This is a genomic window from Sphingobium sp. LB126 (assembly GCF_002795205.1).
In the GTDB taxonomy this organism is placed as follows: Bacteria; Pseudomonadota; Alphaproteobacteria; order Sphingomonadales; family Sphingomonadaceae; genus Sphingobium; species Sphingobium chungbukense.
Window position 1 is genome coordinate 634216 of record NZ_NETV01000002.1, and the last position, 115343, is coordinate 749558.

Genomic DNA, 115343 nt, shown 5'->3' on the forward strand with positions numbered 1-115343 from the left:
GGCATCCAGCGCGATCAGCTTGCCCGATCGGGTGCCGAAGAAGATGCGCGCCCCTTTCCCCTTGCTGCCCGGCCAATAGGCGACGCCGCGCGTGGAGGGCTGGTCCCTGTTCGCCAGCGTATAGACCCAGCGCTCCTTACCCGTTGCCGCATCGAGCGCGACGACACGATTATAGGGAGTGGCAAGATACATGATGCCGCCGATCACCAGCGGCGTCGCCTCCGACGCGGAAAATCCCGTAGCAAATTTGGCGCGCATGCCGTCGGGCATCGGTCCTGTATCGACAGTCACCCCGGGCGGTCGCATATGATATACCCATGCCTGCTGTAATGTGCCCACATTCGCCGTCGTGATCTGCCTGAGTGGCGAGTGACGCGCACCGCCGGGATCGCGGCCATAGGCGGCCCAGTCGGCCTCGGTGGACGGCGCGGCCGTGGCTCCGCCGCCAAGCGTGCCTGCGGCGATGGAGATCATGGATGCCAGTGCCATGGACCGGCGGAACGGGGATGGAATTTTCAACGACATGCCTCTCCTGAAGGCGGGTCCGACCTTTCATCGACAAGCCCGGTTGTTCTTTTGTGACGAGGATGCTAGCAGAGGGTTAAATCATATACAATATGATCTGAGAGCGAAATTGGCGCCGCCTGAGGCGCATGAGGGAGAAGGAATATGGCGACGCTGCCGTTGGCCGGCATAAGGGTACTCGACATTTCGCAGGTCATGGCTGGCCCGTTCTGCTGCATGCTGCTGGGCGACATGGGCGCCGACGTCATCAAGATCGAGCCGCCGCAAACCGGCGATTCGACCCGCCATTCGATGGGTTTTCGCCTCAAGGGGGAAGATAGTCCCGGTTTCCTGGCACTCAATCGCAACAAGCGGAGCATTGCCCTGAACCTCAAGGACGAGGCCGATCGCGACGTGCTCTACGCGCTGGTGAAAAGCGCCGACGTGCTGGTGGAAAACGCCCGCCCCGGCGTCGCGGCGCGGCTCGGCATCGACTATGACAGGCTGGCGAAGATCAATCCACGCCTCGTCTATGCCAGCATCTCCGGCTTCGGCCAGACCGGCCCGTGGGCGCAACGCCCCGGCTTCGACCTGATCGCGCAGGCGATGTCGGGCATTTTGAGCTCCAACGGCTTTCCCGGCATGGAGCCGGCCAAGAACAGCATCGCGGTTGCGGATCTGGGGGCGGGTCTTTTCTCGGCCTATGCCATCCTTTCGGCCATCATCGGCCGGGAGAAAAGCGGGCAGGGCCAGTATATCGACGCCTCGCTGCTCGAAGCCGCGCTCGGCCTTTCGATCTGGGAGACGACGGAACTCTGGGGCACGGGCAAGCCCCCCGCCCCGATCGGTTCGGCCAACCGCATGTCCGCCCCCTATCAGGCGATGCAGGCTTCGGACGGCTGGTTCGTCATCGGCGCCGCCAATCAGGGGCTGTGGCTCACCTTCCTCAATGTCATCGGCCGGCCGGAGCTTCAGGACGATCCGCGCTATTCGACCAACGCCGCGCGCGTCGTCAACCGGGTCGCGCTGATCGAAGATCTGGCGCCGACCTTCCTCACCCGCACCCGGCAGCAATGGATCGACGCCCTGCTCTCGGCAGGCGTTCCCGCCGCACCGATCCTCGATTATGGCGAGGCGGTGACCAGCGAGCAGGCGGTCGCCCGCGACATGGTGATGCAGGTGCCACATCCGGTGGAGGGCGAATTCAAGGCGCTCGGTTTCCCGGTGAAGATGCGCGGCACGCCGCAGGAAGTTCGCCTGCCCCCTCCTCTGCTCAACGAGCATAGCGACCTGATCCGGCAGGAACTGGTGGAGAGGGGTCTGCTCGCCCCGCAAAAGGAAGCCGCGAAATGACCGAGGCGCGTCTGATCTACGAGAAGCGGGGAAACCAGGCCCATGTCCGCTTCGACAACCCCGCCGCGCATAATGCGCTGACCGGCGCGATGTGGCACGGCCTGCGCGATGCCGCGCGGGACATTGCGTCCGACCCCGCCATTCGCGTCGCCATATTCCGCGGCGTCGGCGGCAAGGCGTTCATATCCGGCACTGATATTTCCAAGTTCGCGGACTATGAGACCGGGCAACAGGGCGTCGATTATGAGCGCGACATCGATGAATGCATGGGCGCCATCGACGCCATCCCCTGCACCACCATCGCGGTGGTGGAGGGATGGGCCGTGGGCGGCGGCATCAACATCTCTTCCGCCTGCGATTTCCGCATCGCGACGCGCGATGCGCGCTTCGGATCGCCGATCGGACGGACGATCGGCAATTGCCTGTCTGCCGCCAGCCTGACCAGGATCGGCGCCGCCGTCGGCCTACAGCGGGCGAAACGGATGATATTGCTGGGCGAGATGCTGACGGCGGAGGAATTGCTTGCCAGCGGCTTCCTGTTGCGGATCGTGGAACGTGAGACGCTCGATGCGGAGGCCGGCGCGCTGGCGCAGCGGGCCGCCGAAAACGCGCCGCTCACCACCCGCGCGACCAAGGAAATGATCCGCCGCATGACCTTCGGCACGCTGCCCGATGTGGAGGATCTGATCGCAGAGGTTTATGGCAGCGCCGATTTCCGGCAGGGCGTGGCCGATTTCCTGGTACGGACGAAGAAGGTGCCGGACTGGACCGGCGCCTGAGTCGGGGCGGTCTCGCCGCCCTGCTTCATTCACCACATTTGCATGCTGGACCCGCCACGGATGGTTCGGGTTTTTGCGCCACGATCCTGACATTGGGCATCAGCGCCGCGTTCGGCGGCAGTGCCAGATCGCCGGCCGGAAAGCCGTTGGCTTCGAACATATAGGCTTCGATGTCCGCGACCTTTCGCCCGCCCAAACTTCCCGGCGCATTGAGCGGCATGGTCGTCTGGATGCGCGCGAACAGGTCGCCCGCGGACGTGTTGTTCCAATTGTTGAGGAAGGTCGGCCCGACCAGCGCCGGCGCGACATCGATCCCGGCGAGCGTGTCGCCATGGCAGGCCGCGCAATTTTCCGCATAGGCGATCTTGCCGCGTTCCGCCTGCTCCTGGCTATAGACGCCGGTCCAGACATGGCGCTCGGGCGCCTGCGCACGCGTCATGACCGCGCCGCCCAGAAGCAGCATCGCACCCGCCAGCCCATATCCCCGCTTCACCTTGCCCATCAAGCCACTCCCGGAAGTCGGAACGCCACCAGTTCGGCGCTGTAATTGCCGCCGCCGATGGCGACGACGATATATTGGCGGTTGTTCAGCATATAGGTCATCGGCGATCCGCTCTGCGGCGCGGGCATGTAGACCGCCCCTTTCTCCTCGCCGGTCGCCTTGTCATAGGCACGCAGCATCGCGCCCCTGATGCCATATTCATTGGTGTAGAAACCCGCCTCGCCACAGATCACCAAGCTCTTGGTGCAGAGCGGTCCCAGATTGCCCGCCCGGCCGGTGCGCGGAATCTTCAGTCCCTTCAACGCGGGATGGTTGCGGACATTGTCCGGCGTCTCGCCATGTGCGACCTGCCATTTGAGATCGCCCTTGCTGAGGTCGATCGCGGTGATGCGGCCATAGGGGGGCTTCAGCAGCGGCAGGCCCTGCACGAACAGAAATCCCGGGGGTGGGCCCGAACCCGGCTTCGCCGCGGGGGGCCGCATGAAAGGCGTGGGTGCGGTCGCGCCCATCGCCACCTGCGGGCGCACTTCGGAGCCTGCAATACCGTGCACCTGCGGAAATTCGGAGACGCTGGTGTCTTCGTTCGGGATGATCCCGATAACGGAAGGCTGGGTCTTCGAATAGACGAAGACGGTATGGCTTTCAGGATCGTAGCAGCCGCCGGGCCAGTTGGTCCCACCCTGGATCCCCGGGACGGAGATGGTGCCCCAACGCCCCGGCTTGCTGACCACAGGCGGCGTATAGAGCGGTCCGATCTTATACTGTTTCACCAGCTCCACCGCCTGCTTGCGCAGTTCCGGCGTGAAGTCGATGAGGTCGTCGATGCCGACGCCCTGTACGTCATAGGCGGGCGGCTTGGTCGGGAAGGGCTGGGTCCTGGCATACCATTCGCCCGGCACGTCGCCCGCCTCCACGGGGCGCTCGACGATAGGCCAGATCGGCTGTCCATTGGTGCGGTCGAGCACATAAAGGAAGCTTTGCTTGGTCGGCTGGGCCAGCGCCTTCACCGTCTTCCCGTTCACCGGAATATCGCACAGGATCGGCGCGCAAGGGATGTCGCGGTCCCACAGGCCATGGTGGACGAGTTGATAATGCCAGCGCCGTACGCCCGTCTCCAGGTCGAGGGCAACGAGCGACTCCCCGAACAGGGCGTTGCCGCGACGGAACATGCCCATCTCATCCCCGGTCGGCAGTTCCACCGGCACATAGACCAGTCCCAGTTCCTCGTCGGCCGACATTTCCGCCCAGACGCCGCCATTGCCCGCTTCGTCGGCATCGCCGTTCAGCCAGCTATCATAGCCATATTCGCCCTTTTTCGGGATGGTATGGAAGATCCACTTGCGCTTCCCCGTGCGGACATCGAAACCGCGCACATAGCCCTTCACATTCTTGCGCACCGCCGGCACGTCACCCGCCGTATGCGCCGCGCCGACCACGACGACATCACGGGCGATGAGGGGCGTCGCATGCAGGCCGACATCGGCGGTTTCGGGATCGATCTCCTGATCGAAATCCTTCTTGAGATCGACCACCCCGTCCACGCCGAAAGCGGGATCGGGAAGCCCGGTCGCCGCATCGAGCGAAACCAGCTGATAGCCGATGGTCACGAACAGGATGCGCTCCTGCTTACCGTCGGTCCAGTAGGAGCAGCCATGGCCCGAAAGCTGGCGCGGGGAGTTGAGTGCGCGTTGCCCCTCGTCCTTGCGGTACATCCAGAGCAGTTCGCCAGTCGCAGCGTCGATCGCCACGCAATCGCGGCGCGACCCGGCAGTCAGGAAGAGCCGTCCCTTGATCAGCAGCGGCGTCGGTTCGAACTGATATTCCTTGCGCGCGCCCAATATATCGGTCTTGAAGCTCCACGCGACCTGGAGGTCGCCGAAATTCTCGGCATTGATCTGATCGAGCGGCGAATAGCGCGTATTGGCCTGGTCGGCCGCATAATGGCGCCATTCGGTATCCGGCCCACCGGGCAGTTCCTGCGCCATCGCGCGCCGAACCGGGGCTGTCCCGATGGTCGCGGCGACCGCGACGGTCCCGCCCAACAGCCTGCGTCGGGTGATCTTGAACATCGCGCTTTCGGCCCCTTCCCTCTATCTTTTCCGCGCTGTCGAATGGCCGCGGCTTACCAGCTCACCGCGATATATTTGGCCTCGCAATATTCGAGCAGGCCATGATGTCCGCCTTCCCGACCAAGACCGCTTTGCTTGACCCCGCCGAAGGGGGCGGCCGCGTCGGACACGAGACCACGATTGATCGCTACCATACCCGCCTCGATACGCTCGGCCATTTGCAGGCCGCGTTTGAGATCGTCGGTGTAGACATAGGCGGCAAGGCCATATTCGGTCGCATTGGCGAGCGCCACCGCCTCCCCCGGGTCATCGAACGGGATCACCGCGGCGACCGGGCCGAACACTTCGGTCGTCAGTATCTCCGAACCGGGCTGGACATTCGCGATGACGGACGGCGGATAGAAGAAACCCACGCCAGCCGGTGCCTTTCCGCCCAGCTTCACCTGGGCTCCCCGTCGAACCGCATCCGCCACCAGATGCTCGATCTTCTCGATCGCCTGCTTGTTGATCATCGCACCGCACTGGGTCGCGCCCTCGATCCCGGGGCCCATCTTCATTGCGCCCATGCGTTCCACCAGCTTCGCGACGAACGCATCATGGATGCCGCGCTGGACATAGAAGCGGTTGGCCGCCGTACAGGCTTCCCCGGCATTGCGCATCTTGGCAATCATCGCGCCTTCGATCGCTTCGTCGATGTTCGCATCGTCCAGCACTAGGAAGGGCGCGTTGCCGCCCAGTTCCATGGACGAGCTGATGACCTGATCCGCTGCCTGGCGCAGTAGGATGCGCCCGACCTGGGTGGAGCCGGTGAAGGACAATTTGCGCACGCGCGGGTCATGCAGGATGTCGTTGCAGAGCGGCCCCGGATCGCTGGTGTTGACGACGTTGACGACGCCCGCCGGCACCCCGGCCCGGCGCATGATCTCCGCGACGGCCAGCGCCGTCAGCGGGGTTTCCTCGGCGGGCTTCAGAATGCAGGTGCAGCCTGCCGCCAGCGCCGGGGCGATCTTGCGCGTCGCCATGGCGGCCGGGAAGTTCCAGGGGGTGATCAGCAAGGCGATGCCGATCGGCTGATATTGCACCATGATCCGATTGGCGCCCGATGGGGAGACGGCCAGCTCACCATTGATGCGCACCGCCTCCTCCGCATACCAGCGGAAGAATTCGGCGGCATAGGCCACCTCGCCCCGGGCGTCGGACAGCGCCTTGCCGTTTTCCAGCGCGATGAGCTGCGCCAGCCATTCCTGCTCCGCCATCATGGCATGAAAGCAGGCGAGCAGGATGTCGGCGCGCTTGCGTGGCGCGGTCGCCGCCCATGCCGCTGACGCTGCAGCCGCGGCGTCCACGGCGGCCCTGCCCTCGGCGGAGCTTGCGTCCGCCACTGAAGTCAGCACCGTTTCGGTCGCCGGGTTGAGAATATCGATGCGCTTTCCGCTGGTGGCGGGCACCCATGCCTCACCGATCAGCAGGTCGGTCGGAATGGCGAAAGGACCGGCATGGCCGTCCGTCGTCGTGCAGGTGAAGCTTTCGGTTGTCATGGTGAGCCTTGTTCGAAAAGTCAGACGGATTTGAGCGCAGCCCGCTCGCCCGCGAAGGCGGCGTGCGTGATGCTCTGCATCGCCGGGAGATCGAGGGGACGAGGGTTGTTTTTGACCAGACGGGCGGCATTCAGCGCATTTTCCGCGACGAAATCCTGTTGGTCGGCCTTCAGGCCCAGCGCAGCAAGCGAGCGGGGAATGCCAACGCGACCGAGCAGGCCGGCGACCGCGTCGATGAAGGCCTGCGACATCTCTGCTTCCGGCGCGTCGGACAATTTGACGGCCCGCGCCAGTTCGGCAAAGGCCGGAATGCAGAAAGGCTGATTGAACTGCATGACATAGGGCAGCAGCGTCGCCACCCCATCGCCATGGGCAGTATGTGTCAGGTTGCCGACAGGATATTGCAAGGCGTGCGCTGCCGCGGTGCCTGCGGTACCAAAGGCGCAGCCCGCCGCCAGCGCGGCCAGCATCAGCCCTTCGCGCGCCTCGACATCACCGCCGTCACGATAGGCCCGTTCCAGGAACAGGAAGATATTGGCGACGGCAAGCCGGGCAAAATGGTCGGACAGCAGATTCTTGCCGACGAACACATGATCCTGCGTCAGCATGGGGTCGGCGGCGCGCGCCAGGGTGGTATAGGCCTCCACCGCGTGCGTCAGTGCGTCGGCGCCCGAACAGGCGGTCAGGGCGGGCGGACAGGTGATGGTCAGTTCCGGGTCGCAAATTGCGATCAGGGGAATGAGATGAGGGCTGGCGATACCGACCTTGGCGCCGCGTTCCTCGTCGGACACCACGGCGACGGGCGTCACTTCCGATCCTGTACCGGCGGTCGTCGGCATGGCGATCAGCGGCATGACCGGCCCGGGCACCGCGAATTCGCCATAATAGGACCGGATATCCCCACCGTGGGTCATCAGGACCGCAACCACCTTCGCCATGTCCATGGAACTGCCGCCGCCTATGCCGACCAAAAGATCGGGCGCGAAGCCGCGTACTTCCTCGACGCAGGCCTCGATCGATCCAAGCGGCAGGTCCGGGATCGTCCGGTCGAAGACATGGACATCCATGCCGTGGGCGTGCAGATCGGCCACCATGGCGTGGAATTCGGGCTGCGCCGCCTGCCGCTCGTCGGTGCAAAGCAGGGCGCGCTTGCCCAATGGGCTGGCAGCAGCGCCCAGCGCGTGGCGCTGTCCGCGCCCGAACAGGACGGAACGAGGGAGGCGAAGAGCGCCGAAAGCGGGAGGGGCGTCGCTCACTTCCTGCTACCATCCGCGCCATATTGTTTCAGATAGGCTATGATGTCAGCGCGATCCTGAGGCGCAGCCATGCCGGGGAAGACCATCTTCGTGCCGGGCACCAGCTTCGAGGGGCCCTGCAACAATTTGTCGATGCTGGCTTCGTCCCATTTGATACCGGATGCCTTGATCGCCGGAGAATAGCGATACCCCGCCTCCCCTCCTGCCATGCGGCCGACAACGCCGTTGAGCGCGGGACCAATCGAACCTGTCGGGTTCGGACCGACCTTGTGACAAACCGCACAACGCGCAAAAAGCTGCTGCCCGTGCGCCGGATTCCCCTTCGGCGCTGGGGCGGCGATCGCCGTGCCGGCAATGGCGGCACCGACGCCCATAGTGAATATCCAAGTCTTCACCTAAACAATCTCCTATCGAGCCCTGGAGCCGCAATGTTCCGCAAAAATCATGAGTATGTTCGTCCTTGGAAACTGCCGCGCGACATCACGCCTGCATTCCCTTCCCGTCGCGAAGCTTTCGCGAAGCATCGATCCGCAGGAACAATGCCGCCGCGATCAGGCACAGGACGGACAACACCGCAAAGGCCGCGAACCATCCGCTCATGCTGACGATATAACCGGTCACCGCGGCGGCCACCGCTGCGCCCATATTACCGAGCGTGTTCATGACCGCCGACACCGATCCCGCATATTCGCCGCCGATATCGAGCGTCACGGCCCAGGACACGCCGACGGTCAATTCCAGTCCGAACAAGGCTATGCAGAAGCACAATATGCTCGGCACCGGCTGGTCGATCGCCGCCGCCAGCGGGATCATCGCCGCCGCCATCAGGAAACCGACCACCGCCACGCCCCTGCGCGCCATCTTCAACCCGGCGCCGCGCTTCACCAGCAGGTCGGACACCCATCCACCCATCAGGTCGCCGACCACGCCCGCCATCAGCGGCAGGCTGGCGAACAGGCCCATCACGGCGATGTCGAACCCGCGCGCATCGTGCAGATATTTGGGAAACCAGGTCAGGAAGATGTTGATGCAATAGGCGTAGCAGAAATACATGGCCGACAGCACCCAGAGTTGCGAATTGGCGAGCAGGTGGCGCCACGGCACATTGACCCGCGCCCGCCCTTGACCAAGCGCGCCCTCGATCATGGCGAGCTCCGCCCCGTTTACCGAGGGATGCTCGCGCGGCGTGTCGCGATAGTAGCAGAACCACAAAGCCGCCCAGGCGATGCCGATCAGCGCGAACGCCAGAAACGGCATGCGCCAGCCGAACTGGACGATCAGCAGTGCGACGAAAACCGGCGTCACCGCCCCACCCAGCCGCGCACCCGCATGGGTGACGCCCTGCGCCCAGCCGCGTTCCGACGGCAGCATCCAGCGCGACAGCGACCGCGTCGCGATCGGAAACGCACCCGCCTCTCCCATGCCGAAGAGGAAGCGGCAGACCATCATCGATCCGGCCGACCAGGTCAGCGCCGTGGCGGCCGTGAAGGTCGACCACCACAAGACCACGCCGGTCAAGGCGCGACGCGGCCCGAACCTGTCGCCCAGCCAGCCGCCCGGAATCTGGAACAGCGCATAGGCGATCGAGAAGGACGCGAAAATCCAGCCCATCGTCACCGGCGAGAAGCCATATTCCTTCTCGATCACCGGCGCCGCCGTGGCGATCACGACACGGTCCATATAGGTGATGAGATAGGCCAGCACCGTCAGCCAAAGGACGGCATGGCGAGCACGCGTGGGACGCGCCACCCCGGCGGCCGTGTCGCGCCGTTCCATGAGGCTTGCCTCGCCGGTCACGGACGGCCTCCACAGGCATCATCCGCGCGGCCGATACAGGTCTGCCAGATCGTCGACACCTTGTTGCCCGCTATATAGACGGCATCGATGGCACGGCTATTGCGGATATCCGCAGTCGGATCACGACCCAGCACCAGCAGGTCGGCCCATTTGCCCGGCGCGACCGTGCCGATATCGTTGGCGCCCATGAACTCCGCATTGGCGCTGGTGGCGGCGGTGAGCGCCTGCATCGGCGTCAGGCCCGCCTTGACCATCAGTTCCAGCTCCCAATGCGCGAAATAGCCGGGAAAACGGGCCGTGGGACCACTGTCCGTACCCATGCCGTAGCGGATGCCAGCCTTCACCTCGCGCGCGAAATTGTCCATCGCATGTTGCAGGGTCGGCGCATATTTGGGGAAGTTCGGCGCCGCCGCCAGCTTCGCCGCCCGCTCCATACTGGCCAGTTCCTTCAACACCACGGGAGTCACCCCGCGCGCGAAAAACGGATCGTCCAGGAAAGGCAGCGTCTTGTAGGTGAAGGACGCTTCGCGGCTCAAGGTGGCGGCCATCTGCCACACGCCCTTCGCCTTCATCTGGCTGAGCAGCGCGTCGTCCACGGCACGGTCGCGCACCGAATGGGCAAAGGCATCCACCCCTTCCCGCGCCAGTTCGGCTGCATTGTCATAATAGAAGATATGGGCGACGGTCTTCTTGCCCTTCCTGTGCGCCTCATCGATCACCGCGCTGCTGATCTGCGGCGGCATGCGCTCTTCCAGCATGCCGAACTCGTCGTCGACCCACAGCTTGATAAGGTCGGCGCCATGGGAGGCTTCCTTGTCGACCATCGCCCGCGCTTCGCCGGGTGTCGCAACCGACTGGTCGAGGCCGGGGACACCGCCGTAGCTGCCCTTGAACACCACGCCCTGCCCCACGGTATAGACCCGCGACATCGCCGTACGGCCCTTGCGCATCTGCTGGATCGGGAAGATCAGGTCCTTCTCGGTGCCCAGCGTCTGGACGGCGGTGACGCCATAGGCGGCATAGATGCCGAGCTGCTTCTCGATATTCTCGGGCGTCTGATATTGGAGATTCTGGGTTATGCCGTCGACCAGCCCCAGATGGACATGGCTATCGATCAGGCCGGGCATCAGATATTTGCCCTTCAGCCTTTCGACCTTCGCGCCCGCCGGCACCTTGAGCTTCGCGGATGGCCCGACCCAGCTAATCCGCCCATCCGTCATGACGAGCGCCTGGTTTGTCGCCGGCGCCTTCCCCGTCCCATCGATCAGCGTGAAATCACGCAGCACCGTCGTTTCCGCGACCGCCGCCGGAAGTCCGGCAAGCATGGCGACGGTCAAACTGACGATTGAGAATCCGGCTTTCATGGCAGACCGCATATCCATCCTCTCCCAGATCTATTTCATATCCTATATGATCTGGTAAAATGGTGGTAAGTGGTCGACGCGGGTACGTCAAGTGACTTTCCCGCCTTCCCGAAACTCCGCAGACACTTGACTCGCGCGCCCGCGCCAGGCCGCGCGTTCAGCCGCGAGACGTGCCGTTCGCCCTGTCCATCCGCTGTTGCGAACATGTCAGATGATCGCGCACCGATTGTTCGGCCGCGGCGGGATCATGCGCCAGCAAAGCGGCGATGATGCGCTGGTGTTCCCGCGCCGCCACCTCGGGCGCATTGGGCTGCGCACTGTTCTGATAGAGCGAGCGGAAAATCTGGAGATGCGCGTGCAGCCGCTCAATCGTCTCCTCGATCAGGCGGTTTCCGCTACCCTTCGCGATCAGCCGATGGAGTTGAGCATCCGCCTCCGCGAAACGGGCATAGGCCTGCTCGTCGCGCTCGACGACCGCGTCCATGTCGGCCTGAATCGCCTGGAGGATGGACAGCGCCTCATCATCCATATGCTCGGCCGCGCACGCGGCGGCATAGGGCTCGATCAGCAAGCGCAGCGTATAGAGGTCGTGCACCTCCTCCGGCGTCATCTGCGGACTGGCGCGGTAGCCGACATTGGTCGTCTTGTAGACGAGCTTCTCCGCTTCGAGCTGGCTGAGCGCTTCGCGAATCGGCGTCTGCGAAATGCCCAGCTGCCGGGCGACAGTGTCGATCGGAATGCGCTCTCCCGGCGCGATCTTCACGGTCATCAACAAGGAGAGAAGATGGTCATAGGCGCGCTCCACCAGCGTAGGGCCTGAAGTGGAACGAGCCGGGAGAGCGTTGGCGCCCAGGGGCTGGGACATGTTTTGCAGATCGGACATCGTCTCGGCTTATAATGGAGAATGCAAAACATATAGGATATTTTCGTCCCCATTGCGACGACGCTGTTGCATTGGCGAGCATGACCGTTTCCGAGGCGCCGACCGTCGCCTGGAGGGTATGCATGCGGGAATGCCGCGGAACATGGTTCAGCGGCCTGTCCGGCAAGATCAGGTCGCGGTGCTGAGGCGCCCCAATTCTCCTTCCGCCCTCGCCTGCCGGCCATAGACTATTTCGAACAGTGGCCCCGCCATCATGGTGGTGACGATGGCCATCAGGACCAGCATCGAAAACAAGGCCGGTTCGATGATCCCCTTCTGTATTCCGATATTGATGATGATCAATTCCATCAGGCCGCGCGAGTTCATCAATGCGCCGATGCCCAGCGCCGTGCGATTGTCTTCGCCGGACATACGGGCGGCCGCATAGCAGGCCCCGAACTTGGCGAGGATGGAGGCGACCAATATGCCCAGCGCGATAAGCAGGAACGGCATGGAGTTGACCATGTCGAGGCGCGTGTTCAGGCCCGAATAAGTGAAGAACATGGGCAGCAATATGACCACCGCGATCGGCTCTACCTTCTTCTTCAACTCTTCGACGAACAGGCCTCGCGGCATGAACACACCCAGGATGAAGCCACCGAATATGCCGTGAATGCCGATCGCGTCCATGACGAAGGCCGACAGGCAGAAGAGCGCCAGGGTGATGGCCAGGATCGTCGTGCTCATCTCGCCCCGCGCCTCGACCGCGCGTCCCAGCGGAGCGAGCAGGCGCCGCCCGAACAGGATCAGGAAGGCGGCGTAGAGAAAAGCCCCGACGATCGCCACCACGGCGACCCCGCTGCCACCCCCGAACAGGGCGAGAACCACCGCCAGCACGCACCAGGAGGCCGCATCGTCGAACGCGCCGGCCGTCAGCGACAGCGTGCCCAGCGGACTGTCGGCAAGCCCCCGTTCGTTGATGATCCGCGCCAGCATCGGAAAAGCGGTCAGGGCGATGCAGGCGCCCATGAAAAGCGTCGCGCTGCCCTGGCCCAAGCCGTCCGCGAAGAGGCCCGGTACCTTCACCAGCCAGGGTGTGATCAGTATCGCGATGAGGAAGGGCGCAAGCAGCCCTGCCCCCGACACCATGGCCGCGTTCCGGACCTTCGACTGGAAATGGTCGAGCCTCAATGTCAGCCCTACCAGGAACATGTAGAGCGCCACGCCGAATTGCGCGCCGGCATAGAGCAGATTGCCGGTTTCCTTCGGAAAGATCGCCCCCTGGAGACCGGGGGCGATCAGCCCGAAGAGGGACGGCCCCAGGATCACGCCGGCGATCATCTCCCCCACCACCTGTGGTTGCGCGAGGAATTTCCGGCACAGCCAACCCACCCCCCTGCACGCCACGAGAATGAGCGCGAGTTGCAGGAAGAAATGGACGCTGAAATCGCCCGGAGAATAGCTGGACAGTTTCGCGCCGACCGGCGGCCCATGGGGCGCCAATATGTTCGTCAGCGAAGAAATAATGTCTCCAGCCATCCAGCCCTCCCATATTTATCATGGGAGCGCTACCACATTTGGATGGGATAGAGAAGCCTATCGTCCATCCAATCGCATATTGGCCCGGACATGGGCGGGGCATTTCGACTTTGGCGTTCCTGTTCCACACGCTGTCCCAGGGGAAATTTATTTGTGGGAGTTATTGACGGCCATGAGGGATCATATACGATCGTTGCGCCAACCAAATGCCATGGCGCACAACAGAATGAGGGGATTGAGAATGACCGGCACGGCGACGCATCGGGCATCGCGTTTGCGGCCGATCGCCCTGATTCTGCTGCCCCTGTGCGGCGCGGTACAGGCCCATGCGGCGCCTGCGCGATTCGAACAGTTCACTTATCAGGGGAAGGCCGCAGAACAGGCTCCGGTGCAGGCGGGTCAATATCGCAATCCGATCTTGTCGGGCTATTATCCCGACCCCTCGCTGACCCGCGTGGGTGACGACTATTATCTGGTCAATTCCTCTTTCGCTCACTTCCCCGGCCTGCCGGTCTTCAAATCGAAAGACTTGGTCCATTGGACCCAGATCGCCAACGCCATCAACCGCCCCGAACAACTCGACTTCACCGGCCGAAGGATATCGCAAGCGGTATTCGCGCCTGATATCAGCTGGCATGACGGCGTCTTCTACATCGTCAATACATGCGTCGAATGCCGGGGTAATTTCGTCATCACCGCGAAGGACCCCGCAGGACCATGGTCCAATCCGATCTGGCTGCCCTTCGAAGGTATCGACCCCTCCCTTTATTGGGAAGGCGACAAGGCCTATATCGTAAACAACCGCGCGCCAGAGGAAACACCCCGTTATGACGGACACCGCGCCATCTGGATTCAGGAATATGACTGGCGTGCCGGCAAGATGGTCGGGCCGAGCACGCAGATCGTCAATGGCGGCGTCGACATCGGGAAAAAGCCGGTCTGGATCGAGGGGCCGCATATCTTCCGCAAGGACGGCTATTATTATCTGACCGCGGCCGAAGGCGGGACAAGCGTCAATCATTCACAGGTCGTGTTCCGCGCGAAGGAATTGCGCGGCCCCTATCAGCCGTTCGAGGGCAATCCGATCCTTACCCAACGCGATCTGGACCCCGCCCGGCCCGATCCGATCGGCTCGGCGGGACATGCGAAACTCGTTCAGACCCGCAATGGCGACTGGTGGGCGAGCTTCCTGGCAGTGCGCCCCTATGCCGGGGATTTCTACAATATCGGACGGGAAACCTTCCTGCTGCCGGTCAAGTGGAAGGATGGCTGGCCAGTCATCCTGCCCAAAGGGGAGGCGATCCCGCATGTCGCCGAGGCGCCACGCCTGCCCACCGGGCCGCTGCCGGCGCTGCCCACCAGCGGCGACTTTTCCTATATCGACGAATTTGACGGCAAGACCCTCTCCATGCAGTGGATCGGCATCCGTACGCCGCACCACCCCTTTTATCGCCTGAGCGGCGGCGCGCTGGAACTGGAAAGCGGCGCGCCCATCGGCGACCTCAACGGCGTCCCGGCCTTCATCGGACGTCGGCAGCAACATGCCAATGCCACCATCTCCACCACCCTGCGCTACACGCCCGCCGGCAATGGCGACCGTGCCGGCCTTGCCGCCGTGCAAAGTGATCGCAACAACCTTTTCTTCGGGCTCACCCGGATCGAAGGGAGGCCGGTCGTCGCCCTTTACACGCGCGATCAGTCCGACACCGACAGCCTCATCGCATCCGCCCCTGTCGCCACGAGCGGACCTGTGACCCTGACCATCCGCATCACGGGCGGCACTATGGCTTTCGACTATGCCGTCGACGGGAAGGCCCGGACGCTCAAGACCGACCTCGACGCAACCCTGCTCAGCACGGAAAAGGCGGGCGGGTTCGTCGGCACCGTCATCGGCCCTTATCATTACACGCCCGCCTCCTGATCCGGAGAGACCATACATGTCCGGCTCTTTAGTGCTCCGCACCGGCCTTGCCATCGCGGCCCTGGCAGTCACTTCCGCCCTGCCCGCCCAGGTCTGGCGATCGGATCAGGGCGACGGCACCTATCGCAATCCGGTCCTGTTCGCCGACTATCCCGACCCGGATATCATCCGCGTGGGCGAGGATTTCTACTTCGCCACGACCACCTTCGCCAATGCACCCGGCATCACCATCCTGCATTCGAAGGACCTGGTGAACTGGCGGATCGCCAGCCATGTGATCAAACAGCTGGACGGCGATCCCCGCTATGATCTCAAGGAGGGCGGCGCCTATCGCCACGGCTTCTACGCGGCGAGCCTGCGCCACCATGACGGCCTCTTCACCATCGCGGTGACGCCGGTGGGGCACAAGACGCGCATCTACCGTGCGGCGCGGATCGAAGGACCCTGGACCTACAAGGAACTGGACATCGAGGCCTTCGACCCCGCGCTGTTCTTCGACGATGACGGGACGGCCTATATGGGCACCTCGGTCGGCACCGACGGGACGCTGACCCTGCTCACCCTCAACAAGGATCTGAGCGCCATCGCCGCCACGCGGCAGGCCTATTACAACAAGGGCGCTGAAGGATCGAAGATCATCCGGCACAATGGCTGGTATTATCTCTTCAATGCGATCCCGTCCAAGCTGGCGATGACCGTGTCCCGCTCCCGCAGTCTCTGGGGGCCGTGGGAAACCCGCCCCTCGATCGACGACAAGACCGGCGGACACCAGGGCGCGATCGTCGATCTGCCCGACGGGAGCTGGTACGGCTTCGTCATGGTCGATGCGGGCGCGATCGGCCGGATGACCAACATCAGCCCGATTTTCTGGAAGGACGAATGGCCGGTCTGGGGCACGCCGGACGCACCGGACCGGGTACCCGACCGATCGCCCAAGCCGATCCAGGGGCTCCCCTTCGCCGAACCGGATTCGTCCGACGACTTTTCCGGCCCGAGGCTCGGCCTGCAATGGCAATGGAACCATAATCCCGACGACAGCCGTTGGTCGCTGACGCAGCATCCCGGTTTCCTGCGCCTGCACGCGACGCAGGCCGACGTCATCTGGACCGCGCGCAACACGCTGACGCAGAAGGCGCAGGGGCCACGCGCCCGAGCTGTGGTGAAGCTCGACACCAGCGGCATCAGACCGGGTGATGTCTGCGGCTTCGGAAGCTTCGGCAAATATAGTGCGCAGCTTTCGGTCGTCGGCGGCCCGAAGGGCACCCGGGGCTTGCAGATGCAATTGACCGAATCCACCAGCGACGGCCCCCGCACGCAGCTTCGCGTACCAGCCCGGCCGATCGAGGGACGCGCGCTCTGGCTGCGCACCGACATGGATTTCGGAGCCCGGGAAGGACGGGTTGCGTACAGTCTCGATAACCGCCGCTGGACCGAATTGGGCGGGGCCTTCCCGCTCGCCTTCGACTGGCGCACCGGCACCTTCCAGGGGCAGCAACTCGCCTTATCTTGCTATAATCCGGAGCCGGGAGGCGGCTATCTGGATGTAGACAGCTTCACCCTCTCCGCCCTCCCCACAGGAGAAGGATCTTGAGCGTCAGCCGTCGCGAAGCCGCCGCGGCCCTTGCCACCGGCACACTCGCGCTCGCCGCCCCGCCGGGGCGCGGCAACGCCAGGAGCACGGCGTCCGCGTGCCCCCTCACCCTCTGGTATCGCCAACCCGCCGGGCAATGGACCGAGGCACTGCCCATCGGCAACGGTCGCCTGGGCGCGATGCTGTTCGGCGGACCGGCGCAGGAGCGATTGCAACTCAACGAGAGCAGCCTCTGGGCCGGCCAGCCCTATGATCCCGTCAACCCGCAGGCTGCGGCGATGCTGCCCAAGGTCCGCCCGCTCATCTTCGAGGGAAAAATCGCGGAGGCCGAAGCCTTGGCCAACGAAACGCTGATGGCCCGGCCGCTTGCGCAGATGCCCTATCAGACGCTGGGCGACCTGATGCTCGACTTTCCCGGCATCGGCGCCATCAGCGGTTACCGGCGCGACCTCGACCTCGACAAGGCCATGGCCACCGTCCGGTTCGCGGCGGGCAAGGTCCGGCATATGCGGCAGGTCGTGGCGTCCCCCGACCATCAGCTTATCGCCGTGCATCTGAGTGCGTCCGGGTCCGGCAGGCTCGATGTCGATATCGGCCTTCATTCTCCGCAGCGGGATGTGAATGTGGTGGCGGACGGGCCTTCCGGCCTGCTGATGACCGGGCGCAACGGCGCATCGAGCGGCATCGAGGGCGGTCTCCATTTTGCCGCACGCCTCTCCGCACGGTGGGAAGGCGGACGAGCCAGCCACTTGCCGGATGGAAGGCTGGGCCTGCGGGGAGCGAGCGCGGTGACGCTGCTGATCGCCATGGCCACCAGCTACCGGCGGTTCGATGACATTGGCGGCGATCCCATCGCCGCCACAGCCGCCACCATCTCCAGGGCGCACGGCCATGACTTCGCGCGCATCGCCGCCGACACCGCGGCAACGCATCAAAGGCTGTTTCGCCGCGTCGCCATCAACCTCGGCACATCGGCCGCCGCCGCCCGTCCCACGGACGAGCGCATTGCCGCATCACAGACGAACGACGATCCGGCGCTCGCCGCGCTCTATTTCCAATATGCCCGTTACCTGCTGATTTCATCGTCGCGACCGGGCGGTCAACCCGCCAATCTCCAGGGATTGTGGAATGACAGTCTGAACCCGCCCTGGGGTTCAAAATATACCATCAACATCAACAGCGAGATGAATTATTGGCCCGCTGAACCGACAGGACTTGCCGAATGCGTGACGCCGCTGATCGAAATGGTGCGGGAACTGGCCGTCACAGGTGCCAGGACTGCCCGGACCATGTATGGCGCGCGCGGCTGGGTCGCACATCACAATAGCGACCTCTGGCGCGCGACCGCACCGATCGACGGCGCGCAGTTCGGCCTGTGGCCCACGGGCGGCGCATGGTTGTGTACCCATTTATGGGACCATTATGATTATGGCCGGGACCGCGCTTATCTCGCCAGCATCTATCCGCTGATGGCGGGCGCGGCGCAATTTTTCCTCGACACGCTGCAACGCGACCCGGCAACCGGATGTCTCGTTACCAACCCGTCCATGAGCCCTGAAAATCCGCACGGCCATGGCGGCACCATCTGCGCCGGCCCGACGATGGACATGGCCATATTGCGCGACCTGTTCGGCCAGACGATCGAAGCCGCCACGATCCTTGGCATTGACGCAGCGCTGATCGGCGAAATGCGTGCCGCGCGCGAACGGCTGGCCCCTTACAGGATCGGCCGGCAGGGGCAGCTTCAGGAATGGCAGCGGGATTGGGATGCCGATGCACCGGAACAGAACCACCGGCACGTTTCGCACCTCTACGGCCTCCACCCTTCCCATCAGATCACGCCGGACGACACGCCCGAACTGGCAGCGGCTGCGCGCAGGACGCTGGAAATCCGCGGCGACCGGGCGACGGGCTGGGCCACCGCCTGGCGCATCAACCTCTGGGCGCGGCTGCGGGAGGGGGATCATGCCCATGCCATATTGCGCTTCCTGCTGGGACCGGAACGCACCTATCCCAATATGTTCGACGCCCATCCGCCCTTCCAGATCGACGGCAATTTCGGCGGCGCGGCGGGGATCGTCGAAATGTTGATGACCAGCCGTGGCGACCGTATCGACCTGCTGCCCGCCCTGCCGAGGGCCTGGCCCGACGGGCATATCCTCGGCCTGCGCGCACGAGGACGCTGCGGCGTCGACCTGCACTGGCTGGGCGGCCGACTGGACCGCGCAACGTTGCGCCCGGAACTGGATGGGGAAAGGACCATCCACCTCGGCGAACGCCACCGCACCTTCCAACTCAGGGCCGGAACCCCGCTCACCGTGACCGCGAAGGATCTTGCATGACGCCGCGCCGCCTTTTCCTTACCCTTGCCATGCTCTGCGCCGGCACCACCTTGTCCGCGCAGACCGTCGATCCGCTCGCGCCCACCGGCCGGTGGAGCGCCTATCAGGGCGGACGTGCCGAATTGCCACCCATGGGCTGGAACAGCTGGAACGCCTTCTTCACCGAGATCGACGAAGAAAAGCTGATGGGTTCGGCGCAGCGCATCCTCGACAGCGGCCTCGCCCGAAAGGGATATCGCTACATCAATATCGATGACGGCTGGTGGCTCAGGCGCCGGACCAGCGACGGCAGGCTGATGATCCGGTCGGAAAAATTCCCCTCCTCGCTGACGGCGCGTGGCGATCCCTCCTTCCGCCCCCTGACAGACCGGCTCCATGCCATGGGCTTCAAGGCGGGCATCTATTCCGACCTCGGCCGCAACATATGCTCGCAGGCCTATTCGAACGGGGAGGCTCAACTGCCCGAAGGCACGATGGCGGAACGGGAGGTCGGGCTTTACGGCCACAGCGATCAGGATATCCGTCTCTTTTTCGCCGATTGGGGCTTCGACGCGATCAAGGTCGACGGCTGCGGCATCCGCGCTTTCGCTGCCGATGCCGAGCGGGTCCGTAATGGGCAATATCGCGCCTTGTCGCCATTGATCGACCAGGCATCCACCACCCGGTCCGATATTCCGGCCGTCAAGGCGCTGTTCGCGGACATCAACCGGTCGCTTGCCCGTCACAATCCGGACGGCGACTATCTGCTTTCGCTCTGCATCTGGGGCAGCGCCGATGTCCGCGCCTGGGGCAAGGATGTCGGCAACATCTCACGCACCAGCGACGACATCTCGCCCGACTGGAGCCGGATGCTCACCAATTATGACAGCGCCGTGCGACGGGCACTCTATGCCCATCCCGGCTCGTGGAACGACCCCGACATGTTGTTCATCGGTGCCGGAGACTTTGACGAACGGCATCTCACCGAAGCGCGATCGCATTTCACGCTCTGGGCGATGATGAACGCACCCCTGCTGATCGGCGCCGACATGCGCAAGACGCCGCAACCGCTGCTCGATATCTTCGGCAATACCGGTCTTATCGCGATCAATCAGGACCCCGCGGGCAATCAGGCGGTCATCGCCTTCGACAGTGACAGCCTCCAGATACTCGTCAAGACATTGGCCAATGGGGACAAGGCGGTTGCTCTGTTCAACCGGGGAATCGCATCGGTGGATGCCGTGCTGACGGCCGATCATCTCAAATTGCGTCCGGACCGCCCAATCGCGCTCCTGGACCTTTGGACCGGAGCCACAAGCGGCTTCACGAAGGAAGTGAAGCTTCGCGTCGAGCCGCGTCAGACACTGGTTTTCCGTGCCTCGGGCGACCATGCGCTGGCTGATGGCCTCTATCTGTCGGAGCAGCCGGGCGGCGTCAATCCGGCGATCGATGGCGTCGTCCAGCCTCAGGCCGATCCCACCACCTATCGCTCCATCCCCGGCTGGCGCAGCACGCGCGGCATCGGGGAGCGGCCCATCTATGCGGGCTGGGGCGGCGCCATGGCGGACGCGACGCCCTATAACCAGCCGCTCATGATCGCAGGCCGGTCCTTCACCGCGGGCATCGGCATTCTCGCCAATTCGCGGCTGGAGGTGCGGAACACGGGTTTTGCGCGCTTCACTGCCCAGGTCGGGGTGGACGACAGCGCGGGGGACGGCGGTCAGTCCGTCCGCTTCTTCCTCTACGGCGACGGTCGGCCGCTGGCGAGCACGCCGCCCCTGCGGCGCGGTTCGGCCGCCTATGCCATGTCGGCCCCGGTGAAGGGAGTGGCGATCCTGGAACTGGTCGCCCGCGCAGAGGGCGTCACGGGCAATGCGGTGCCCGTGACCTGGGGGGAGGCTGCGCTGCGCCGCTGACCCTCGCCTCTTCCGTCAGTGTGCCGGTATGACCGGCAGTTCGAAGGAGCCGACCGGCAGGGGCGCCTCGTCATAAAGGTTGATGACCGGCGACTCCGCCCAGGCATGGCGTACCCGTACCGCCGGACGGCCGTCGCCAGCCAGCAGCACACGATTTCCTTCCGCCCGGCCGGGAACGAAACGGCAGCTTCCCACCGCGTCGCCGCACAATTCAAAGGCAATAGCCTGATCCGCACCGCGCGTGTGCAGACCGCCGGTGAGGCCCGTAAACTCGATCGCGATACCGCCATCCTTCATCGCGACCGCGCGCGCCGCCTGCGGCCCGGTGAGCGACACCGAATCGCCATAGGCAACCGCGCGCATGGCCCTCGCCAGACGGCGCCCCACCTCCTGCTTCTCGCCCGGATGGATGTCGAACGGATCGCCCAGATCGATGGCCGTGGCGAGACCGCCATGCGCATCCCGCGCCATCGCCTGATATTGCACATGGCGCATCGCCGCCCAGCCACTTTCCCCCGGCGCCGTCACAGGGGGCCCGTAAGCTGCAAGTTGCACCGCGACGAAGGGAAGATCAGGCGAGCCGAACTGGCGCCGCCAATCCGTCATCATCGCCTTCATGCGATCCGCATAGCCGGGCAGGTCGACGTCGGACTCGCCCTGATACCAGGCGACCCCCTTCAACCCGATCGCCCCCAATGGCGCGATCATGCCGTTATAGAGCGTGCCGGAACCCGTCGTGTCACCCCACGGCACACGCGGCGCACCCGCAGGCGACCTGGCCGCCACCGCATAGCGCCACCCGCCGCCCAGCGGCAGCTCCCCGCTTTGCCCCAACGCCAATTTCATGACATCGGCCGGGCCGGACAGTCCGCCATTGGCATAATTGTCCTGCACATTGACGATCAGCACGTTGCGCCCCGGCTTCAGCACGCCGGGCGGCACGTCGAACATGCTCGGTTGCCAGCTTCGCGCGCTCATCGCCACGGGCTTGCCGTTGATCCACACCCGCCCGACATCGTCCAGCAACCCGAGCGAGAGCGTAACCGCCTGCTTCGCCTGTGCGGCAGTCAGGTCGATTTCGCGACGGAACCAGACCATCCCGTTATAGTCTGCCAGTGCGGGCAAACCCCATTCTTCCCACGGGCCGATACGGGGGACATCCTGCCAGGCGATGCCGCTATCGGGTTGCCACGGTTCCTTGCCGACGGCGTCGCCCGTCTCCCTGCGCCACCATTTTTCCCAATCGGCGCTGGCCGCGCGCTCCGCCGCGAAAGGATCGCGTCCGTGGAGCGAAACCAGAGCCGATTGTGCCGCTTGACCGACGGCGGCCTGCGCCCGTGCGCCCATCCACGGGCTGATCCGCGACCCGCCCCAACTGCTGGCGATGGCACCGATCGGGACGCCCGCCGTCTTGCGCAATTCACGCGCCATATAATAGCAGGCGGCGGAGAAATCCGGTACACTGTCCGGCCCCGCGCGCCGCCAGGACGGGGCCTGTTTGAAGTCACGCAACGGATCGTCCGCGACCGCGCGCGGCACCAGCATCAGGCGCAACTGATCGTCGGCAGACGCTCTGATCTGTCCCACGGCATCCTGCGCATTCCGTACCTCCAGCTCCATATTGGACTGGCCCGAGCAGAGGAACACGTCGCCCACCGCAACATCCTGCGCGACGATGTTACCCGATGGCGCCTGCGCCTCCAGCAGCACCGGCCCCGCTGTGGCGAGCGGTTCGAACCGCGCTTCGAACCTCCCCTCCTTGTCTGCGCGGACCTGACGAACCTGACCGGCCAATGTCACCGTGACCGTTTCCCCCGAATCCGCTCGTCCCGTCACCGTCACCGGATGATCGCGCTGGATCACCGCATGATCCCCGAACATCGGGTCCAGACGCGGCGCTGCCAAGGCGGGCGGCGCGCTCAAAGCCAGGAGGCTTGCTGTCAGGCCAAGCTGGCAGGCTATCCGATGATGCGAAAACATGGGCCGTTCGTTCCTCCCTGTTGATGAGCAATCCTGTCCCGGACCGTTGGAAGCAGGGATAATCACTTTTGCGCATGCGACAACCGATTTTTGGTATCGCTACCATCTTCGGCGCAGAATGAATCTGCACGCCGCCTCGCAATCGAGACCATCCTGAAATCGCGATGGAGCCCGGCTGGCGCGTTCACGCTCAGCCACCACGCAGCAGCCGCATCACCAATGTTCGGATCCGACCATAATTGCCTTGCGCCAGCGGCCCCAGGACGCCGCGCTGCTCCGCTGGCAGATGCGCGAGCGGATGCCCGTTCGGACGGAACACATAATGATCGAAATAAGCGCGCCAGGCGGCCCGTTCAGGCTCCGGGCGCTCGGCCACGGCGATCATCGCCAGCAGCATGGCGGTATAGGGAGAATCGGGCCCTGCCGCGAATCCGTCCCACCAATAGTTGACGAGGATGTTGACGGGATCGAGTGCCTCCACCTGATGCCACCAGAGCTTGGGCAGGTATAGCGCGTCACCCGGTTCGAGATCGACGACGATCGCGCTCTCCCGTGCCGCCGCGAAACGGGGATAGGCCCGCTCGTCGGGCGCTCCGGCCGCCATCGAAACGGGCTGGCCGGAAAGCGTATGGTCGACCGGCCCGACATAAAGATCGCCGATAGCGGCAGGCGGATAAAGGGTGAAGCGCCGCCGCCCCGCGACGACGCAGGCCAGATTGTCATAGCTGTCATAATGGCAGGCAACCGTCGATCGGTTGCCGACCCATAGGCGCGGACGGACGTCGGCGCCGAGCAGAGCGCAGGGGTTTGCCTCCGCAAAGCCAGGAAAATAGGCATCTGTGGGCAATGATCCCAGATAGGCGGTTTCATCCCCGCTTCGCGCATTGCGCGTGATGCGGTTCAACGCATCGCCTATACTCGCCGTTTCCCGCGCGAAATTGAAGCCGCCCGGTCCTGTGCCATAATGATAGCGGCCGCCCAGTTCCGGCCCGCCGGAAAAATATTCGGCGCTCAAGCCAGCATCGAACCGGGCGATATAGGCAAGGACTTCAGTTCCGCCCTGACCGCTTGCCGTCACCGCCGGCCATGAGCCGACACATTCCCGGATAACCGCCGGCCTGCACGATTCCGCGAACAGGCGCAGATCGTCGGCGACCGCCATATCCCGCGCGGTAAATTCCTCGACCCGTCTTTCGATGTCCGACATGGGTCAAACCGGCATTGCCAGCCGCTCATTCCGGCGGCGCGCCATCAGTGCAATATGCTGGAGCGATCCGACCATCGCATAGGCGCATCGCATATGCCCTGCGCGAAACAGGTCAAGCGCGGTCGCATCGTCCAGATCGCCCAGGGCATCGAGGCTGATCGTGTAAAGCCCGTCGAGTCGCAGCCGCTCCCCATCGTCGAAGTTGAGCGTGATGTCGATCGGCTCGATCAGGCGGTGGGCCAGCATGGCCGCGATGAACTGGTCCGTAGCCTCCGCGCCGACCATCAAGCGGCCAAGCGCGTTCTGCACGGCCTTCAAAGACGCCGTCGGTGCGCCTTGCGCATCGAACAGCGATTCGCCCTCGCGGCCTGCAAAGCGGTCATGGGCGGAGTCGAGGGCGAGGTTCTCGCCCATGGCGAAAAAGCCCTCGCGATCCACCTCCAGCGGTCGGAATGCGGGACGGCCATCGGGCGAATCGATCAGGCATTCGCCCGTCTTGAAACCCATCAGGGCGCCCACATAGAAGGCGCCCGTTTCCGAATGTTTGGAAAACAGCATCGGGCAGGCGACGGCGGCCGCCGCGAATTCGCTGGTCACGATCCGGACGAAAGGCCCGATCTCCCGGCTGGAGCGCCGCATCCGCAATGCTGCGTGAATCTCCCCGTTCAGCAGTTCAACCCTTTCCATTTCCTCTCCTCTCCCGTCTTTTTCCCCCGGCCGCATCGCCCGCGTAACGGCTCGGCTTTTCTCCAGCAGGCGCCCCATCCTGACGGATATGGATTACACCTACAATTCCGCTTGATCATGCGTTTAGATAGCGCTACCATTTTCACCAGAAAAAAAGAAGAGCTGGGTGAGGATGATGAAATCCGCAGAAAAAATGCGGAGCAGATCACCCTGATCAAGAAAACATGATCGCCGCGGCAATGGTGCCGGGGCGTTCGGGCGAGATATTGTCTGAACAAGGGGAGGATCATGACGTATAGAGTGACCAAAGCCGACCGGGCGCGTGGCCGTGCCACGCTTGCCGCGACGGCAAGCCTGCTTGTCCTGGCGATTGCCGTTCCGGCCAGCGCCCAGGACGCCTCACAAGGCACCCCCGCATCGCGGACCAGTGAAGCCGACATCATCGTCACGGGCATTCGCGGATCCTTGCAACGCAACCTCGACATCAAGCGCGAGTCCTCAGGCGTCGTCGACGTCATTTCTTCGGAAGATATCGGCAAGTTTCCGGACTCCAACGTTGCCGCATCGCTCCAGCGCCTGCCTGGCGTATCGATCCAGCGTTCGGGTTCGCGCGGTGAACCGCAGGGTATTTCCGTTCGCGGTTTCGCCGGGGACTTCAACGAGACTCTGATCGACGGCCGCCGCATCTCGACGGCTTCGGGTGGTCGTTCGGTCGACTTCACCACGGTCGGCGCCGACTTTGTCGGCCAGCTCGCCGTATTCAAGACGCCCGACGTTTCGCTGTCCAGCAGTTCGATCGGCGCGACGCTCAACATTTCCTATCCCAAGCCCTTCGACAAGCCGGGCACCCGCATCGCGATGAGCGCCTCGGGTTCGGTGCAGGATGAATCGGGCAAGATCGTCCCGACGATCGGGGGTCTGTTCAGCACGACCTTCGCCGACGAAACGATGGGAATCTTGGTCGATGCCATCTACACGCGCCGCGACACGCAGACCAACCGTGTCTATGTGTCGGGCTGGCAGGGCGGCAAGTTCGCGCCATGTCAGTTGGCCGGCACGACAGCGACGATTTGCAATCCGGCCGATTCCGGCACCGATCCCACGCAGGTCAAGAGCGTGAACGGCTGGTATCAGCAGCAATATGGCGCCGACCAGCGCTATACCAAGGATGAGCGCATCGACGGCCGTATTGCCTTCCAGTGGCAGCCGTCCGACGACGTCCTGCTGACGATCGACGACAATTATTCCCGTCAGAAGGTCGTGACCGACATTGCGGGCTTCGGCATCTGGTTCAACCAGGGCGACCTGCGCAATGTCGAACTGGACTCGAACGGCACGACCGTCAACTTCCTCCAGGCGGGGTCCCCCACCGACTTCACGGCGGGCACAGACAAGAACATCCTCGAAACCAACCAGGTCGGCGCGAACATCAAATGGGACGCGACCGAAAATCTGACGATCGACGCCGACGCCAGCTACTCCAAGAGCCGGCTCAATCCCAACGGCCAGGTCAGCAGCGAAAATGCCGACATCGGCTATGGCGGCCTGCTCGGCACGTCCCTGGGCGTGCGGGTGACGGGCAACAGCAGCAACGCGTTCCCCGAATTGACTACCTATGGCCCCAATGGCGTCCAGTCGCGCTGGACCGATCAGGCCATTCTCGGCTCCCACGTCACCGTCCGGCAAGCGCAGAAGAACAGCGACGAAATCAAGCAGTTCCGCCTGGGCGCGACCTGGAAGCAGGACGACCTGACGGTCAAGATCGGCGCGCGCTATATGGAGGATGAGTTCTCGCTGGAGAACCGGAACACCTTCGCCAACAATTTCTGGCAGGCCTATGCCGGTTACGGCGCGCCTTCAGGCAGGACCAGCGGTGTGCCCATTCCGGCCAGCCTGATCCAGGGCACGATCGGCACCGGAAGCTGGATTCCCGGCTTCAAGGGCAACCTGCCGCCCGTGTTGCTCAACTATGATGCACGCGCCTATCAGCAATATCTGGAAGGGCTGTGGCAAGGGCCCGGAACGCCGGGATATAATAATGGTTGCTGCACCGGCTTCAACGGGACGATCGATCTCGCGCTCGATCCGGGTTCAGTTCAGAATATTCTGGAAAAGACCTGGTCCGCCTGGGTCAGCGTGAACTTCAAGACCGAAATCGCGGGCATGCCCTTCCACTTCAATGCCGGTGGCCGCGAAGAAATCACGAAGGTCATTTCAACCGGCATCGGCCGCCTGCCGACATCGATCGTAGGCAGCACGGCCGACCCGACGCTGTTGACGGTCGCCTTTACTGACGCGCAGCCCGTATCGACCAGCAGCAGCTATTCCTACTTCCTGCCTGCGCTGGACATGAAGCTGGAACTGACGCCCAATCTCCACCTGCGCTTCGACGCCTCGCGCACGTTGACCCGTCCGGCGCTCAACACGCTGACCCCGGTCCTCAACGTGGGCAGCGGCCAGCGCGTGGGCGCCCTGACCGCCACCGGCGGCAACCCGGCGCTCAAGCCTTATCTGGCGGACAATTTCGACCTCGCGGCCGAATGGTATTATCAGCGCAACTCCTATGCCGCGGTGAACTTCTTCATCAAGGACGTGTCGAACTTCATCGTCGCGGGTACGCAGCGCCAGACGATCAACAATGTGATCGATCCGTCGACGGGACAGCCGGCCGTGTTCACCGTGTCGCAGCGGGTCAATGGCCCCGAAGCGACGGTCAAGGGGGTCGAACTGGCATGGCAGCATGTGTTCGGCGACAGCGGTTTCGGCTTTAACGCCAACGCCACCTTCGTCGAAACCAACAAGCCCTATGACCGCAGCGACCTGTCGACCAGCGGCTTCGCCGTGACCGGCCTTGCGAATTCGGCGAACCTCGTGGCCTTCTATGACAAGAACGGCTTCGAGTTCCGGACGGCGGTCAACTGGCGCGACAAATATCTGCTCCAGTTCGGCCAGGCGCAGAACAACTCGGCCTTCGGCGCGGAGCCGACCTTCGTCAACTCCAGTCTTCAGATCGACCTCAGCACCAATATCAGGCTGACCGATCAGTTCAGCGTGTTCGGCGAAGCGCTCAACATCACCAACGAGACGTTGAGTACCCATGGCCGCTTCAGCAACCAGTTGCTGGACGTCTATGGATATGGCCGGCGCTTTACCGCCGGTGTTCGTTACCGCTTCTAGACTTCTCGCCCTGGAAGGGATGTCGGTTGACATCCCTTCCCTTTTCATGGGTAGTTTCTTCATGGTTCATCCCGTCCGTAACATCGTGATCGTCGGCGGCGGGACCGCCGGATGGCTGACCGCGGGGGTGATTGCCGCCCGTCATGGCAGCCGCCTCGGCAACGACTTCACCGTAACGCTGGTCGAGTCCCCCAACACGCCGATCATCGGGGTGGGCGAAGGGACTTGGCCGACGCTGCGGACCACCCTGTCGCGCATGGGGATTTCCGAAACCGACCTCTTCCGCGAATGCGACGCCGCCTTCAAGCAAGGGGCCCGCTTCGCCCGCTGGACGACGGGGGAACGGGACGACGGCTATTATCACCCCCTCATGCTGCCCCAGAATTTCGGGCAGGTGAACCTTGCCCCCCATTGGTTGGCGGGCGCAGGGGACGAAAGTTTCTGCGACAGCGTCTGTTCGCAGGGGCGCATCTGCGACGACGGCCTGGCCCCCAAGACCATCGCCACCGCCGAATATGATGCGCTCGCCAACTATGCCTATCATCTGGACGCGGGCAAGTTCGCGCCCTTCCTCCAACGCCATTGCTGCGAAAAGCTGGGCGTGCGCCATGTCCTGGCCGATGTCGAACAGGTGCTGATGAAGGAGGATGGCGACATCCGTGCCATCCGCACCACCCAGGCCGGCGAGATCGAGGGCGATCTGTTCGTCGATTGCACCGGATTCAAGGCGCTGCTGATCGAAGGCGCGATGAAGGTGCCCTTCAAGGATTGCAACGACATACTGTTTTGCGACACCGCGCTCGCGATGCAGGTGCCCTATGAGCGGCCCAACAGCCCGATGGCATCACACACCATCTCCACGGCGCAGAGCGCGGGCTGGATCTGGGACATCGGCCTGCCGACCCGGCGCGGCATCGGCCATGTCTATTCCAGCAACCATATTTCGGACGAAGAAGCGGAGCGCGAATTGCGCGCCTATATCGGTCCGCTGGCCGAGGGGCTCAGCGCACGGAAGATCGCGATCCGGTCCGGCCATCGCGAAACATTCTGGAAGGGCAATTGCGTTGCGGTGGGCCTGGCCGCCGGATTCCTGGAACCGCTCGAAGCCTCCGCCATCGTCCTCATCGAACTGTCGGCCAAGATCATCGCGGAGCAGATGCCCGCCTGCCGCGAGGTGATGGACATCATCGCCTCGCGCTTCAACGCGACGACCCATTATCGCTGGGGCCGCATCATCGATTTCCTGAAGCTCCATTATGCACTGACGAAGCGCACCGACAGCGATTTCTGGCGCGACAATGTGCGGGACGAGACCATGCCGGACCGGTTGAAGGAATTGATGCTGCTCTGGCGCTACCAGTCGCCCTGGTTCCTCGACGAGTTCGACCGGGTGGAGGAAGTGTTCCCCGCGGCAAGCTACCAATATGTGCTGTACGGCATGGGCTTCCGCACGGAGGTCGACCGCGCTGCCCTGGCGCGCGACACGCATCTGGCCGATCGCGCCCGGCGGGAGAACAGGAACATGACCGCGAAGCTTCGCGCGGGCCTGCCGCGCCATCGCGACCTGATCGACAAGATCGTGACCCACGGATTACAGCCGGTCTGACTGCCGCGATTTCATCTGCCTTCAGGCCAAGCCATTGGTCGCACGCGATTGCACTCATTATATGGTAGCGCTATCGAAACATGAATAACCAGAGAGGATCAGCATGCCCATGAAGTTGCGCGCATTGGAAACCCTGCCGCTTGCCATCGCATTGCTCACTGCGGGATGCCAGCAGTCGCAGCCGGCAAACGAGGCCCGACCGGCAAAGGAAACGAAACGCGACGCGTCCGAATATCTTTCGCAGCCGCTGGTGAAGGACATCTACACCGCCGACCCGTCCGCCCATGTTTGGAACGGGAAGATCTACGTCTATCCCAGCCATGACATTGACGGTCCGACGCCGGAGGACGATCTGGGCAGCCATTTCGAGATGCACGACTATCGCATCCTAGCGATGGACAGGATCGGCGGCCCCGTGACCATCGGCCCGGTGGCGCTCGACGTCAAGGACGTGCCCTGGGCGGACAAGCAGATGTGGGCGCCCGACGCCGCCTACAGGAACGGCACCTATTATCTCTATTTCCCGGCCAAGGACAAGGCGGGCGCCTTCCGCATCGGCGTCGCCACGTCAAAGGACCCGATGGGTCCGTTCAAGGCGCAGCCGCAGCCGATCAAGGGCAGCTATTCGATCGACCCCGCCGTCTTCACCGATGACGACGGGTCGAGCTACATGTATTTCGGCGGCATCTGGGGCGGCCAGCTTCAGCGCAATATCGACGGCAAATATGATCCCGATGGATCGAAGACCGACCTGGGCCAGGACGACAAGCCCGCGCTGGCGCCGCGCGTGGCGAAGCTGACCGGCGACATGCTGGAATTCACCGAAACGCCGCGGGCGGTCCAGATCCTCGATAAAAAGGGCAAGCCTTTGCTGGGCGGCGATCACGACCGCCGCTTCTTCGAGGCATCGTGGATGCACAAATATAAGGGCAAATATTATTTCAGCTATTCGACCGGCGACACCCATTATCTCGCCTATGCCGTCGGTGATTCTCCCTATGGGCCCTTCACCTATAAAGGCCGCATCCTGGAGCCGGTGGAAGGCTGGACCACGCATCATTCGATCGTCGAGTGGAACGGGAAATGGTGGCTCTTCTATGCCGACAGCCAATTGTCAGGCCAGACCCGCCTGCGCAACGTCAAGGTGACCGAGCTTCATTATAATCCGGACGGCACGATCCGCACCATCAATCCCTTCGTCGCCAAGGGCGCGAAGGACGGCGCCGCCCATTGAGCGCGCCGGGCGCGGGGGAAGTGCCATCCCCCGCGCCCTACCAACCCAGCATAAGAGAATAGGCGACGCCGAAACCGGCGTGCCGTTGGGGAGACAGACATGAAAACCGCTTCCGCCCTGCGCATGGCCGGCGCGATATTGTGCCTCACGACATCCGCGATCGCCCATGCGCAGGCCATGGATGTATGGACGGAGGCGAACGGCAAGGCACGTGCCATCGTCGACAGGCTGACGCTGGACGAAAAGGTCGCGCAACTTTTGAACGTCGCGCCCGCCATTCCGCGCCTCGACATCCCGGCCTATAATTGGTGGACAGAATCCCTGCACGGCGCGATCGGCGCGGTCCCCACCACCAATTTCCCCGAACCCATCGGCCTTGCCGCCACCTTCGACGCGCCGCTGATCGAACGGGTCGCCGCCACCATCAGCACCGAAGTCCGCGCATTGCACAGCCTGGGGCGGCAGACCGGACATATCGGCCGGATCGGCACCGGCCTCGACACCTGGTCGCCCAATATCAACATCTTCCGCGATCCGCGCTGGGGCCGAGGACAGGAAACCTATGGCGAAGACCCTTATCTGACCGCACGGATCGGCGTCGCCTTCATCCGGGGCATGCAGGGGGACAGTCCCGACCTGCCCCACGTGGTCGCCACGCCGAAGCATTTCGCGGTCCATAGCGGTCCGGAACCCAGCCGCCATACGGACAATATCTTCGCCACCCCGCACGATCTGGAGGATAGCTATCTCCCCGCCTTCCGCGCCGCCATAGTGGAGGGCAAGGCCGGATCGATCATGTGCGCCTATAACCGAGTCGACGGACAACCGGCCTGCGGCAGTCATATGCTGCTCCAGGATTATCTGCGCGGCGCCTGGGGCTTCAAGGGCTATGTCGTGTCCGATTGCGATGCCGTCGTCGATATTTACGACCATCATAAATATGCGCCCGACGCCGCGACCGGGGTCGCGGTGGCATTGCGCTATGGCGTCGACAACGAATGCAACAATGCGACGCTGGGTGGTCGTACCGATCTTGGCGACAGGTACAAGGATTCGCTGGCGCGCGGTCATATCAGCATGAATGACATCGACACGGCGCTCGTCCGGCTCTTTTCCGCGCGATACCGCAATGGCGACCTGGCAGGCCTGTCCTCCCGCAAACCCAATGCGACGCCGCCCGACGCGATCGGTACGCCCGATCATCAGGCCCTGGCCCTGGCTACGGCGGAAAAGAGCCTTGTCCTGCTCAAGAATGACGGCATCCTGCCGCTGAAGCCAGGCACGAAGATCGCCCTCGCCGGCCCGTTGGCGGATGCGACCCGCGTGCTGCGCGGCAATTATTCCTCCGCCAAGAGCGCGCCGCCCATTTCGGTCGCTGACGGCCTGAAGCAGGTGATGGGCGGGGGCGCCGTGACCGTCATCCCCTTCACCCCGTCGATCACCGACGGCGATCTCGTCCCCGGCACCGCGCTGCTGACGCCGGACGGGAAGCCCGGCATCAAGGCCGAATATTTCAACGTAGCGGGCAAGGACCGCTTCGCCACCAGGCCGGTGCTGACCCGCACTGAAACCAGCATCGTCTCACGCGCGGCCGAATTCAGGCAGGTATCGGACCGCCATCAGGTCCGCTGGAGCGGCTATCTGGTCGCACCGGAAACCGGCCTCTATCGCCTGGCCCTGACCGGGGTGACTGGCGACGTCTCGATCAACGGCAGACCGATCGTCTCCGCCAGTGAATATTCGCGCTGGGCCGAACCGCTCAAGCTGGTCGACGTCCGCATGACGAAGGGCGAACGCTTCGCCATCCGCCTCCAGGGCGAAAGCGGCGTCGCCGCTAGCCCGGCGATCTTCTGGAAACGTGTCACCGACGATCTGGACCGCGATCTGGCGGCGGGGACGAAGGACGCCGATGTCGTCGTGGCGGTGGTCGGCCTGACCTCCGACCTGGAGGGCGAGGAAATGCCCGTCAAGGTCGAGGGCTTCGATGGCGGCGACAAGACCACGCTGGACCTGCCCGCTGACCAGCGCGCCTTTCTGGAAAAGGCCAGGGCGCTCGGCAAGCCGCTGGTCGTCGTCGCCATGAACGGCAGCGCCATCGACCTGTCCTGGGCGAAGGACAATGCCGCCGCCATCGTCGAGGCCTGGTATCCCGGCCAGTCCGGCGGGCTTGCCGTCGGCAACGTCCTGTCGGGCAAGGCCGATCCGGGCGGGCGCCTGCCCGTCACCTTCTACCGGAGTGTGAACGACCTGCCGCCCTTCACCGACTATGGGATGGAAGGGCGCACCTATCGCTATTTCAAGGGCAAGCCGGTCTATCCCTTCGGCCATGGCCTCAGCTACACCAGCTTCCGCTATGCGCCGCTGGCGGTCGAGCCGGTGAACGGCTCGGTCGAAAACGGACTGCGGGTTCGCACCGCCGTCACGAACACGGGCGCGCGGGCGGGCGATGACATCGCGCAACTCTACATCACGCCACCGCGCTTCGAGGGCGCGCCGCGTATCGCCCTGCGCGGCTTCCAGCGGATAACGCTGAAGCCCGGAGAGACGAGGAATGTCGAGTTCACACTCAGTCCGCGCGACCTCAGCTTCGTCACCATGGCGGGTGAGCGGGGACTGATACCGGGCGACTATAGCCTGAGCGTCGGCAGCGGCCAGCCGGACGATGCCGTGCAGAGCCAGCAGGCCCGCTACAGCGTCGTCCGGATGGTCTCCCTCCCCAAATAAATTTCGCCCATTCTCCCGCCATTTTCCGAAGAGGACGGACATGATCAAGACCCTGCGCCGCACGACCGCCGCGCTGCTTCTATGCGCCAGCGCATGGGCGGCGACCACGGCCAACGCCGATACCGATGGCCGGCCGACCGCCGTCACCATCCATGCCGACAGGCCCGGCCCGGTCTATGACCGCCGTATCTTCACGCAATTTGCCGAGCATCTGGGCCATGGCATCTATGGCGGCCTGTGGGTCGGCAATGACCGGTCGATCCCCAACACCAACGGCTTCCGCAATGACGTCGTGGCGGCGCTGCGCAATCTGTCCGTGCCGGTCATCCGCTGGCCCGGCGGATGTTTCGCCGACGAATATCATTGGCGCGAGGGGATCGGGCCAAAGGCCCGGCGCCCCGTCAAGGTCAACACCAACTGGGGCGGCGTGACCGAGCCCAATAGCGTGGGCACCCACGAATATTTCGAACTGCTGCGGCAGGTGGGTGCTGAAGCCTATATCTCCGGCAATGTGGGTAACGGCACACCGCAGGAAATGGCGGAGTGGGTGGAATATATCACCGCGCCCGCGGGCAGCCTGGCCGATGAGCGCGCGAAGAACGGACACAAGCAACCCTGGGCGCTCCCAGCCTTCGGCATCGGCAACGAGTTGTGGGGATGCGGCGGCAATATGCGGCCCGAATATGCCGCTGACGTCACCAAGCGTTACGCCACCTTCATCAAGGTCCCCGCCGGCACCAAGACGGTGAAGATCGCGTCGGGCGCGAACGGAGACGATTATAACTGGACCGAGGTGATGATGCGCGAAGCGGGCAAGCATCTCGATGCGCTGTCGCTCCATTATTACACCCTGCCCCAGGGCGGATGGCCTCCCAAGGCCGATCCGGTCGATTTCGACGAGGCCGGCTGGGCGGACACGCTGGCGGCGACGTGGCGGATGGACGATCTGATTGCCGGTCACAGCAAGGTGATGGACAAATATGATCCGGCCAAGCGCGTGTTCCTGGCGGTCGACGAATGGGGCACCTGGTACGCGCCCGACCCCGGCACCAATCCCGGCTTCCTGCGGCAGCAGAATACGCTGCGCGATGCGCTGGTGGCTTCGATCCATCTCGACATTTTCGCCAAACATGCCGACCGCGTCCGCATGACCGCCATCGCGCAGATGGTGAACGTGCTCCAGGCGATGATCCTGACCGAAGGCAGGAAGATGGTGCTGACCCCCACCTACCATGTCTTCGAGATGTACAAGCCCTGGCAGGACGCGACGGTGCTGCCGATCGACATCGACACGCCCTGGTACAACAAGGACAGGTTCGTGATGCCCGCCATCAGCGGATCGGCGGTCCGGGCAAAGGACGGCAAGGTCCATGTCGGCCTGTCCAACCTCGATCCCAACCAGAGCAACATGGTCACGGTGAAGCTGGATGGGTTGAACGCGGCGAGCGTGTCGGGCCGCATCCTGACGGCCTCGGCGATCAATGCGCACAACAGCTTCGACGATCCGCAAGTCGTGAAGCCCGCCCCCTTCACCGGCGCGCAGATTGCAAACGGCGTGTTGACCGTCGCCCTGCCGCCCAAATCGGTGGTGGTGCTCGAACTGCGATAACGACCGACAATAACCGGAGGATGACATGAAGGATCTGTCTGCACGCAAGAGAGTATGGCGTTTCCCGGCCGCGCATATGATCGCGCTCGGTCTCGCCACCTGCACCCTCTCCCTGTCCGCACAGGGATGGGCACAGGACGACAGGATGACTCCCATCGCCGTTCCGGCCCAGCCCGACGCGATCGAACTGGGCACCGGCGCACTCCCCGGCGCCACAGCGAAGGAATCCTGGCACACCCAATATGGCAGCCGGTTCGCACGGAACGTGACGGTTGCGACGCTGACGCCTTTCCTGCCCGATCCGGCCAAGGCGTCGGGTGCGGCGGTCGTCGTGGCGCCGGGCGGCGGTTTCCGCACCCTTTCCATGGACAATGAGGGCTATGACGTCGCACGGGCGCTGGCCGCGCGAGGTGTCGCCGCCTTCGTACTCAAATATCGGTTGCGCCAGACACCCGCCGACATGGCGGGCTTCGAGCAGTCCATGAAGGAAATGTTCTCCGGCGCCGCACGCGCGCCCCTGCCCGTACCCAGTGCGGCGGCGAACGACCTTGCCCCGCAACTCGCCGATTCCACTGCCGCCTTCCGCCTGATCCGCACCCGTGCGGCGCAATGGCATGTCGACCCCGACCGGATCGGCATGATCGGCTTTTCCGCAGGCGCCATGTTGACCATGGCGACGACCCTGTCGACCAAGGAGGCGAAACCCGCCTTCATCGGAAATATCTATGGACCGCTGGGCAGCATGACGGTGCCGCAGGACGCGCCACCGATGTTCGCCGCGATCGCCGCCGACGATCCGCTGTTCGGCAATCGCGACTTCAAGCTGATCGACGACTGGCGCACGGCGCATCGGCCCGTGGAGTTCCACCTCTATGAGCAGGGTGGCCATGGTTTCGGCATGTATCCAAAGTCCACCACCAGCACCGGCTGGTTCGATGCCTTCGTGCGTTGGATCGACATGCACGGCATGCTTGGCCGCAAGCATCAACCGTGATGGGGGAAAGGCCCTAACCCACAGCGGATAACATTCCTCCGTTGCTCGCCGGAACATCCTCCAACCATCCATTGTTCCGGCGGGTGGGAGCCAGTAGAGATGGGCCATGAGTTTGCTCTCGGCAGCCCTTCTCGCGCTCGCGATCGTCCTGCTGCTGTTCGGAATCGCGACCGTCGTGGAAAGACGCGGTGGCCTGCCGCTCGGCCGCCATGATCTGCGCCACGGCGCCTATGCGCTCGCGCTGGGAGTCTATTGTTCGAGCTGGACCTTCTACGGCGCGGTCGGAAGCGCGGTACGCGACGGATGGCACTATCTGCCCATCTATCTCGCGCCCATCTGCCTGCTGATCGTCGCCCCCCGCTTCCTGCGCCGGCTTGCCGAGGCGGTCGCGCAGGAGCAGGCAACGACCGTATCCGACTTCATCGCCGCGCGCTTCGGTCATGATGTGGTCGTGGCGCGCCTCGTCACGGTCATCGCCTTGCTGGGAACGGTCCCCTATGTCGCGTTGCAATTCCGATCCATCGGGGCAGCGATCTCGATCGTGACGGGCCGTCCCGTCGCGACCCTGGCCATGCTGACCGCCGCCTGGCTATTGTCCCTGTTCGCCATGCTGTTCGGCGCCCGGCGGTTCGAACTGGCCGGGCGCAGCGAAGGCTTGGTCTATGCGATCGGCATCGAATCGCTGCTCAAGATCATTGCCCTGACGACGGTCGCGGTCTTCGCCCTCGTCCTGCTGGGTCAGGCAGACGCCACAGGCCTCACGCGGGGCATCGCCATTCTCTCGGCCAATTTTCGGCCGGAACGGCTGTCGATCGAGGTCGGCATCATCTTTCTCATCTCGCTCATGGCGGTGGTTGTCCTGCCGAGGCAATTCTACATGGGCCTGGTCGAGGCCCGCGAGCCGGGCGATCTCGTCGGTGCCCGCTGGGGACTGGCCGCCTATCTGGGCGCGATGGCGGTCATGGTGCTGCCGGTCGCGCTGGCGGGCGCAAGCCTGCTGCACAACGCACAGCCCGATCTCTACATGCTCCAACTGCCCGAAATGGAGGGACAGGGCATCATCCTTGCGCTCGCATTGCTGGGCGGGATCGCTGCTGCGGCATCGATGGTCGTCGTCGATTCGACCGCGCTTGCGACCATGGTTTCGAACGACCTCCTCTTTCCCACGTTGCTGGCGCGAGAGAATGGCGCGGAGGCCGGCGCAGGAACGCTCGGCCGCCGGATGCTTCTGGTGCGCCGCTTCTCGATCGTCGCCATCATCGTGGCGGCGCTCGCCTGGGCGCTGCTCGTTTCGGCCGAACAGTCGCTCGCCTCGATCGGGCTCGTCGCCTTCGCGGCCATGGCGCAGTTCACGCCGCACCTGATCCTCGCCACTTATGCGCCGGGGCGCGATGCCCTCGCGGCGCGGGCCAGCCTTGCCGTAGGGCTCATCATCTGGTTCTACACCCTCGCCCTGCCGCCCATCCTGCCTTCCGCCGGGCTGGCCGCGCTCGCGGGAAGCGCGCTCGACCCCCTGCGCCTGTTCGGCATCGGAGCCGCCTCTCCACTGGTCCATGGCGTGGCATGGAGCCTCGGCGCCAACCTTCTCGTCTTCGCGCTTGTCGCGGCACGCAAGGTGAAGGCGCCTGTCCTTCCGCGCCTCGGCAGCCAGCGTCCGATCACCGACCTTGCCGAACTCGCGCAGCTTGCCGCCAGCTTCATCGGTGAAGAGGAGGCGGCCCGGGAATTTCCGGCAGCGGCGCGCGGCACGCCGATCGACAGGCGTTCGGCGCAACGTGCACGCACGCTGATCGCCCGCGTAGTCGGCGCCTCATCGGCGCGCGCGCTCGTGACCTCGGCATTGGCGGGCGGGCAGATCAGCCTGTCCGACGTCACCCGGCTGCTCGGGGAACGCGGGCAATCGCTTCGCTTTTCGCGCGAGTTGTTGGCCGCGACCTTCGAGCATATCGATGCCGGCATCAGCGTCGTCGATGCCGACATGAACCTGATCGCCTGGAACAGCCAATATCTCGACCTGTTCGACTTTCCACCGGGCTTTCTTCGGGTGGGCGTGCCGATAGCGGAACTGATCCGCTATAATGGGAGACTGGGCGATTTCGGGACCGAGGATATCGAATTCCACGTCAGGAAGCGCTTGCGCCATATGCGCCGGGGGCTGCCGCACAGTTTCGAACGGCGGCGCAAGGACGGCCGCGTCATCAAGACGATTGGCGGCCCGATGCCGGGCGGCGGCTATGTGACCAGCTTCATCGACATTACCGAGGACGCGCGCATTCGCGATGAATTGGGCCGGACGCTGGCGGAACTGGAAACGCGCGTCGCGGACCGCACGCGAGAGCTTAGCGACACCAATTCGCGGCTCGCCGAAGCGACGCGGGACAAGACCCGTTTCCTTGCCGCCGCTAGCCACGATCTGCTCCAGCCGCTTCACGCCGCACGCCTGTTCACGGCCGCCCTGCAACGCGAGGTTGACGGAACGCCGCATATGCTGGCCAATCGCATCGAGGGCGCGATCATCGCGGCGGAGGCCCTGCTTCGCGCGCTTCTCGACATCAGCAAACTCGACGCCGGCGGGGTCGAACCCAAGCCTGAGCCGATCGATCTTCGCCCTTTTCTCACCAGCCTCGCGGACGGGTTCGCTCCCATGGCGAAGGAAAAGGGACTACGCCTGCGGACCGGCCCGTTGAGCGGTCATCTCGATACGGATCCCGGCCTGCTGCGATCGGTATTGCAGAATTTCGTGTCCAACGCCCTGCGCTACACGCAGCATGGCGGGGTCCTGATCGGCGTCAGACGCAAAGGCGGCATGGTCAGGATCGACATCGTCGACACCGGCATCGGCATAGCCGCCGACCAGATCGAAGCGATCTTCGGCGAGTTCACCCGCCTCGGCGCGCTGGATGTCGATGGATTGGGCCTTGGCCTGGCCCTCTCCCGCCGGATCGTCCGACTGATCGGCGGCAGCATCGAAGTGCATTCCGTTCCCGGAAAGGGCAGCCGGTTCAGCCTGCTCATGCCGGCCGGCACGGGGCAGGCCGCATCGGAATCCGCGCCCATCCTGGAGGTCCCCATACCGAAGGAAAGAAATCTGGCCGTGCTCGTGGTCGATGACGATCCGATGATCGTGGCGGCGACGCAGGCGCTGCTTTCCAGTCTCGGCCACCGGACCATGACTGCCGGAGATGGCGAGACCGCCCGACATTTGGCGCACGAAGCAGACGCCGCTTTGGTGGACTTCCAGCTTGGCGCGGACGAAGATGGCCTTGCCCTCATCGCGGCGTTACGCCGCGAACATCCGGGATTGCCCGCGGCGCTTGTCACGGCGGAGGATGAGGCGAACCTTGCCCCGCGGGCCGCCATGCTCGACATCGCCTTCATCGCCAAGCCCGCCGCGCCCGAAGCCATTTCGGCCTTCCTCGCCCGCGTCAGTGGTTGAGATCGAGCCCCAGCGAACGTGCCACCAACGCGGCCTGGGTGCGGTTCTGCACATTCAGCTTGCGCATGATCGTCGTCATATGCGCCTTGACCGTCGCCTCGCTGATCATGAGATTATGCGCGATCTCCTTGTTCAGCTTGCCGTTCAGCACTTCCAGAAGGACCTTCAACTGGGTCGGCGTCAGTGACGCGACCTCCTTCTGAACGGCATCTTCCGGCCGTTCCGGCGGAGCCGGAAGCCGGTGGCCGCCCATGGCGCGCGTGATCGCCGTCTCGATCGCAGGCAGGTCGCTATCCTTGGAGAGAAAGCCGACCGCACCCAGCGCCCGCGCTTCCTCCGCCGCCTTCGCGCCGTCGGCGCTCGAAACGACGAGGATCGGCACATCGGGCTGCTCGGCATGCAGGAGTGCAATGCCCGAATAGCCCACCGCGCCCGGCATCTTGAGGTCGAGCAGGATGAGGCGCAGGCCCGCCGCGCCGCCCGCCGCTCCCACGGCGGCGGCGAGCGTGCCCGCTTCGATGATGCTGGCTTGCGGAGCGACCTTCATCACCGCCACCGCCAGAGCCTGGCGGAAAAGCGGGTGGTCGTCCGCGATGAGAATCGTCTCTATTGCGCCTCTTCCATCCGTGGTCTGTTTGCCAGCAGATTATCGACCACGGCGGGATCGGCAAGCGTAGACGTGTCGCCGAGGCTGGAGACGTCGTTTTCCGCGATCTTCCTCAGGATGCGTCGCATGATCTTGCCAGACCGCGTCTTGGGCAGACCGGGTGCGAACTGCACCACGTCCGGCGAGGCGATCGGGCCGATTTCGCTGCGTACCCAGCGGATCAGTTCGCCACGCAGAGCATCGTCCGGCTCGACATCGGCATTGGTCGTGACATAGGCATAGATGCCCTGCCCCTTGACGTCGTGCGGCATGCCGACGACGGCGGCTTCGGCCACCTTGGGATGCGCGACCAAGGCGCTCTCGATTTCCGCTGTGCCCATGCGATGGCCGGACACGTTGATGACGTCGTCGATGCGGCCGGTGATCCAATAATAGCCGTCCTCGTCCCGCCGGCATCCGTCGCCGGTGAAATAGCGTCCCGGAAAGGTCGTGAAATAGGTCTGGAAGAAGCGGTCATGGTCGCCCCAGACGGTGCGCATCTGTCCCGGCCAGCTATCCGCGAGCACAAGACAGCCTTCCCCCGCCCCCTCGATCAGCCGCCCGTCGCCATCGACCAGTTCGGGCTTCACGCCGAACATGGGCAGCGTCGCGGAGCCGGGCTTCAATGCCGTGGCCCCCGGCAGCGGGCTGATCATCGCGCCGCCCGTCTCGGTCTGCCACCAGGTATCGACGATGGGGCAGCGGCCCTCGCCCACGACATGATGATACCATTCCCATGCCTCAGGGTTTATCGGTTCGCCGACGCTGCCGAGCAGCCGCAACGTCTTGCGGCTGGTCTTGCGCACCCATTCGTCCCCCTCCCGCATCAACGCGCGCAGGGCCGTGGGAGCGCCGTAGAAAATCTCCACGCCGAACTTGTCGACCACCTGCCAGAAGCGGGAGGCATCGGGGAAATTGGGCACGCCCTCGAACATCACGCTGGTCGCGCCGTTCATCAGCGGCCCATAGACGACATAGCTGTGACCCGTGACCCATCCGATATCGGCGGCGCACCAGTAGATCTGGCCGGGCCGGTAATCGAACACATATTCATGCGTCATCGCCGCCCACACGGCATAGCCGCCGGTCGTATGCAGCACGCCCTTGGGTTTGCCGGTCGAACCCGATGTGTACAGGATGAAAAGCGGGTCCTCGGCGCCCATTTCCTCCGGCTCGCACGTCGAAGGCTGGTCCTCGACCGCCGTGGCCCAGTCGATGTCGCGGCCTTCGACCATCGCCACCTCGGCCCCTGTACGCCGCAGCATGATGACCGTCTCGACATCGGGGCAATGGGCGAGTGCGGCATCGACATTGGCCTTGAGGGGAACCTTCTTGCCACCGCGCAACCCCTCATCGGCGGTCACGACGATGCGGCTCGAACAATCCTCGATACGCCCGGCGAGCGCTTCGGGAGAGAAACCGGCGAAGACGATCGAGTGGATGGCGCCGATGCGCGCGCAAGCCAGCATCGCCACCGCCGCTTCGGGCACCATGGGGAGGTAGAGGGTGACGCGATCCCCCCGCTTCACGCCCCGCGCCTTGAGCAGATTGGCGAAACGGCATACCGCTTCATGCAATTCGCGATAGCTGATGCGCCGCTCAGGCTCCGCCGGATCGTCGGGTTCCCAGAGGATCGCGATGGCATCGCCACGCTCAGCCAGATGACGATCCAGGCAATTGGCGGACAGATTGAGCGTACCGTCCGCGAACCAGCTTATACCGAAATCCTCCTCCGAAAAGCTCGTCGCCTTGACCTGGCTGAACGGCTGCATCCAGTCGAGACGCTGCGCCTCCTCCGCCCAAAAACGCTCCGGATCGGTGATCGAATGCGCATACATCTGCTGGTATCGCGCGGCGTCGACCAGCGCGTCGTTCGCCCACGGGTTGGGAACGGGATAAATGCCCTGGTCCATAATATAGCACTCCTCTCCTTGATCGCCACCGATCCGTGGGCGGCATTCTAGACGCCGCGCGATCGCATCGGACCCCCGACCAAAGTCGAATATCCCCGACCATGGTTCGGCTGTCGCATCGCCGCGGCATGCGCGATCCTCTCCCCAGCCGGAAAACAAACCGGTCCATGGAGAGGACAATGCCAAAGCCAAACGGACCATTTTTTCGCGTCCTGCTGGGAGCGACGGCACTCGCCGCACCCCAACTGGCCGGCGCGCAAGCCACGAAGGAGACGGAACTGGCGGCGCGTCTTGAGCGGCTGGAGAGCGAAGTCACCCAGCTTCGGACCGAACTCGCCGCCGCGCGCAACCAGCAGGACGAAACCGCGGCCACCGCCGCAAACGCCGTCCGCAAGAGCGACGAGACGTCCGCCCAAGTGACCAGGCTGGCGGATAGCACGCCCAAGCTCGGCTTCCGCTCGGGCAATACCAATGTCGTCCTGTCCGGCTATGTGAAGCTGCTCGCCAGCAGCGCGCGATACAGCGGCGGCGACGACCCGAGCAACACGCTCGGCCGCGACCTCTATCTGCCCCAGTCGGTCCCGGTCTTCAATCCCGCATTCCCGACGTCGCCTACCCGCGTCACCGACTTTTCCGCAAAGCAGACCCGCTTCTGGGTGGACGCCACCACAAAGCTCGGCAAGCATGCGCTCAAGGCCTATATCGAATTCGACTTCCAGGCCGCCCCCGGCACCCCGCAGGCGCTGGGCCAGGGGACGCAGCGCACGACCAACGCCTATGACCTCGCCATGCGGCGCGCCCTCATCCAGTTCGACCGCTGGACGTTCGGCCAGGATTTCACCAATTTCTCCAACCCGGCGGTTTTCCCCGAGAGCACGGATTATGTCGGCGGCGTCGACGGCCTGATCTTCGTGCGTCAGCCGATGGTGCGCTACAGCCTGCCGCTGAGCCACGGCCTGACCCTCCACCTGGCCGCCGAAAACCCGGAAACCGCTTCAGCGACGGTCGGAGCGCCCGCCCTCATCGAAAATGGCCAGGACCATGCACCCGACATGACCGGCCGCCTCGAATATGCTGGTGCATTCGGCTTCCTCAACCTCGCTGTGCTGGGCCGCCAATTGCGCGTCGACAATGCGAAGGCGGGCGCCGCCCACATCGTCGATTCCCGCGTCGGATGGGGCATCAGCACCTCCGGCAAGATTTTCCTGGATGACAAGCATGGCAGCGACATTCGCTTCCAGGCGACCTATGGTGAAGGGATCGGACGCTATCTCGGCCTGAACTTCGGGCCCGATGCGGTCCTCCAGACCAACGGGCAGCTTGCGGGCGTCCGCAACCTCGCGCTGTTCGGTGCGGGCCGCTATGCGCTGAACGATCAGTGGCGCGTCAATCTGATCGCCAGCTATCAGCGCATCTTCTACGCCGACACGCTCGACCCGGCGACGACTGCGGGTATCGCCATGTTCAATCGTCAGGCATGGAGTGTCGCGGGCAACCTCTTCTATTCCCCGGTGAAGAATGTGGACCTCGGCATCGAGTACCGCCACGGCGAGCGCCGGCTCGTCAACGATCTCAACGGCCACGTCGATCGCTTCGACGTCGCGGCGAAATATAATTTCTGACAGGAGGGACTGTTATGGCTTCGACATATGACGGACTGCCAAAGCACCACCAGGCGACGCGAAGCGAGAAGCTGATCATCACCGCCAGCTCGCTCGGCACCGTGTTCGAATGGTATGATTTCTATCTCTACGGCCTGCTGACCGCGATCATCGCGGCGCAGTTCCTGACGGGTCTCAACCCGACGACCTCCTTCATCATGGCGCTGCTGATCTTCGCATCGGGGTTCATCGTCCGCCCCTTCGGCGCGATCGTCTTCGGCCGCATCGGGGACCTGTTCGGGCGGCGATACACGTTCATCATCACGCTGCTCGTCATGGGCCTCTCCACCTTCCTGGTGGGTTGCCTTCCCACCTACAAATCGGTCGGCGTCGCCGCGCCGATCATGCTGGTGGTGCTGCGCATGTTCCAGGGCCTGGCGCTGGGCGGCGAATATGGCGGCGCGGCGACCTATGTCGCGGAGCATGCGCCCCACAACAGACGCGGCTTCTACACGAGCTGGATTCAGATCACCGCGACCGCCGGCCTCGCCATGGCGCTGCTGATCGTCATCGGCGTCCGTTCGCCCATCACCGGCGTAGGCGAGGAAGCGTTCAAGGACTGGGGCTGGCGCATTCCCTATCTGGTCTCCGGCCTGTTCCTGATCGTCGGCCTGTGGCTGCGGCTGAAGCTGCATGAATCGCCCGTCTTCCAGAAGATGAAGGCGGAGGGCACCGGCTCCAAATCCCCGATCAAGGAAGCGTTCGGCCAGTGGAAGAACCTCAAGATCGTGTTCATCGCCTTTTTCGGCGCGATCGCGGGTCAGGCGGTGGTCTGGTATTGCGGCCAGCTCTATGCGCTGTTCTTCCTGGAAAAGATGCTGAAGATCGACGGCCTGACCGCCAACACGCTCATCATCGTCGCGCTGCTGATGGCTGCCCCCTTCTTCCTCTTCTTCGGCTGGCTGTCCGACCGGATCGGCCGCAAGCCCATCATCCTTTCGGGCTGCGCACTGGCCGCGCTGACCTTGTTCCCGGTCTTCCACATGCTCACCGACGCCGCCAATCCGGCGCTCGCCCGGGCACAGGCGGCCGCGCCCGTGACCGTGACCGCCAATCCGGCGGAATGCTCTTCGCAGTTCGATCCGGTCGGCGCGAACAAGTTTGACAAGACGAGTTGCGACATCGTCAAGAACGCGCTGGCCAAGGCGGGCGTGAACTACACCAATGTCGCCGCCGCGCCCGGTACCGTCGCGACGGTCGCCGTCGGTGATAAAAACTTCACCGCCCCCGATCCGTCCCGGCTTTCGGGTGAGGAGAAGAAAGCGGCCATCGCGGCCTTCACCGCCCAACTGATCGGCGCGCCCGCCACCCCGGCAAAGGCGGCCGAGGGCGACAAGCCCGCCGTCGCCGCCCAGCCGGCGGTCGAGGGGGAACTCGCCAGGGTCGGCTATCCCGGCAAGGCAAACCCGGCCGAGATCAACAAGCCGCTCGTCGTCGCCCTGCTCTTCTACCTCGTATTGCTGGTGACGATGGTTTACGGTCCGATCGCCGCGATGCTCGTGGAATTGTTCCCCAGCCGCATCCGCTACTCCTCCATGTCGCTGCCCTATCATATCGGCAACGGGTGGCTGGGCGGGCTGCTGCCGGCCATCGGCTTCGCGATGGTCGCGGCCACCGGCGACATCTATTACGGCCTCTGGTATCCGGTGGTGGTGGCTGCGGCGACCGTCGTCCTGGGGCTGATCTTCCTGCCCGAAACCTTCCGGCGGAATATCGACGCCTGAAGCAAGCCCGGCCGGCGCATCTCATCCCCCGCAGACACGGGATGGGACACGCCGGCGACAGGTCATGATGCTCCAGCGCGAACCGCTCCAAGCAGATCAGCGCGCGGCGGCCTTTCCCAATAGGGAGGGTCGCCAAAGCTTGTGCGCAGACTTTCGGCCAGAGCGCGGATCTTGGCCGTGGCTCCATGATCGCGCGGATAGGTAAGAAACAGTTCGGCGCCCTCGGCTTGCACGCCACAATCAATCTCGACCAGCGATCCGTTCGCGATCGCGTCATGCACGAAGAATGTCGGCAGCAGCGCTATGCCAAGCCCGGCGGCGGCGGCATCGCGCATGACCAGACCATTATTGACCCTCAGACTCGCTCGCGGGCGAACCACGGTCCAACCGGAAGGACCGCCAAAACGCCAATCACCGGCCCTGTTCGCGTATAATATACCCGCATGATATTCCAGTTCCGCCAGCGAGGCCGGACGCCCCGCCCGCTCAAGATATTCGGGAGCGGCCACGAGCAGGCGGCGGCTCGTCGCGAGGCGACGGGCAATGAGGCGGCCATCCCCGATCGCACCATGCCGCAACACAGCATCGAACCCCCCGGTGGCGGCGTCGACGAAGCTGTCATCCAGTTCCAGCGAAACCTCTATCTCGGGATGACCGCGAAGGAAGCTGGTCAAGGCGGGCGTGAGATGCAGGATACCGAAACCGACGGGAGCGGAAAGTCTGAGCGGTCCCGCCAATTTTCCGCTGGATGCCGCCAGTTCGGCCGAAGCCTCCTCGGCCTCGCGCAGGAGGCGCTGCGCCCGCGGCAGGAAGGTCTGGCCACTATTCGTCAGGGTCAGCTTGCGCGTCGAGCGCTGGATCAAGGTCGCGCCCAGCGTTCGTTCGAGTTCCGCCAGCCGTTCGCTCACCACTGATTTTGCAAGGCCCAGCCGCCGCGATGCCGCACTGATGGACCCCGCCTCAACGGTGGCGAAGAATGCAGCAACGCCGTCCAGCTTCATCATCGTTCGGGTTTTCCGTCTTCTACTTCCAGGATTTGCCGTCTAGTCCGAACGATGCGCGCACGTCATCTACAAGTCCAGAGAGCAACCGACTCTATCATCCTGATCGAAGGAGGCATGTATGAATGACTTCACCGGAAAGAATATCCTGATCCTCGGCGGTAGCCGGGGGATCGGCGCCGCCATCGTCCACCGCTTCGCCGCTGGCGGCGGCGGTGTGGCCTTCACCTATGCCGGTTCCCGCGATGCTGCCGAAGCACTCGCCGCGGAAACGGGGGCTGAAGCGATCCGGACGGACAGTGCCGATCGCGACGCGCTGATCGCCACCATCGCCGGTCGCGGCGCGCTGGATGTCATCGTCATCAACGCCGGAACGCTTGTGCTTGGCGATCCGCTGACGCTCGACCCGGACGATATCGACCGTATGATCGACATCAATGTGCGGGCACCCTATCACGCGGCGGTTGAAGCCGCCCGGCACATGAACGCCAATGGCCGTATCATCGTCATCGGTTCGGTGAACGGCGACCGGATGCCCTTTGCGGGCGGGGCCGCCTACGCCCTCACCAAAGCGGCGATGCAGGGCATGGTCCGCGGATTGGCACGGGATTTCGGTGATCGCGGCATTACCGTGAACAGCATCCAGCCGGGGCCGACCGACAGCGAGATGAACCCCGCGGAAGGGCCGATGGCCGCCACCATGCACGGTTTCATGGCGATCAAGCGCCATGCACGGCCGCAAGAGATCGCGGAACTCGCCGCCTATATCGCCGGGCCGAACGGCGCCATGATCACCGGTTCCATGCAGACGATCGACGGTGGTTTCGGCGCGTGACACGATAGCTGTCGCTTCGTCGGGCAAAGCAGGCAGAGAGCCGCAGGGGCATATCGAACAGGCCGTCGCGGCTCTCTGAAACAACAGTTCTCGGAGAATGGCATCGTAATGGAGTAGGATGAAAGTCCGTCGACCGCTCAGTCACTCGAAAGTCGCGATGCACTCCACTTCCAATGGCGCGCCCAGCGCCAGACCATCCGCCCCGAAGGCGCTGCGCGCCGGCAGGCGCTTGCCCTCGAAATAGGGGACGTACACGGCATTGAAGCGCGGCCAGTCTGCCATGTCATCCAGCATGACCGTGCACTTGACCACCTTGCCGAAATCGAGGCCATTATCCGCCAATATCTTGCCGATGGAATCCATCGCGTTTCTCACCGCCGCGTCGAAGCCTTCCTTGTGCGGGTCCATCCCGGCCGGAACCTGGCCGATCTGGCCGGACATGTAGAGCGTGTTGCCGACGCGCACCGACGGCGAAAAGGGCAGTTTGGCAGGAAGCGTCTGGGCAACGGCCGGCCCGGCGACGAGGAGGGCCAAAAGCGTGGCGATTTTCATCATGGCGTGTCTCCAATGACGGGTCGTTCGGAAAGAAAGGCATCGTCTCGTATCATTCCGCGCTGCCACCCGCTTTGGCGACGCGCTTGACGTCCGCTTCCGTAACCGGCTGGGCATAGCTGTTACCGAAATGAGTCCGGACATAGGTGATGACTGCCGCCATCTGCGCTGAGGAAAGCATGTCGCCCATCGGTGGCATCGCACCCTTGCCTTTCGTCACCACCGCGATCGGATAGGCGGGGTCGGCCAGCTGCTTGTCCTTCGCCAGGGCGGGAATGGCGCCGCCCCCACTGCCCATGGCATCTGGCATATGACAGGCGGCACAAATCTGCTTGTAGACCTTCTCGCCATCGGCCGCCTTGTTCTTTGCCTGCACGCCGCCCGGCGTATCGGCATGACCCGGCGCGGCGAGGAGGGCCAATAGCGGCGGGATGAGGATCAGGGCGCGGCGCAGGCTCATGCCGCCTGCGTCCGTTGGTGGATGCGCGTGATCGCGTCGAGGCCGGAGAGCAGCGATCCTTCCATCCAGCCGCCATAATAGCTGGCATGTTCGCCCGCCAGAACCACGCGGCCGTCAATGGCGACCAGATTCTGGTAATGCGCTGCCCGGTTCTCCTCGCTCCAGCGCGAAGTGCATCCCAATATCCAGGGCACGCGGCTCCAGGGGACGGAAACGCCGTTCAGAAACTCCTTGCGATATTGCGGATGGAAGATTTCACCCTGGGCCAGCGCCGCCTCGATCCGCTCCTGCGGGGTCATGCCGGTCAGTTCGAACGCCCCGGCATCGCGGGCGAAGGCACCCAGCAATACCGCCGGCCCGCTGGAGAAGAAGCGGTCATTGGGATAGGATAGCTGTGCGATCGGCTGGTCGGTGAAGCTGTGACCGCCATAGATATTATCGTCCTCCTCCCAGAATCGGCGCTTGAACTCCAGCCCCATCTTGAGCTGTCCCGCATAGGGCACCGCCTTCATCGCCGCCGCCAGTTTCGGCCCCACCTGCATCTCGACCTGGCTGATGATCGAGAGCGGAATGGTGCACACGCACCAATCGGCACTGACGCTGTTCATCTTGCCGCTGGGCACGTCCTTGTAGCTGACGGTCACGCCCTTTCCGTTCTGAGCGACCTTCGTGACTTTCGCATTATAGGTGATGAGCTTGCCGACCTGGGCAGCGAAGGCCTTGCCGATCATGTCCATGCCGCCCACAGGCTGGAACATCGTCGTCTGCATCACATAGTTGAAATAGAAGCTCATGGCCGTCCACACCTGCGGGTCGAGCACGTCGCCGAGCTTCGCAATCTGCGACGGCACGGGGGCGCCATCCACGCCGCCGCCCGGCGGGCGATCATATCCGCGCTGGGCGGAGACGGCGACGCTGCTGGTATAGGCCATATTGTCGTCGAGCACACCCCAATGCCGCAAAGCCTCCAGCAGCTTTTCCTTGTCCTCCGCGCTCACGCTGCCGTCCAGCACCTTGGCATTCGCCGCCTTCGCCAGCAGTTCGGAGGTATGTCCGCGGAAGTCGGTCGCCACCGCCTTGTAACGCTGCGGCTTGCCTCCGAAGGCCTCGCTCGAATGGATGAAGCCGTTATGATTGAGCTGAATGAACGGTTCGAGCGCGACGCCGAACTGCCTGCAATAATGCAGCAGGCAATTGTGATGGTGCGGAATGCGCCAGGGACCAGGGTTGATGTAATTGCCAGGTCCGAACTGTACCTTTTGAACGGCGCCGCTGCTTTCGGTGAAAGTGTCTCCGCCGCGCAATGTATAGTTGCGACCGCCCGGACGATCCTGAAACTCCAATATCTTGACCTGATACCCGGCCTTCTCCAGTTCATAGGCTGCGACCATGCCGGCCAAGCCCGCGCCCAGCACGACGACCGAGGCGCCGGGTCTTGCACCGGACAGAACGGGCGGGCCGCTAAATTGCGTTTCGGCGGCATGGCCCAGCGTGGTCATCGCCTGATACATGGCCGCGGCGCCGCCCATCTTTCCGATCAGGGTCAATAGCTGGCGGCGGCTGGGCTGCGTGACATCCTTCATGAAAACCCCCTGTAGACGGGAAGGAAATCGGACTGCGGTCGTTTCACCCATGGACCGCCATCCCGTGAACAGGCTCAGGGAGCCTTGGCGGCAATCGCCTCGATCTCGATCAGTTGCTGCGGCCGTGCGAGACCCGCGATCTGGAAGGCCGATCGCGTGGGAAGATTGGGTTGTTCGGCTGTGCCGAAGAACTTCTTATAGGCCCGCGTCATGCCGTCCCGGTCCATCTTCCCGCCGAGCGCCGGATCGCCCACTAGGAAGACGGTCAGCTTAACGACATCGCCCATGCCCAGCCCCATCTCCGCAAGCTGCGCTTTCATCTTGGTGAAGATGGACATCGCTTGCGCTTCAGTGTCGCCGAAAGCGCCGGGGCTTTCCACGTCCTTCGGATCGATCGGCGCACCGGTTGCACCCGACAGAAAATAGATGCTGCTGCCGGGCGGGACGACGGCAGCGCTGGCAATCATGGCACCAGGAGCCTGCTTGTGTTCGACCGTCGCCGCATGGGCGGCAAGGGGGAAAGACGTCAAAGCCGCCATCGCAATCCCGAAATGAGAAAATCTCAAAACCGACAAAGTCGTCATGACGTCCCCCTATTTCCCAAAGTGCCGATATTTGTACAAGGGGAACGATGAAGAGAGGGAAATCCGCCATTGCCGGGTCAGGACAGGGGAGTTGGATGGAACCGATATTTCATCGGCCCAGGCCGAGGGCGAGCAAAACCCCAGCCTTCCATTGCCCCAATTCCATCGCCTGGAAGGAACTTTCCCGATCCTAAAGCGTAACGCCCCCGTCGCATGCGGAAAAATCCGTGCGAAGGGGGGCTATCAATGATGTCACGGACTTGGGTTTCCGGGGGAGCGGCTTGTGTCGCCATGATCCTGCTGCCTCTGTCCGTGGGTCCAGCACAGGCCCAAAGCATCGAAGAACTGCGGGACATGCCGATCACCGCCCTGTCGAAGCTGGACGTCACCTCCGTCACGCGCTCGACGGCTTCATTGGCGGATGCCCCTGCCTCCATCTATGTCATCACCCACGACGACATCGTCCGGTCGGGCACATTGACGCTGCCGGGCATATTGCGGCTGGCCCCCAATCTTCAGGTCATGCGCGGCGGCCCCAACGATACGGTCGTCACCGCGCGGGGTCTCAGCGGCAATGACGCGGCGCAGAACTTCTCCAACAAACTGCTCGTCCTGATCGACGGCCGCAGCGTCTACTCCCCCCTCTATTCAGGGGTTTACTGGGACATGCCGGACATCCTGCCGGAGGATGTCGAGCGGATCGAGGTGATCTCCGGTCCCGGCGCGACTTTGTGGGGATCGAACGCGGTCAATGGCGTCATCAACATCATCACCCGCGATGCCGGCGCGTCGCAGGGCCTGTATGGAACGGGCGTCATCGGAAACCGCACCTATGATCTGGGCCTGCGCTATGGCGGTCATGCGAGCGGGACCGCCAGCTACCGCCTGTTCGTCAAGCGCCATGAAAATTTCGAAAGCGCATCGGGGCAGGATGACGGCAACCGCCGGACACAGGGCGGCTTCCGGTTCGACTGGAATTCGACGCCCGCCGATGCGCTGATGGTCCAGGGCGACGGCTATTTCGGATCCCGGTCGCAAGGTGCCGCCCCCGACGAGCATTTACATGGCTATGACCTTCTGACCCGCTGGCGCCACAACATGTCCTCCGGCGGCTCGCTGCAACTCCAGGCCTATTATGACCATAGCGCCCGCCGGATCGAGAAGGACGGAGGCCGTTTCGCCCTCGACACCTTCGATGTCGAGGGCCAGCACAGCTTCACGCTCGGTCAGTCCCATGCGATAGTCTGGGGCGGCGGCGCACGCCTGAACCGATATGTGATCAAGGATATTCCCGGTCTGGCATTCGTTCCCGACCGGCGCACCCTGTTCGTCGGCAATCTGTTTGCGCAGGACAGCATCGCCATCACCCCATCGCTGACGGGCACGATCGGTGCCAAGCTGGAACAGCGAACCTATGTAGACCTGACTTTCCTTCCGAGCGTCCGCCTGTCCTGGAAACCGGATGCGACAACATTGATCTGGGGCGCCATATCCCGTGCCGTGCGTTCGCCCACGCCCTTTGACGAAGATGCGGTGGAATCCATCGGCCAAACCGTTATCCTGACCGCCCTTTCCAGCTTCCGATCGGAAAAACTGACCGCCTATGAGCTGGGCACGCGCCTGATCGTTTCACCGGGCGCTTCGCTGTCGGTGTCGGGATTCTACAATGTCTATGACGATCTGAGGACGGTCGAGCCAGCGCCCGGCGGCTTCCTGCCGCTGCGTTGGGGCAATGGGATCAAGGGCGACAGCTATGGCCTGGACGCGTGGGCCGATATCCGACTGGCGAACTGGTGGCGATTGAAGCCCGGTTACAGCCTGCTCGTCCAGAAGTTCCGTTTCAAGGACGGCGCCGTACCCCTGTTGGGACTCTCCCAGGTCGGAAATGATCCGAAACATCGCGCGACTTTGCGGTCCTCCATGGATATCCGGCCGCAGGTGAAGGTCGATTTCGACCTGCGATATGTCAGCGCCCTGCCCGATCCGCACGTTCCGGCCTATGTCGAACTGGGCGCAAGGCTCGGCTGGCAGTTCGATGACCGGGCGGAACTGTCCGTTTCGGGTTTCAACCTGCTGCATCGCCAGCATCGGGAGCTTCCGGCTTCGCAGGCCATGCCGCTCGGCCGCAGCGTATTCGTGGCGCTTAAATGCACGATTTGAACCCTTTCACGTCCCAGCGGCGAAGGTTCGCTTCATGGTGCCTTCCGCTGTTCGCCTGGGTGATTTGCGGGGCAGGACCCGCCAGTTCGCCCACGGCGCTCGAACGTGCGATCCAGGCGAATTTCCTCTTCAAATTCGCGCCATTTGTGGAATGGCCGCCGGACGCATTTCCCGCCGCGGACAGGAAATTCATCATCTGCCTGGTGGGGGAAGATCCTTTCGGCTCGTTGCTCGAAGATGTCGTCCGGGACCAGAGAATGATGGGCCGTCCGGTCGTCATCCGTAAGGTCGGCGGCGAAGGCGGCCCGGCGGGATGCCACATCCTCTTTGCGGGATCCTCGACGGAGACCAATTACGCCCCTTTCACGGCAACCGAAGGACAGCCGGTCCTTACCGTGGCGGACAAGGCCGCCGGCCCTGGCGGCGCGATGATAGAATTTGTCAGGCAGAATGGCCGCGTGCGCTTCCAGATCAATGATGGCGCGGCCCGCGCCCATGGCCTCCGGATCAGTTCCAAATTGCTCGGCCTTGCAATCATGGTGGACAGGAAATGACGCAAGCTCCGGAAAACCGGCTCAGCATGGGCAACATCATCGGGCAGATGGCGACCCCTCTGTCTGCCGTTCTGATCGCCCTGTTCCTCCTGGCAGCTGGCCTTGCCGCGACCTTCCAGCTCGAACAGCTCGGCCGCCTGGAAAAGCTGCGTCAGGTCACCGTGCAAGCCCAAATTCTTGCCAGCGGGATCGCCGCCCCGCTGGCGTTCGAAGATGATGTCGCCTTGCGGGAATATCTGAATGCCCTCAAGACCGATCCGCAGATCGTCGCGGTCGCCGCCTATGATGGCCATGGCGATTTCGCCGCGGGATTCGCCCGGCCGCCCGCCAGGTTGCCGCCCCATTTCCCCAAGGGTGGCGAGAGCGCCAAACAGGAATCCTCCGCCAACTCCCTGATCGTGACCATCCCCGTCATGCAGGGCAGCACAAGGCTGGGTTCGGTCTATCTGCTTTCGACCGTCGACAGCCTGTCGCGCCGCCTGACACGCTATCTTGGCATTGCGGTTATCGTGGTGGCGGCTTCCGTGCTGATCGTGATGTTGACGGCTTCCTATTCATCCCTGCGCCATGCGCATCAGAAGCTGCAAGCGGAGATTGCGAGCCGGCAGCAGGCGGAAGAAGCCTTGCGTCAGTCACAGAAAATGGAAGCCATGGGACAGTTGACCGGCGGGGTCGCCCATGATTTCAACAACCTGCTGATGATCGCGTCCGGCGGCCTTGATTTGATGGAGCGTACCCACGACCAGGCCAGGCAGGAGAAATTGAAAGCCGGGATACGTCAGGCGCTCGATCGGGGTGCGAAGCTGACGCGCCAACTGCTCGCCTTTGCACGGCGCACGCCGCTCCACCCGGAAGTGATCGATCTGCGAGAGCGCATCAGGGGGATGGACGCGCTGCTGGAGCGTTCGCTGGGCGAAAGCATAGAGGTCGCGATGCACTTGCCCGCCGACCTCTGGCCTGTCGAACTGGATGCGTCGGAACTGGAAGTGGCGATCCTCAATATCGCGCTCAATGCGCGCGACGCGATGCCCCGGGGCGGCACGATCATCATCGAAGGCACGAATTTGCCCGGCGGCGACGATGCTCCCGACCAGGTACGGATCGCGGTGACGGACAGCGGGGTGGGTATTCCGGCCGATCTGGTCAACACGATCTTCGAACCCTTCTACACCACCAAGCCGGCGGGCCAGGGTACTGGCCTGGGCCTCAGTCAGGTCTATGGCTTCGTGCGGGCTTCGGGTGGCGAGGTCCTGGTGGACAGCATCGTTGGCAAGGGAACCGCCATCACCCTGCTGCTGCCTCGCTCCCTGCTCACGCCGAGCAAAACCGGCTTGCCGGCCGATCCGGTGGCTGCTTTGGGTAGACAACGCATTCTCCTGGTCGAGGATGACGACACGGTGGCGGATACGGTCGGCGGCATGCTGACCATTTTGGGCTATGAGGCCGAACGGGTCGGCAATGGGGACGATGCACTCCATCGGCTGGAGCGGGGAACCGACTTTTCGCTGGTCCTTTCGGACATGATCATGCCCGGCGATGTCAGCGGAATGGAACTGGCGCTATCGATCAGGAAACGGTGGCCACGCGTGGCGACGATGCTGATGACCGGCTATAGCGCAGCGGCCGCCTCCGCAGCGAAAGAAGGCGTGCCGTTGCTGGCAAAGCCGTTCACGATCCAGGACCTCTCGGTCCGACTGGCCATTGCACTGGATCAGACAGCGACCGGAAAGCCGTAATCCATGTCATCTGGCTACAGACAGATCAGCCGGTGAACAGCTCAGACATTCCATTCCGCAGTCCTGGCGATTTCACGCAGGATGAATTTCCGAACACGTCCTCCTCTCTATGCGGCGTCACTTTCCGGCCAAGAGATCAGTCCCGGCCGCTCGCCCCGATCCCCCGCTCGATCAGCCCATTGACGATGCCGGCAACCTCTTCGGCCGGACGGCTGTCGTCCCACACGCCAAAGCGCAAGCCCAGGAACACATTCATGCCCATGATCGCCCAGGCATGGACTTCATCCGGTTCGGCACCGACTTCCCCGCGCGCCGCCGCCTCCTGCAAACGGACCAATATGCGGGCAGCCGTGCTTTCATAATGATTGCGATAGGCCGCCTGGTCGACGAATTCCGCCTCGTCGATGATGCGGTATATTTCCTTGTGCCCGCGCGCGAATTCCAGAAAGCTGAGCAATCCCAGCCGCTCCGCGTCGATGCCGTCCCGGGCCTGCGCGATGCGCGGCGCGACATAGTCGCGGACCTGCCTGGACATATCCGCTACCAGGGCGCGGAAAATATCATCCTTGGTGTCGAAATAGGTATAGAAGCTGCCCAGCGCACAACCGGCCCGCCTGGTAATCCCGCTGATCGATCCTTCGTGAAACCCCTTCTCCCCAAACTCCTCGGCCGCCGCGGCCAACAGCGCCCGGCGGGTTCGCTCCCCTCGCGCGGTGCGTGGCGCCTTGTCCCTTTCGTCCCCTGATTGGGCCATCCTCCACCTCACATCTGTGTTCTTTTTGCCGCAGCCGGCGTGCTCGTGTCACGCGTCTTTAATTGAAGTTGAAAGTCGGTTCAACTTTCATTATCGAATCGGAATAACAGCTTCGCGACCCGTTTCACCGGGCGCCGTTTCAGGAGAGGAACCGTCCATGAAGGCTCATCATTCCCTGCGTATCGCCGCACTCGCCTCCGCCGCATGGGGCGGCGCCATCGCGCTTCCGGCCTTAGCGCAAAATGAAACGCCCGCCTTCGACAGTGGCAGCGAGATCATCGTCACCGCCCGCCGGCGGGAGGAGAATATCCTCGACGTGCCTGTGTCCGTCACCGCCATTTCAGCCGAAAGCATCGCCAAGCTCCAGGCGAACGACATGGCGGGCATCCAGGGGGCCGTGCCGAACGTCAATCTGGTTCAGGGACGCGGTTCCAGCTCCAATTCCAACTTCTTCATCCGCGGCATCGGCCAGCCCGACGCGCTCCAGACCTTCGACCCGGCGGTCGGCACCTATGTCGACGGGGTCTATTTCAGCCGCATCCAGGGCGCGCTGGTGAACCTGTTCGACGTGGAACGGGTGGAAGTGCTGCGCGGCCCCCAGGGTACGCTCTATGGGAAGAACACAATAGGTGGCGCAGTCAACATCGTCAGCCGCAAGCCCAGCACCACCGATTTCAAGGCGATGGGCAGCCTGACCTATGGCAGCTACGACACCTGGTTGGCGAACGGCTATGTGTCCGCGCCGCTGGTGCAGGACAAGCTCGCCCTCAGCATCGCGGGCGTCTATGACAAGCGCGACGGCACCGTCACCGATCCGCTGACCGATCGCAAATATAACGACCGCGACACCAAGGCAGGCCGCGCGATCCTGCGCGCCACCCCCAGCGAGCGCGTGGAACTGATCCTGTCGGGCGACTATACCCGTCAGCGGACGGCGCCGACGCTGGGCTATGGCACCGCGCCGCTCACCAACGTGCTTTACAACTCCGCCTTCCAGGTGATCGGGGTGCCGGTGGTGAAGCCCGCCTATCCCTATGGCAAATATGATTACAAGGCGTCGACCAGCCTGGCGCCGGGCCAGGGCCAGCGGCTCGACCATTGGGGCCTGTCCTTCACCGCCAATGTCGAGTTGAACGACGCGGTGACGCTGACCTCCATCACCGGCTACCGCAAGCTGCGCCCGGACTATTATATCGATTTCGACGCCACCGAACTGGAAGTGGCGGACGCTTTCGTCGGCGTGCACCAGAAACAGTTCAGCCAGGAATTGCAGCTTAAATATGACAGCGGGCCGTTGTCGGGCGTGTTCGGCCTTTATTATCTCAATGAGACGATCCGCTCCCATCAGGAAGCCTATGACGACAATTATCTCCAGGTGCAGCTCGCGCCCGGCGTCATCGTGCCGCTGCCCTTCACCCGCTATATCGACGACCATCAGAATGTAAAAAGCTACGCCGCCTTCGGGCAGATGAGCTATCAATTCACCGACAAGCTCTCGATCACGGCGGGCCTTCGCTATACCAAGGAACGCAAGCGCTATACCCGTTCGACCACCACGACGCTGGCGCCCACCCCCTTCCTCTTCCCCGCCAGCCTGCCCGCGCCCTATAACAGCCTCGACCATGTCGATTTCGACGCGTGGACGCCGATGGCGACGCTGTCCTACAAGCCGACCCGCGACACGCTGCTCTATGCGACCGTGTCGAAGGGTTTCAAATCGGGCGGCTTCAATGGCCGCGTCAACAGCCTGGGCGACGTGACCCAGGTCGTGGACGGCGTCACCACCATCGTCCCCTTTTTCAAGCCGGAAACGGTGTGGAGCTACGAAGCGGGCGCCAAGGGCAGCTTCCTGGGCGGCCGGGTCAACCTGTCCGCCGCCGCCTTCTATTCCGATTACAAGGATTTCCAGGCACGCGTCGGCGGCGGCGCGACCGGCATTGCGGGCGGCTCCTTCCCGGTCGTGAACGCCGGCAAGCTGCGCATCTGGGGCGTCGAGTTCGAGGCGTCGGTCAAGCCCGTGCGCAACCTGAACCTCGCCGCATCGGTCGGCTATCTCAATGCCGATTACAAGGAGTTCAACGACGGCCGCCGCGCGCCCACCTTCTCCTGCAATCCGACCGGCAATGCCATCACCTGCAAGCCGCCCTTCGCGCCGCCGATGACGATGCGGCTGGCTGCGGACTATACCATCCCGCTGGGCAGCGCGTCGCTGACCCTTGGCGGCGACATGCGCTTCGTCGACAAGCAATGGCTGTCGGTCGACAATCGTCCTGGCCTCTATGAGGACGGCTACACCATCGCCAACGCCTATGTTCAGGCCGATTTCGCGCAGGGCCGATATTATCTGCGCGGTGCGGTGAAGAACGCCTTCAAGGAACTGTACAAGACCGACGGCCAGGAATTTTCCAGCGTGGGCAATATCCAGACGGTCTATTATGGCGATCCGCGGACCTGGACGATCACTGCGGGCTTCCGCTTCTAAACGCAAAAAGGCATTGGCAGCGGCATGACGGAACAAGCGCAGGAAACAGCAAGCAAAGGCTATCGTGCGCTCGTCCTCGCCATGCTGCTGCTGGTCTATACCTTCAATTTCCTCGACCGGCAGATCCTCGGCATCCTTGCCGGGCCGATCAAGGCGGAACTGGGCCTCAGCGACACTCAGCTTGGCGCTCTGGGGGGCATCGCCTTCGCTTTGCTCTATTCGACGCTGGCCATTCCGCTCGCCCTGCTGGCCGACCGCACCAGTCGCACCTGGGTCATCACCGCGAGCCTCGCGGTCTGGAGCGGCTTCACCGCCCTGTGCGGCATGGCGGGCAGCTTTGCCCAGATGTTCCTGTTCCGCATCGGTGTCGGCGTCGGGGAAGCAGGCGGGGTCGCACCCTCCTATGCCGTCATCTCCGACTATTTCCCACAGCAGCAGCGCGCCCGTGCCCTTTCCATCTATTCGCTCGGCATTCCGCTGGGATCGGCCGGCGGCGTTCTTCTGGGTGGCTATATCGCGCAAACGGTGGAATGGCGGACGGCCTTCATCCTCGTCGGCCTGGCTGGCCTGCTGATCGCTCCCGTCTTCCGCCTCACCGTCCGGGAACCCGTGCGTCCGGCGGCGAAGAACGATGCTATCCCGGTCTCGGCGGTCTTCGGCATGTTGGCGGCCAAGCGTAGCTTCTGGCTGCTCGCATTGGGTGCGGCCTGTTCCTCGCTCTGCGGCTATGGCGTGGCCTTCTGGCTCCCCAGCCTGTTGATGCGCAGCTTCGGGCTGGACCTCATGGGCGCGGGCCAGTTCCTGGGCGCGCTGCTGCTGATCGGCGGGGTGGCGGGCGTACTGCTGGGCGGCTGGCTGGGGGATCGTCTGGGTGGGCGAGACAAGGCCGCCTATGCCTGGGTTCCCGCCGTCAGTTATATCGTCGGCATGCCGCTGTTCGTCATCGGCGTGCTGTCGGACAGTGTCACCTTGGCCTTCTGCCTGTTCCTGATCCCGCAAGCGCTGGTCTATGTCTGGCTGGGCCCCGTGCTGACCGCCGTCCAGCATCTCGTTCCAGCCCAGATGCGCGCCACGGCATCCGCAACCTTCCTGCTGATCAACAATCTGGTCGGCCTGGGCCTGGGGAGTTGGAGCGTCGGCGCCCTGTCCGACGCTTTGACGCCGCAGTTCGGCGGCGAAGCGCTGCGCTATGCGATCGTCGCGGCTCTCGTCTTCTACCTGTTGGCGGGCCTGTTCATGGCGCTTGCCGGAAAGGCGCTCCGCAAGGACTGGGTCACCGCCTGACGAGCGCTGCGCAACGAAAAAGCGAAACCACTTTGATATAGCTATTTCCGATAAATATCATTGATGATACATATGTATCATGATTTCGTCCGATACCAGCGTATGGCTGGCCCTGCTGCATCAGCTACCGGCCAAACCACCCTATCTGCGCGTAAAGATCTGGCGCCGATTGCAAGCCATCGGCGCCGTGCCACTCAAAAATGCGGTGCACCTCTTGCCCCATTCGGCGGAGTCTGAAGCAGCTTTCCGGGACCTGTTGGAGGAGATCAGCGGGAGCGGCGGAGAAGCGATAGTGATCGAGGCAAAATTGCTGGCCGGTCAGTCCGACAGCGATGTTCGCCTCCTGTTCGATACCGCGCGCGACGCCGATTATGACGAGATCGCTCAAGCGGCCCGGCGCCTGCTGGAGACGGGACCGGCGAGTGGGGCCGACATCGCAAAACTCCAAAAGCGGCTCGAAGAGGTGGGCAGGCTCGATTTTTTCGGCGCCCATGGCCGCCAGGAGGCCGAAGCCGCCCTCGCCGATCTGGACCGCCAGCGCTATCAGCATCCCGACATCGGCCGCAACGAACCGTCGCATATATCCGAACCGCTTGATTTGACAGGACGTACCTGGGTCACGCGCCGCGGCGTCCATGTCGACCGCATCGCCTGCGCCTGGCTGATCCGCCGCTTCATCGATCCCGACGCCCGCTTCAAATTCGTCGATGGCCGCCACTATGATCCGATCGGAGGCGAGTTCCGGTTCGACATGGTCGATGCCGAGTTCACCCATGAGGGCGACAGGTGCAGCTTCGAGATGCTGCTGCTCCGCGCCGACCTCACCGACGATCACGCACTGGTCGCCATTGGCGAGATCATCCATGAACTCGACATTGGCGACGGCAAATTCGTCCGTCCGGAGACCGCGGGCGTCGGTGCCATGCTCTCGGGCGTCTGCGCCTCGACCGACGACGATCTCCAACGCATTACCATGGCGAGCGAGGCGCTGAACCAGTTTCACGCCTTTTTCAGTAACAGGAAGTCAGACCGATGACGGCCAACGCCCCTTCCCTTGTCCCTTCAGATGCATCACCCAATGGCGATCATGGCATTTCCCTGGGGGAAGTGACCCGCGTCTGGGCACGGATAGCGGCGCTCAGCTTCGGCGGCCCGGCGGGGCAGATCGCGGTCATGCACCGTATCCTGGTCGAAGAGAAAAGATGGATCGGGGAAGAGCGCTTCCTGCACGCCTTGAATTATTGCATGTTGCTGCCCGGACCGGAGGCGCAGCAGCTCGCCGTCTATATCGGTTGGTTGCTGCACAAGACCAAGGGCGGGCTGATTGCCGGCGCGCTGTTCGTGCTGCCGGGGTTCCTCGCCATATTGGGCCTGAGTTACATCTATGTCCTCTTCGGCCATGTCTCACTGATCGAGGGGCTGTTCTTCGGCCTCAAGGCCGCCGTGCTGGCGGTGGTGGTGCAGGCTGTCGTGCGCGTGGGTTCGCGGGCGCTCAAGAATAATGTCATGCGCGGCATTGCGGCGGCTGCTTTCGTCTCGATCTTTTTTCTCGACGCACCTTTTCCGCTGATCGTGCTGGCTGCGGGGCTGATCGGCTATCTCGGCGGGCGCAGCGGCGTCCCCCAGTTCAGAGGTGGCGGCGGCCATGGCGCGGCGGGAGGCAATATCGTCCACGATCGCGAAACGGCGCTGGGCGAAGCCTTGCCGGATCATGCCAAACCCAATCTCGGCTGGTCGCTGCGGATATGCTCCATCCTGCTGCTACTCTGGCTGGGGCCGGTTCTGGCGCTGTTCCTGGTCCTGGGACCGGACGACGTTTTTTCACGCATCGCCACCTTCTTCAGCCAGATGGCTGTGGTCACATTCGGCGGGGCCTATGCGGTGTTGGCCTATGTGGCGCAGGAAGCGGTCGGCACCTTCGGCTGGCTGCGTCCCGGGGAGATGCTCGACGGCCTCGGCATGGCGGAAACCACGCCGGGACCGCTGATCATGGTGACGCAATTCGTCGGCTTCCTCGCGGCGTTTCGCGATGCCGGGCCGCTCCCCCCTCTGCTGGCCGCAACCCTGGGCGCGATCCTCACAACCTGGGTGACGTTCGTCCCCTGCTTCCTCTGGATCTTCGCGGGCGCCCCCTTCATCGAGCGGCTGCGTGGCAACAGGGCGCTGTCCTCCGCTCTGACCGCCATCACCGCGGCGGTGGTGGGCGTGATCCTCAATCTTGCCATCTGGTTCGCCATCCACACCCTGTTCGGGCAGATCAGGCCGATCGAGACGCCCACCGGATCGCTTGACATGCCGGTGCTGGCTTCGATCAACATTCCGGCGGCGTTGCTGTCGGCCGGTGCCATGATCGCGGTGTTCCGCTTCAAACTCGGCGTCCTCCCCGTATTGGCCGCGTCCGCCACGATCGGCGCCGTCTATATCCTCCTGATCTGAACAGACTGTGCGTCTTCAACATGGCAAGAAAGAAGGACCATCCCCGATGCATTGAAAAGCGCAGCGATCGGTTTCCGGCACTTTTCGCATCTATTTGGTCCAATTTGATAGATATCATAGGATTGAAGCTTGTTCTTTCGATCCAGAATTGCATCTCGTCAGCCTTTTTAAGGGGCGGGCGTGCGGATTCCACTTGAAGCTGCCATCGGTGCGGGAACCATCATCACGACGGCGAGCTATGCTTTGTTCAGTGCCGTCCGCCATCCGGCGGCGCTTGCCATGACAATAGGCAACGATGTGCCTCTCCGGTGGGTCGTTGCGACGCTGTTCCTGATCTTCACCCCGTCATTGTTCCTGCTGGGCGGATCGAGGGCCGCGCGCATCTGGGTATCCCTGATCATCATCATCGACACTGCATTGATGGTCACAATCGTGCGACATATCGGTCTGGAGGCCGCTTTGAAGACGATTCCCGCCAAACTCGCCGTCATGCATCTGTGCGGCATTGTCGCCCTGTGGATGCCGCGCAGCAATGCCTGGTTCAACGATCGGCCGGCGGATGCATGAAGACGGGCTGCGGCAGGGCGCTGCCGGTCTCAGATGGTGCTGCGGAACTGGCGGTTCTGCCGGAAGGCCCAGCGCAGCATATGGGCGATAGTGAAAGCACCGCCCCGGATCAGGGGGGAGGCCAGCGGACGGATCTGGAAGCCATGCAATCGCTTCGCCCAGAACGGCAATATATCGACGGCCGCCTGCATCAACAGGGCCTGCGCAGGTTTCATGGCGGTGGATGGCGCAGGTTGCGACAGGATCATGCGGGCAACATCGCGGGTGCGGGCATCGACCCTCAACTCCGGCAGGAATGATGTGATCAGTGCCTCTGCCTCGACGCGGCTTTCGGGCACCGTGTCGGCGCCGAGCGCGCGCGCGACCTGCGCCGCCTGGGCAAAATAGCTGTCCTGATCCGCGCCGCTCATTCCCGGCTCGGCGAAGGCGATCCAAGCGTCCAGGAAAGCCATGGCCTCACACACATGCACCCAGGCCAGCAGGCGCGGATCGTTGGCCGCGTAGCGCGTGCCATCGGGCAGGGCGCCCTTCACATGCCCATGCACGCGACGTACCCGATCGATGACCGCCTCCGCATCCGCGCGATCGCCGAAGGTGGTGACTGCGATAAAGCGTGCCGTACGCCGCAATCGCCCCACCATGTCACGGCGAAAACCGCTATGGTCCCACACGCCGGCCAGCGCCGCGGGATGGAGCATCTGAAGCAACAGCGCGGTGACGCCGCCGATCATCATCGTCGTCACATCGCCATGGACGCGCCAGATCACCGATTGGGGCGGGTAGAGGGCGTTATCCGAGCGGACGACTGGCTTTTCGCCGCGATCCCGATCGTTGAAGACGTCCTGAACTTGCCGGACCAGCATATGCCGCAGATGGCTGCTCGGCGGTAGAAGAAGCCCGTTGGCCATGATCAGAAGCCTTTCTCGGTAACGAACGGATGGAGGGGCGCATCGGTCGGTATCCGCTTGTCGGCGCCGGTGATGGCCGCCAGCGCCGCATCCAGGTCGGGATAGCGGAACAGGAAGCCGGTTCGGGCCGCGGCGGCCGGCAAAACCCGCTGCCCGCTCAGCAGCAATTCGTCCGCGAAACCGCCCAGCAACCGGCGTAGCGGCCAGGCGGGTACGGGCAGAATGGCAGGGCGATGCAAGGCCCGCCCCAAGGCTGCGGTGAAGATGCGATTGGTGACCGGCACCGGCGCAGTGCCGTTGACCGGACCGCCGATATCCGAGCGGGCGATGCAATGGACGATCAGGCGGACAAGATCGTCGCGGTGGATCCAGCTCATCCAATGCCGCCCGTCGCCGAAGCGGCCGCCCAGCCCATATTCGAACGGCGTCAACATTCGCGCCAGCATCCCGCCGCTGACGTCCAGCACGAGGCCGGTGCGCAGATAGACCGTACGCACGCCCAATCCCTCGGCGCGGCGGGCGGCACGCTCCCAGTTCAGGCAGACATGGCGCGAGAAGCACGGCCTACCCTCACTGTCTTCGCTCAGGCTCTCGTCGCCGCGAAGTCCATAGATGCCGATCGCCGATCCGCTGACCAGCACGACCGGCCGATGATGGAGCCGCTGCATCAGGCGAACGACATGCTGGGTCATGGCCATGCGTGAGCGGACGATGCGCTGGCGCTTGGCGCGGGTCCAGGGGCCGTTGGAGATCGGCTCGCCCGCCAGATTGACGATGGCATCGATAGGAGTATCGGATGCGATGGCGTCGAGACTGGTGACGATATGCACGGGGTTCGCGCCAAGCAGACGCAGAGCCTTGGCCCGGTCACGGGTCAGCACGGTGACATCGTGGCCCGTACTGGCCAGCGCCTCGACCAGGCGGCTGCCGACGAAACCGGTGCCGCCAGTCACCAGAACGGCTTTGCGCGCACCGAGCGCAGCGGCGAGCGGCGCGGGATCGGCCGGGACGAGGCGTGGACATCGACGCGCCGCCGCCAGATCGCGCAGGCCCGATACGAACACACCGAAGGCGGCAATGGCGCAGAACCAGCTCATGATACCGTAATGAACGGGCAAGATCGCGCTTGGCTCCCCTGCCCAGCCGGCCAGCACGGGGATCAGCATGGCGAGGATGACACCATAGTTGAGCGTCAGCAGGGTGTGAACGACCCGCTCGGTCGCGGGCAGATGGCGGGTACGGTCTTCCTCGACGAAATCCCAAAGGGTGATGAACAGTTCACCCGCCAGCAAAAGGATCAGCGCAATCGCCCAACCGCCCTGCGGCATGGTCCATCCGAGGCAGGCGAAGGCGAGCATATAGGCAAGGTTGCGCACGCCATGGAGGCGCAGCTCCATATCCTGACCCGGCCGCCAGGCGAGCCGTTCGGTTCCCTCATGATGATAGAAGGTGTCGAACGCGCCCATCATCATCTGAAGGGCGATGAATAGCCAGAGGGTGGTCGTCATGGCTGGTCCTCCTGTTGCCGGACTGGCTGGTCGTGGAAATGGCCGACTTGACGGATGATCTCGCCAAGCAGGCCGTGACGCAGGGACAGAGTGAAGGCGAACGCCCCTTCCCCCATGTCCTCATGATCGATGCTGAGAACGCCCGGGGCGATCCAGCGCGGCAGGCGCAATCGCAGCCGGCCGACGCAGAAGAAATAATGATGGCTGCAAAAACGGATACCGGTTTCGCTTGCCGCGACGGTCAGCGCGATACCGAATCCGGCGCCCAGATATTCCTCCAGACCGGTGGGGCCGGCGAACCGCTTGGCGCTGTGGATCACCTGGGGAAAGCCGCGCGGCCGGGCGTACATACGGGTCCAGACCTGCCCACCGCTGGCCCCATCCTCCGTCACCGTGACGACCGCCGCTATGCCGCCATCCCGGCCGAGCGGCAGCGGCGATCCGATCAGCCGACACGCCTGCGCCAGCAACCAGCCGAGAGGCCGCATCCGGCATGTCATCACCTGCCCCGCATAGCTCACCGATCCCCCGGGCAACAGACGCTTGGCGAACCGCGCCCGCACCGCCTGCGGCAGACTGTTCCATGCCTCCGCGCCAAGCAGCGCGCGGAAGCGCATATCTGGTATCTGATCGGCGCGTGGTCGGGGAAGGCCGTCGTCACCTATGCTCCGGATCGCTGCGCGCGCCATCTTCCCTTCCTCCAATATATTCGGTTATTTCTGTATCAAGAGAAATTATGGAATGAAGAAAAGCTATTCAGCTCCCTTCTTGCTCCCCTTCCCGCTGACGAACTTGAGTAGGCCCACGACCTTCGATCCCATGCGGATCAGCGTCATGATCTGGGCCGGCGGGACGTTCAGCATCTGCTGATACCAGCTTTCGACAATATTCATGAAGTCGTGCATCGAATGGAGGCGCTGGCGAACGGCGGAGCTGATCCGGGGATCGTCGGCATGCGCCATGGCGGCGCGGATCGCAGCCACCATGGGATCGATCTCTCGCTCCTTGCGGCCCTGCGCGACCTTGGTCGCCATCTGCCATAAATCGGTTTCCGCCTCATAATGATCGCGCCGATCCCCCAGCACCGGCACCCTCCAGGCCAACTTCCACGCGAGCAACTCGCGCAGACTGTTCGACACGTTGGAGCGTGCCATGCCGAGCTTGTCGGCGATATCCTCCGCCGTGAGCGGCCGATCTGACAGGAAAAGCAAGGCATGGATCTGCGCCACCGAACGGTTGACACCCCATTGCCCGCCCATGTCGCCCCAACGGAGCACGAATTGCTCCACAGCGGGAGGAAGGCTTTGCGATTCGTTAGATATTTCTGTCATGACAGAAATATCTAACGAGAATGGAGTGATGTCAATCGGAGATCACAATGGCTGAGCGGCGCTAATGCACGATCTTTTCGAGCGTGGGGATCAAGGCCCGGACCATTTCCATTCTCGGAACGACAGGCGCTTGGGGGTGTGCATTGACGACCGGTCCACCGCAGGCACCTGAGCAGAACAGGAATGGAATATCATATTGCTCCAAGTCGTCCGCCAACAGAGCGACATCCCCGTCGTGTAGATGGATGTCGAGTATGGCGGCCCAGGGAAAATGCATGGCAACCGCCGCGACGGCATCGCTAAGGCTGCTATATGGTCCATCCACCGCATAATGCGCATCTTCGAGCATGTCGGTGATGAGCGCGCCCAGGGCGGCGTCATCTTCAACCAGCAATATGGTGGGTTGCCCTGGCATCACTCAGGCCAGCCCGAAATGGGCGCGGTAGCGGGCGAAGCAACGCTCGCCGCATCGCAGACGGATCAAGGCGCCTTCCGCAATGGCTTTCGCACGGCGTGAATCCTCGGCCACCAATGGTTTGATGGCTTCGTCGTTCCAGTCGCGGCTATGCTTGATGTCGAGGACGGCATGCAAATCGAAATAGCGCCGTTGACTCGCCGTCAGCCCGATACGGCGCAGCGCACATGCTGTATGGGCGGACCGGGCCGGCGCCGTCAATTCGATAACGCCAAGTGCGCCGACGCTATGCCAGGCAAAGAAGCGTGAGCTAGCCATGGCCGTCATTGCGTTGGCGAGCGCGAGGCTTTCCCACACGGTCCGTTCGATACGAATGTCAAGGCCAAGAATATCGACCAGTTGGCCGAGCATGGGGCCGTGCATGCCCCGGACATTGCCCCGCCCCATCTCGTCCCAATAATTGCGGGCCAACTCCAATTTTGCTTTATCGGGCAACTTCACCTGGGTCATCGCCACCAGATCATCGAACCCAGCCTCGCCGGCGGCTTCCTGTCCCAAAAACCAGCGAATATCATTGATCGAGGCTTGGTCGGCCAGCCAGGGGAACAAACGATCCTGTTGGCCGGGGCCACTGTTTCTCAGTTCTTCGAACCATTCGATAAAGCCGTCGGGGTCCGTAGGAGCCTCAGTCGCCTCATCCGCGACCTCTCGGCGCAACTCTTCTATGAAGCCATGTTCCAGACGCTGCATACGCCGGTCGGCTTCGAACCTGGCCGCCGTCAATTCATCCGGGAAGTTCGGCGCCAACCGCTTCCGGTTCCATCTGCTCAGCTCTTCCTGAAAGTCCTGTTGAAGAAACTGCGATTGGAGCGAATTCCATAGAGTGGCCAAGACGGGTTCCTTTATATGCGTGGCTAAGAAATCCCCGTGAACCGAAAGTCGTTCCGCAAAAACATATTGATCGTGATCAAGTCTCGGACGTCGGCTCGCTGTTCATAATAGTGCCACACGATCGAAATCACGATGACCCAATATTGCGGTAGCCGCCCTTCAAATCCGGGGGGAGCACCATGTTCAAGACATTCTTCGCATTGCTGTTCGCGCTTTTGGCGGCACTCGCGCCTATCGGTACTGGCCGGATGGGACTGAAGGACCAGGCGGGCGCGGCAGAAACCGCGACGGGCGTACCGGGAGACAATGTGCTGTCGGTCATGACATATAATATCAAGGGTCTGCCCTGGCCGGTCGCGCTCGACCGGGCCGGCGCGCTGGATCGGATCGGCCAGCGGTTGGCGGCGATGCGTCGCGCCGCGCAGCAGCCGCACATCGTCCTGATGCAGGAGGTTTTCTCCTCCCAGGCCGCAGAGGTGGCCGCAATGGCCGGTTACCGGCATGTCATCATGGGTCCCGATACAGCCCTGCGCACAGCCACGACCATGGACGATGCGGACCGGCACTATATCGAGGATGGCCGCTGGGACCGGGGCGAAAATATGGGCAAGCCGTTGAACAGCGGTCTCATGATCCTGTCGGATTATCCGGTCCTTGGGATTGATCGGATGGCCTTCCCCGACTTTGCCTGCGCCGGTTTTGATTGCCTAGCCAACAAAGGCGTGTTGATCGCCCATCTGGACGTCCCTGGTATCGGACGGGTCAGCATCATCAATGCTCATCTGAACGCGCGCTCGGCGGCCATGGTGCCTGTCGCGCGATCGCAACAAGCCTTTGTACGGCAGGTCGATCTGATGGCACGCTTCGTTGTCCGGCACGTGCCGCGGGGACAAGCCATGATCCTGGGCGGCGATATGAATATCGGTGGCGACCTACAACGCCGGACCAGCTTCTTTACCGGCTTCAAGCGATCCGGTTTCTCCTTCGTCACCCCGGCTCTGGATGGTGCAAGCCAGGCGCTTGCACAAAGCTTGGCGGGCAAGGGTGATATGCAGAGGGACCTGCTTCACGCCGCTCGGCACGGCAAGGATTGGCTGTTCGCCCGCGACACAAGCGGCGCTGCCATGTCCGTTGCGAGCGCACTGGTGCCCTTCGGCAACGAAGTGGGCGGCGAACCGCTGTCCGATCATTTTGGTTATGTGATCGATTATGCCCCGCAGGGAAGGCATGAAAGGATCCACCTTGCCGAGCGCGGCGGGACTCGTCAGCCGGGAGCCCTTTGATGCGCGGCCGGTATTGCGGGCTCGCCGCGCCGCTCCTGTTGCTTGGCGGAACCGCCGAGGCACAGAGCGGCGATATGAACGCTACCTTTTCCCTTAAGCCAGGTCCACTACGCCCCATTTCGCGCACCCTGAACGACAGGAACATGCGTTCGCGATTTTACCGACTGGAAAAGGTCCTCGTCGACGATCGATCCCATGAAATGACGATGGTTTTCCGGCGTAAAAAGCAGCGGTTCAGTGGAGACCGGCTGGGCGGAAGGGATGAACCGGTTTCCACCGATGTCGTACCCCAAAGCCGAATGGTCCTGATGACCTTTGAAGATCGGATCCCGCTGACGGCGCAGCTGACCGCAAGGGCGGGGTTTCAGGGCATGAAGCTTAGTAATCGCGTCGCCAATGCCACTTCGCTGGACAATGATGAGCGCCTTCGCATGCGCGACTGGTTCATGCCACGCGCGACCGTCATCTGGAGCCCTAAGGCGAACGTCGACCTGATGATCGACTATAGGGAAAGCTTGACCGGCTATGGCGAGACCGGCCGGACCGGGCCGATGGCGATGACGAGGGAGGAATTTCGGGCATGGTCGCGCAATTTCCGGCCCGAACGGCACAGCCGCCTTCGTTTCGATGCCGAATGGCGACCGTCCACGGACCTCGACCTGGCCGTGACGGCTTTTCAGGGGCGCATCGATAATCGGATGCTGTTTATCGACCGTGGATATCTGCCGGTCAACGGCGGCTCGGCCAATCTTCAAGGCGCCACCATCAGCATCCGCCATCGCCTGTCGTCACGGTGGCACTGGTCGATGCGCTATGGTGCGACACAGCTTAACCGGACGGAAGGCGGCCGCGCCACCGAACAGGGTATGACGGTCCAGGCCGGTTGGAGCAGTGGGCCCTGGAGCGCATCGCTGAGCGGCACCAGAAGCAGCCAAGCTGCGCTGCTACACGAGGCCGCGGGATCGAGGGGGCCGATGCATATCGAAGGCGCGCTGCGGTACGAGATTGCCGGATTTGATCGCATGCCGCTCAACGTCTCGCTGCGCTTGACGGATTTAAGTCAACTCGCCGGCGATAAATTGTTGCGCCACGACCTTTCCGGAATTGCCCCTGCGACCGATCATGCGCGCGGGCTGATGCTGAATGTCGGCTGCAGCTGGTAGAAGCAGCCGGCATTTCGATGGAGGACGATATATGAAATGGCTTCTGCTCGCCGGTCTGAGCCTATCCGCGCCCACCCTCGCGCAGGAAGCGGGTTCTCTACCAGTCGCTCCTGTGAGCTTGCGCCTGCCCGCGCCCGAAGCCAATCAGGGCGCCGCGTCGGATGGCACCTTCGCCTATGCCATCGACAATGACAGGATCGGCAAATATCGCATCGATACCGGCAAGCGCGTAGCGCAGTGGAAGGGCGAGCGACGGCTGTTCCCCCACATGAACAGTTGTACCGTAGCCGGGCGGAAACTGGTATGCGCCGCGTCCAACTATCCCGCCGTGCCGCAGACCAGCGCGATCGAGTTTTTCGACACGACGACATTGCGTCATCTGCGAACGGTCAGCCTGGGCTTCGGCCCCGGATCACTGACGGTGCTTGATCGGCATGACGGCAAATGGTGGGCGGTATTCGCCAATTATGCCGGCAAGGGTGGAGAGCCGGGGCGCGACACACGCTACACATTGCTGGTTCGCATGGACGACGCCTTCCGCCAGGAAGCGGCCTGGACCTTTCCGGCGGAAGTCTTGGTCCGTTTCGCGCCTTATAGCTGTTCGGGCGCAAGCTGGAGCAAGGATGGCAGGCTATATGTGACCGGGCATGACCGTCCGGAAATGTATGAGCTGGCTTTGCCCGAAGCGGGATCGGTCCTGGAACTGCGCCGCACCGTCGGAATTGCGACGCCAGGCCAGGCGATCGATTGGGACCCCGTGCGTGGCGGGCGCCTCTGGTCGATCGACCGCGCGAAAAGCGAAATGATCGCAAGCGAAATCCCGCGCGATTAGAGTGATTGGCGGCGGGAAAGGATCATCGACGGCAGCCAAGCAACCGGGTCCACCCGACAAGATGGATCGCGCCGGGTTATTCTCCGCCAGTTCGACGACGCAACCAGGCTGTCATGGACCGGGATTACCAATGCCCTTTCGCCCGGCGGAAAGGACGACTCGCATGAATACATGTCCTCGCGATCGACGTGACGGACTTTCCGTCGTGCCTGGATCGCCCTTTCCGACCGTCTTGCAGATCTTCGGCTGAGGGAGGTTTACGACGGAAGCACAAGATCCGCTGTTCCGGATTCCGGTGCCCATCCAGGGCATTGGACCTGGCCTCATCTGGGGTCTGGACTTTTCGTCTGATGGCGCAACCAGCCCGGTCGGCGGCTGCGATGCGGAAATGACGGGTCACTTCCGTTGGCTCCACCTCAATCTGGCGGATCATGGCACAAGGCTGTGGATCGCCGAACATCCGGCCCTTTCGGCCCAGATTCGCGAATTGCTGCTCGCTTCGGAGACGCATCAGCGTGCGCTGGTGGACGGGGACCGCATCGGTTGCGTGTTGCACGATTTCGAACGCGATTTCGATGTCGCGGACACGCAGAGGATCGGCGCACTGCGGATCGCGCTGGCGCCTACGCTGATGCTGACGACACGGCTGCACCCGCTGCGGTCCGCCGACATCGCCCGCCATCGGCTGGAACGGGTCAATGTCGCGACCGGCCCGGCGCAGGCACTGGACCTGCTGGTAAGCGCGATCACCAGCAACATCTCCGACATTGCCCGATCCCTGAGCAATGATGTCCGACAGGCGGAGGACGCCTTTCTGGATGGGCACCATCCGCCAGCCGCCCGCGATCTCGTTCTGATCCGTCGCCGGCTGGCACAGATACACGGCCTGCTGTCCGGCATGCGCGGCGTGTTCCAGCGGCTGGAGGAGGATGAGGAATTGCCCGCCCATCTGCGGCCGATCGTGGAGAAGCTGGTGCAGCGGCTGCAATCGCTGGATGCCGACATATTGGAAGTACAGGGCCAGTTGCGGCTGCTGCGCGACGAGGTCGACATTCAGGCCGCGCAAAGGACCAACCAGAATCTCTATATCCTCTCGATCATCACCGCGCTGATGCTTCCCGCTACGCTGGTGACCGGTATATTCGGCATGAACACCGGCGGCATGCCGCTTGCCCAGGGCGCGCATGGGACGTTGGTGGCCAGCATGATCGCGACGGGTGCTGCGGGGATCACCTATTGGGTGCTGCGCTGGATGGGCTTCATGCGCCAATAGCGCGATTCGACGCCTTTTCCGAGACGGATCGGGACGATCACTTCCGCATTCCGACCGGTCCGACCAGATAAGGTTCCGAGTAGGAGGCGCCGATCGCCGGCTTCAGGCCTCCGCCATCACCATGGCCATTTGAGCAATGGCAGAATTGCGGAAACGGGGATCGTCGGTCACTTCGGCCCCCACCCAGTCGGGCAGATCGAACCGCTGGTCGACCGAACGCATTTCAACCTCCGCCAATATCAGTCCTTCCACCGGTCCATCGAACACGTCCACTTCCCAGGTCATTCCATCGTGGACGACGCGATAACGGACCTTCTCGATCACCTCGCTGACGCACAGCCGGTCGAGCATGTCCCTGGCATCGGCGAGCGGTATTTCATATTCGAATTCATCCCTAGCCAGCCCCGCACGCGCGCTCTTGACGGCGAGCCAGCCCCTGTCGCCGCAAATCCGGACGCGAACGCTCCCATGGCCGTCATGCGCGACATATCCCTGGCGCAAACGACGACCGGCATCGGCGCTGGCGCGCCATGCATCGTCGACGACGAGAAACTTCCGCTCGATTTCAACTGACATGGGCGTTCCATCGGAGGATCGCCGTCAGGTGGCGAACTGATCCACGTTAATTTATTCCCGCAATCAATGCGAGTCCATCCGTCGCACCCGGACGAGCATTCATCCCTCAAAGCCGGTCATGATGGCTTGACGCCCAACATGAGCGCTTTCCATGCGATCGAAATCATCCGACGGGCACGAAATCGCGGTAAAAGAAAGAGAGCGATCCGGTTCAAGATCCGTCTGCACACACCCAGGCATTGCTCGCCAAAACCGCATCGGGCCGCGCCAATACCACCAGCGGCAAGCCTGCCGAAGCCGCCCGCTCCGCTGCCAACCGCGTCGGTGCGGAAATCGTCACCAGCAACGGACAGTCGGCCAATACCGCCTTCTCGACCAGCTCATAGGAACAGCGCGAAGACAGCAATGCAAAGCCGCCCTGCCAATCGAGCCCTCGACGCCACATCGCCCCGATCAGCTTGTCGAAGGCATTATGCCTTCCGACATCCTCTCGGGCCAGCAGGATCGTCCCTTCGGCCGTCGCCAATGCTGCCGCATGGGCTGCGCCGGTTCGCGCGTTGAGCGGCTGGAAATCCTTGAGATGCTCCAGCGCCCGGAATATCGCAGCTCCGTCAGCGCGCGATCGCGTCGTCACGGACGGCAGGGGCCGGATCGCCTGCTCCAGATTCTCGACCCCGCAAATCCCGCAGGAGGACTCCGATGCCCGATGGCGTACCCGGCTCAGCAATGCTTCCGTTCGCCCTTCCGGCAAGGTCGCACGCGCAACGATGCCGTGCTCCATAGGATAGGCGTCGACATCGAACGGCGCATCCTCCCGACCTATCAACCGCTCCGCAAGCGCAAAACCCAGCACCAATTCTTCGACATCCGTGGGGGTCGCCATCAATACGGCATAACCGATGCCGTTGAATTCGATCGCGACCGGCACCTCCTCCGCCAGTTCGCGGGTCACGGGCCCGCCCCCGCCGTTCGGCTTCAACTGCGTGAATGGAAAGGCCGGTTGCGTCAAGGGACCGAGATCCGGCCGACGGCAGCCGCCGCAATCGCCGAAAATTGTTCCGGCCGGGTCCGCGTCAATGCCAGAATATGCTGTTTCATGGCCGGATCCCAGAAATCCCGGATATGGTCAGCGGTCGTCGTCACCGCCGCCTCCTCGCCTAGTGCCGCGACATTGCGCGCGATCTGGTTGACCATGTAGATCAGTCGATCCTCGGTCGACATGACATGATTTTCATCGCTCATGCGCCCGATCCTATTCGGCTGCTTCCAACGGCGCAATCCGCCTGCTGTGCCGCGCCTGTTCGGCATAGTCGCGCTGCCAGTCGCTCGGTCCGTTGGAGGGCATGACCTGCACGGCCGTCACCTTATATTCGGGGCAGTTTGTGGCCCAATCCGAATAGTCCGTGGTGATGACATTGGCCTGCGTATCGGGATGGTGGAAGGTCGTATAGACAACGCCCGGCGCCACCCGCTCCGTGATCAGCGCGCGCAGGCTCGTTTCGCCTGCCCGGCTCCTGAGCGACACCCAGTCGCCATCCTTGATCCCCCGATTCTCCGCATCGGTAGGGTGGATTTCCAGCCGGTCCTCCGAATGCCAGGCTTCGTTCGCCGTCCGTCGTGTCTGTGCGCCGACATTATATTGGCTGAGGATACGCCCGGTGGTCAGCAGCAGCGGGAAGCGCGGCCCCGTCTTCTCGTCGGTCGGCACATAGTCGGTGACGACGAACTTGCCCTTGCCGCGCACGAAACCGTCGATATGCATGGTCGGCGTCCCGTCCGGCGCAGCCTCATTGGCCGGCCATTGCAACGATCCTTCCACGTCTAGCCGGTCATAATGCACGCCCGCGAAGGTCGGGGTCAGCGCGGCGATCTCGTCCATGATCTGGGAGGGGTGGTCGTAGGTCCAGCCAAGGCCCATGGCGTTGGCCACCAACTGCACGATCTCCCAGTCCGCATAACCGTTGATCGGCGCCATCACCTTGCGCACGCGCTGGATACGCCGTTCGGCATTGGTGAAGGTCCCATCCTTCTCCAGGAAGGTCGAGCCCGGCAGGAAGACATGGGCATAGTTGGCGGTTTCGTTCAGAAACAAATCCTGCACGACCACGCATTCCATCGCCGCAAGGCCCGCCGCGACATGATGGGTGTTGGGGTCGGACTGAAGAATATCCTCACCCTGGATGAAGATGCCCTTGAACGTTCCGTCGGTTGCAGCATCCAGCATATTGGGGATGCGCAGGCCCGGCTCGGCATCGAGCGCCACGCCCCAGGCCTTTTCGAACATCGACCGAGTCGTATCGTCGGAGACATGGCGATAGCCGGAAAATTCATGCGGGAAGCTGCCCATGTCGCAGGCGCCCTGCACATTATTCTGCCCGCGCAGGGGGTTCACGCCTACGCCCTCGCGCCCGACATTGCCGGTCGCCATCGCCAGATTGGCGATCGCCATCACGGTCGAACTGCCCTGGCTGTGCTCGGTGACGCCCAGACCATAATAGATCGCGCCATTACCGCCGGTCGCATAGAGTCGGGCTGCCGCGCGCACTTCCTCCGCCTTCACGCCGGTCAGCGGCTCGATCGCTTCGGGCGAACGGCTGGGCTCTGCCACAAAGGCTGCCCAGTCCATGAATTCATCCCAGTCGCAACGTTCCCGGATAAAGGCTTCATCGAAGAGATTTTCCGTGACGATCACATGCGCCATCGCCGTCAGCATGGCGACGTTGGTGCCGGGCCGCAGCGGCAGATGATGATCGGCCTCCACATGGGGTGATTTCACCAGATCGATCCGGCGCGGATCGATGACGATGAGCTTCGCGCCCGGTTTTCCATCTTTGGGCCGCAGCCGCTTCTTCATCCGGCTGGCGAAGACGGGATGCCCGTCCGTCGGGTTCGCGCCGATCACCAGGATGACATCGGCCTGCATCACGCTGTCGAAATCCTGCGTTCCCGCCGAAGTGCCGAAGGTCGTCTTCAACCCATAGCCCGTCGGAGAGTGGCAGACGCGCGCGCAGGTATCGACATTGTTGTTGCCGAACCCCTGGCGGATCAGCTTCTGGACGAGGAACGTCTCCTCATTGGTGCAACGGCTCGACGTGATCCCGCCGATGCTCCGCGTCCCGTATTTCGACTGGATGCGTTTGAACTCGCTGGCGGTATGGGCAATCGCCTCCTCCCACGACACCTCGCGCCAGGGTTCCTCCACCGACGCGCGGATCATCGGGTTCAGGATGCGGTCGCGATGCTGGGCATAGCCCCAGGCGAAGCGGCCCTTGACGCAGCTATGCCCGCGATTGGCCTTGCCGTCCTTCCACGGCACCATGCGAACCAGTTCCTCGCCCCGCATCTCTGCGCGGAAGGTGCAGCCGACACCGCAATAGGCGCAGGTGGTGACGACCGCCCGATCCGGCGTCCCGACCTCCACCACCTTCTTCTCGGTCAGCGTCGCGGTCGGGCAAGCCTGGACGCAGGCGCCGCAGGACACGCATTCGGACGACAGGAAATCCTGCCCCTGGCTTGGCGAGACCTTGGAGTCGAAGCCGCGCCCCTCGATGGTCAGCGCGAATGTCCCCTGCACCTCGTCGCAGGCGCGCACGCAGCGCGAACAGACGATGCACTTGCTCGGATCGAAATCGAAATAGGGGTTCGACTGGTCCTTCGCCTGTCCCATATTGGTGGCGCCGTCATAGCCGTAGCGGACATCACGCAACCCCACCGCCCCGGCCTGATCCTGCAACTCGCAATCGCCATTGGCCGGGCAGGTCAGGCAGTCGAGCGGATGGTCGGAGATATAGAGTTCCATCACCCCACGCCGAAGCTGCTTCAGCCGTTCGCTCTGCGTGCGGACCACCATGCCCTCGGCAATCGGCGTGGTGCAGGAAGCGGGGTAGCCGTTGCGGCCTTCCACCTCGACCAGGCAGAGACGGCAGGAACCGAAACTCTCCACATTGTCGGTCGCGCAGAGCTTGGGGATCGAGCAGCCGGTGAATGACGCCGCGCGCATGATCGACGTGCCCTCCGGCATCGTTACCGTGTCGCCATCGATGGTCAGGGTCACGCTCTTGCCCGTGGCAATGGCGGGTGGCGTCCCATGATCGGTTTCGCGCGTATAGGTCATTCCGCAGCTTCCTTCACCGGAGCCGGAGCCCCAAAATCCTCGGGGAAATGGTCGAGTGCGCTCAACACCGGATAAGGTGTGAAGCCGCCCAGAGCGCAGAGCGATCCGTATTTCATCGTGTCGCACAGGTCGCGGAGCAGAGCGGTTTGCGCTTCCGGTCCGGTGTTGATCCGCGAAGGTGATCGCGAATTGAGCGCCTTTTTCAGAAAGGGTCCGACGGGAGGATCGGCCGGTGGCGGAGTGGTGTTGCGGGCGGCGATGATCCGGTCCATGACCTCGACCCCGCGCGTCGATCCTATTCGGCAAGGGGTGCATTTGCCGCAGCTTTCGACCGCGCAGAATTCCATGGCGAAGCGCGCCATATGGGCCATGTCGACCGTGTCGTCGAAGACGGTGATCCCGGCATGGCCGATCAATCCGCCCGCCTGGGCAAAGGCCTCATAGTCGAAGGGCAGGTCGAACATCGAGGGCGGGAAATAGGCGCCCAAAGGTCCGCCCACCTGCACCGCGCGGACCGGACGCCCGCTGGCGGTGCCGCCGCCGATGCCGTTCACCAGTTCGCCGAGCGTGATGCCGAAGCCGATCTCATAGAGGCCGCCATGCTTCACATTGCCCGCAAGCTGTACCGGCATGGTGCCGCGCGACCGGCCGAAGCCGACCGCCGCATAGGCCTGCGCCCCTTCAGACAAGATGAAAGGAACGGCCGCCAAGCTCAGGACATTGTTGATGACGGTCGGCTGACCGAACAGGCCCGCCAGCGCCGGCAGGGGCGGCTTGGCACGCACCTGTCCGCGCTTGCCCTCGATGCTGTCGAGCAGCGCCGTTTCCTCGCCGCAGACATAGGCGCCCGCCCCGACCCGCACTTCCAGGGTGAAGGGCGCGATGCGCAGGGCGGACAGTTCGATCGCCTCCTGCATGGTGGCGATCGCAAAGGGATATTCGCTGCGGATATAGATATAGCCATGATATGCTCCCACGGCGTGCCCGGCGATCGCCATCCCCTCGATCAGGCAGAGGGGATCGCCCTCCATCAGCATCCGGTCGGCGAAGGTTCCGCTGTCGCCTTCATCGGCATTGCAGACGATGAACTTCGCATCCGACGCCGCATCCAGCACCGTCTGCCATTTGATCCCGGTCGGAAAGCCGGCCCCGCCACGCCCGCGCAGGCCCGAAGCCTTGACCGCATCCACCACCGCCTGGGGCGCCATCGCCCGCGCCGCGTCCAGCCCGCGCCAGCCGCCATGCGCGGCATAATCCGCCATGTCCAGCGGATCGATCACGCCGCAGCGGGCGAAGGTGAAACGCTGCTGCCCCGCGAAAAAGGGCAAGGCCGCCACATCGCCCAGCCGCGCCGCATGGCTGCCGTCCAGCACCGCCGCGACATCGCCCGGCCCGACCGGTCCATAGCCGATCCGCGTCCCGTCCTGCTCCACCTCCACCAGTGGTTCGATGGAAAACAGGCCCCGGCTGCCGGTGCGCACGACCTCGCACCCGGCCGCTTCGAACGCGCGTGCCACTGCATCCGCGCCCAGGGCGACCGAAGCCATGTCCCGGCTGACATAAATACGCGTCATGCCGCAATCTCCCGCGCGATCCGGTCCAGCGCGGCGGCATCGACCCGCGCCACGGGCCGCCCGTCGACCAGCGCATTCGGCCCGACCGCGCAAAGCCCCAGGCAATAGACCGGCTCCAGCGTCACCTGCCCGTCACGCCGGGTTTCACCCATCGCGACGCCCAGCCGATCGGCCGCCGCCGCCTCCATCGCCGCGCCGCCCCGCGCCTGGCAGCTTTCCGCCCGGCACAGTTTCACCACATGCCGCCCGGCAGGCGCCCGCCGGAAATCATGGTAGAAGGTGACGACCCCATGCACGTCGGCACGGCTCAGGTTCAGCGCAGCGGCGATCGCGGGCACGGCCATGTCATCGACATAGCCTATCTCTTCCTGCAACCAGTGGAGCAGCGGCAACAGCCTGTCGCGCGTGCGCCCATGCGCGCTCGCCCAATCCTCCACCAACCGCGCCATATCCTCGGCACCGATACCCTGCTGCATCCGTTTCATTCTTTCCGAGCATTTTCTTTTCGCGCGTCATGCTGCGCCCGGCCACGCCCCGCGTCAAATCGAAGGCCGCCATGTTTGATAGAAATCATCTATCAAACATGGCGCGCCGGATCAGCGCTCGCTCGTGACGATCATGCCATCTTCGACCTTCACCGGCCAAGGCGTCAGCCCCGCCCCCGCGCAAGGCCCGCCGACGCAGGCGCCGTCGCCAATCCCGAACAGCGCGCCGTGCCAGCTACAGGCGATCAGATCGCCATCGGGCGTCAGATAGTCGTCGAGCCGCTGGGCCAGCGGCAGCCCCATATGCGGGCAGCGATCGACATAACCGTGCACCGCCCCTCCCCTGCGCACGACAAAGCCATGAAAGCGCCCTGCGCGCATCCGGATGACGAAATTGCGCGCGCTGCCGTCCGCGATGTTGTCGAGCGCCGCCAGGCGCACTCCCGCAGGCGTGGCGCTCAGCCGCGCCTCCTCGCTCATCGCGCCGGCTCGATCACCGCGCGGCATTCGCCAAAGCCGATCGAGACATAACCGTCCGCTTTCGCCACCGCCTTCAGCGCCAGTTCGTCGCCATCCTCCAGGAAGGCGCGTTCCTCCCCGGTCGGCAGGCTGATCCGGACCTTGCCGCCTTCGGTGAGTTCCATCAGGCTGCCATAGCCGTCCCGCGTCGCCGCCGACAGGGTCCCCGTTCCCAGCAGGTCGCCGGGATTGAGGTTGCAACCGTTGGAGGCATGGTGGGTCACGATCTGCTGCGCGGTCCAGTACATGCTGGACGCCGGGCCGTGCGACAGGCGCAGTGGGGCCAGACCCCTCTCCCGCATCGCCGCGCTGGACAGGGTGACTTCCAGATCGACGGACAGCGCGCCGCGTGCCTGATCGTCCTCATCCCAGAGATAGGGCAAGGGTTGCGGATCGCCCTCCGGCCGGGCGGGCTGGGCGATGCGGAAGGGCGCCATCGCCTCCGCCGTCACCACCCAGGGGGAGATGGTCGAGTGGAAATTCTTGGCGAGGAACGGCCCCAGGGGCACATATTCCCACGCCTGGAAATCGCGCGCCGACCAGTCGTTGAGCAGACAGAAGCCCGCAATATGGTCCACAGCCTCGCCGATCGGCACGGTGTCGCCCAGCGCATTGCCCGCGCCGATCCAGATGCCCAGTTCCAGCTCATAGTCCAGCCGCTGGCTTGGCCCGACCGTCGGCGCGTCGGCGTCCGGCGCCTTGCGCTGACCGCTCGGCCGCACCACCGGCACGCCCGAAGGCCGGATCGACGACGCCCGCCCATGATAGCCGATCGGCACATATTTATAATTGGGCAGCAGCGGATTGTCGGGCCGGAACAGCTTGCCGATATTGGTGGCGTGATGGATGCCGACATAGAAATCGGTATAGTCGCCGATCGCGGCGGGCAGGTGCATTTCGCAGTCCGCCGCGCGATGCAGCAGCGGTTCGATGACGGCCCGCTGCGTCGCATCGCTCAGCAGATCGCTCAACCGCCGGCGCAGCGCCGCCCGGTCCTGCGCGGGCAGCGCCATCAGGGCATTGAGCGTGCTCCCGCCCAGGGCCGCCGCCGCCTTTTCCGGCAGAAGCCCGGCCTTAGCCGCGCCCTTCAGGTCCCATATCCAGTCACCGATCGCCACCCCGGCCCGTACCTCGCCTCCAAACGGCGCGAAAATCCCATAGGGCAGGTTCTGCACCGGGAAGTCGGGATGCCCATCAGCCCCCCCGACCCAGCTCGACCGCGCCGGATCATGGGTTTCGTCCATCTGCGGAAAAGTCATGCCTCATCCCCCTTCGGCAATTGCGCCTTCTGAAAGCCCGTCCAGCAATCGTCATAATCAAGCTGGCCGAGCGGCGTTTCCATCGCGAACCGCGTCGGATGGAAGACGAAGCGGCTTTCGAACATGAAGGCCATGGTATCGGCGATCCTGTGCGGTTTCAGCTCCGCCCCGACGGCGCCCTCATAACTTGCCTTGTCCGGTCCGTGCCCCGACATGCAATTGTGGAGGGAAGCCCCGCCCGGCGCGAAGCCGCCCGCCTTGGCATCATAGACGCCGTGGATCAGGCCCATGAACTCGCTCATCACATTGCGGTGAAACCATGGCGGGCGAAATGTATCCTCCGCCACCATCCAGCGCGGCGGAAAGATCACGAAATCGCAATTGGCCGTCCCTGCCCGTCCGCTGGGGGACGTGAGCACGGTGAAGATCGAGGGATCGGGATGGTCGTAACTGACCGTATTGATCGTGTTGAACAGCCGCAGATCATAGCGGCAGGGCGCCAGATTGCCGTGCCAGGCCACGACGTCGAAGGGCGAATGGTCCTGGGTCGTCACCCATAGCCGCCCGGCGAATTTCTGGACGATCTCATGGGGGCTGTCATCATCCTCGAACCAGGCGGCCGGACTTTCGAAATCGCGCGGGTTGGCGAGCCCGTTGGAGCCGATCGGTCCCAGGTCGGGCAGGCGGAACAGGGCGCCGTAATTTTCGCAGACATAGCCCCGCGCACTTCCATCGGGCAGTTCCACCTTGAACCGCACGCCGCGCGGGATGAGGGCGATCTGCTCCGGCGCGACTGTCATCACCCCCATTTCCGTGACGATCCGCAACGCGCCCTGCTGCGGCACGATCAGCAATTCGCCGTCGGCATTATAGAAGGCGCGGCGCTCCATGGACTGGTTCACGGCATAGAGATGCACCGCCAGCCCCTCTCCCGCGCCCGGATCGCCCGCGCCGCAATAGCTGACCAATCCGTCGACGAAATCGGTCGCCTGCCGCGGCATCGGCAGCGGGTCCCAGCGCAGCCGGTTGGGCGTCGGCGGCACTTCGTCGAAAGGCCCGCTGCGCAGCAGGGTGTCGCTTTCATAAGGTCGATAGGCGGGATGATTGGCGGCCGGACGCAGCCGGTAGAGCCAGCTTCGCCGGTTGTCCGCGCGCGGCGCGGTGAAGGCCGCGCCGGAAAGCTGTTCGGCATAGAGGCCGAAGGGCACATGCTGCGGCGAGTTGCGCCCTTGCGGCAGCGCGCCCGCCACCGCCTCCGTCACGAAATGATTGCCGAAGCCGGCCATCATCGGATCGATCGTCTTGTCCACGTCCGGCTGCTCCCATTTGGTATCAATTGTTACCACTATAGCGCCTTGCGGAAGAAGTATCAAATGTTACTATTGGCCATGGTCACCAAAGCCCTGCGCCTTGACAGCTTCCTGCCCTATCGGCTGTCCTTCACCACCGCGCTGTTGAGCGACAGCATCGCGCAAAGCTATGAAACGCTGTTCGGCATCACCATCCCCGAATGGCGGATCATCGCCTGGGTCGCGGAAAAGGGCAGCATCACCCAGCAGCAGATCTGCGCCCAGACCCGGATGGACAAGGTGACGGTCAGCCGCGCCGCCATTGCGCTGACCGAACGAGGCCTGCTGGAGCGCCTGCCCCATGCGGAGGACCGACGTTCCCATCTGCTGGCGCTTACCGCGGAGGGCAAGGCGCTCCATGCCGCGATCGCGCCCAAGGCGCTGGAGATGGAAAGCCGCGTCTTTTCCCATTTCAGCAAGGCGGAGGTCGACGCTTTCCTGTCCATGCTCCGCCGGATCGACGCGATCGTGCTGGGCGAGGAAGGCGGCGAGTAATCGTCAATCGCGCTTCCGGCCGCTGATGTCCCGCGCGACGGCGAGCACGGCTTGCGCCAGCGGGCCGAGTGGCGCGCGGTCGGACACGATCACGCCGATCCGGGCGCCTTCATCCGCTTCGGGCAGGGCAAAGGTCCGCACCCAGTCCAGCCCGTCCAGCAGCACGGCATGGCTGTCCGGCACGATCGAGCAAAGCCGTCCCTGTCGCACCAGGGCGAACAGCGCGACATAGCTGTCCGCCGTCACGACCGGACGCAGCGCCAGTTCGCGTTCCCCGAGCCGCGCGTCCAATATCCGCCGGTTCTGCATCCCCTGGTGCAGCAGGCAGAGCGGCAGGCGCGCCACATCCTCCCAGCCCGGCGCCCGCTTTTCATCCAGCACGCCGCGCGCCGCCACGAGCATGTAGCGCTCGACATAGAGCGGCACCGCCAGCGCATGGGAGGGCGGCTCGAAATCCAGGTAGGTGAGCCCTGCATCCAGTTCGAACGCCGCCAGTTCCCGCTCGATCTGGCGCGAAGTCAACGCCCGGACGGAGATGTTCAGCGCCGGATGCCGCTCCAGCAGCGCCTCCACCAGAAAACCGATGGCCGGCATGGCCGCGGGGATCGCCCCCAGCCGCAATTCCCCTTGCAACGGCCCCGTGGCGACCGCCGCCGCCTGCAACAGATTGTCCGTCGCCGCCACCAGTTGCCGCGCCCAGGGAAGGATCGCCCGTCCCTCCTCGGTCAGCCCGGCATAGCGCCGGTTGCGCAGGATCAGCCGCTTGCCCAGTTGCGCTTCCAGCGCGGAAATGCCCGCCGACAGCGTAGGTTGCGACACATGACATGCCGCCGCCGCCCGCGCGAAATGCCCTTCCCTTTCCAGGGCGAGGAAATATTGGAGAAAACGGGTCTGCATCTTATGCGCTGATAGGATAAAGCGGTGGCCCATGAAAGCCGCCTTCGTCATGAACGCGGCTCTGGACGTCGGGGCATCGCTTCACTATATACCGCTCGGTATGGAATCGCAGACACAGGTAGCGCGGGGCCGCCCGCGGGAGTTCGATCCCGAAGAAGCGTTGAGCGCCGCGCTCACCGTCTTCTGGCGTCGCGGCTATGAAGGCGCTTCCATGGCGGAACTGACCGAAGCCATGGGTATCACCAAGCCCAGCCTGTACGCCTGTTTCGGCAACAAGGAATCGCTGTTCCGCAAGGCGCTCGACCTCTATGAGCGCGACAAGCTCTGCTATATGACGACCGCGCTGGAAGCGCCGACGGCCAAGGGGGTTGCCGAGCGGCTGCTGCGCGGGTCGCTGGCGATCCAGACGGGTACGACCGATCCCCATGGCTGCCTGGGCGTCATCAGCACGGTCGCCTGTGCGGTGCAGGCGGAATCGATCCGGGACGAGGTCATCGCGCGCCGGGCTTCGTCGGACGCCGCGCTTCTGGCCCGGCTGGAACGCGCGCGCGACGAGGGGGATTTTCCCGAGACGATAGCGCCGCAGGCGCTGGCCACCTATCTGTCGACCGTGATGCAGGGCATGGCGGTGCAGGCAAGCGCGGGAATGTCGCGCGGGCAGTTGGAGCAGTTCGTCGAAACGACGCTGGCTGTCTGGCCAGGCAAGTGACGGAAATCAGGTTTTTTTCGGAATAGATACCGAAAAAATACCAATCGGTATAAAAATATCTTGACCGCCTTCCGCCACCCCATTATATACCAGTCAGTAGTGAATGGACCTGTTCTACCGAAGGGGTCATCCGATGCGGACATTTTTAAAACGCTGTCGTCATTGACGACCTGAGGCGGCCAGCTCAACAGGGCGTGTCGCTTGCCTGATCATTATCCTATCGCTTGACGCGCAGCCGATCGGTCGCGCGGCGGAGAGGTTTTTTTCACGTTCGGCCGGGATGGCTCGCAGCGGACGGCACCATGTCGGCCCGATCCCCCGGTCTTGCCTCAATCACATCTTGCCTCAATCACAGGGGAACAGCCATGGCATTTCTGCAACTTGCCACGCTTGCCGAAGATGGCGGGGCGATTGGCATCGCAAGGACGGCAACCGCAGGTTTCGCGCCGGTCGAATGGCAGATCATCCGGCTCGCACGCCACGACGGACTGTCGTCGCTGCGGCCACCGGATCGCTGGGATCGGCTGAAGAGCTGGATCTTCGGGGAGCGCGCCAATCCCCGTCTCGCCAACAAGCGGCTGGAAAGCCTGCGCCGACTGGCGGTCGACGCCTGGCATCGTGGTTATGCCGTCCGCCCGTCTTTTCTGAAGGCCTTTCTCAGGGCCGGATTCAGCGAAGGCCAGCTTGAAACCCTGCTGGCCGCCATCAGCGCGGGCCGCCGCGCCTAGATCTTCATTCATTCGGTTTCACGCGCCAGCGACCAAGGCCGCACGCTTCGAAATCGCCGAGCTTCGCGGAGCTGACATCATGAACATGCATACCCCCATCGACGTCGACACCAAGTCGGCAACGCCCCTTGCCCGCTGGCGAAAGCGCCATGTTTCCCTGGCGGCTATCGCGCTCGCCATCGCCGGCGGCGTCACCTGGAAGCTGGTCGACAAGCCCGAGGCGCAGGCCGCCGCCACGCCGCTGGTCACGGTGGGCGTCGCCGCCCCCCTGTCCCGCGCGGTGACGCAATGGGACGATTATGTCGGCCGGTTCGCCCCCAGCCAGACCGTCGAAATCCGTCCGCGCGTGTCCGGTTCGGTTACCGCCATCCACTTCCGGGACGGCGACTATGTGAAGGCGGGACAATTGCTCTTCACGATCGACCAGCGCCCCTTCCTGGCCGCCCTGGCCGAAGCTCGCGCCAACACCGCCAGCGCCCGCAGCGCGCTCCTTCTCGCGCAGAACGACTATAGCCGCGTCCAGCGCCTGACCGGTGACGAAGCCGTTTCGGCGAGCGAGGTCGACTCCCTGCGGTCCCGCCTGCAAGCCGCGCAGGCCGCGCTGGCGGGTGCGCAGGCCCGCGAGCGGCAGCGCGCGCTCGACATGGAGTTCACGCAGGTCCGCGCGCCGATTTCAGGGCGCGTTTCGGACCGGCGGGTCGATGTCGGCAATCTCGTCTCCGCGGGCGAAGGGGCGGGCGCGACATTGCTGACCACGGTCAACAAGCTCGATCCCATCTATTTCAACTTCGACGCGTCCGAGGCGCTGTATTTGAAGTCGCAGCGCGACAAGGGTGCTGGCGGGGCGGTTGAGGTGCGGTTGCAGGATGAAGCGGATTATCTGCACAAGGGCCGTCTGGACTTCACCGACAACGGGCTGGACCCGCGTTCGGGCACGATCCGGGTGCGCGCCCTGTTCGACAATCCGGAGATGTTCCTGACGCCGGGGCTGTTCGGCAATATGCGGCTGGCCAATGGCGGCAAGGTCAACGCCCTGCTGGTTCCGGATGAGGCGATCCAGTCCGATCAGGCGCGCAAGACCGTGCTGGTGGTCGGGCGGGACGACAGCGTCGCGGCGAAGCCGGTGGAGCTGGGTCCGGTGGTCGACGGGCTGCGCATCATACGCGCAGGGCTAGCGCCCGGTGATCGGGTGATCGTGTCGAACATCCAGGCGGCTATGCCCGGCGCCAAGGTCGCGACAAGACCGGCGGCGATCAAGGCAAACCCGGCCCCGGTTGCGCCCGCTGATGCGGCGGCGCCGATCGCCGCGCAGGCAACCTTCGCGCACTGACTTCTAGCTCCTCCCCTTCAGGTTCATCAGAGGCACAAACTCTGATGAAGGGTTGGGGTGGGGGCATGGCCCATAGGTCGTGCCATCCGGCGAGCCCCCACCCCCAGCCCCTCCCCTGAAGGGGAGGGGAGAAAATAGCTGATCCGTGGTCTGGCGCCCCCTGCCTGATCGCGAACCCCTTTTCACGCCATCGAGGAATTCGTCCGATGCGCCTTTCCCGTTTCTTCATCGACCGGCCGATCTTTGCCGCCGTGATCGCGGTGGTCATCACCGTGATCGGCGCCATCGCCTTCGTCGGTCTGCCCGTATCGCAATATCCCGACATCGTGCCGCCCACGGTCACGGTCTCCGCCCAATATCCTGGCGCCTCCGCCGAGACTGTCGCGTCCACCGTCGCCGCGCCGATCGAGCAGGAGATCAACGGCGTCGACGACATGCTCTACCAGAGCAGTCAGTCGACCGGCGACGGCAAGGTCACGATCACCGTCACCTTCAAGGTCGGCACCGACCTCGACGCCGCGCAGGTGCTGGTCCAGAACCGTGTCGCCGTCGCCGTCCCGCGCCTGCCCGAAGAAGTGCAGCGGCTGGGCGTCGTCACGCGCAAGACGACCCCGGAATTCCTGATGGTCGTCAATCTCCAGTCGCCCGACGGCACGTTCGACCGCAACTATATCTCCAACTATGCGCTGACGCAGGTCCGCGACCGGCTCGCCAGGCTCGACGGCGTGGGCGACGTGCAGCTTTTCGGCTCACGCGACTATGCGATGCGCATCTGGATCGACCCCGACCGCGCCGCCGCGCTCAACCTGACGGCGGGCGAGATCGTGCAGGCCCTGCGCGCCCAGAATGTGCAGGTGTCCGCCGGTTCCATCGGCCAGCCGCCATATGACGCCGGTTCGCATGGGGGCGAAGCCTTCCAGCTCGGCGTCGAGATGCAGGGCCGCCTGACCGAACCGCAGCAGTTCTCCGACATCGTCATCCGCACCGATGCGGACGGCCGCCAGGTGCGCGTGGGCGACGTCGCCCGGGTCGAGCTGGGCGCGCAGGATTATGGCGTCAACACCTATCTGTCGAACAAGCCCACCGTCGTCATCGCGACGATGCAGCGCCCCGGCTCCAACGCGCTCGACGCGGCGGAGAAGGTGAAGGCGGAAATGGAGCAACTGTCCAAGCGCTTCCCCAAGGGGCTGGAATATAGCGTCATCTACAACCCGACCGAATTCATCAGCCAGTCCATCGACGCCGTCTATCACACGCTGTTCGAAGCGGTGATCCTGGTCGTCCTGGTCATCCTGGTCTTCCTCCAGAACTGGCGCGCGGCCGTCATCCCGATCATCGCCATCCCGGTTTCGCTGATCGGCACGGCGGCGATCCTCGCAGGGCTCGGCTATTCGCTCAACAACCTGTCGCTCTTCGGCATGGTCCTTGCCATCGGCATCGTCGTCGACGACGCCATCGTCGTTGTCGAGAATGTCGAGCGCAATATCGAACATGGCATGTCGCCGCTGGAGGCAGCCAGAACCTCCATGGATGAAGTTTCCACGGCGCTGATCGCCATCGTCCTCGTCCTGTGCGCAGTGTTCGTGCCGACCCTGTTCATCACCGGCATTTCCGGCGCCTTCTACCAGCAGTTCGCCGTCACCATCTCGACCGCGACGATCATTTCGCTGATCCTCTCGCTCACTTTGTCTCCGGCTGCGGCGGCGCTGTTGCTCAAGTCCAAACATGGTGCGCATGATCTGGACAACGCGCCACGCTGGCGCCGGATGGCGACGCAGGCGGCCGACCGTTTCAATCGCGGTTTCGACCGGCTGAGCGCTGGCTATGCCCGCCTCACCCGCTTCCTGGTCGCCCGGCCGAAGAAGATGCTGCTGACCTATTCGGGGCTGATCGCCGCCACCATCGCCCTGTTCTGGGTGACGCCGGGCGGCTTCATTCCCGCGCAGGATCAGGGCTATTTCCTCGCGGTCGTCCAGCTTCCCTCCGGCGCGTCGCTGGAGCGCACCGACAAGGTGACGCGGGAGGTCGCGGCGAAGATATTGCCGATCAAGGGGCTGCGCGGCGCGGTGATGTTCGCGGGCTTCCATGGTCCCTCGCAGACGCAGGCGCCCAACAGTGCCGCCATCTACTTCCCGTTCAAGACCTTCGCCGAACGCCGACAAGAAGGCGCCACCTATGCCGGCATCATGGAGCAGGCGAACAAGGCCGTCGCCGGTTACGACAAGGCGCGCATCCTGCTGATACCACCGCCGCTCATCCAGGGCATCGGGTCGGCGGGCGGCTATCGCCTGATGGTGCAGGATCGTGAGGATCATGGCTATGCCGAACTGAACAAGGTCGCGCAGGACTTCATCGCCAAGGCGAACCAGACGCCTGGTCTCAACATGGTCTACACCCTGTTCGACGTCGGCACGCCCCGTATCTATGCCGATGTGGACCGGCGCAAGGCCGACCTGCTGGGCGTGCCGCCGGAACGCGTGTTCGAAGCCATGCAGGTGTATCTCGGTTCCGCCTTCGTCAACGACTTCAACCTGCTGGGGCGCACCTATCGCGTCACCGCTCAGGCTGACGCGAACCATCGCGGCACGGTGGCGGACATCGCCAACTTGAAGACCCGGTCGAACAGCGGGCAGATGGTGCCGATCGGTTCCGTCTCGACCTTCAAGGACAAGACCGGGCCCTATCGCGTGGTGCGCTACAATCTGCTCCCGGCGGTGGAGATCGACGGTGATACGGCTCCGGGCTACAGCTCCGGCCAGTCGCTGGCGACCATGGAAAAGCTGGCCGATACCACCCTTCCCGCCGGTTATGGCAAGGAATGGACGGGGGTGGCGTATCAGCAGGTGATCGCGGGCAATACGGCGGGCATCGTCTTCGCCATGGCGGTCTTCTTCGTCTTCCTGGTGCTGGCGGCGCAATATGAAAGCCTGACGCTGCCGCTGTCGATCATCCTGATCGTGCCGATGTGCCTGTTCGCGGCCATGCTGGGCGTGAATTTGCGGGGCATGGACAATAATATCCTGACGCAGATCGGGCTGGTCGTGCTGATCGCGCTTGCGGCGAAGAACGCCATACTCGTGGTCGAATTCGCCAAGCAGGCCGAGGAAGAACAGGGCTTGTCGCCGGTCGACGCCGCCGTGCAGGCCGCGCAGACCCGGTTGCGTCCGATCCTGATGACCAGCTTCGCCTTCATCCTGGGCGCGGTGCCTCTGGTGATCGCGAGCGGAGCTGGCGCGGAATTGCGGCAGGCTTTGGGTACGGCTGTCTTCTTCGGCATGGCCGGTGTGACCGCCTTCGGCCTGCTTTTCACCCCCACTTTCTATGTCGTGTGCCGCGCATTGGGCGACCGCTTTTCCCGCAAGGGGAAGGGTCAGGCTCCCGCCGCGCTGCAACCCGCCGAATAAGGAACGGCATGATGATCAAGACACTCCTCCCCCTCCTGCTCGGTGCGTCAGCCCTGACCGCGTGCGCCGCGGGGCCGGATTATAAGGCTCCAGCCACTCCGGCCACTGCTGCCGGGGCCTTTATCGGCGCGGCCAGTCCGGCGGTCAGCATGGCGCAGGCCGACGAGCATTGGTGGCGCCTCTACAGCGATCCGGTGCTGGACGGGCTGGTGCAGGATGCGCTGAAGGCCAATAGCGACATCCGCGTGGCCGTCGCCCGGCTGGAAAAGGCCCGCGCCCAGTTGCGCGGCGCCCGTTCCGACAAGCTGCCGCAGACGACATTGAGCGGTTCGCCCAGCTATGGCCGGGCCTCCGCCGCCCAGTCGCTGCCGGGTGCCGATCGCGAGAACTGGACCGTCGATGCGGGGCTGAACGTCGCCTATGAGGTCGACCTGTTCGGCCGCGTCAAGCGCAGCATCGAAGCAGCTAGGGGCGACGCCAACGCCGCGTCGGCCGATGCCGACGCCGTGCGCGTGGCGGTGGTCGCGGACACGGTGCGCGCCTATGTCGACGCCACCAGTTCGGCAGAGCGGATCGCCGTGGCGCGGCAGACCGTAGCGCTGCTCGACAAAAGCATCCGCATCACCAATGCCCGGTTCGAGGTCGGCCGGTCCGACCGGCTGGACGTGATCCGGGTGACGGCGCTGCGCGATCAGCAGGCCGCGCAAATCCCCAGCCTGACCGCGGACCGGGACAGCGCGCTCTTCCGGCTGGCGACGCTGACCGGCCGCGCGCCGCAGGACCTGCCCGCGACCATCCGTGAACAGGAGCGGACGCCCGATCTCAACCAACCTATCCCGGTGGGCGATGGTCGCGCGCTGCTGGCTCGCCGTCCGGACGTACGCGCAGCCGAGCAGCGTCTGGCGGCCGATACGGCACGGATCGGCGTGGCGACGGCGGACCTTTATCCGCGCATCACCCTGGGCGGATCGATCGGCACGACGGCGGTCGGCGGCGGCGATATTTTCGGTGGCGGCCCTTTCCGCTGGCTGCTGGGGCCGCTCATCAATTGGGCCTTTCCCAACCAGGAGGCCAACCGCGCCCGCATAGCCGCTGCCAGGGCCGACGCCGACGGTTCGCTCGCGAGCTTCGATGGAACGGTCCTGCGCGCCCTGGAAGAAACCGAAACGGCGCTGTCGGTCTATGCCCATGCGCTGGAGCGCCGCGATACGCTGAAGGCCGCGCGCGAGGCCGCCGACCGGGCGGCACGCATCAGCCTTGCCCGGCAGCGCGAGGGACAGATCGACTTCCTGACGGTGCTGGATGCGCAACGCACCCTGGCCGCGGCGGAGAGCGACCTGGCGACAGCCAATCGCGCCGTGGCCTTCGCGCAGGTCGATCTGTTCAAGGCGCTGGGCGGGGGCTGGACGAACAGCTAGCTCTCTGCCGATGGTGGCGATGTTCGCCGGGCTGCGCTAGGGCGGGTGTCCCGATTCAGCCTGAAAGCCGATCCATGACCTCCTCCGCCGACCTTGCCGTTCGACTGCGCCGCGCGGATTTCAACCGCGCCCTGGCGGAAGCGGACCTGCGCGCGATCGGGCCGATCCTTGCGCCCGACGCCATTATGGTCACCGGCACGGACAGTGCGGTGATCGCCGGGCAAAAGGCGCAACTGGCGGTCTGGAAACGGGAATTCGCAGCGGCGGACCGGACCATCTATACCCGCACGCCGGAAACCATATTGGCCTCGCCCGTCGAACCCATCGCACTGGAACATGGCCGCTGGGAAGGGGTTGCCGCCGATTCCGGCGCTTTCCTCGCCTCCGGCAGCTACACCGCCAAATGGCGCCGGACAGGATCGAACTGGGTGATAGAGGCGGAGATCTACCTCACCCTCGCTTGAGGGCGATCGGCCTTCAGCCCCCAAGGCCTGCAAAGAGCACTGGCTGGCGCCTTCCGATGCCCACCTGTGCGCAAGGCGGCGGCATCTCCTCATCAAAGCTTGAAGAGGCGGGCCGGATGACCCAATTAGAGGGTAGATTCAGACCATGAGTGACCATGACCAGCAATCCCCTTCTTGCCGATCGCGACCTGCCCGATTTCGCGGCCATCCAGCCATCCCATGTCGTCCCCGCCATGGAGGAGGCGATCGCCGCCCACCGGGCAGCCGTCGCTCAGATCACGGCCGGCGGCACGGATGATTTCGACACGGTGATCCTGACGGCCGAGCGCGCCGATTTCCTGCTGTCGCGTACATGGTCGCCGGTGGGACATCTCGCCTCCGTCGCCGATACACCGGAATTGCGCGAGGCCCATGCGGCCGCCCAGGCGCTGATGACCGCCTATCTCATGGAAGCGGGCCAGAACCGCGCCCATCATGATGCCGTCGCCCGCGTCGCCGCCCGGCCGGATTTCGTCAATCTGCCTGTCGCCCGAAAGCGCGCGGTCGATCTCGCCCTGCGCGGTTTCCGCCTGGCAGGCGTCGCGCTGGAGGGGGAGGCGCGGCAGCGTTTCCTCGACATCGGTGTGGCCTTGAGCGACCTCAGCACCAGGTTCGGCAATGCCGTGCTCGACGCGACCGAGGCGTGGAGCGAGCATGTCACCGATGAAACAGCGCTCGCCGGGGTGCCCGACAGCGACAAGGCGATCCTGGCCGCTTATGCACGGGAAAAGGGATTGACCGGATGGCTCATCACCCTGCGCCAACCGAGCGTGCTGGCGATCCTGCTGCATGCGAAGGACCGCAAGCTGCGGGAGCGCGTATATCGCGCCTATAACACGCGCGCGTCCGATCAGGCGGACGACAGGAGCCATGACAATAGCGATCGGATCGACGCGATCCTGGCGCTGCGGCATGAGGCTGCGCGAATATTGGGCTTTGCCGACTCCGCTGCGCATTCGCTGGAAACCAAGATGGCGGCCGATGCCGACGAGGCGCTGGCCTTCCTTGCCGACCTGGCCCGTCGCGCCAGGCCGGTGGGCGAACGCGAGCTGGAGGAAGCGCGAACCTTCGCCACGGAACATCTGGACCTGGCCGACCTCCAGCCCTGGGACCTCTCCTATGTGGCCGAAGCCATGCGCCGTACCCTGCATGGCGTCGATCAGGAAGCGTTCAAGGCCTATTTCCCCCTGCCGCGTGTGCTGGCGGGAACGGAGGCGCTGATCGAACGGCTGTTCGGCGTTCGGCTGGCAAAGCGCGAGGGGGTTTCGACATGGCACCCGGACGTGCTGTTCTACGATGTGCGGGATGCCAGCGGGGAGGTGGTCGCCGGCGTCTATCTCGACCTCTACGCCCGCGCGGGCAAGCGTGGCGGCGCCTGGATGGACGTATGCCGTTCCCGCTTCCGCGATGCCGACCGTTTCCACCGGCCCATCGCCTATCTCACCACCAACTTCGCACCGCCTGCGGGCGACCATCCCTCGCTGGTCACGCATAATGACGTGGTGACGCTATTCCACGAATTCGGCCATGTGCTGCATCATCTGCTGACCGAGGTGGACCTGCCCTCCATTGGCGGCATCAGCGGCGTCGAATGGGATGCAGTGGAACTGCCCAGCCAGTTCATGGAGAATTTCGCCTGGGACAAGGACACGCTGATCGGCCTGTCGGGCCGTGTCGACACGGGCGAGCCGCTACCGGAAGCGATGTTCGACAGGTTGCTCGCCGCGCGCCAGTTTCAGGCGGGGCTTGCGATCCTGCGCCAGATCGAATTCGCGACCTTCGACCTGCTGCTCCACCGCGACTATGATCCGGCGAAGGGCGCGCAGGTCAATGCCATGCTGGACCAGGTCCGCGCCGCGGTCGCCGTGGTGCATCCGCCGGCATGGAACCGCTTTGCGCATGCCTTCAGCCATATTTTCGCAGGCGGCTATGCAGCGGGCTATTATTCCTATCTCTGGGCCGAACTGCTTTCTGCCGACGCGTTCGAGATTTTCGCCCATGGCGATATTCCCGGTGGTGGCGCGACGGCTTTCCGTCGCGAAATCCTTGCCGCGGGCGCCAGTCGTCCCGCTTCGGAAAATTTCCAGGCCTTTGCCGGGCGCGCGCCGGAGGTCGACGCGCTGCTGCGGATGCGAGGGTTGGCGGCTTAAGACGATAGGAGATGCGGTGGCACCGACCGCATCCGAAGGGTTGGCTGCCGGAGTCCGATACAACCCTCTCCCTATTGCGGTCGACAGAGGACGAAAACGGCGGACATCGGGATGCTGGTGTCAGGGAACCTCCCCGCCATGCCCCTGATTTCCCATCGGTCGTGACCTCGCATAACGCGCTGGTCGTGGTGTAACCCGGCTGATAAACCGGATGTCCCGCACCCGGAGCAGCAGTCGATGATCTTTGCCGATTTCCTTCGCAATCGTCGCCGCGAACAATTGTCCGCGTCGGATCTTGCCGCGCTCGAAGACAGCGTCTGGGATGTGCAAAAGACGCGCGCCCGCCAGCTCATCGCCCATGCCCGCCAACCGATCAGGATGAGCACCTATCTCATGGAGGGCTTCATCTGCCGTTATATGGACGATCGGAACGGCCTTCGTCAGCTCGTCGCCGTGCATGTCCCGGGGGACTTCGTCGATCTCCACGGCTATCCCCTGGGCCGGCTGGACCATGATGTGGCGACGCTGGGCGCATGCAAGATCGCGCTGGTTCCCCATGAAAGGCTGGATCGGTTGCTGATCGAACGGCCCAACCTGACCAAGCTGCTCTGGTTCAGCACTTTGCTGGACGCCGCCATGCACCGGGAATGGATTTTCCGTCTCGGTCGCCTGGACGCGGTCGCCCGGGTGGCGCATTTTTTCTGCGAGATCGAAGCGAAGCTGCGGGCCGTCGGACTGAGCGACGGGCAGCATTTCGCCTTCCCCCTCACCCAGGCGGATCTGGGGGAGGCCTGCGGCATGACATCGGTACATATCAACCGGATGCTGCGGGAATTGCGCGAGAGAAATCTGATGCAGGTCCAGCGGAACCGCGTCACCATCTCCGACCTTTCCGCGCTGCGCCGCCTCAGCGACTATGATCCCTCCTACCTGTTCATCGAAGGGTGAGGGAACCGTGCGCACCGGTTGCGCGTCCTTTGCAGCTGGAGGAACAAAGGAGAATCCATGCCCCGGGACGGCGTATTCGATCAGGCAGGTGAAGCCTATGCCGAAGAAGGACAAGTGATGCTGGACGGCCCGGACGGCGTCGCGGTGAGCCTGACGCCGGGAGCCGCTGAACAAACGGCAAGAGCATTGCTGCGCGCCGCATCGGATGCCCGGCGGCAGCTCGATGGAAGGGAACTGGAAAGTTAGCGATCGTGACGCATCAGTTTTCACTTTCGGGAGTTTTCACTTTCGGGTTCGCCGCATGACCCCTGATAAGTTAATCGAAATCAATCCAGCCTTTATTGGGCCCTGCCCAACCCCATGCTATTCGCCGATGCGCCTGCTCTGAAAGGAGAATGACGTGCCGACCTATTCGACCGACCAAGCGCTTGCGGGGGTAGATGGCCTTGACGACATTCTTTCCGGAGGGTTCACGCGGGGCCGCGTTTTTCTGCTGGAAGGCAGTCCGGGCACCGGCAAGACGACCATCGCGACGCAGTTTCTGATCGAGGGCGCCGCACAGGGCGAGCGGTGCCTTTACATCACCCTGTCGGAGACCGAGGACGAAATGCGCGAGAGCGCGCAATCGCATGGCTGGACATTGGCGGGGATCGATCTGTACGAACTGGTGCCGCCCGAAAGCCTGCTGGACGAACAGCAACAGCAGAGCCTGCTTTATTCATCCGATCTCGAATTGGGCGAAACCACGCGCCGGATCTTCGATGCGTTCGACCGGGTGAAACCGGACCGGGTGGTGTTGGACAGCCTGTCGGAAATCCGCCTCCTCGCGCAAAGCTCGCTGCGTTATCGTCGCCAGATCCTGGCGCTCAAGCATTTCTTCGCCACGCAGAAGGCAACGGTGCTGATGCTGGACGACCTGACCGCGGATGTCGCGGACAAGACCGTGCACAGCGTCGCCCATGGCGTGATCCGGCTGGAGGAACTGTCGCCCGGCTACGGACCGGAACGGCGACGGTTGCGCGTCATCAAATATCGCGGACGCAGCGTCCGTGGGGGCTTTCACGATTTCGTGATCGGACGCGGCGGCGTGCGCGTGTTCCCCCGGCTGGTGTCCGCCGAACATAAGTCCAGTTTTGTCCGCGACATCCTGAAAAGTGACTCCGACGAACTCGACGCCCTGCTGGGCGGCGGCATCGACAGGGGCTCCAGCGTCCTCGTGCTGGGACCGGCCGGCACCGGCAAATCCCTGCTCACCCTGATCTTCGCGTCGGCAGCGGTCGCGCGCGGCGAGAAAGCGGCCATGTTCGTGTTCGATGAGGAGATCGGCCTGCTCTTCAATCGGGCAAAGGGCCTGGGCATCGACATGCAAGCCATGACGGACGGCGGGAGCCTGACCGTAGAACAGGTGGATGCCGCCGAATTGTCGCCTGGGGAATTCTCCCAACGGGTGCGCCATTGCGTGGAACGCCATGGGGTGCGAACCGTCATCATCGATAGCCTGAACGGCTATCAGTCGGCCATGCCGGAGGAAAATGCCCTGGTCCTCCACATGCATGAATTGCTTCAATATCTGAATCGCCAGGGTGCCACGACCTTCCTGACGGTCGCGCAACATGGCCTGGTGGGCGACATGAAGTCTCCGGTCGACGTGACCTATCTTGCCGACACGGTCATCCTGTTGCGCTATTTCGAGGCGCTGGGCCGGGTACGGCGCGCCATGTCCGTCATCAAGAAGCGCACCGGGTCGCATGAAGACACTATTCGCGAATTCCGCATCGGCGAATATGGCATCCGTCTGGGCGAGCCTCTGGTCGGTTTCCAGGGCGTGCTGCGCGGCGTGCCGAACTTCATGGGAAGCGCGCCCGCGCTGCTCGAAGACGAGGCGTGATACCGCATCTCTCTGAAAGGGCGCTCATTCTTGCACCCGTCGGCCGCGACGCCGAAATTGCGGCGTCGATGCTGGCCGAGGCAGGGTTGCGATCGCAGATTTGCGATAGCCTGCATAGGCTGCTGGAGGGTATCGATCATGGCGCCGGTTTTGCGCTCGTCACCGAAGAGGCGTTGCAGAATCGCGACCTGCACCCGCTCTCCCACTGGTTGCAGAACCAGCCGGAATGGTCGGATTTCCCCTTCATCCTGCTCACGCATCGGGGCGGCGGGCTGGAGCGCAACCCTGCGGCCAGCCGCTATCTGGACATGCTGGGCAACGTCAATTTCCTGGAGCGCCCCTTTCATCCCACCACCTTGATCAGCCTGGCCCGATCGGCGCTGCGCGGCAGGCGCCGCCAATATGAGGCGCGGGCGCGGCTGGAGGAACTGCATCGCGGTGCCGAGAAATATCGGTCGCTGTTCAATTCGATCGATGCCGGCTTCTGCATCATCGAGATGATCTTCGACGCGGCAGGAAAGCCGATCGATTATCGTTTCATCGAAACCAACCCGGCCTTTTCGCGCCAGACGGGACTGACCGACGCCGTGGGCAAGACCATGCGGTCGCTGGTGCCGGAGCATGAACAACATTGGTTCGACATGTACGGCCAGGTCGCGCGGACGGGCGAAAGCGTCCGCTTCGAGGACGGAGCCGAGGCGCTGGGCGGATATTGGTACGACGTCTATGCCTTTCGCGTGGGCAACACCCCCGAGCCTCTGGTGGCGGTCCTGTTCAACGACATGACGGAAAGGCGGCGTATGGAGGCGGCGCTGCGTCAGAGCGAGGAAGGGCTCAGGACACTCAACGAGACCCTGGAAGAACGGGTGCAGCAACGGTCGAAAGAACTGGAAATGGCGCAAGAAGCCTTGCGTCAGTCGCAGAAGCTGGAGTCGATGGGCCAGTTGACGGGCGGCGTAGCCCATGATTTCAACAATCTGCTGACGCCGATCGTCGGCAGCCTCGATCTTCTCCACCGCCGCGGCCTGGGCACCGACCGGGAGCGGCGCCTGATCGAGGGCGCCCTGCAATCCGCCGACAGGGCCAAGATGCTGGTGCAAAGGCTGCTCGCCTTTGCGCGGCGGCAGCCGTTGCAACCCACCGCCATCAACATCGGCAATCTGGTGCGGGACATCAAGGACCTGATCGTCAGCACATCCGGCCCGCGCGTTCAGGTCGAACTGTCGATCGCGGACGATCTGCCTGCGGCCAGGGCCGACGCCAACCAGATCGAAATGGCCCTGTTGAACCTGGCGGTCAATGCGCGCGACGCCATGCCGGACGGAGGAACACTGAGGATCGCCGTCAGTCGCGAGATCGTCGGCGCGGACGATGACCTGCGTTTACGCCCGGGTCCTTATATCAAGCTGTCCGTCAAGGACAGCGGCATCGGCATGGATGAGGATATTGTCAAAAAGGCCATCGAACCCTTTTTCACGACCAAAGGCGTCGGTCAGGGAACCGGTCTCGGCTTGTCGATGGTCCATGGGCTCGTGGCCCAGCTTGGCGGCGGGCTGACGATCGAAAGCGCCGTTGGAGCGGGCACGACGATCAGCCTGCTGTTGCCGACCAGCGAGGCCGAGGTGGAAAAGGATTCCCCCGCGCCCGAACCGATCGCCGTCAAGCTGGACCATGGCACGGTGCTGGTGGTCGATGACGAGGATCTGGTGCGCGCCAGTACCGTCCATATGCTGCGGGAATTGGGCTATGATGTGCTGGAAGCCAATTCGGCCGAACGGGCTTTGTCGATCATGCAGGATGATCCGGGCGTCGACGTGCTTGTCACCGACCATCTGATGCCCGGCACGACCGGAATCGACCTGATCCAGCAGGCCAGACGGTTGAAGCCGGAAATCCGCGCCTTGCTGATTTCGGGCTACGCGGAAAACGCCGGCATTTCAGCGGAACAGCCGCGGTTGACCAAACCCTTCAAGCAGATCGATCTGGCCAAGAGCCTGGCCGAACTTTGACGTTCGGGCGGACGGCCTCCTTCATTCGCTCGCCTCATCCGGACCTCAGGGGCGGTCCATCTTCGCCCCCTTGCTTTGCCGCGCGCTTGGGACGATCCTCGCGACTCCGGCACACGACCTCCCGCGTGACCCAAGAGAGCAAGGAGAGGGACATGAAGGACAGCGGCAGCGGCTCGAAACTCATTGCGCTTGTCGGACCGGCAGGCGCAGGCAAGACAAGTCTGGCGGAAGCCATTCTCTTCGCGGCGGGCGCCATCCCCCGATTGGGCGCAGTCAGGCAGGGTAACAGCATCGGCGATGCCACCCCCGAAGCGCGGGCGCGCGGCGGTTCCACCGAATTGAACCTGATGCGGTTCCACTGGATGGACGACAATTACGTCCTGCTCGACATTCCCGGATCGCCCGGCTTTGCCGCCGACGGCAGGTTGGCACTGGCCACGGCCGATCTTGCGCTGGTCGTGATCGATCCCGACCCGGCGCGGGCACCGCAGGTCGAACCGGTGCTGCGTCAACTCGAGGCGCTGGGCGTGCCCCATGCGGTGTTCGTCAACAAGATCGATCAGGCACGCGGCACCATCGAGGAACTGCTGGAAGCCCTGCAACCGATGGGCGATGCGGCCTTCGTCGCCCGGCAGATTCCGATCCGGTCGGGCGAGCAGATTGACGGCTTCGTCGATCTGGCGCTGGAGCGGGCCTATCATTATCGCCCCGGCCAGCCGTCGGAACGCATCGCCATGCCCGCCAGCATCCAGGCGATCGAAGCGTCGGCACGCTTCCACATGCTGGAACAGCTCGCGGATCACGACGACATCCTGCTGGAACAGTTGTTGAGCGACGAAATCCCCGATCTCGACCTCGTCTTCGGCGATCTTACCAGGGAGATGGCGGCGGGGCAGGCAATCCCCCTCCTCTTCGGTTCCGCGCTCAACGGCTTTGGCGTGCGGCGGCTGCTCAAGATGTTGCGCCACGATACACCCGCCATGGAGGAGACCGCCAAAAGGCTGGGCATCGACGAAGGAACCGCACAGGTCTTCAAGATCATGAACGGCAGCACGGTCGGCCGCCTGGCCCTGCTGCGCCTGTTCGGCGGGCCCGCCGCCGAGGCCGCAGAGCTGACGGACGGCGAAGGCCGGTTGTTGCGCGCGGGCGCCCTCTTCGCCTTGCAGGGCCTTTCGGCCACCAAGCTCAAGGCGATCGAACGAGGCGATGTGGTCGGCGTCGCCAAGCTGGATGGCGTGCGTGCGGGGGATCGGCTGAGCATCACGGGCAAGCGGACCGCCGCCGCTCGACCCTGGGAAAAGGCCACGCTCAATTGTGCGCTCACCTTGTCGGTCCGGGACCACAAGGACGAGGTCCTGCTGTCCTCGGCCGTCGGCAAGCTGGTCGAGGAGGATGCGGGGCTCGACTGGTCGCCCGACGAATGGAGCCAGGACATGCTGATCCGCGGCGTGACCGACGAGCATCTGGCCATGGCGCTCGACCGGCTGAAGCGGCGCTATGGCGTCGACATCTCCACCCGCCCGCCCGCCACCGCCTATCGGGAGACGATCCGCAAGGCCGTTACCCAGCGCGGGCGGCACAAGAAGCAGTCGGGCGGCCATGGACAATTTGGCGATGTCGTGCTGGAGGTTCGCCCGCTGGATCGCGACCAGGGCTTCCAGTTCGGCGAACGGATCACCGGCGGCGCCATTCCCAAGCAGTGGATACCCGCCGTCGAGCTAGGCGTTCGCGATGCGATGATGAAGGGGCCGCTGGGTTTTCCCGTCGTCGACGTGGCGGTCACGTTGGTCGACGGATCCTTCCACAGTGTCGACAGTTCCGAACTGGCGTTCCGGCTGGCCGGGCGCCTCGCCATGGCGGAGGCACTCGCCGGCGGCACGCCCTATCTGCTGGAGCCCTTTGCACAGGTCTCCATCATGGCACCGGGCAGCGCTACGTCGCGGATCACCTCATCGCTGGCGGCCAAGCGAGGCCAGTTGCTGGGCATTGCACCGCGGGACGGCTGGTCGCGTTGGGACGTGATCGAGATGCTGCTGCCCGGCGCGGAACTCCATGGGCTGGAGGCGGAACTGCGGTCGCTGAGCCAGGGCATGGCGCATTTCGAGGCCGCATTCGATCATTTCGCGGAGGTCAATCCCAAGGCCGCGTCCGGCATCATCCAGAAACGGCTGGAACCCGCCTGACACGACACATCATTCCGCGTCCGGCTGGTTCTGCGGCGCGGCGCGGCTGAACGCATCGAGCGCCAGGCACGCCTGTTCCACCGCCAGCAGGCGCGGCCAGCGCAATTCGACCCCGAAGCGCCGTGCATTCCCCAGTTGCGGCACCAGAAAGATGTCGGCCAGCGTCACCTGATCGCCGAAGCAATAAGGCCCCTCCTCCCCCGCGATCAGCCGGTCGAAAGCCTCCAGCCCCTCGTCGATCACCTGCCTTGCCCAGTCCGTCACCTGTTCTTTGTTCAGGCCAAGGCCACGCAGCCGTTGGAGCACCTTCAGATTCTGGATCGGGTGGATGTCGCAGGCGATGAGCAGCGCAGCCGCCCGCACCCCGGCCCGGCGCAACGGATCGTCGGGCAACAGCTTGTGCCCGGCAATCGTCTCATCCAGATATTCGCAAATGGCGAGGCTCTGCGTCAGGACCGTCCCATCCACTTCCAGCGTGGGCACAAAGCCTTGCGGATTGAGCATCAGATAGTCCGGTGCCCGCTGCTCGCCCTTGAGCAGATGATGGAAGGCATCGGCATAGGCGACGCCCTTCAGGTTCAAGGCGATCCGCACCCGATAGGATGCGGTGGAACGGAAATAGCCATGGAGCACGGGTTCGGTCATGGCCGGAAATTAGGACGAAACAGGCACGCGAGCAAAGGCGATTCACTCGTCCTCGATCAGGATGCGCGCCGCCGCGCCTTCGCTATCGTCGAACTGCCCGTCGCGCAGCGCCCAGAAAAAGGCCGCCAGCCCCAGCAGCCCCAGGCCGAGCGCGATCGGGATCAACAGGCTGAGACCGGTCATTTCGCGGCTCCCTTCAAACGCAGCGCATTGGCGATGACGATCAGCGAACTGGTCGACATGGCCACCGCCGCCACCAACGGCGTCACCTTGCCCGCTATGGCCAGCGGCACCGCCAGCACATTATAGCCGATCGCCAGCGCGAAATTCTGCTTCACCACCGCGACCGTCCGCCGCGCCACATGGACCGTGACGGCCACGGGCGCCAGCCGGTCGCCCAGGAACACCGCATCCGCCGTCAACTGGCTCGCGTCGCTGGCGGAGGCGGGGGCCATGCTGGCATGGCCCGCCGCCAGCGCCGGGCCGTCATTCAACCCGTCGCCGACCATCAGCACCTTTTCGCCCTTGCCCTTCAACCGTCCGATCAGCGCCAGCTTGTCCGCCGGGCGCAAATGGCCGATGGCGGTGGTCCCGGTCATCCGGGCGATCTCCTCCAACGCATCGGGCCGGTCGCCGCTCGCGATCAGCGTCTTGATGCCCATGCCGCGCAGCACGTCGATGGTCTCGACCGCATCGGGCCGCAAGGCATCGGTGAAGGCGAGCAAGGTCGCCTGTTCGCCGCGCCGATATTCGCTCGCCAGACCGAACAGGTTGATCAGGCTGCGCGGGCGGGCAAGCGATACGGCCTCGCCCTGATAGTCGGCGAACACCCCTTCGCCCGGCAATTCGCGAAGGGCGTCGAGCGGCGCGGGCGTCACGCCCCTCGCTTCCAGCGCCTGGCGCAACGCGACACTCAACGGATGGCGCGAAGCACGCGAGAGACCAAGCAGGATCGCGCGGTCCTCGCGCCACAGGCGGCGCAAGCCCTGCGGCACCGGACGGCCGAGGGTCAAAGTGCCGGTCTTGTCGAACACCGCCTCGCTGATTTCGGACAACCGCTCCAGCGCCGATCCGTCCTTGACCAGCACCCCCCGCCGCATCAACGCGCCGCAGGCGACGATCTGCGCCGCCGGCACCGCCAGCCCCAAGGCGCAGGGACAGGTGATCAGCAGCACGGCAACCGCGATCAGCAGCGCCTGATGCACCCCGGCCCCCGCGATCATCCAACCCGCGAAGGACAAGGCCGCCAGCAGATGGACGCAGGGCGCATAGTAACGCGCCGCCCGGTCCGCCAGCCGGACATAGCGCGACTTGCCCTGCCCCGCCTCCTCCATCAGCCGGGCGATGTCGGCGATGACGGTGTCGGCGCCCGCCGCCGTCACCTCCACGGTGATCGGCCCGTCGACATTGAGCGCCCCTGCCTGCACCCTATCGCCGGGCTGCACCCGCACCGGCGCGCTTTCCCCGGTGAGGAAAGCGATGTCGAGACCGCTTTCCCCCGCCACGATCCGCCCGTCCGCCGCCAGCCGCTCGCCCGCCGCGACCAGCATGGTCATGCCCGGACGCAGGGCGTCGGCGGCGGTCCACCGGCTGCACCCATCCCGGTCCAGCACCAGCGCGCCCGGCGCGGTCTGCTTCAGCAGCGCCGCCACCCCGGCCCGCGCCCGCCCGCGCATCATGCTGTCGAGGCAGCGCCCGGCGAGCAGGAAGAAGAGCAGCATCACCGCCCCGTCGAACCAGGCATGTTCGCCGCCCGTGACGGTTTCGAACAGGCTCATCCCCGTCGTCAGCAGCACGCCGATGCTGATCGGCACGTCCATATTGGTCCGTCCCTGCCGCAGCGCCGCCCAGGCGGACCGGAAGAAGGGCTGGCCCGCATAGGCGACCGTCGGCAGCGCGATCAGGGCGGAAAGCCAGTGGAACATGGTCCGCGTCGGCCCCTCCGCGCCGGACCAGATCGACACCGACAACAGCATGATGTTCATCGCCGCAAAGCCCGCCACGGCGAGCGCCCGGACCAGCATCCGGTTCTCCGCCGCCGCGACGTCGATGCCGGGGTCTGCCAGCGGCTCCGCCTCGAAGCCGAGCGCGATGATGGCGGCCTTCAACTCGGGCGGCGTCAGCGCGGGATCGTGGCGGATCGCGACCCGCTTCGCGCCCATATTGACCCGCGCGGACTGGATGCCGGGCGTCAGCGGCAGGCCGTTTTCGATCTTGGACAGGCACCCCGCGCAATGGATGCCCGGAACGGCGAACAGGCTTTCCTTCGTCTCTATGGGTGTTTCTTCAACGAGCAGGGCTTGGCTGGCCATCAGTCGACCTCCCGCAGCAGATGTTCTTCGCCGCCGCCATGGCGGACGTCGAAACGGACCTGCCACCGCCCCGCAGGCAGGACACGGTCGCTCCTGTAAAGGCCCGGCTCGATTTCATGGAAGCGCAGGGCGATGTCCGCCGCCCGTCCCAGCGGATGCTGCGCCAGCGCGCTCATGTCCGCGCCGGTCACGTTCAGCTTCATCCGCACATGGCGCGCGGCATCCAGCGTCACCTCATCCCGCCAGCCCAGCTTCTGCTGCGCCCGCGCCTCCGCCAGCCAGCCGTTGAACTTCTGGCTGGCGACATAGCTGTTCTCGACCACCGTGCCACCGAAGGAGCGGACGGCAATGGTCGCCATCAGCATGTTGACGGCAATGACCACCGCGAAAAAAGCAACCAGTATCGCCGTCATGTGCCAGCCGGTGAAACGGCGTATGGGCTTGGGGACTGAAGTCATGGTTCAGGGCCTTTCGAAACGGGCGGGTTCGCTGACGTGGCCACCCTCGCGGTCCAGGGCGCGCAGGGTGAAATGGAAATCCGTCCGGGCCGGGCCGCCGGGCGGCAGCATCAGGAAGACGCGCAGCTTCGCCACGCTGTCGGCGGGCACGGTGGTCCGCACCGTCGTCGTCGCGGTTTCGCGCGATCCCGTATCGGTCCACATCCTCCCGCCGGGCAGGTCGATAAGGCCAACCTCCATCGCCCGGGGCCGCGCCTCCATATTACGCAGCTTGACCGTATAGGCGTTGCGGATCGCGCCGTCGGACAGGCGCACGAAGATCGGATTGCGATCCTGCTGCGCGCTGATCTCCAGCCGTTCGCGCGCGCCCAGCGCGAACAGCATGGCCGCGCCGATCCCCACCCAGACCGCGAAATAGGCGATGGTGCGGGGCCGTAGCAAGGTCTTCAGCACCGGGCGCGGCGGCGCGCCCTTCTGCTCCGCCTCGGCATCGTCCTGGGTGCAATAGTCGATCAGGCCGCGGGGCCGCCCGACCTGCGCCATCACCTTGTCGCAGGCGTCGATGCAGAGCGCGCAGGTGATGCAGCCGATCTGCGGCCCTTCGCGAATGTCGATGCCGGTCGGACAGACCGCGACGCACTGGTTGCAGTCGATGCAGTCGCCATATTCGGCGGGATGTGCCTCAGCCTTCTTCAGGCTGCCGCGCTTCTCCCCGCGCCAGTTCTTGTAGGTGACGACCAGCGACTTTTCATCCAGCATCGCCGTCTGGATGCGCGGCCAGGGGCACATGTAGATGCAGACCTGTTCGCGCATGAACCCACCCAGCACGAAGGTCGTCGCGGTCAGCACGAAGGTCGTCGCATAGGCGACGGGTGCGGCGGTCCCGGTCCAGAACTGCTGCTGCAATGTCGGCGCGTCCGCGAAATAGAATATCCATGCGCCGCCGGTTATGAATGCGATCCCCAGCCAGATCGACCATTTGACGAAACGCCGGGCGATCTTGGCCGCACTCCAGGGCGCCTTGGCGAGTTTCAACTGTGCGTTGCGGTCGCCATCGATGAAGCGCTCGACATGCTGGTAGAGGTCCGTCCACACGGTTTGCGGACAGGCATAGCCGCACCAGGCCCGCCCCACCGCCGAGGTGACGAGGAACAGTCCGATCCCCGCCATGATGAGCAGGCCCGCCACATAATAGAATTCCTGCGGCCAGATCTCGATCGCGAACATGTAGAAGCGGCGATGGGCGAGATCGACCAGCACCGCCTGATCGGGCGCATAAGGCCCCCGGTCCCAGCGCAGCCAGGGCGTCCCCCAGTAAATGGCCAGCGTCACCGCCATGATCGCCCATTTCAGGCGGCGGTAGAAGCCGTCCACCGCCTTGGGATAGACGCCCTTGCGCTTTTCGTAGAGCGAGGCGGAGCCGGACATCAGCATGGCTTAGCGGCCTGTCGCCACTGCGGCCGGGGGACTGGCTTCGCCACCGCCCAGACTGTGCACATAGGTTGCCAGCATGCGGATGGTCGCCTTGTCCAGCTTGTCATCCCAGCGCGGCATCACGCCATGGCGGCTGTTCCAGACGGTTTCGTGGATCGTCCCCGCATCGCCGCCATAGAGCCAGATCGCATCGGTCAGGTTGGGCGCGCCGAGTTCCCGGTTCCCCTTGCCCGCGGGGCCATGGCAGACCGCGCAATTGTCGGCAAAGACCTTGTCCCCCCGCCGCGATGCCGCACTTGGCCGGTCCTGCCCGCTGATCGTGCGGACATGCGCCACCACATCGTCGACCTGCGCCGCCGTCAGCAACTGATCCTTGCCGAAGGCAGGCATCAGCGACTGGCGCGTGGCATCATGGTTCGGGTTGCGGATGCCGTCGGTGATCGTCTTTTCGATCGTCGCCAGATCGCCGCCCCACAGCCAGTCGTCGTCATTGAGGTTGGGATAACCCTTGGACCCCGCCGCGCCCGATCCGTGGCACTGGACGCAATGGACGCGGAAGGCCGCCCGGCCGCCTTCGATCGCCTGCTGCATCAGTTCGGGGTGCCCCGGCAGCGCCGTGATCGGCGTATCGGCAATGGCCTTCCGGATCGGCGCGATCTGCCTTTCCCGCGCCGCCAGTTCCTTGTCCAGCGCGCCGCGGCTCGACCAGCCGAGCATGCCGCCGGTCGCCCGGTCGATCATCGGCCAGGCCGGATAGGCGATGGTGTAGCCGATCGCGAACAGGATCGTCGCGTAGAAGGTCCAGAGCCACCAGCGCGGCAGCGGCGTGTCCAGTTCCTGGATGCCGTCCCATTCATGATGCTTGATCTGCGTCCCGGTGGCGGGGTCGATGCGCTTTTCGTCAGCCATGGTCGGCCTCCGTTTGGTCTTCGAAGATGGCGCGCGCGGCTTCCGCGCTGCGCTGTCGCCCATGGGGCAGGAAGTGCCAGCCGATGAGGATCACATAGAGCACCCCCATGAACACCAGCCCCCAGCTATCGGCAAAGTGCCGCAAGGCGTCGTAGTTCATCTCTCCACCTCTTGCGGTTTCGCGCTCTCCACATCGACCAGCGTGCCCAGCATCTGGAGATAGGCGACCAGCGCATCCATCTCGGTCAGCTTGGCGGGATCGCCGTCGAAATCGCGGGCCTGCGCCTTGGGATAGCGTTTGATGAGGTCGCTGGCGTCGGCGTCGGGATCGGCCTGGGCCTTCAGGTCGTCATTGGCTTTGGCGATGTCGTCCTTCGTATAGGGAACGCCGACATCGTTGAGGGCAGTCAGATCCTTGCGCATGTCGGGCAGCTTGAGTTCGCGATCGGCCAGGAAGGCATAGCCCGGCATGATCGATTCCGGCACCACGGCGCGCGGGTCCTTCAGATGCTGGACATGCCATTCGTCCGAATATCTGCCGCCCACGCGGGCAAGGTCCGGCCCGGTGCGCTTCGATCCCCACTGGAAGGGATGGTCGTACATGCTCTCGGCGGCGAGGCTGTAATGGCCGTAGCGTTCCGTTTCGTCCCGGAAAGGACGGATCATCTGGCTGTGACAATTATAGCAGCCCTCGCGGATGTAGATATTCCGACCCGCCAGCTCCAGCGGTGTATAGGGACGCACGCCCTCCACCTTCTCGATCGTATTGTCGATCCAGAAGAGCGGCGCGATCTCCACTATGCCGCCGATGGCGACGACGATGAGAGACGCGATACCCAGCAGGGAGACATTCCGTTCCAGCCTGCCATGGTCGAAGAACTTGCCCTTGGTCTTGGTTTCCATGTCCGGTTACTCCCTCAGGCAGGCTGGTTGACGAGCGGCCGGTCGGCGGCGGCGTCATAGGCGGCGTCGTTCATCGGCTTTTCCTCGCGCAGCGGGCTGCCCGCGATGGTCCTGCCGATGTTCCAGGCCATGATGATCGCGCCGCTGAGGTACATGAGGCCCCCGGCCGCCCGGATCAGATACATGGGGAACATGGCGCTCACGACTTCGGAGAAGGCGTAGACGAGATAACCGTCGCTGCCATATTCGCGCCACATCAGGCCCTGCATGATGCCCGCGACCCACATCGACGCGGCGTAGAGGACGATGCCCACGGTCGCCAGCCAGAAGTGCCAGTTCACCAGGCGAAGGCTGTACAGCCGTTCCCGCTTCCACAATCTTGGCGTCAGATAATAGAGGCAGGCGAAAGTGATCAGCCCGTTCCAGCCCAGCGCACCACTATGCACATGGCCGATGGTCCAGTCGGTATAGTGGCTGAGACTGTTGACCGCCTTCACCGACATCATCGGACCTTCGAAGGTCGACATGCCGTAAAAGGCGAGCGCCATCACCATCATGCGGATGATCGGATCGGTGCGGATGCGGTCCCAGGCGCCGTTCAGCGTCATCAGGCCGTTGATCATCCCGCCCCAGCTCGGCATCCACAGCATGACCGAGAAGACCATGCCCAGCGTCTGCGCCCAGTCGGGCAGCGCGGTGTAATGAAGATGGTGCGGACCCGCCCAGATGTAGAGGAAGATCAGCGACCAGAAGTGGATGATCGACAGGCGGTAGCTGTAGACCGGCCGTTCCGCCTGTTTGGGCACGAAATAATACATCATGGCCAGGAAGCCGGCGGTCAGGAAGAAACCGACCGCATTATGCCCGTACCACCATTGGGTCAGCGCATCCTGCACGCCGGCGAACGCGCTGTAGCTCTTGGAGCCGAGCCAGCTCACCGGCATGGAAAGATTGTTGACGATGTGCAGCATCGCGATCGTCAGGATGAAGCTCAGGTAGAACCAGTTCGCCACATAGATATGCGGCTCGCTGCGGCGCAGGATGGTGCCGCCGAAGACGACCAGATAGGCGACCCAGACGATGGTCAGCCACAGGTCGACATACCATTCCGGCTCCGCATATTCGCGACCTTCGGTGATGCCCAGCAGATAGCCGGTCGCCGCGAGCACGATGAAAAGCTGGTATCCCCAGAAGACGAATCGCGCGAGCGCCGGAAAAGCCAATCGCGCCCGGCAGGTCCGCTGCACCACGTAGAAGCTGGTGGCGATCAGCGCATTGCCGCCGAAGGCGAAGATGACGGCGGACGTATGCAGCGGCCGCAGCCGCCCGAAGCTGGTATATTCGATCCCCAGATTGAGCGCCGGGAAGGCCAGTTGCAACGCGATATACAGCCCCGCCAAGAAACCCGCCAGGCCCCAGAAGACGGTCGCGATCACGCCCCAGCGGATCGGATCGTCGTCATATTTGTCCTGGCTTGCGGGCATCTTCAGCAGCCCGCGCGTGATTGCCTCATAATCGGCATGCCGCATCGTCAGCACCGCCACGGCCAGCGCAGCGGCGCACACGATCCCCATATGCACGGCAAAGCCGAAGTCCGCCGCCGCCAGCGCCGCCAGAAAGGCCAGCGTAGCGAGTGCGAACCAGCCACCCGTCTTCCAAACCAGTTGCTCCATTAGGATTCCCCGTCAAAGGCTTTGCGGCGTCCTTCGTCCGGGTGCCGCCCTTATGCATTGACCTCTGTCAAAGCGGGCGGCGCGGGTATGTAGGGGAATATCCGTATCGGGTGTTTTCGGACCTTCCGCTATCGGATTGCAAGCCGCCATACTGGACATCCGGATTTCTCGATGAGGCCCCATGAGAATAGTGATTGCAGCAGTTATAGGGGTTGCTTCGTTGGTCCTCACTCCGGCGAACGCCAGCGAAATTGAGGGACCTGGGCGGTTCTGCGGTTATTCACCGATAATCGACCTGATGCCTGGTAAAAAAGTCACGACTTTGGAAGGCGGCATACATGGAGGCGGTTTTCGCTGGGAAGGGGCTTTCGGCACGTTAGAGGTGTATGGAACAGGTTGGGCCAGTCGCCCCAAAGGCCGGATCGTTAAAAGCCGCTCAGCCGACAGTCCCGCAAGATTTGCCCAAAAAAGAGCGGAAGGCGGGTATCAGATCGCGATCTGGAACGGCTCGCACGGCGCTGCCTATTTCACCTCGCCAACGCCATTCACCCAATCTCAATTGAAGGCGATAGATCGCGTGGTGCTGTTTGAGGAGGGGCAATCCCCGTCAAACTGCAAATCGCGCACAATCTTCTCTTGGGAATAGCCACGGGTCACGGCAGATTCCGGCCACCGTTTCATCCGGTCCGGACATCTCGAAATGGCCAAAGCCTCTCCGTCACTCCCCCTCGGCCATGGCCTCCAGCCGGTCGGCGTCGACGATCCGCACCCCGCGCCGCCCCGCCAGCGCGATCAGGCCCATCCGCTTCAGATCGCCGATCTGGCGCGACACCGTCTCGATCGTCAGCCCCAGCACATCGGCGATCTGCTGCCGCGACAGGGGCAGTTCGATCACCCCGCCCCGATCCGCCGGCAGCCGATTGTGCATGTCGAGCAGCAATGTCGCGACCTTCTCCCGCGCGTTTTTCCGCCCTAACAGCAACATCCAGGCGCGGGTCCGGTCGAGATCGTCCAGCGTCCGCTGCAACAGACGATGCTCCAGCACCGGATGTTCCCGCGCAAAGCCGTCGAAGGCGCCCCTGGGATAAAGGCACAGCCGCGCATCGGTCAGCGCCGTGACGCTGTGCGGCGTCCGCGCGCCGAAGGGACGGCCGATAAAGTCGGAGGCATAGACGACGCCGACGATCTGCTCGCGCCCGTCGCCGGTGGAGGTGGACAGCTTCAGCGTCCCCTCGATCACATTGGCGACCAGCGTGCTGCTGTCGCCTTCCCACATCACCGTCTGCCCGGCCTGCAACGACACCCGTCGCCCGATCCGGTTCAACGCCCCGCGCTGCTGTTCGTCGAGGTCGGCGCAGATCGCCTGATCGCGCACCTCGCACCGATCGCAATATTGCCCGCCACAGCCCTTGCCCGACGGCGCACCCGCCATGACCAGGGCCGTATCATCCTGCGCCTTTTGCGCCAGATCAAATCGCATATCCATGCGCCGATCCATGCCGCGACAGCATGATGCGACCTATCCGTAATTGTCCCTATGGGCAGCGCACCCAAGCGGAAGCATGACAGATTTGGTGGAGAGCGGACGTTCTGTTTCGCGCTGTTTCGCGCTGATTTCCTTGCAGTACACCGTGCTCCTGCGAAGGCAGGAGCCCAGTTCCTACGGTGCGATGATCCACAAGCGGCGGAACTGGGTTCCTGCCTTCGCAGGAACACCGATGCGCTGAATGGCAGCTATTGGCCAATTCCGGCCGTCAGCCGACACCTCGTCAGAACTTCATCCCAACACCCACGCCGAAGACGAAGGGATCAAGCTCCAGCTTCACCCTCTGCACTCCGGCAGCGGCGGTCGACAGCCGCGCGGTGGTATCGATGTCGATATATTTGACGTCGAGATTGAGGAACATCCGATCATTAAGGTCGATGTCGACACCAACCTGCCCTGCCCAGCCGAAGCTGTCGGACATATGCACCTTGGTCGCGCCCACCGCGCCCTCCAGCGCATTCGACGCCTTCTCATTATAGAATAGCGTGTAGTTCACGCCCGCCCCGACATAGGGCCGGATCTTCCCTTCTGGCAGGAAATGATATTGCGCCGTCAGCGTCGGCGGCAGTACCCAGGTGGACGCAAGCCTGCCGATGCCCCCGGTCGTGCCGGTCCGGCCGCTCGCGCTATGCTTGGTGGTCGCGGCGATCAGCTCGAAACCGATATGGTCGGTCGCCATATAGGTGACGTCCACTTCCGGCATCACGCTGTTGTCGACCTTCACCTTCTCTCCCGGAAAGGCGGGCAGCACGCTTCCGCTCTTTTCGTTGGGCGCGACCATGATGCCGCGCAGCCGCACCAGCACATCGCCCTGCGCCGCCTGAGCGGGCGCGGCCAGAACGGCGCAACCGGCAGCCGCACCCAGCAGGATCGTCTTGATGGTCATGTCCTTGAAACTCCATCCCTGTTGTCTGTGCCGCCCTTCTGCCGCGCCGCGACATGCCTGGCATTGATCCTGCGCAAGCGGCGATTTGACCTGCCTCAATACCGGGCGCTGCCGCCCGAGCGATCAAGAGGCAGAAGATGACGGCGGCGGTGGGTGGAGCACCCGCCACCATCATCGCAGCACCGCGGGGAAGCCGTTCGACGAGCGGAGGCGCCGCGTTGACGATGGGGGAAAGGACAATGGGCGCTCTCGCCAGAAGTGACGCGCTCCTCGGCGATTGGGTTGATCCGTGCTTCTTCAAGGTCTACCGCACGAGAGCGCCGGCCACCCGGACGGTTTATCCTATTCGCATTGGTGCGCCGCGCAGGTGCGCAAACCAGTCGATAGGCGCGTCGCCCGTGGCAGAAGGAATCACGGGCAGGAGGAGATATGGTGCTCGCTCAGGATCGAAGTGAAGCGTGTTGATGCTATCGAATATCTCGGCCGGTCGATCCTTTTCGCTTCTGTGATAAAGCGACGATACGCCTCGCATCGTCGCCGACGATTGAGGCGCATAGTGAGGAGCATTCTCATAATCCTTGCCCCTAATCGTCAGCCCAATCCGATGTCCCTTCGGAACAACAATCGAAGTCGGCCAGATTTCCACATCGAGCTCGGCGATTTCGCCCGGCGTCAGTGGTTCGGCCTCACGATGGGCGTGATAGGGGCGATAGGGAAGCGAGCGCACGGGATCCAGCTTGCGATGTGACGCCCGCAGCCAGCCGAGTGTGAGCGGCTGTGCCGAATCGTTTGCTCCGATGAACAAGGTTTCGACACCGGCTGAATCGAACAGGCGGAACACGGCAAAAATGTCCGCGTCGGTCGTCTTCGAGGACACGAACAGCTTGAGTGCCAGCGGGCCGGTGATCTCAACATCTTCGTCGAAGGCCGGCATCAGGAAGGTCAACCCCTCCCCCATCGTTTCGTAGGAAAGCGGCGGCCCCGCCTGTGCCTCCCGCCTCAAAGTGAGATCAGGGCGAAGATAGTGGCGTTGCCAGTCGGTACGCGCCAGCGGCCATTCTTGCTCAGTTCGCGAGGCGAAGCGCTCACCGGGATGGCGGATCTTGAGATCGACCGGAGGCTGCTGGTCCCAGCCCGTGTCCTCACCCTTGAGAAACTGGCCGAAGAACGTCTTTTGATAGGCGATCGAATTGTCCAGATAGAAAGGCGCGACGTGGCTGTTGCCATGCACCCGCAGCCACTTCTTCTTCGTCCCGGCCGCCAGATAGCCTTCGATAGTTCCGCGAAGGTGGATCCCCGCACCACCCCAATTGGCGGCCGCGAGCAAGGGGACGTCGATCTTGGCAAAATCGGGCAAGCGCGAGCGATAGAAATCGTCGTCGAAGCGGTGTTCGAGCACCTGGTCCGGCAATTCGGTACGGTTCGCTCTCAGCGTCTCCTCATCCAATGTCTCGGGACCGGCGACCAGCGCTCCGGTGATCGCACTCCGCTTGCCGTTCCCGCCTTTGCCGTGCTGGACCGCGAGAACCTGTCCCGTATACCAGGGGCCGGACGAAATATCCGACACTATGCCGCCGTGGCGAAAAAGGTCGCGATAGAAGTCGGACCCACCCTCCCAAACACAAATGGCCGCCAGATGCGGCGGCTGCAACCCCGCCACCTGCCATTGGTTGATGGCGTAATAGGAAATGCCGATCAGGCCGACCTTCCCGTTGCTCCAGTCCTGCGTACCGGCCCATTCGATGCAATCATAATAATCCTGCGTCTCACGCGGCGACCAGAGGTCCATCACCCCTTGCGAAGTTCCAGCGCCCCTGGAGTCCACACGCATGCACACATAGCCGTCCGGAACCCACTTTTCGGGATCGATCGTCTCCCACGCCTGATAGCGGTTGCTGGACCCCTCCAGAACCTCGGGATACTCGTCCACCATCACTTGCCAGGCGGAAGCATAGGCCTCCTGACAGGAGAGGCCCTTGCCGTACGGGCCATGATTCAGCAGCACGGGATAGCGTCCCGGTCTGGCCGGTCGGAAAATGTCGGCGCGCAGGACAATGCCGTCGTCCATCGTAACGGGGACGTCCCAGTCTATGACCATGCCTTTGGGGGGAATGTCGTTCATTTCTCTCTCCTTAAAGTCGGCACGAAGCGCTGAGGCGGCGCCGGATGATGACTTACGATGGGGTTCCGATCATGAGAGGCACGCGCATCGATATCGGCAAATGAAAGTCCCTTCGTTTCGAAACCGATGAGGAATGCGAGGCCGCAAACGAAGTAACAGGCTGCGTAGAAGCCAAAGCCCGGAACGATAGCATCCAGTGTTGCCTCCGGGCTTATGACATTGGCCGATCCGGTAATCAGAGCGAGCGCCAACGGACCGATGATCTTGCCCATCGCTCCAAATCCATAGGCTGATCCCATGCCCGTCGCCCGGAGACGGGAAGGCCACACCTCCGCGCTATATGGCCCGACAATCGCATATCCCCCGTCCCCAACAAGCGCCCAAAGGATCAGCGACACCCATAGCAACGATACGCCACCCACCGTCGCGGAGTGTGCACAGGCTCCTATCAGCAGAGCGGTGGCAGCGCCGATTCCAACGATCAACCCAAGCGGGCGCCGGCCGAACCGCTCCACTACGGCCGAGAAGAACAGCCGGCCCACCAAGCCGGTAACCGAAACCGAAATCATCAGTTTGGCGGCACTCGCAGCGGGAATGGCCAGTTGCAGCGCCAATAAGGTGGGAGCCCATAGCAGGACTCCGTTTGCCGCTATCTGGTAGCTTAGCTGCGACAGCCAGGACGCTGCCAGCGCGCGCGGATGCCGGAAGAGTTCGAGAAAACGAGCTTTGGCCTCGATCGGCCGATAATGGAGGTCGGGCGCATCGGCAGGAGAGCATTCCAATGCCCAGGCGATCGAAGCCCGTGCTTCCTCCCATCGTCCCCGGGAGCAAAGCCAGAAAGGCGATTCCTTGATCCATGTCAGGAACGCGAATGCCAGCACCGCCAGCAACGCCCCCAGAGCAAAGAGACCGCGCCAGCCGATCAATGGCGTCAGAAACGCGCCCAAGACCGCTCCTGCAATGATCCCGATGCTGACGAACGAGGTGACCAGCCCCGCCATCTGGCCCCTGCGATGCGCTGGCATGAACTCCTGGACCAACGGCATCAAAACGGCGTACAGGCCACCCACGCTGACGCCGATCAAGAACCGGAACGCGGCGAGATAGACCCACCCCCGTTCGGGCGTGAAGGCAAGCGCTCCAGTGGCGAGGGCGAAAACCAGGACAGTCATGACAAGCACCGGGCGTCTGCCGATCCGATCGGCCAAATAGCCCCAGGAAAAGGCGCCCAGCGAGGTTCCGATGCCCGATGACGTCAGGATCAGGGCGGTCTCCCCAAATGTCAGCTTCCAAGGGATCACGACGAACGCGATGACAAAGGCGATCACATAATAGTCGAAACACTCGAGCGCAGTGATCATTGTCGCCGCGAAGACAAGCCGCCGCTGGTTTCCCGTGAGTGTCGTTCTATGGTC

General features: G+C 63.9%; 92 protein-coding genes (2 of these 92 only partly in view). 42 read left to right on the forward strand and 50 right to left on the reverse strand.

The window, feature by feature from the left end; genetic code table 11:
- Positions 1 to 525, reverse strand: partial view of a pyrroloquinoline quinone-dependent dehydrogenase gene (locus CAF53_RS19055; RefSeq protein ID WP_100239220.1) — the beginning only. It extends 1401 nt beyond the left edge of the window; the window shows 525 of its 1926 coding nt (coding positions 1–525); the start codon lies at positions 523 to 525; its stop codon lies beyond the left edge, outside the window.
- A 144-nt stretch (positions 526 to 669) separates the two neighbouring features.
- On the opposite strand from CAF53_RS19055, the gene CAF53_RS19060 reads away from it, so the two are divergent.
- Entirely contained in the window at positions 670 to 1857 is a 1188-nt protein-coding gene (locus CAF53_RS19060) for a CoA transferase (protein WP_100239221.1), read from the forward strand.
- Entirely contained in the window at positions 1854 to 2636 is a 783-nt protein-coding gene (locus CAF53_RS19065; protein WP_100239222.1) for an enoyl-CoA hydratase, read from the forward strand. Before CAF53_RS19060 ends, CAF53_RS19065 begins: the two co-directional genes overlap by 4 nt.
- Before the next feature lie 25 nt (positions 2637 to 2661).
- Here CAF53_RS19065 and CAF53_RS19070 read toward each other — a convergent pair whose 3' ends face one another.
- The 9 genes from CAF53_RS19070 to CAF53_RS19110 all read right to left on the reverse strand — a co-directional run bounded on the left by CAF53_RS19070 (position 2662) and on the right by CAF53_RS19110 (position 13563).
- Positions 2662 to 3138 (reverse strand): c-type cytochrome, encoded by a 477-nt coding sequence (locus tag CAF53_RS19070; protein ID WP_046764165.1) that lies wholly within the window; start codon positions 3136 to 3138, stop codon positions 2662 to 2664.
- Positions 3138 to 5207: a PQQ-binding-like beta-propeller repeat protein gene (locus tag CAF53_RS19075; RefSeq protein ID WP_046764166.1), complete on the reverse strand. Its 2070-nt coding sequence runs from the start codon at positions 5205 to 5207 to the stop codon at positions 3138 to 3140. Before CAF53_RS19075 ends, CAF53_RS19070 begins: the two co-directional genes overlap by 1 nt.
- Positions 5208 to 5260: 53 nt before the next feature.
- Entirely contained in the window at positions 5261 to 6745 is a 1485-nt protein-coding gene (locus CAF53_RS19080) for an NAD-dependent succinate-semialdehyde dehydrogenase (RefSeq protein ID WP_100239223.1), read from the reverse strand.
- Between the two features lie 20 nt (positions 6746 to 6765).
- The gene (locus CAF53_RS19085; RefSeq protein WP_100239224.1) at positions 6766 to 8001 is read right to left on the reverse strand and encodes an iron-containing alcohol dehydrogenase; all 1236 of its coding nucleotides are present in this window, start codon (positions 7999 to 8001) and stop codon (positions 6766 to 6768) included.
- A complete protein-coding gene (locus CAF53_RS19090; protein WP_052757428.1) occupies positions 7998 to 8396 on the reverse strand; it encodes a cytochrome c family protein in 399 nt (132 codons plus the stop codon). Before CAF53_RS19090 ends, CAF53_RS19085 begins: the two co-directional genes overlap by 4 nt.
- 85 nt (positions 8397 to 8481) lie before the next feature.
- On the reverse strand, positions 8482 to 9798 hold the full coding sequence (locus tag CAF53_RS19095) for an MFS transporter (RefSeq protein WP_046764170.1): 1317 nt from the start codon (positions 9796 to 9798) through the stop codon (positions 8482 to 8484).
- Positions 9795 to 11162, reverse strand: a complete 1368-nt coding sequence (locus CAF53_RS19100; protein WP_100239563.1) for an amidohydrolase family protein — start codon at positions 11160 to 11162, stop codon at positions 9795 to 9797. Before CAF53_RS19100 ends, CAF53_RS19095 begins: the two co-directional genes overlap by 4 nt.
- Before the next feature lie 157 nt (positions 11163 to 11319).
- Positions 11320 to 12045: a GntR family transcriptional regulator gene (locus tag CAF53_RS19105; RefSeq protein WP_052757429.1), complete on the reverse strand. Its 726-nt coding sequence runs from the start codon at positions 12043 to 12045 to the stop codon at positions 11320 to 11322.
- Positions 12046 to 12213: 168 nt separating this feature from the next.
- A complete protein-coding gene (locus CAF53_RS19110; protein ID WP_100239225.1) occupies positions 12214 to 13563 on the reverse strand; it encodes a cation:proton antiporter in 1350 nt (449 codons plus the stop codon).
- A gap of 241 nt (positions 13564 to 13804) precedes the next feature.
- On the opposite strand from CAF53_RS19110, the gene CAF53_RS19115 reads away from it, so the two are divergent.
- From CAF53_RS19115 to CAF53_RS19130, 4 genes are read left to right on the forward strand one after another with little or no spacing between them, the layout of a single operon-like run.
- On the forward strand, positions 13805 to 15484 hold the full coding sequence (locus CAF53_RS19115; RefSeq protein WP_100239226.1) for a glycoside hydrolase family 43 protein: 1680 nt from the start codon (positions 13805 to 13807) through the stop codon (positions 15482 to 15484).
- A gap of 16 nt (positions 15485 to 15500) precedes the next feature.
- A complete protein-coding gene (locus CAF53_RS19120) occupies positions 15501 to 17075 on the forward strand; it encodes a glycoside hydrolase 43 family protein (protein ID WP_100239227.1) in 1575 nt (524 codons plus the stop codon).
- On the forward strand, positions 17072 to 19417 hold the full coding sequence (locus CAF53_RS19125; protein WP_100239228.1) for a glycoside hydrolase family 95 protein: 2346 nt from the start codon (positions 17072 to 17074) through the stop codon (positions 19415 to 19417). Before CAF53_RS19120 ends, CAF53_RS19125 begins: the two co-directional genes overlap by 4 nt.
- Positions 19414 to 21312 (forward strand): NPCBM/NEW2 domain-containing protein, encoded by a 1899-nt coding sequence (locus CAF53_RS19130; RefSeq protein WP_100239229.1) that lies wholly within the window; start codon positions 19414 to 19416, stop codon positions 21310 to 21312. The genes CAF53_RS19125 and CAF53_RS19130 overlap by 4 nt, the downstream gene beginning before the upstream one ends.
- 15 nt (positions 21313 to 21327) lie before the next feature.
- On the opposite strand, the gene CAF53_RS19135 is transcribed toward CAF53_RS19130, so the two are convergent.
- The 3 genes from CAF53_RS19135 to CAF53_RS19145 all read right to left on the reverse strand — a co-directional run bounded on the left by CAF53_RS19135 (position 21328) and on the right by CAF53_RS19145 (position 25186).
- On the reverse strand, positions 21328 to 23292 hold the full coding sequence (locus tag CAF53_RS19135; protein WP_100239230.1) for a sialate O-acetylesterase: 1965 nt from the start codon (positions 23290 to 23292) through the stop codon (positions 21328 to 21330).
- Between the two features lie 190 nt (positions 23293 to 23482).
- Positions 23483 to 24499, reverse strand: coding sequence for a cupin-like domain-containing protein (locus CAF53_RS19140; RefSeq protein ID WP_100239231.1), 1017 nt, complete (start codon positions 24497 to 24499; stop codon positions 23483 to 23485).
- Positions 24500 to 24502: 3 nt separating this feature from the next.
- The gene (locus CAF53_RS19145; protein WP_100239232.1) at positions 24503 to 25186 is read right to left on the reverse strand and encodes a SapC family protein; all 684 of its coding nucleotides are present in this window, start codon (positions 25184 to 25186) and stop codon (positions 24503 to 24505) included.
- Positions 25187 to 25474: 288 nt separating this feature from the next.
- On the opposite strand from CAF53_RS19145, the gene CAF53_RS19150 reads away from it, so the two are divergent.
- The 7 genes from CAF53_RS19150 (at position 25475) to CAF53_RS19180 (ending at position 39966) form a co-directional block, all read left to right on the forward strand.
- Complete coding sequence (locus CAF53_RS19150; RefSeq protein WP_197707484.1) at positions 25475 to 28363, forward strand: TonB-dependent receptor; 2889 nt, start codon at positions 25475 to 25477, stop codon at positions 28361 to 28363.
- A 61-nt stretch (positions 28364 to 28424) separates the two neighbouring features.
- Entirely contained in the window at positions 28425 to 29969 is a 1545-nt protein-coding gene (locus CAF53_RS19155) for a tryptophan halogenase family protein (protein ID WP_242443523.1), read from the forward strand.
- A 103-nt stretch (positions 29970 to 30072) separates the two neighbouring features.
- Complete coding sequence (locus CAF53_RS19160; RefSeq protein ID WP_100239235.1) at positions 30073 to 31203, forward strand: glycoside hydrolase family 43 protein; 1131 nt, start codon at positions 30073 to 30075, stop codon at positions 31201 to 31203.
- 99 nt (positions 31204 to 31302) lie between these two features.
- Positions 31303 to 33927: a glycoside hydrolase family 3 C-terminal domain-containing protein gene (locus CAF53_RS19165; protein WP_100239236.1), complete on the forward strand. Its 2625-nt coding sequence runs from the start codon at positions 31303 to 31305 to the stop codon at positions 33925 to 33927.
- A gap of 40 nt (positions 33928 to 33967) precedes the next feature.
- Positions 33968 to 35536 carry an alpha-L-arabinofuranosidase C-terminal domain-containing protein gene (locus CAF53_RS19170; protein ID WP_100239237.1) on the forward strand — a complete coding sequence of 523 codons (1569 nt, stop codon included), beginning with the start codon at positions 33968 to 33970 and terminating at the stop codon, positions 35534 to 35536.
- Between the two features lie 25 nt (positions 35537 to 35561).
- A complete protein-coding gene (locus CAF53_RS19175) occupies positions 35562 to 36530 on the forward strand; it encodes an alpha/beta hydrolase (protein WP_100239238.1) in 969 nt (322 codons plus the stop codon).
- A gap of 106 nt (positions 36531 to 36636) precedes the next feature.
- Positions 36637 to 39966 (forward strand): PAS-domain containing protein, encoded by a 3330-nt coding sequence (locus CAF53_RS19180; protein ID WP_100239239.1) that lies wholly within the window; start codon positions 36637 to 36639, stop codon positions 39964 to 39966.
- Here the strand turns inward: CAF53_RS19180 and CAF53_RS19185 are convergent.
- Both CAF53_RS19185 and acs read right to left on the reverse strand, forming a co-directional pair.
- A complete protein-coding gene (locus tag CAF53_RS19185; RefSeq protein ID WP_046764183.1) occupies positions 39956 to 40576 on the reverse strand; it encodes a response regulator transcription factor in 621 nt (206 codons plus the stop codon). The genes CAF53_RS19180 and CAF53_RS19185 overlap by 11 nt on opposite strands.
- On the reverse strand, positions 40573 to 42525 hold the full coding sequence (gene acs, locus CAF53_RS19190; protein WP_100239240.1) for an acetate--CoA ligase: 1953 nt from the start codon (positions 42523 to 42525) through the stop codon (positions 40573 to 40575). Before acs ends, CAF53_RS19185 begins: the two co-directional genes overlap by 4 nt.
- A gap of 179 nt (positions 42526 to 42704) precedes the next feature.
- On the opposite strand from acs, the gene CAF53_RS19195 reads away from it, so the two are divergent.
- Entirely contained in the window at positions 42705 to 44147 is a 1443-nt protein-coding gene (locus CAF53_RS19195) for a DcaP family trimeric outer membrane transporter (protein ID WP_100239241.1), read from the forward strand.
- A 14-nt stretch (positions 44148 to 44161) separates the two neighbouring features.
- Positions 44162 to 45910 (forward strand): MFS transporter, encoded by a 1749-nt coding sequence (locus CAF53_RS19200; RefSeq protein ID WP_100239242.1) that lies wholly within the window; start codon positions 44162 to 44164, stop codon positions 45908 to 45910.
- A 62-nt stretch (positions 45911 to 45972) separates the two neighbouring features.
- Here the strand turns inward: CAF53_RS19200 and CAF53_RS19205 are convergent, their stop codons facing one another.
- Positions 45973 to 46914 (reverse strand): LysR family transcriptional regulator, encoded by a 942-nt coding sequence (locus CAF53_RS19205; RefSeq protein WP_100239243.1) that lies wholly within the window; start codon positions 46912 to 46914, stop codon positions 45973 to 45975.
- Positions 46915 to 47032: 118 nt separating this feature from the next.
- On the opposite strand from CAF53_RS19205, the gene bdcA reads away from it, so the two are divergent.
- A complete protein-coding gene (gene bdcA, locus CAF53_RS19210; RefSeq protein ID WP_046764186.1) occupies positions 47033 to 47746 on the forward strand; it encodes an SDR family oxidoreductase in 714 nt (237 codons plus the stop codon).
- A gap of 141 nt (positions 47747 to 47887) precedes the next feature.
- On the opposite strand, the gene CAF53_RS19215 is transcribed toward bdcA, so the two are convergent.
- The 4 genes from CAF53_RS19215 to CAF53_RS19230 form a co-directional block, all read right to left on the reverse strand.
- Positions 47888 to 48301 (reverse strand): RidA family protein, encoded by a 414-nt coding sequence (locus tag CAF53_RS19215; protein ID WP_100239244.1) that lies wholly within the window; start codon positions 48299 to 48301, stop codon positions 47888 to 47890.
- A gap of 49 nt (positions 48302 to 48350) precedes the next feature.
- Positions 48351 to 48758, reverse strand: a complete 408-nt coding sequence (locus CAF53_RS19220) for a cytochrome c (protein WP_100239245.1) — start codon at positions 48756 to 48758, stop codon at positions 48351 to 48353.
- Positions 48755 to 50341 (reverse strand): flavin monoamine oxidase family protein, encoded by a 1587-nt coding sequence (locus CAF53_RS19225; protein ID WP_046764189.1) that lies wholly within the window; start codon positions 50339 to 50341, stop codon positions 48755 to 48757. The genes CAF53_RS19220 and CAF53_RS19225 overlap by 4 nt, the downstream gene beginning before the upstream one ends.
- A gap of 74 nt (positions 50342 to 50415) precedes the next feature.
- Positions 50416 to 50880: a RidA family protein gene (locus CAF53_RS19230; protein WP_100239564.1), complete on the reverse strand. Its 465-nt coding sequence runs from the start codon at positions 50878 to 50880 to the stop codon at positions 50416 to 50418.
- Between the two features lie 336 nt (positions 50881 to 51216).
- On the opposite strand from CAF53_RS19230, the gene CAF53_RS19235 reads away from it, so the two are divergent.
- The 3 genes from CAF53_RS19235 to CAF53_RS19245 are packed head-to-tail and all read left to right on the forward strand — an operon-like array spanning position 51217 to position 55375.
- Positions 51217 to 53085, forward strand: coding sequence for a TonB-dependent receptor (locus CAF53_RS19235; RefSeq protein WP_242443524.1), 1869 nt, complete (start codon positions 51217 to 51219; stop codon positions 53083 to 53085).
- A complete protein-coding gene (locus CAF53_RS19240; protein ID WP_100239247.1) occupies positions 53073 to 53639 on the forward strand; it encodes a YfiR family protein in 567 nt (188 codons plus the stop codon). The genes CAF53_RS19235 and CAF53_RS19240 overlap by 13 nt, the downstream gene beginning before the upstream one ends.
- Positions 53636 to 55375 carry an ATP-binding protein gene (locus CAF53_RS19245; protein WP_100239248.1) on the forward strand — a complete coding sequence of 580 codons (1740 nt, stop codon included), beginning with the start codon at positions 53636 to 53638 and terminating at the stop codon, positions 55373 to 55375. Before CAF53_RS19240 ends, CAF53_RS19245 begins: the two co-directional genes overlap by 4 nt.
- 136 nt (positions 55376 to 55511) lie before the next feature.
- On the opposite strand, the gene CAF53_RS19250 is transcribed toward CAF53_RS19245, so the two are convergent.
- Positions 55512 to 56129 carry a TetR/AcrR family transcriptional regulator gene (locus CAF53_RS19250; protein WP_100239249.1) on the reverse strand — a complete coding sequence of 206 codons (618 nt, stop codon included), beginning with the start codon at positions 56127 to 56129 and terminating at the stop codon, positions 55512 to 55514.
- A gap of 157 nt (positions 56130 to 56286) precedes the next feature.
- Here CAF53_RS19250 and CAF53_RS19255 point away from each other — a divergent pair, with 157 nt between their 5' ends.
- From CAF53_RS19255 to CAF53_RS19275, 5 genes are all read left to right on the forward strand, one after another.
- Complete coding sequence (locus CAF53_RS19255; protein ID WP_100239250.1) at positions 56287 to 58611, forward strand: TonB-dependent receptor; 2325 nt, start codon at positions 56287 to 56289, stop codon at positions 58609 to 58611.
- Between the two features lie 24 nt (positions 58612 to 58635).
- Complete coding sequence (locus CAF53_RS19260) at positions 58636 to 59895, forward strand: MFS transporter (protein ID WP_100239251.1); 1260 nt, start codon at positions 58636 to 58638, stop codon at positions 59893 to 59895.
- 79 nt (positions 59896 to 59974) lie between these two features.
- Positions 59975 to 60931 (forward strand): chromate resistance protein ChrB domain-containing protein, encoded by a 957-nt coding sequence (locus tag CAF53_RS19265; protein WP_100239252.1) that lies wholly within the window; start codon positions 59975 to 59977, stop codon positions 60929 to 60931.
- Entirely contained in the window at positions 60928 to 62331 is a 1404-nt protein-coding gene (gene chrA, locus CAF53_RS19270) for a chromate efflux transporter (RefSeq protein ID WP_100239253.1), read from the forward strand. Before CAF53_RS19265 ends, chrA begins: the two co-directional genes overlap by 4 nt.
- 180 nt (positions 62332 to 62511) lie before the next feature.
- Positions 62512 to 62898 carry a hypothetical protein gene (locus CAF53_RS19275; protein WP_100239254.1) on the forward strand — a complete coding sequence of 129 codons (387 nt, stop codon included), beginning with the start codon at positions 62512 to 62514 and terminating at the stop codon, positions 62896 to 62898.
- A gap of 29 nt (positions 62899 to 62927) precedes the next feature.
- On the opposite strand, the gene CAF53_RS19280 is transcribed toward CAF53_RS19275, so the two are convergent.
- The 6 genes from CAF53_RS19280 to CAF53_RS19305 form a co-directional block, all read right to left on the reverse strand.
- On the reverse strand, positions 62928 to 63806 hold the full coding sequence (locus CAF53_RS19280; protein WP_100239255.1) for an oxygenase MpaB family protein: 879 nt from the start codon (positions 63804 to 63806) through the stop codon (positions 62928 to 62930).
- Between the two features lie 2 nt (positions 63807 to 63808).
- Positions 63809 to 65314: a TIGR01777 family oxidoreductase gene (locus CAF53_RS19285; RefSeq protein ID WP_100239256.1), complete on the reverse strand. Its 1506-nt coding sequence runs from the start codon at positions 65312 to 65314 to the stop codon at positions 63809 to 63811.
- Positions 65311 to 65931, reverse strand: a complete 621-nt coding sequence (locus tag CAF53_RS19290; protein ID WP_100239565.1) for a DUF4166 domain-containing protein — start codon at positions 65929 to 65931, stop codon at positions 65311 to 65313. Before CAF53_RS19290 ends, CAF53_RS19285 begins: the two co-directional genes overlap by 4 nt.
- A gap of 135 nt (positions 65932 to 66066) precedes the next feature.
- Positions 66067 to 66591: a MarR family transcriptional regulator gene (locus CAF53_RS19295; protein ID WP_242443525.1), complete on the reverse strand. Its 525-nt coding sequence runs from the start codon at positions 66589 to 66591 to the stop codon at positions 66067 to 66069.
- 115 nt (positions 66592 to 66706) lie between these two features.
- A complete protein-coding gene (locus tag CAF53_RS19300; protein WP_100239257.1) occupies positions 66707 to 67060 on the reverse strand; it encodes a response regulator transcription factor in 354 nt (117 codons plus the stop codon).
- 3 nt (positions 67061 to 67063) lie between these two features.
- Entirely contained in the window at positions 67064 to 67951 is an 888-nt protein-coding gene (locus tag CAF53_RS19305; protein WP_046764201.1) for an iron-containing redox enzyme family protein, read from the reverse strand.
- Between the two features lie 179 nt (positions 67952 to 68130).
- Between CAF53_RS19305 and CAF53_RS19310 the strand changes: the two genes are divergently transcribed.
- The 4 genes from CAF53_RS19310 to CAF53_RS19325 all read left to right on the forward strand — a co-directional run bounded on the left by CAF53_RS19310 (position 68131) and on the right by CAF53_RS19325 (position 72502).
- The gene (locus CAF53_RS19310) at positions 68131 to 69234 is read left to right on the forward strand and encodes an endonuclease/exonuclease/phosphatase family protein (RefSeq protein ID WP_046764202.1); all 1104 of its coding nucleotides are present in this window, start codon (positions 68131 to 68133) and stop codon (positions 69232 to 69234) included.
- Positions 69235 to 69542: 308 nt separating this feature from the next.
- On the forward strand, positions 69543 to 70397 hold the full coding sequence (locus tag CAF53_RS19315) for a TonB-dependent receptor (RefSeq protein WP_157801305.1): 855 nt from the start codon (positions 69543 to 69545) through the stop codon (positions 70395 to 70397).
- A 31-nt stretch (positions 70398 to 70428) separates the two neighbouring features.
- Entirely contained in the window at positions 70429 to 71229 is an 801-nt protein-coding gene (locus CAF53_RS19320; protein ID WP_100239258.1) for a hypothetical protein, read from the forward strand.
- 388 nt (positions 71230 to 71617) lie between these two features.
- A complete protein-coding gene (locus CAF53_RS19325; protein WP_242443526.1) occupies positions 71618 to 72502 on the forward strand; it encodes a transporter in 885 nt (294 codons plus the stop codon).
- A 102-nt stretch (positions 72503 to 72604) separates the two neighbouring features.
- Here CAF53_RS19325 and CAF53_RS19330 read toward each other — a convergent pair whose 3' ends face one another.
- The 9 genes from CAF53_RS19330 to hmgA all read right to left on the reverse strand — a co-directional run bounded on the left by CAF53_RS19330 (position 72605) and on the right by hmgA (position 82315).
- Positions 72605 to 73078: a CYTH domain-containing protein gene (locus tag CAF53_RS19330; RefSeq protein WP_046764205.1), complete on the reverse strand. Its 474-nt coding sequence runs from the start codon at positions 73076 to 73078 to the stop codon at positions 72605 to 72607.
- A 211-nt stretch (positions 73079 to 73289) separates the two neighbouring features.
- Positions 73290 to 74087: a formate dehydrogenase accessory sulfurtransferase FdhD gene (gene fdhD / locus CAF53_RS19335; RefSeq protein WP_046764206.1), complete on the reverse strand. Its 798-nt coding sequence runs from the start codon at positions 74085 to 74087 to the stop codon at positions 73290 to 73292.
- A complete protein-coding gene (locus tag CAF53_RS19340; RefSeq protein ID WP_100239259.1) occupies positions 74084 to 74320 on the reverse strand; it encodes a formate dehydrogenase subunit delta in 237 nt (78 codons plus the stop codon). Before CAF53_RS19340 ends, fdhD begins: the two co-directional genes overlap by 4 nt.
- A 10-nt stretch (positions 74321 to 74330) precedes the next feature.
- Positions 74331 to 77192, reverse strand: a complete 2862-nt coding sequence (gene fdhF / locus CAF53_RS19345; protein WP_100239260.1) for a formate dehydrogenase subunit alpha — start codon at positions 77190 to 77192, stop codon at positions 74331 to 74333.
- Positions 77189 to 78766, reverse strand: coding sequence for a formate dehydrogenase beta subunit (locus tag CAF53_RS19350; protein ID WP_100239261.1), 1578 nt, complete (start codon positions 78764 to 78766; stop codon positions 77189 to 77191). Before CAF53_RS19350 ends, fdhF begins: the two co-directional genes overlap by 4 nt.
- Positions 78763 to 79242, reverse strand: a complete 480-nt coding sequence (locus CAF53_RS19355; RefSeq protein WP_046764210.1) for a formate dehydrogenase subunit gamma — start codon at positions 79240 to 79242, stop codon at positions 78763 to 78765. Before CAF53_RS19355 ends, CAF53_RS19350 begins: the two co-directional genes overlap by 4 nt.
- Before the next feature lie 120 nt (positions 79243 to 79362).
- Entirely contained in the window at positions 79363 to 79731 is a 369-nt protein-coding gene (locus CAF53_RS19360) for a Rieske (2Fe-2S) protein (RefSeq protein ID WP_100239567.1), read from the reverse strand.
- A complete protein-coding gene (gene fahA, locus CAF53_RS19365; RefSeq protein ID WP_046764211.1) occupies positions 79728 to 81029 on the reverse strand; it encodes a fumarylacetoacetase in 1302 nt (433 codons plus the stop codon). The genes CAF53_RS19360 and fahA overlap by 4 nt, the downstream gene beginning before the upstream one ends.
- On the reverse strand, positions 81026 to 82315 hold the full coding sequence (gene hmgA, locus CAF53_RS19370) for a homogentisate 1,2-dioxygenase (protein WP_100239568.1): 1290 nt from the start codon (positions 82313 to 82315) through the stop codon (positions 81026 to 81028). The genes fahA and hmgA overlap by 4 nt, the downstream gene beginning before the upstream one ends.
- A 102-nt stretch (positions 82316 to 82417) precedes the next feature.
- On the opposite strand from hmgA, the gene CAF53_RS19375 reads away from it, so the two are divergent.
- The gene (locus CAF53_RS19375; RefSeq protein ID WP_046764212.1) at positions 82418 to 82873 is read left to right on the forward strand and encodes a MarR family transcriptional regulator; all 456 of its coding nucleotides are present in this window, start codon (positions 82418 to 82420) and stop codon (positions 82871 to 82873) included.
- 3 nt (positions 82874 to 82876) lie between these two features.
- Here the strand turns inward: CAF53_RS19375 and CAF53_RS19380 are convergent, their stop codons facing one another.
- A complete protein-coding gene (locus CAF53_RS19380) occupies positions 82877 to 83770 on the reverse strand; it encodes a LysR family transcriptional regulator (RefSeq protein ID WP_046764388.1) in 894 nt (297 codons plus the stop codon).
- A gap of 100 nt (positions 83771 to 83870) precedes the next feature.
- Between CAF53_RS19380 and CAF53_RS19385 the strand changes: the two genes are divergently transcribed.
- The 12 genes from CAF53_RS19385 to CAF53_RS19440 all read left to right on the forward strand — a co-directional run bounded on the left by CAF53_RS19385 (position 83871) and on the right by CAF53_RS19440 (position 101040).
- On the forward strand, positions 83871 to 84479 hold the full coding sequence (locus CAF53_RS19385; RefSeq protein ID WP_046764389.1) for a TetR/AcrR family transcriptional regulator: 609 nt from the start codon (positions 83871 to 83873) through the stop codon (positions 84477 to 84479).
- A gap of 365 nt (positions 84480 to 84844) precedes the next feature.
- On the forward strand, positions 84845 to 85207 hold the full coding sequence (locus CAF53_RS19390; RefSeq protein WP_046764213.1) for a hypothetical protein: 363 nt from the start codon (positions 84845 to 84847) through the stop codon (positions 85205 to 85207).
- 79 nt (positions 85208 to 85286) lie between these two features.
- Positions 85287 to 86537, forward strand: a complete 1251-nt coding sequence (locus tag CAF53_RS19395) for an efflux RND transporter periplasmic adaptor subunit (RefSeq protein ID WP_100239262.1) — start codon at positions 85287 to 85289, stop codon at positions 86535 to 86537.
- Between the two features lie 206 nt (positions 86538 to 86743).
- Positions 86744 to 89941 (forward strand): multidrug efflux RND transporter permease subunit, encoded by a 3198-nt coding sequence (locus tag CAF53_RS19400; protein ID WP_100239263.1) that lies wholly within the window; start codon positions 86744 to 86746, stop codon positions 89939 to 89941.
- A gap of 11 nt (positions 89942 to 89952) precedes the next feature.
- Entirely contained in the window at positions 89953 to 91359 is a 1407-nt protein-coding gene (locus CAF53_RS19405) for a TolC family protein (protein WP_100239569.1), read from the forward strand.
- A gap of 74 nt (positions 91360 to 91433) precedes the next feature.
- Positions 91434 to 91823, forward strand: a complete 390-nt coding sequence (locus CAF53_RS19410; RefSeq protein WP_046764216.1) for a nuclear transport factor 2 family protein — start codon at positions 91434 to 91436, stop codon at positions 91821 to 91823.
- A 155-nt stretch (positions 91824 to 91978) separates the two neighbouring features.
- Positions 91979 to 94012, forward strand: coding sequence for a M3 family metallopeptidase (locus CAF53_RS19415; RefSeq protein ID WP_100239570.1), 2034 nt, complete (start codon positions 91979 to 91981; stop codon positions 94010 to 94012).
- A 237-nt stretch (positions 94013 to 94249) separates the two neighbouring features.
- Positions 94250 to 94960 (forward strand): Crp/Fnr family transcriptional regulator, encoded by a 711-nt coding sequence (locus tag CAF53_RS19420; RefSeq protein WP_100239264.1) that lies wholly within the window; start codon positions 94250 to 94252, stop codon positions 94958 to 94960.
- A gap of 57 nt (positions 94961 to 95017) precedes the next feature.
- The gene (locus CAF53_RS19425) at positions 95018 to 95206 is read left to right on the forward strand and encodes a hypothetical protein (RefSeq protein WP_046764219.1); all 189 of its coding nucleotides are present in this window, start codon (positions 95018 to 95020) and stop codon (positions 95204 to 95206) included.
- A 154-nt stretch (positions 95207 to 95360) separates the two neighbouring features.
- Positions 95361 to 96848, forward strand: a complete 1488-nt coding sequence (locus tag CAF53_RS19430) for an ATPase domain-containing protein (RefSeq protein ID WP_046764220.1) — start codon at positions 95361 to 95363, stop codon at positions 96846 to 96848.
- Positions 96845 to 98857 carry an ATP-binding protein gene (locus CAF53_RS19435; RefSeq protein WP_046764221.1) on the forward strand — a complete coding sequence of 671 codons (2013 nt, stop codon included), beginning with the start codon at positions 96845 to 96847 and terminating at the stop codon, positions 98855 to 98857. Before CAF53_RS19430 ends, CAF53_RS19435 begins: the two co-directional genes overlap by 4 nt.
- A gap of 152 nt (positions 98858 to 99009) precedes the next feature.
- Complete coding sequence (locus CAF53_RS19440) at positions 99010 to 101040, forward strand: elongation factor G (RefSeq protein ID WP_100239265.1); 2031 nt, start codon at positions 99010 to 99012, stop codon at positions 101038 to 101040.
- A gap of 9 nt (positions 101041 to 101049) precedes the next feature.
- Here CAF53_RS19440 and maiA read toward each other — a convergent pair whose 3' ends face one another.
- The 9 genes from maiA to ccoN are packed head-to-tail and all read right to left on the reverse strand — an operon-like array spanning position 101050 to position 109374.
- Positions 101050 to 101685 (reverse strand): maleylacetoacetate isomerase, encoded by a 636-nt coding sequence (gene maiA, locus CAF53_RS19445; protein WP_046764223.1) that lies wholly within the window; start codon positions 101683 to 101685, stop codon positions 101050 to 101052.
- A 42-nt stretch (positions 101686 to 101727) separates the two neighbouring features.
- Positions 101728 to 101868 (reverse strand): cbb3-type cytochrome oxidase assembly protein CcoS, encoded by a 141-nt coding sequence (gene ccoS / locus CAF53_RS19450; protein WP_046764224.1) that lies wholly within the window; start codon positions 101866 to 101868, stop codon positions 101728 to 101730.
- Positions 101865 to 103997: a cation-translocating P-type ATPase gene (locus CAF53_RS19455; RefSeq protein WP_100239266.1), complete on the reverse strand. Its 2133-nt coding sequence runs from the start codon at positions 103995 to 103997 to the stop codon at positions 101865 to 101867. Before CAF53_RS19455 ends, ccoS begins: the two co-directional genes overlap by 4 nt.
- Entirely contained in the window at positions 103997 to 104455 is a 459-nt protein-coding gene (locus CAF53_RS19460; RefSeq protein ID WP_046764226.1) for a FixH family protein, read from the reverse strand. Before CAF53_RS19460 ends, CAF53_RS19455 begins: the two co-directional genes overlap by 1 nt.
- Before the next feature lie 3 nt (positions 104456 to 104458).
- A complete protein-coding gene (gene ccoG, locus CAF53_RS19465; RefSeq protein WP_046764227.1) occupies positions 104459 to 105889 on the reverse strand; it encodes a cytochrome c oxidase accessory protein CcoG in 1431 nt (476 codons plus the stop codon).
- 3 nt (positions 105890 to 105892) lie between these two features.
- Positions 105893 to 106798, reverse strand: a complete 906-nt coding sequence (ccoP, locus tag CAF53_RS19470) for a cytochrome-c oxidase, cbb3-type subunit III (RefSeq protein WP_046764228.1) — start codon at positions 106796 to 106798, stop codon at positions 105893 to 105895.
- A complete protein-coding gene (locus CAF53_RS19475; RefSeq protein ID WP_046764229.1) occupies positions 106791 to 106958 on the reverse strand; it encodes a cbb3-type cytochrome c oxidase subunit 3 in 168 nt (55 codons plus the stop codon). Before CAF53_RS19475 ends, ccoP begins: the two co-directional genes overlap by 8 nt.
- Positions 106955 to 107701 carry a cytochrome-c oxidase, cbb3-type subunit II gene (ccoO, locus tag CAF53_RS19480; protein WP_100239267.1) on the reverse strand — a complete coding sequence of 249 codons (747 nt, stop codon included), beginning with the start codon at positions 107699 to 107701 and terminating at the stop codon, positions 106955 to 106957. Before ccoO ends, CAF53_RS19475 begins: the two co-directional genes overlap by 4 nt.
- Before the next feature lie 14 nt (positions 107702 to 107715).
- Positions 107716 to 109374, reverse strand: coding sequence for a cytochrome-c oxidase, cbb3-type subunit I (gene ccoN / locus CAF53_RS19485; protein ID WP_046764231.1), 1659 nt, complete (start codon positions 109372 to 109374; stop codon positions 107716 to 107718).
- Positions 109375 to 109555: 181 nt separating this feature from the next.
- On the opposite strand from ccoN, the gene CAF53_RS19490 reads away from it, so the two are divergent.
- Complete coding sequence (locus tag CAF53_RS19490; RefSeq protein WP_100239268.1) at positions 109556 to 110020, forward strand: hypothetical protein; 465 nt, start codon at positions 109556 to 109558, stop codon at positions 110018 to 110020.
- A gap of 72 nt (positions 110021 to 110092) precedes the next feature.
- On the opposite strand, the gene CAF53_RS19495 is transcribed toward CAF53_RS19490, so the two are convergent.
- From CAF53_RS19495 to CAF53_RS19510, 4 genes are all read right to left on the reverse strand, one after another.
- On the reverse strand, positions 110093 to 110860 hold the full coding sequence (locus CAF53_RS19495; RefSeq protein ID WP_046764391.1) for a Crp/Fnr family transcriptional regulator: 768 nt from the start codon (positions 110858 to 110860) through the stop codon (positions 110093 to 110095).
- Between the two features lie 283 nt (positions 110861 to 111143).
- Entirely contained in the window at positions 111144 to 111806 is a 663-nt protein-coding gene (locus CAF53_RS19500; protein WP_100239269.1) for an OmpW family outer membrane protein, read from the reverse strand.
- Between the two features lie 337 nt (positions 111807 to 112143).
- Entirely contained in the window at positions 112144 to 113928 is a 1785-nt protein-coding gene (locus tag CAF53_RS19505) for a CocE/NonD family hydrolase (protein WP_100239270.1), read from the reverse strand.
- A protein-coding gene (locus tag CAF53_RS19510) for an MFS transporter (protein ID WP_100239271.1) crosses the window boundary here: on the reverse strand, positions 113925 to 115343 show its 3' portion. The gene runs 15 nt beyond the window's last position; only the last 1419 of its 1434 coding nucleotides appear in the window; its start codon lies off the right edge, out of view — the gene reads right to left on this strand; it ends in the stop codon at positions 113925 to 113927. The genes CAF53_RS19505 and CAF53_RS19510 overlap by 4 nt, the downstream gene beginning before the upstream one ends.

What these genes read in the sequence shown, in the direction of transcription:
- CAF53_RS19060 (WP_100239221.1), top strand. Translation starts at nt 670, where the DNA reads ATGGCGACGCTGCCGTTGGCCGGCATAAGGGTACTCGACATTTCGCAG.
- CAF53_RS19065 (WP_100239222.1), top strand. Translation starts at nt 1,854, where the DNA reads ATGACCGAGGCGCGTCTGATCTACGAGAAGCGGGGAAACCAGGCCCAT.
- CAF53_RS19070 (WP_046764165.1), bottom strand. Translation starts at nt 3,138, where the DNA reads ATGGGCAAGGTGAAGCGGGGATATGGGCTGGCGGGTGCGATGCTGCTT.
- CAF53_RS19075 (WP_046764166.1), bottom strand. Translation starts at nt 5,207, where the DNA reads ATGTTCAAGATCACCCGACGCAGGCTGTTGGGCGGGACCGTCGCGGTC.
- CAF53_RS19080 (WP_100239223.1), bottom strand. Translation starts at nt 6,745, where the DNA reads ATGACAACCGAAAGCTTCACCTGCACGACGACGGACGGCCATGCCGGT.
- CAF53_RS19100 (WP_100239563.1), bottom strand. Translation starts at nt 11,162, where the DNA reads ATGAAAGCCGGATTCTCAATCGTCAGTTTGACCGTCGCCATGCTTGCC.
- CAF53_RS19105 (WP_052757429.1), bottom strand. Translation starts at nt 12,045, where the DNA reads ATGTCCGATCTGCAAAACATGTCCCAGCCCCTGGGCGCCAACGCTCTC.
- CAF53_RS19110 (WP_100239225.1), bottom strand. Translation starts at nt 13,563, where the DNA reads ATGGCTGGAGACATTATTTCTTCGCTGACGAACATATTGGCGCCCCAT.
- CAF53_RS19115 (WP_100239226.1), top strand. Translation starts at nt 13,805, where the DNA reads ATGACCGGCACGGCGACGCATCGGGCATCGCGTTTGCGGCCGATCGCC.
- CAF53_RS19120 (WP_100239227.1), top strand. Translation starts at nt 15,501, where the DNA reads ATGTCCGGCTCTTTAGTGCTCCGCACCGGCCTTGCCATCGCGGCCCTG.
- CAF53_RS19130 (WP_100239229.1), top strand. Translation starts at nt 19,414, where the DNA reads ATGACGCCGCGCCGCCTTTTCCTTACCCTTGCCATGCTCTGCGCCGGC.
- CAF53_RS19135 (WP_100239230.1), bottom strand. Translation starts at nt 23,292, where the DNA reads ATGTTTTCGCATCATCGGATAGCCTGCCAGCTTGGCCTGACAGCAAGC.
- CAF53_RS19140 (WP_100239231.1), bottom strand. Translation starts at nt 24,499, where the DNA reads ATGTCGGACATCGAAAGACGGGTCGAGGAATTTACCGCGCGGGATATG.
- CAF53_RS19145 (WP_100239232.1), bottom strand. Translation starts at nt 25,186, where the DNA reads ATGGAAAGGGTTGAACTGCTGAACGGGGAGATTCACGCAGCATTGCGG.
- CAF53_RS19150 (WP_197707484.1), top strand. Translation starts at nt 25,475, where the DNA reads ATGACGTATAGAGTGACCAAAGCCGACCGGGCGCGTGGCCGTGCCACG.
- CAF53_RS19155 (WP_242443523.1), top strand. Translation starts at nt 28,425, where the DNA reads ATGGTTCATCCCGTCCGTAACATCGTGATCGTCGGCGGCGGGACCGCC.
- CAF53_RS19160 (WP_100239235.1), top strand. Translation starts at nt 30,073, where the DNA reads ATGCCCATGAAGTTGCGCGCATTGGAAACCCTGCCGCTTGCCATCGCA.
- CAF53_RS19165 (WP_100239236.1), top strand. Translation starts at nt 31,303, where the DNA reads ATGAAAACCGCTTCCGCCCTGCGCATGGCCGGCGCGATATTGTGCCTC.
- CAF53_RS19170 (WP_100239237.1), top strand. Translation starts at nt 33,968, where the DNA reads ATGATCAAGACCCTGCGCCGCACGACCGCCGCGCTGCTTCTATGCGCC.
- CAF53_RS19175 (WP_100239238.1), top strand. Translation starts at nt 35,562, where the DNA reads ATGAAGGATCTGTCTGCACGCAAGAGAGTATGGCGTTTCCCGGCCGCG.
- CAF53_RS19180 (WP_100239239.1), top strand. Translation starts at nt 36,637, where the DNA reads ATGAGTTTGCTCTCGGCAGCCCTTCTCGCGCTCGCGATCGTCCTGCTG.
- acs (WP_100239240.1), bottom strand. Translation starts at nt 42,525, where the DNA reads ATGGACCAGGGCATTTATCCCGTTCCCAACCCGTGGGCGAACGACGCG.
- CAF53_RS19195 (WP_100239241.1), top strand. Translation starts at nt 42,705, where the DNA reads ATGCCAAAGCCAAACGGACCATTTTTTCGCGTCCTGCTGGGAGCGACG.
- CAF53_RS19200 (WP_100239242.1), top strand. Translation starts at nt 44,162, where the DNA reads ATGGCTTCGACATATGACGGACTGCCAAAGCACCACCAGGCGACGCGA.
- CAF53_RS19205 (WP_100239243.1), bottom strand. Translation starts at nt 46,914, where the DNA reads ATGATGAAGCTGGACGGCGTTGCTGCATTCTTCGCCACCGTTGAGGCG.
- bdcA (WP_046764186.1), top strand. Translation starts at nt 47,033, where the DNA reads ATGAATGACTTCACCGGAAAGAATATCCTGATCCTCGGCGGTAGCCGG.
- CAF53_RS19215 (WP_100239244.1), bottom strand. Translation starts at nt 48,301, where the DNA reads ATGATGAAAATCGCCACGCTTTTGGCCCTCCTCGTCGCCGGGCCGGCC.
- CAF53_RS19220 (WP_100239245.1), bottom strand. Translation starts at nt 48,758, where the DNA reads ATGAGCCTGCGCCGCGCCCTGATCCTCATCCCGCCGCTATTGGCCCTC.
- CAF53_RS19225 (WP_046764189.1), bottom strand. Translation starts at nt 50,341, where the DNA reads ATGAAGGATGTCACGCAGCCCAGCCGCCGCCAGCTATTGACCCTGATC.
- CAF53_RS19230 (WP_100239564.1), bottom strand. Translation starts at nt 50,880, where the DNA reads ATGGCGGCTTTGACGTCTTTCCCCCTTGCCGCCCATGCGGCGACGGTC.
- CAF53_RS19235 (WP_242443524.1), top strand. Translation starts at nt 51,217, where the DNA reads ATGATCCTGCTGCCTCTGTCCGTGGGTCCAGCACAGGCCCAAAGCATC.
- CAF53_RS19240 (WP_100239247.1), top strand. Translation starts at nt 53,073, where the DNA reads ATGCACGATTTGAACCCTTTCACGTCCCAGCGGCGAAGGTTCGCTTCA.
- CAF53_RS19245 (WP_100239248.1), top strand. Translation starts at nt 53,636, where the DNA reads ATGACGCAAGCTCCGGAAAACCGGCTCAGCATGGGCAACATCATCGGG.
- CAF53_RS19250 (WP_100239249.1), bottom strand. Translation starts at nt 56,129, where the DNA reads ATGGCCCAATCAGGGGACGAAAGGGACAAGGCGCCACGCACCGCGCGA.
- CAF53_RS19255 (WP_100239250.1), top strand. Translation starts at nt 56,287, where the DNA reads ATGAAGGCTCATCATTCCCTGCGTATCGCCGCACTCGCCTCCGCCGCA.
- CAF53_RS19260 (WP_100239251.1), top strand. Translation starts at nt 58,636, where the DNA reads ATGACGGAACAAGCGCAGGAAACAGCAAGCAAAGGCTATCGTGCGCTC.
- CAF53_RS19265 (WP_100239252.1), top strand. Translation starts at nt 59,975, where the DNA reads ATGATTTCGTCCGATACCAGCGTATGGCTGGCCCTGCTGCATCAGCTA.
- chrA (WP_100239253.1), top strand. Translation starts at nt 60,928, where the DNA reads ATGACGGCCAACGCCCCTTCCCTTGTCCCTTCAGATGCATCACCCAAT.
- CAF53_RS19280 (WP_100239255.1), bottom strand. Translation starts at nt 63,806, where the DNA reads ATGGCCAACGGGCTTCTTCTACCGCCGAGCAGCCATCTGCGGCATATG.
- CAF53_RS19285 (WP_100239256.1), bottom strand. Translation starts at nt 65,314, where the DNA reads ATGACGACCACCCTCTGGCTATTCATCGCCCTTCAGATGATGATGGGC.
- CAF53_RS19290 (WP_100239565.1), bottom strand. Translation starts at nt 65,931, where the DNA reads ATGCGCTTCCGCGCGCTGCTTGGCGCGGAGGCATGGAACAGTCTGCCG.
- CAF53_RS19300 (WP_100239257.1), bottom strand. Translation starts at nt 67,060, where the DNA reads ATGCCAGGGCAACCCACCATATTGCTGGTTGAAGATGACGCCGCCCTG.
- CAF53_RS19310 (WP_046764202.1), top strand. Translation starts at nt 68,131, where the DNA reads ATGTTCAAGACATTCTTCGCATTGCTGTTCGCGCTTTTGGCGGCACTC.
- CAF53_RS19315 (WP_157801305.1), top strand. Translation starts at nt 69,543, where the DNA reads ATGACCTTTGAAGATCGGATCCCGCTGACGGCGCAGCTGACCGCAAGG.
- CAF53_RS19320 (WP_100239258.1), top strand. Translation starts at nt 70,429, where the DNA reads ATGAAATGGCTTCTGCTCGCCGGTCTGAGCCTATCCGCGCCCACCCTC.
- CAF53_RS19325 (WP_242443526.1), top strand. Translation starts at nt 71,618, where the DNA reads ATGACGGGTCACTTCCGTTGGCTCCACCTCAATCTGGCGGATCATGGC.
- CAF53_RS19330 (WP_046764205.1), bottom strand. Translation starts at nt 73,078, where the DNA reads ATGTCAGTTGAAATCGAGCGGAAGTTTCTCGTCGTCGACGATGCATGG.
- CAF53_RS19340 (WP_100239259.1), bottom strand. Translation starts at nt 74,320, where the DNA reads ATGAGCGATGAAAATCATGTCATGTCGACCGAGGATCGACTGATCTAC.
- fdhF (WP_100239260.1), bottom strand. Translation starts at nt 77,192, where the DNA reads ATGACCTATACGCGCGAAACCGATCATGGGACGCCACCCGCCATTGCC.
- CAF53_RS19350 (WP_100239261.1), bottom strand. Translation starts at nt 78,766, where the DNA reads ATGACGCGTATTTATGTCAGCCGGGACATGGCTTCGGTCGCCCTGGGC.
- CAF53_RS19355 (WP_046764210.1), bottom strand. Translation starts at nt 79,242, where the DNA reads ATGCAGCAGGGTATCGGTGCCGAGGATATGGCGCGGTTGGTGGAGGAT.
- CAF53_RS19360 (WP_100239567.1), bottom strand. Translation starts at nt 79,731, where the DNA reads ATGAGCGAGGAGGCGCGGCTGAGCGCCACGCCTGCGGGAGTGCGCCTG.
- fahA (WP_046764211.1), bottom strand. Translation starts at nt 81,029, where the DNA reads ATGACTTTTCCGCAGATGGACGAAACCCATGATCCGGCGCGGTCGAGC.
- hmgA (WP_100239568.1), bottom strand. Translation starts at nt 82,315, where the DNA reads ATGGCCGGCTTCGGCAATCATTTCGTGACGGAGGCGGTGGCGGGCGCG.
- CAF53_RS19375 (WP_046764212.1), top strand. Translation starts at nt 82,418, where the DNA reads ATGGTCACCAAAGCCCTGCGCCTTGACAGCTTCCTGCCCTATCGGCTG.
- CAF53_RS19380 (WP_046764388.1), bottom strand. Translation starts at nt 83,770, where the DNA reads ATGCAGACCCGTTTTCTCCAATATTTCCTCGCCCTGGAAAGGGAAGGG.
- CAF53_RS19385 (WP_046764389.1), top strand. Translation starts at nt 83,871, where the DNA reads ATGGAATCGCAGACACAGGTAGCGCGGGGCCGCCCGCGGGAGTTCGAT.
- CAF53_RS19390 (WP_046764213.1), top strand. Translation starts at nt 84,845, where the DNA reads ATGGCATTTCTGCAACTTGCCACGCTTGCCGAAGATGGCGGGGCGATT.
- CAF53_RS19395 (WP_100239262.1), top strand. Translation starts at nt 85,287, where the DNA reads ATGAACATGCATACCCCCATCGACGTCGACACCAAGTCGGCAACGCCC.
- CAF53_RS19400 (WP_100239263.1), top strand. Translation starts at nt 86,744, where the DNA reads ATGCGCCTTTCCCGTTTCTTCATCGACCGGCCGATCTTTGCCGCCGTG.
- CAF53_RS19405 (WP_100239569.1), top strand. Translation starts at nt 89,953, where the DNA reads ATGATCAAGACACTCCTCCCCCTCCTGCTCGGTGCGTCAGCCCTGACC.
- CAF53_RS19410 (WP_046764216.1), top strand. Translation starts at nt 91,434, where the DNA reads ATGACCTCCTCCGCCGACCTTGCCGTTCGACTGCGCCGCGCGGATTTC.
- CAF53_RS19415 (WP_100239570.1), top strand. Translation starts at nt 91,979, where the DNA reads ATGACCAGCAATCCCCTTCTTGCCGATCGCGACCTGCCCGATTTCGCG.
- CAF53_RS19420 (WP_100239264.1), top strand. Translation starts at nt 94,250, where the DNA reads ATGATCTTTGCCGATTTCCTTCGCAATCGTCGCCGCGAACAATTGTCC.
- CAF53_RS19425 (WP_046764219.1), top strand. Translation starts at nt 95,018, where the DNA reads ATGCCCCGGGACGGCGTATTCGATCAGGCAGGTGAAGCCTATGCCGAA.
- CAF53_RS19440 (WP_100239265.1), top strand. Translation starts at nt 99,010, where the DNA reads ATGAAGGACAGCGGCAGCGGCTCGAAACTCATTGCGCTTGTCGGACCG.
- maiA (WP_046764223.1), bottom strand. Translation starts at nt 101,685, where the DNA reads ATGACCGAACCCGTGCTCCATGGCTATTTCCGTTCCACCGCATCCTAT.
- ccoS (WP_046764224.1), bottom strand. Translation starts at nt 101,868, where the DNA reads ATGACCGGTCTCAGCCTGTTGATCCCGATCGCGCTCGGCCTGGGGCTG.
- CAF53_RS19455 (WP_100239266.1), bottom strand. Translation starts at nt 103,997, where the DNA reads ATGGCCAGCCAAGCCCTGCTCGTTGAAGAAACACCCATAGAGACGAAG.
- CAF53_RS19460 (WP_046764226.1), bottom strand. Translation starts at nt 104,455, where the DNA reads ATGACTTCAGTCCCCAAGCCCATACGCCGTTTCACCGGCTGGCACATG.
- ccoG (WP_046764227.1), bottom strand. Translation starts at nt 105,889, where the DNA reads ATGCTGATGTCCGGCTCCGCCTCGCTCTACGAAAAGCGCAAGGGCGTC.
- ccoP (WP_046764228.1), bottom strand. Translation starts at nt 106,798, where the DNA reads ATGGCTGACGAAAAGCGCATCGACCCCGCCACCGGGACGCAGATCAAG.
- CAF53_RS19475 (WP_046764229.1), bottom strand. Translation starts at nt 106,958, where the DNA reads ATGAACTACGACGCCTTGCGGCACTTTGCCGATAGCTGGGGGCTGGTG.
- ccoO (WP_100239267.1), bottom strand. Translation starts at nt 107,701, where the DNA reads ATGGAAACCAAGACCAAGGGCAAGTTCTTCGACCATGGCAGGCTGGAA.
- ccoN (WP_046764231.1), bottom strand. Translation starts at nt 109,374, where the DNA reads ATGGAGCAACTGGTTTGGAAGACGGGTGGCTGGTTCGCACTCGCTACG.
- CAF53_RS19490 (WP_100239268.1), top strand. Translation starts at nt 109,556, where the DNA reads ATGAGAATAGTGATTGCAGCAGTTATAGGGGTTGCTTCGTTGGTCCTC.
- CAF53_RS19495 (WP_046764391.1), bottom strand. Translation starts at nt 110,860, where the DNA reads ATGGATATGCGATTTGATCTGGCGCAAAAGGCGCAGGATGATACGGCC.
- CAF53_RS19500 (WP_100239269.1), bottom strand. Translation starts at nt 111,806, where the DNA reads ATGACCATCAAGACGATCCTGCTGGGTGCGGCTGCCGGTTGCGCCGTT.
- CAF53_RS19505 (WP_100239270.1), bottom strand. Translation starts at nt 113,928, where the DNA reads ATGAACGACATTCCCCCCAAAGGCATGGTCATAGACTGGGACGTCCCC.